At 70.3% G+C, this 113,375-nt stretch carries 107 protein-coding genes and 2 pseudogenes (2 of these 109 running past the window's edge); 49 read left to right on the plus strand and 60 right to left on the minus strand.

Features of this window, described 5'->3' with window-relative positions; all coding sequences use genetic code 11:
* Both SH922_RS16665 and SH922_RS16670 read left to right on the plus strand, forming a co-directional pair.
* Positions 1–197, plus strand: the 3' end of a protein-coding gene (locus SH922_RS16665) for a cation:proton antiporter (protein WP_393058745.1). Its footprint begins 1,114 nt before the window's first position; 197 of the gene's 1,311 nt are visible here — the last part of the coding sequence; the start codon falls outside the window, past its left edge; the stop codon is at positions 195–197.
* Between the two features lie 398 nt (positions 198–595).
* On the plus strand, positions 596–2,023 hold the full coding sequence (locus SH922_RS16670) for an FG-GAP repeat protein (RefSeq protein WP_393058746.1): 1,428 nt from the start codon (positions 596–598) through the stop codon (positions 2,021–2,023).
* 109 nt (positions 2,024–2,132) lie between these two features.
* Here SH922_RS16670 and SH922_RS16675 read toward each other — a convergent pair whose 3' ends face one another.
* Positions 2,133–3,326: an MFS transporter gene (locus tag SH922_RS16675; RefSeq protein WP_393058747.1), complete on the minus strand. Its 1,194-nt coding sequence runs from the start codon at positions 3,324–3,326 to the stop codon at positions 2,133–2,135.
* A 128-nt stretch (positions 3,327–3,454) separates the two neighbouring features.
* Here SH922_RS16675 and SH922_RS16680 point away from each other — a divergent pair, with 128 nt between their 5' ends.
* From SH922_RS16680 to SH922_RS16705, 6 genes are all read left to right on the plus strand, one after another.
* Positions 3,455–3,787, plus strand: coding sequence for an ArsR/SmtB family transcription factor (locus SH922_RS16680; RefSeq protein WP_393058748.1), 333 nt, complete (start codon positions 3,455–3,457; stop codon positions 3,785–3,787).
* A gap of 182 nt (positions 3,788–3,969) precedes the next feature.
* Positions 3,970–4,092, plus strand: coding sequence for a PmrA (locus SH922_RS16685; protein WP_393058749.1), 123 nt, complete (start codon positions 3,970–3,972; stop codon positions 4,090–4,092).
* Positions 4,093–4,293: 201 nt separating this feature from the next.
* Positions 4,294–4,599, plus strand: coding sequence for a trypco2 family protein (locus tag SH922_RS16690; RefSeq protein ID WP_393058750.1), 306 nt, complete (start codon positions 4,294–4,296; stop codon positions 4,597–4,599).
* A 7-nt stretch (positions 4,600–4,606) separates the two neighbouring features.
* Positions 4,607–8,275 carry a trypsin-like peptidase domain-containing protein gene (locus tag SH922_RS16695; protein WP_393058751.1) on the plus strand — a complete coding sequence of 1,223 codons (3,669 nt, stop codon included), beginning with the start codon at positions 4,607–4,609 and terminating at the stop codon, positions 8,273–8,275.
* 631 nt (positions 8,276–8,906) lie between these two features.
* The gene (locus tag SH922_RS16700) at positions 8,907–11,603 is read left to right on the plus strand and encodes an FG-GAP-like repeat-containing protein (protein ID WP_393058752.1); all 2,697 of its coding nucleotides are present in this window, start codon (positions 8,907–8,909) and stop codon (positions 11,601–11,603) included.
* Between the two features lie 358 nt (positions 11,604–11,961).
* Positions 11,962–13,461 carry a glycosyltransferase family 39 protein gene (locus tag SH922_RS16705; RefSeq protein ID WP_393058753.1) on the plus strand — a complete coding sequence of 500 codons (1,500 nt, stop codon included), beginning with the start codon at positions 11,962–11,964 and terminating at the stop codon, positions 13,459–13,461.
* Here SH922_RS16705 and SH922_RS16710 read toward each other — a convergent pair.
* The 4 genes from SH922_RS16710 to SH922_RS16725 form a co-directional block, all read right to left on the minus strand.
* Positions 13,449–13,673 (minus strand): hypothetical protein, encoded by a 225-nt coding sequence (locus SH922_RS16710; RefSeq protein WP_393058754.1) that lies wholly within the window; start codon positions 13,671–13,673, stop codon positions 13,449–13,451. The two genes, SH922_RS16705 and SH922_RS16710, sit on opposite strands and share 13 nt — an antisense overlap.
* Before the next feature lie 136 nt (positions 13,674–13,809).
* A complete protein-coding gene (locus SH922_RS16715; protein ID WP_393058755.1) occupies positions 13,810–14,709 on the minus strand; it encodes an adhesin in 900 nt (299 codons plus the stop codon).
* A gap of 147 nt (positions 14,710–14,856) precedes the next feature.
* Positions 14,857–16,686 (minus strand): MFS transporter, encoded by a 1,830-nt coding sequence (locus tag SH922_RS16720; protein WP_393058756.1) that lies wholly within the window; start codon positions 16,684–16,686, stop codon positions 14,857–14,859.
* Between the two features lie 245 nt (positions 16,687–16,931).
* Complete coding sequence (locus SH922_RS16725) at positions 16,932–19,433, minus strand: serine hydrolase (protein WP_393063586.1); 2,502 nt, start codon at positions 19,431–19,433, stop codon at positions 16,932–16,934.
* A gap of 194 nt (positions 19,434–19,627) precedes the next feature.
* On the opposite strand from SH922_RS16725, the gene SH922_RS16730 reads away from it, so the two are divergent.
* The 3 genes from SH922_RS16730 (at position 19,628) to SH922_RS16740 (ending at position 21,914) form a co-directional block, all read left to right on the plus strand.
* Positions 19,628–20,350 (plus strand): GPP34 family phosphoprotein, encoded by a 723-nt coding sequence (locus SH922_RS16730; RefSeq protein ID WP_350991471.1) that lies wholly within the window; start codon positions 19,628–19,630, stop codon positions 20,348–20,350.
* 244 nt (positions 20,351–20,594) lie between these two features.
* Complete coding sequence (locus SH922_RS16735) at positions 20,595–21,464, plus strand: helix-turn-helix domain-containing protein (RefSeq protein WP_393058757.1); 870 nt, start codon at positions 20,595–20,597, stop codon at positions 21,462–21,464.
* Positions 21,465–21,707: 243 nt separating this feature from the next.
* Positions 21,708–21,914 (plus strand): DUF397 domain-containing protein, encoded by a 207-nt coding sequence (locus tag SH922_RS16740; protein WP_393058758.1) that lies wholly within the window; start codon positions 21,708–21,710, stop codon positions 21,912–21,914.
* A gap of 142 nt (positions 21,915–22,056) precedes the next feature.
* On the opposite strand, the gene SH922_RS16745 is transcribed toward SH922_RS16740, so the two are convergent.
* Positions 22,057–22,908, minus strand: coding sequence for a hypothetical protein (locus SH922_RS16745; RefSeq protein ID WP_393058759.1), 852 nt, complete (start codon positions 22,906–22,908; stop codon positions 22,057–22,059).
* Positions 22,909–23,082: 174 nt separating this feature from the next.
* Here SH922_RS16745 and SH922_RS16750 point away from each other — a divergent pair, with 174 nt between their 5' ends.
* From SH922_RS16750 to SH922_RS16760, 3 genes are all read left to right on the plus strand, one after another.
* The gene (locus SH922_RS16750; protein ID WP_393058760.1) at positions 23,083–24,726 is read left to right on the plus strand and encodes a recombinase family protein; all 1,644 of its coding nucleotides are present in this window, start codon (positions 23,083–23,085) and stop codon (positions 24,724–24,726) included.
* A 71-nt stretch (positions 24,727–24,797) separates the two neighbouring features.
* Complete coding sequence (locus SH922_RS16755) at positions 24,798–25,580, plus strand: SDR family oxidoreductase (protein WP_393058761.1); 783 nt, start codon at positions 24,798–24,800, stop codon at positions 25,578–25,580.
* A 379-nt stretch (positions 25,581–25,959) separates the two neighbouring features.
* Positions 25,960–27,531, plus strand: a complete 1,572-nt coding sequence (locus SH922_RS16760) for a sodium:solute symporter family protein (RefSeq protein ID WP_393058762.1) — start codon at positions 25,960–25,962, stop codon at positions 27,529–27,531.
* Between the two features lie 87 nt (positions 27,532–27,618).
* Here SH922_RS16760 and SH922_RS16765 read toward each other — a convergent pair whose 3' ends face one another.
* The gene (locus SH922_RS16765) at positions 27,619–28,734 is read right to left on the minus strand and encodes an ADP-ribosylglycohydrolase family protein (RefSeq protein WP_393058763.1); all 1,116 of its coding nucleotides are present in this window, start codon (positions 28,732–28,734) and stop codon (positions 27,619–27,621) included.
* Positions 28,735–28,862: 128 nt separating this feature from the next.
* Complete coding sequence (locus tag SH922_RS16770) at positions 28,863–29,174, minus strand: hypothetical protein (protein WP_393058764.1); 312 nt, start codon at positions 29,172–29,174, stop codon at positions 28,863–28,865.
* Here SH922_RS16770 and SH922_RS16775 point away from each other — a divergent pair.
* Complete coding sequence (locus SH922_RS16775) at positions 29,173–29,385, plus strand: DUF397 domain-containing protein (protein ID WP_393058765.1); 213 nt, start codon at positions 29,173–29,175, stop codon at positions 29,383–29,385. The genes SH922_RS16770 and SH922_RS16775 overlap by 2 nt on opposite strands.
* A 22-nt stretch (positions 29,386–29,407) precedes the next feature.
* Here SH922_RS16775 and SH922_RS16780 read toward each other — a convergent pair whose 3' ends face one another.
* Both SH922_RS16780 and SH922_RS16785 read right to left on the minus strand, forming a co-directional pair.
* Positions 29,408–30,436 carry a S66 peptidase family protein gene (locus tag SH922_RS16780; RefSeq protein WP_393058766.1) on the minus strand — a complete coding sequence of 343 codons (1,029 nt, stop codon included), beginning with the start codon at positions 30,434–30,436 and terminating at the stop codon, positions 29,408–29,410.
* Positions 30,437–30,512: 76 nt separating this feature from the next.
* Positions 30,513–30,995: a hypothetical protein gene (locus tag SH922_RS16785; protein WP_393058767.1), complete on the minus strand. Its 483-nt coding sequence runs from the start codon at positions 30,993–30,995 to the stop codon at positions 30,513–30,515.
* Between the two features lie 388 nt (positions 30,996–31,383).
* Between SH922_RS16785 and SH922_RS16790 the strand changes: the two genes are divergently transcribed.
* Together SH922_RS16790 and SH922_RS16795 are read left to right on the plus strand one after the other, a co-directional pair.
* Positions 31,384–31,890: a carboxymuconolactone decarboxylase family protein gene (locus tag SH922_RS16790; protein WP_393058768.1), complete on the plus strand. Its 507-nt coding sequence runs from the start codon at positions 31,384–31,386 to the stop codon at positions 31,888–31,890.
* Between the two features lie 66 nt (positions 31,891–31,956).
* Complete coding sequence (locus tag SH922_RS16795; protein ID WP_393058769.1) at positions 31,957–32,865, plus strand: aminoglycoside phosphotransferase family protein; 909 nt, start codon at positions 31,957–31,959, stop codon at positions 32,863–32,865.
* A 71-nt stretch (positions 32,866–32,936) separates the two neighbouring features.
* Here SH922_RS16795 and SH922_RS16800 read toward each other — a convergent pair whose 3' ends face one another.
* Positions 32,937–33,917, minus strand: coding sequence for an alpha/beta fold hydrolase (locus tag SH922_RS16800; RefSeq protein ID WP_393058770.1), 981 nt, complete (start codon positions 33,915–33,917; stop codon positions 32,937–32,939).
* Between the two features lie 575 nt (positions 33,918–34,492).
* Between SH922_RS16800 and SH922_RS16805 the strand changes: the two genes are divergently transcribed.
* The 3 genes from SH922_RS16805 (at position 34,493) to SH922_RS16815 (ending at position 37,444) form a co-directional block, all read left to right on the plus strand.
* On the plus strand, positions 34,493–35,092 hold the full coding sequence (locus SH922_RS16805; RefSeq protein ID WP_393058771.1) for a TetR/AcrR family transcriptional regulator: 600 nt from the start codon (positions 34,493–34,495) through the stop codon (positions 35,090–35,092).
* Positions 35,093–35,172: 80 nt separating this feature from the next.
* Positions 35,173–36,405, plus strand: coding sequence for an MFS transporter (locus tag SH922_RS16810; RefSeq protein ID WP_393058772.1), 1,233 nt, complete (start codon positions 35,173–35,175; stop codon positions 36,403–36,405).
* 112 nt (positions 36,406–36,517) lie between these two features.
* Complete coding sequence (locus SH922_RS16815) at positions 36,518–37,444, plus strand: SDR family oxidoreductase (RefSeq protein ID WP_393058773.1); 927 nt, start codon at positions 36,518–36,520, stop codon at positions 37,442–37,444.
* Positions 37,445–37,499: 55 nt separating this feature from the next.
* On the opposite strand, the gene SH922_RS16820 is transcribed toward SH922_RS16815, so the two are convergent.
* Together SH922_RS16820 and eccD are read right to left on the minus strand one after the other, a co-directional pair.
* A complete protein-coding gene (locus tag SH922_RS16820) occupies positions 37,500–38,384 on the minus strand; it encodes a hypothetical protein (RefSeq protein WP_393058774.1) in 885 nt (294 codons plus the stop codon).
* A 308-nt stretch (positions 38,385–38,692) separates the two neighbouring features.
* The gene (gene eccD, locus SH922_RS16825) at positions 38,693–40,159 is read right to left on the minus strand and encodes a type VII secretion integral membrane protein EccD (protein ID WP_393058775.1); all 1,467 of its coding nucleotides are present in this window, start codon (positions 40,157–40,159) and stop codon (positions 38,693–38,695) included.
* 170 nt (positions 40,160–40,329) lie between these two features.
* Between eccD and eccCa the strand changes: the two genes are divergently transcribed.
* Positions 40,330–44,295 carry a type VII secretion protein EccCa gene (gene eccCa / locus SH922_RS16830; RefSeq protein ID WP_393058776.1) on the plus strand — a complete coding sequence of 1,322 codons (3,966 nt, stop codon included), beginning with the start codon at positions 40,330–40,332 and terminating at the stop codon, positions 44,293–44,295.
* 80 nt (positions 44,296–44,375) lie between these two features.
* On the opposite strand, the gene SH922_RS16835 is transcribed toward eccCa, so the two are convergent.
* The 13 genes from SH922_RS16835 to eccB form a co-directional block, all read right to left on the minus strand.
* Positions 44,376–44,957 carry a PH domain-containing protein gene (locus SH922_RS16835; RefSeq protein WP_393058777.1) on the minus strand — a complete coding sequence of 194 codons (582 nt, stop codon included), beginning with the start codon at positions 44,955–44,957 and terminating at the stop codon, positions 44,376–44,378.
* Between the two features lie 18 nt (positions 44,958–44,975).
* A complete protein-coding gene (locus SH922_RS16840) occupies positions 44,976–45,221 on the minus strand; it encodes a hypothetical protein (protein ID WP_393058778.1) in 246 nt (81 codons plus the stop codon).
* 276 nt (positions 45,222–45,497) lie between these two features.
* Entirely contained in the window at positions 45,498–45,833 is a 336-nt protein-coding gene (locus tag SH922_RS16845; RefSeq protein WP_393058779.1) for a hypothetical protein, read from the minus strand.
* Positions 45,834–45,929: 96 nt separating this feature from the next.
* Positions 45,930–46,667, minus strand: a complete 738-nt coding sequence (locus SH922_RS16850) for a hypothetical protein (RefSeq protein WP_393058780.1) — start codon at positions 46,665–46,667, stop codon at positions 45,930–45,932.
* Between the two features lie 15 nt (positions 46,668–46,682).
* A complete protein-coding gene (locus SH922_RS16855; RefSeq protein ID WP_393058781.1) occupies positions 46,683–46,982 on the minus strand; it encodes a hypothetical protein in 300 nt (99 codons plus the stop codon).
* A 21-nt stretch (positions 46,983–47,003) separates the two neighbouring features.
* Positions 47,004–47,759 (minus strand): hypothetical protein, encoded by a 756-nt coding sequence (locus SH922_RS16860; protein WP_393058782.1) that lies wholly within the window; start codon positions 47,757–47,759, stop codon positions 47,004–47,006.
* 65 nt (positions 47,760–47,824) lie between these two features.
* Positions 47,825–49,027, minus strand: coding sequence for a S8 family serine peptidase (locus SH922_RS16865; RefSeq protein WP_393058783.1), 1,203 nt, complete (start codon positions 49,025–49,027; stop codon positions 47,825–47,827).
* Positions 49,028–49,122: 95 nt separating this feature from the next.
* The gene (locus SH922_RS16870; protein ID WP_393058784.1) at positions 49,123–50,628 is read right to left on the minus strand and encodes a WXG100 family type VII secretion target; all 1,506 of its coding nucleotides are present in this window, start codon (positions 50,626–50,628) and stop codon (positions 49,123–49,125) included.
* 31 nt (positions 50,629–50,659) lie between these two features.
* Positions 50,660–51,121 carry a hypothetical protein gene (locus tag SH922_RS16875; protein ID WP_393058785.1) on the minus strand — a complete coding sequence of 154 codons (462 nt, stop codon included), beginning with the start codon at positions 51,119–51,121 and terminating at the stop codon, positions 50,660–50,662.
* A gap of 111 nt (positions 51,122–51,232) precedes the next feature.
* The gene (locus tag SH922_RS16880) at positions 51,233–51,514 is read right to left on the minus strand and encodes a WXG100 family type VII secretion target (protein ID WP_250969229.1); all 282 of its coding nucleotides are present in this window, start codon (positions 51,512–51,514) and stop codon (positions 51,233–51,235) included.
* A gap of 37 nt (positions 51,515–51,551) precedes the next feature.
* Positions 51,552–51,902: a WXG100 family type VII secretion target gene (locus tag SH922_RS16885; RefSeq protein WP_393058786.1), complete on the minus strand. Its 351-nt coding sequence runs from the start codon at positions 51,900–51,902 to the stop codon at positions 51,552–51,554.
* A gap of 147 nt (positions 51,903–52,049) precedes the next feature.
* On the minus strand, positions 52,050–53,318 hold the full coding sequence (gene mycP, locus SH922_RS16890; protein ID WP_393058787.1) for a type VII secretion-associated serine protease mycosin: 1,269 nt from the start codon (positions 53,316–53,318) through the stop codon (positions 52,050–52,052).
* Positions 53,319–53,341: 23 nt separating this feature from the next.
* Positions 53,342–54,892, minus strand: a complete 1,551-nt coding sequence (eccB, locus tag SH922_RS16895; protein WP_393058788.1) for a type VII secretion protein EccB — start codon at positions 54,890–54,892, stop codon at positions 53,342–53,344.
* 317 nt (positions 54,893–55,209) lie between these two features.
* On the opposite strand from eccB, the gene eccE reads away from it, so the two are divergent.
* Together eccE and SH922_RS16905 are read left to right on the plus strand one after the other, a co-directional pair.
* Positions 55,210–56,388 carry a type VII secretion protein EccE gene (gene eccE / locus SH922_RS16900; RefSeq protein ID WP_393063587.1) on the plus strand — a complete coding sequence of 393 codons (1,179 nt, stop codon included), beginning with the start codon at positions 55,210–55,212 and terminating at the stop codon, positions 56,386–56,388.
* Positions 56,385–57,155 carry a hypothetical protein gene (locus SH922_RS16905; RefSeq protein ID WP_393058789.1) on the plus strand — a complete coding sequence of 257 codons (771 nt, stop codon included), beginning with the start codon at positions 56,385–56,387 and terminating at the stop codon, positions 57,153–57,155. Before eccE ends, SH922_RS16905 begins: the two co-directional genes overlap by 4 nt.
* A 143-nt stretch (positions 57,156–57,298) precedes the next feature.
* On the opposite strand, the gene SH922_RS16910 is transcribed toward SH922_RS16905, so the two are convergent.
* Positions 57,299–59,878, minus strand: coding sequence for a bifunctional FO biosynthesis protein CofGH (locus SH922_RS16910; protein WP_393058790.1), 2,580 nt, complete (start codon positions 59,876–59,878; stop codon positions 57,299–57,301).
* A gap of 116 nt (positions 59,879–59,994) precedes the next feature.
* Here SH922_RS16910 and SH922_RS16915 point away from each other — a divergent pair, with 116 nt between their 5' ends.
* The 3 genes and pseudogenes from SH922_RS16915 (at position 59,995) to SH922_RS16925 (ending at position 62,211) form a co-directional block, all read left to right on the plus strand.
* Positions 59,995–60,681 (plus strand): HAD family hydrolase, encoded by a 687-nt coding sequence (locus SH922_RS16915; protein ID WP_393063588.1) that lies wholly within the window; start codon positions 59,995–59,997, stop codon positions 60,679–60,681.
* Positions 60,682–61,112: 431 nt separating this feature from the next.
* Positions 61,113–61,241, plus strand: a pseudogene (locus tag SH922_RS16920) (DUF4157 domain-containing protein); the annotation flags it as partial.
* A 280-nt stretch (positions 61,242–61,521) separates the two neighbouring features.
* Positions 61,522–62,211 carry a hypothetical protein gene (locus SH922_RS16925; RefSeq protein ID WP_393058791.1) on the plus strand — a complete coding sequence of 230 codons (690 nt, stop codon included), beginning with the start codon at positions 61,522–61,524 and terminating at the stop codon, positions 62,209–62,211.
* A gap of 9 nt (positions 62,212–62,220) precedes the next feature.
* On the opposite strand, the gene SH922_RS16930 is transcribed toward SH922_RS16925, so the two are convergent.
* From SH922_RS16930 to SH922_RS16960, 7 genes are all read right to left on the minus strand, one after another.
* Entirely contained in the window at positions 62,221–62,445 is a 225-nt protein-coding gene (locus tag SH922_RS16930) for a hypothetical protein (protein WP_393058792.1), read from the minus strand.
* A 113-nt stretch (positions 62,446–62,558) separates the two neighbouring features.
* Positions 62,559–64,415: a 3D-(3,5/4)-trihydroxycyclohexane-1,2-dione acylhydrolase (decyclizing) gene (iolD, locus tag SH922_RS16935; protein ID WP_393058793.1), complete on the minus strand. Its 1,857-nt coding sequence runs from the start codon at positions 64,413–64,415 to the stop codon at positions 62,559–62,561.
* Positions 64,412–64,804, minus strand: a complete 393-nt coding sequence (locus SH922_RS16940; RefSeq protein ID WP_393058794.1) for a 5-deoxy-glucuronate isomerase — start codon at positions 64,802–64,804, stop codon at positions 64,412–64,414. Before SH922_RS16940 ends, iolD begins: the two co-directional genes overlap by 4 nt.
* Positions 64,805–64,815: 11 nt before the next feature.
* Entirely contained in the window at positions 64,816–65,691 is an 876-nt protein-coding gene (locus tag SH922_RS16945; protein WP_393058795.1) for a deoxyribose-phosphate aldolase, read from the minus strand.
* Positions 65,684–66,664: a 5-dehydro-2-deoxygluconokinase gene (iolC, locus tag SH922_RS16950; protein WP_393058796.1), complete on the minus strand. Its 981-nt coding sequence runs from the start codon at positions 66,662–66,664 to the stop codon at positions 65,684–65,686. Before iolC ends, SH922_RS16945 begins: the two co-directional genes overlap by 8 nt.
* Positions 66,661–67,518 carry a TIM barrel protein gene (locus SH922_RS16955; protein WP_393063589.1) on the minus strand — a complete coding sequence of 286 codons (858 nt, stop codon included), beginning with the start codon at positions 67,516–67,518 and terminating at the stop codon, positions 66,661–66,663. Before SH922_RS16955 ends, iolC begins: the two co-directional genes overlap by 4 nt.
* A complete protein-coding gene (locus SH922_RS16960; protein ID WP_393058797.1) occupies positions 67,518–68,516 on the minus strand; it encodes a Gfo/Idh/MocA family oxidoreductase in 999 nt (332 codons plus the stop codon). The genes SH922_RS16955 and SH922_RS16960 overlap by 1 nt, the downstream gene beginning before the upstream one ends.
* Positions 68,517–68,678: 162 nt before the next feature.
* On the opposite strand from SH922_RS16960, the gene SH922_RS16965 reads away from it, so the two are divergent.
* Positions 68,679–69,422: a GntR family transcriptional regulator gene (locus SH922_RS16965; protein ID WP_393058798.1), complete on the plus strand. Its 744-nt coding sequence runs from the start codon at positions 68,679–68,681 to the stop codon at positions 69,420–69,422.
* 311 nt (positions 69,423–69,733) lie between these two features.
* Here SH922_RS16965 and SH922_RS16970 read toward each other — a convergent pair.
* Positions 69,734–69,814: pseudogene (locus tag SH922_RS16970) on the minus strand (maleylpyruvate isomerase); the annotation flags it as partial.
* Positions 69,815–69,939: 125 nt separating this feature from the next.
* Complete coding sequence (locus SH922_RS16975) at positions 69,940–71,493, minus strand: alpha/beta hydrolase (protein ID WP_393058799.1); 1,554 nt, start codon at positions 71,491–71,493, stop codon at positions 69,940–69,942.
* Positions 71,494–71,822: 329 nt separating this feature from the next.
* Here SH922_RS16975 and SH922_RS16980 point away from each other — a divergent pair, with 329 nt between their 5' ends.
* The 4 genes from SH922_RS16980 to SH922_RS16995 all read left to right on the plus strand — a co-directional run bounded on the left by SH922_RS16980 (position 71,823) and on the right by SH922_RS16995 (position 74,739).
* Positions 71,823–72,533, plus strand: coding sequence for a VanZ family protein (locus SH922_RS16980; RefSeq protein WP_393058800.1), 711 nt, complete (start codon positions 71,823–71,825; stop codon positions 72,531–72,533).
* Between the two features lie 9 nt (positions 72,534–72,542).
* On the plus strand, positions 72,543–73,232 hold the full coding sequence (locus tag SH922_RS16985; protein ID WP_393058801.1) for a response regulator transcription factor: 690 nt from the start codon (positions 72,543–72,545) through the stop codon (positions 73,230–73,232).
* The gene (locus SH922_RS16990) at positions 73,225–74,307 is read left to right on the plus strand and encodes a sensor histidine kinase (protein ID WP_393058802.1); all 1,083 of its coding nucleotides are present in this window, start codon (positions 73,225–73,227) and stop codon (positions 74,305–74,307) included. The genes SH922_RS16985 and SH922_RS16990 overlap by 8 nt, the downstream gene beginning before the upstream one ends.
* Before the next feature lie 69 nt (positions 74,308–74,376).
* Positions 74,377–74,739: a hypothetical protein gene (locus tag SH922_RS16995; RefSeq protein WP_393058803.1), complete on the plus strand. Its 363-nt coding sequence runs from the start codon at positions 74,377–74,379 to the stop codon at positions 74,737–74,739.
* Positions 74,740–74,746: 7 nt separating this feature from the next.
* Here SH922_RS16995 and SH922_RS17000 read toward each other — a convergent pair whose 3' ends face one another.
* The 3 genes from SH922_RS17000 to SH922_RS17010 form a co-directional block, all read right to left on the minus strand.
* Positions 74,747–76,018, minus strand: a complete 1,272-nt coding sequence (locus SH922_RS17000; RefSeq protein WP_393058804.1) for a serine/threonine-protein kinase — start codon at positions 76,016–76,018, stop codon at positions 74,747–74,749.
* 125 nt (positions 76,019–76,143) lie between these two features.
* Positions 76,144–76,440 (minus strand): winged helix-turn-helix transcriptional regulator, encoded by a 297-nt coding sequence (locus SH922_RS17005; RefSeq protein ID WP_393058805.1) that lies wholly within the window; start codon positions 76,438–76,440, stop codon positions 76,144–76,146.
* Positions 76,441–76,796: 356 nt separating this feature from the next.
* Positions 76,797–77,288 (minus strand): GNAT family N-acetyltransferase, encoded by a 492-nt coding sequence (locus SH922_RS17010; RefSeq protein WP_393058806.1) that lies wholly within the window; start codon positions 77,286–77,288, stop codon positions 76,797–76,799.
* 132 nt (positions 77,289–77,420) lie between these two features.
* Here SH922_RS17010 and SH922_RS17015 point away from each other — a divergent pair, with 132 nt between their 5' ends.
* From SH922_RS17015 to SH922_RS17025, 3 genes are all read left to right on the plus strand, one after another.
* Positions 77,421–78,143 carry an ArsR/SmtB family transcription factor gene (locus SH922_RS17015; protein ID WP_393063590.1) on the plus strand — a complete coding sequence of 241 codons (723 nt, stop codon included), beginning with the start codon at positions 77,421–77,423 and terminating at the stop codon, positions 78,141–78,143.
* 197 nt (positions 78,144–78,340) lie between these two features.
* Positions 78,341–78,709: a DUF4267 domain-containing protein gene (locus tag SH922_RS17020; protein WP_393058807.1), complete on the plus strand. Its 369-nt coding sequence runs from the start codon at positions 78,341–78,343 to the stop codon at positions 78,707–78,709.
* Positions 78,710–78,755: 46 nt separating this feature from the next.
* Entirely contained in the window at positions 78,756–79,262 is a 507-nt protein-coding gene (locus SH922_RS17025) for a cupin domain-containing protein (protein ID WP_393058808.1), read from the plus strand.
* Here SH922_RS17025 and SH922_RS17030 read toward each other — a convergent pair.
* Entirely contained in the window at positions 79,253–79,873 is a 621-nt protein-coding gene (locus SH922_RS17030) for a TetR/AcrR family transcriptional regulator (protein ID WP_393058809.1), read from the minus strand. The genes SH922_RS17025 and SH922_RS17030 overlap by 10 nt on opposite strands.
* Positions 79,874–79,998: 125 nt before the next feature.
* Here SH922_RS17030 and SH922_RS17035 point away from each other — a divergent pair, with 125 nt between their 5' ends.
* From SH922_RS17035 to SH922_RS17045, 3 genes are all read left to right on the plus strand, one after another.
* Complete coding sequence (locus tag SH922_RS17035; RefSeq protein WP_393058810.1) at positions 79,999–80,679, plus strand: DUF998 domain-containing protein; 681 nt, start codon at positions 79,999–80,001, stop codon at positions 80,677–80,679.
* A 52-nt stretch (positions 80,680–80,731) separates the two neighbouring features.
* Complete coding sequence (locus SH922_RS17040; RefSeq protein ID WP_393058811.1) at positions 80,732–80,944, plus strand: DUF4287 domain-containing protein; 213 nt, start codon at positions 80,732–80,734, stop codon at positions 80,942–80,944.
* A 109-nt stretch (positions 80,945–81,053) separates the two neighbouring features.
* On the plus strand, positions 81,054–82,556 hold the full coding sequence (locus tag SH922_RS17045; RefSeq protein WP_393058812.1) for a hypothetical protein: 1,503 nt from the start codon (positions 81,054–81,056) through the stop codon (positions 82,554–82,556).
* On the opposite strand, the gene SH922_RS17050 is transcribed toward SH922_RS17045, so the two are convergent.
* Positions 82,553–83,398 carry an LLM class F420-dependent oxidoreductase gene (locus tag SH922_RS17050; protein WP_393058813.1) on the minus strand — a complete coding sequence of 282 codons (846 nt, stop codon included), beginning with the start codon at positions 83,396–83,398 and terminating at the stop codon, positions 82,553–82,555. The two genes, SH922_RS17045 and SH922_RS17050, sit on opposite strands and share 4 nt — an antisense overlap.
* Before the next feature lie 97 nt (positions 83,399–83,495).
* Between SH922_RS17050 and SH922_RS17055 the strand changes: the two genes are divergently transcribed.
* Together SH922_RS17055 and SH922_RS17060 are read left to right on the plus strand one after the other, a co-directional pair.
* Positions 83,496–83,840 (plus strand): hypothetical protein, encoded by a 345-nt coding sequence (locus SH922_RS17055; RefSeq protein WP_393058814.1) that lies wholly within the window; start codon positions 83,496–83,498, stop codon positions 83,838–83,840.
* 169 nt (positions 83,841–84,009) lie between these two features.
* Positions 84,010–85,530, plus strand: coding sequence for a CehA/McbA family metallohydrolase (locus SH922_RS17060; protein WP_393058815.1), 1,521 nt, complete (start codon positions 84,010–84,012; stop codon positions 85,528–85,530).
* Here the strand turns inward: SH922_RS17060 and SH922_RS17065 are convergent.
* Both SH922_RS17065 and SH922_RS17070 read right to left on the minus strand, forming a co-directional pair.
* Positions 85,527–86,882, minus strand: coding sequence for an MFS transporter (locus SH922_RS17065; RefSeq protein WP_393058816.1), 1,356 nt, complete (start codon positions 86,880–86,882; stop codon positions 85,527–85,529). The two genes, SH922_RS17060 and SH922_RS17065, sit on opposite strands and share 4 nt — an antisense overlap.
* A gap of 24 nt (positions 86,883–86,906) precedes the next feature.
* Entirely contained in the window at positions 86,907–87,071 is a 165-nt protein-coding gene (locus tag SH922_RS17070) for a hypothetical protein (RefSeq protein ID WP_393058817.1), read from the minus strand.
* Between the two features lie 79 nt (positions 87,072–87,150).
* On the opposite strand from SH922_RS17070, the gene SH922_RS17075 reads away from it, so the two are divergent.
* The 3 genes from SH922_RS17075 to SH922_RS17085 are packed head-to-tail and all read left to right on the plus strand — an operon-like array spanning position 87,151 to position 88,617.
* The gene (locus SH922_RS17075) at positions 87,151–87,636 is read left to right on the plus strand and encodes a DUF3995 domain-containing protein (protein ID WP_393058818.1); all 486 of its coding nucleotides are present in this window, start codon (positions 87,151–87,153) and stop codon (positions 87,634–87,636) included.
* A complete protein-coding gene (locus tag SH922_RS17080) occupies positions 87,626–88,132 on the plus strand; it encodes an RNA polymerase sigma factor (RefSeq protein WP_393058819.1) in 507 nt (168 codons plus the stop codon). Before SH922_RS17075 ends, SH922_RS17080 begins: the two co-directional genes overlap by 11 nt.
* Positions 88,129–88,617 (plus strand): hypothetical protein, encoded by a 489-nt coding sequence (locus SH922_RS17085; protein ID WP_393058820.1) that lies wholly within the window; start codon positions 88,129–88,131, stop codon positions 88,615–88,617. Before SH922_RS17080 ends, SH922_RS17085 begins: the two co-directional genes overlap by 4 nt.
* Before the next feature lie 22 nt (positions 88,618–88,639).
* On the opposite strand, the gene SH922_RS17090 is transcribed toward SH922_RS17085, so the two are convergent.
* From SH922_RS17090 to SH922_RS17120, 7 genes are all read right to left on the minus strand, one after another.
* Positions 88,640–90,103 (minus strand): aldehyde dehydrogenase family protein, encoded by a 1,464-nt coding sequence (locus tag SH922_RS17090; protein ID WP_393058821.1) that lies wholly within the window; start codon positions 90,101–90,103, stop codon positions 88,640–88,642.
* Entirely contained in the window at positions 90,100–91,839 is a 1,740-nt protein-coding gene (locus SH922_RS17095) for an amidohydrolase family protein (RefSeq protein WP_393058822.1), read from the minus strand. The genes SH922_RS17090 and SH922_RS17095 overlap by 4 nt, the downstream gene beginning before the upstream one ends.
* 188 nt (positions 91,840–92,027) lie before the next feature.
* On the minus strand, positions 92,028–93,149 hold the full coding sequence (locus tag SH922_RS17100; RefSeq protein WP_393058823.1) for an LLM class flavin-dependent oxidoreductase: 1,122 nt from the start codon (positions 93,147–93,149) through the stop codon (positions 92,028–92,030).
* Positions 93,150–93,297: 148 nt separating this feature from the next.
* Entirely contained in the window at positions 93,298–94,083 is a 786-nt protein-coding gene (locus tag SH922_RS17105; protein WP_393058824.1) for an SDR family NAD(P)-dependent oxidoreductase, read from the minus strand.
* 10 nt (positions 94,084–94,093) lie between these two features.
* The gene (locus SH922_RS17110) at positions 94,094–95,011 is read right to left on the minus strand and encodes an LLM class F420-dependent oxidoreductase (protein ID WP_393063591.1); all 918 of its coding nucleotides are present in this window, start codon (positions 95,009–95,011) and stop codon (positions 94,094–94,096) included.
* 214 nt (positions 95,012–95,225) lie between these two features.
* Complete coding sequence (locus SH922_RS17115; RefSeq protein WP_393058825.1) at positions 95,226–97,127, minus strand: AMP-dependent synthetase/ligase; 1,902 nt, start codon at positions 97,125–97,127, stop codon at positions 95,226–95,228.
* Between the two features lie 96 nt (positions 97,128–97,223).
* Entirely contained in the window at positions 97,224–98,501 is a 1,278-nt protein-coding gene (locus SH922_RS17120) for an acetyl-CoA C-acetyltransferase (protein WP_393058826.1), read from the minus strand.
* Positions 98,502–98,577: 76 nt separating this feature from the next.
* Between SH922_RS17120 and SH922_RS17125 the strand changes: the two genes are divergently transcribed.
* Together SH922_RS17125 and SH922_RS17130 are read left to right on the plus strand one after the other, a co-directional pair.
* Positions 98,578–99,897, plus strand: coding sequence for a 3-oxoacyl-ACP reductase (locus SH922_RS17125; RefSeq protein WP_393058827.1), 1,320 nt, complete (start codon positions 98,578–98,580; stop codon positions 99,895–99,897).
* A gap of 5 nt (positions 99,898–99,902) precedes the next feature.
* Positions 99,903–100,730, plus strand: coding sequence for a MaoC/PaaZ C-terminal domain-containing protein (locus SH922_RS17130; RefSeq protein WP_393058828.1), 828 nt, complete (start codon positions 99,903–99,905; stop codon positions 100,728–100,730).
* A gap of 62 nt (positions 100,731–100,792) precedes the next feature.
* Here SH922_RS17130 and SH922_RS17135 read toward each other — a convergent pair whose 3' ends face one another.
* Positions 100,793–101,428: a TetR/AcrR family transcriptional regulator gene (locus tag SH922_RS17135; RefSeq protein ID WP_393063592.1), complete on the minus strand. Its 636-nt coding sequence runs from the start codon at positions 101,426–101,428 to the stop codon at positions 100,793–100,795.
* Between the two features lie 420 nt (positions 101,429–101,848).
* Between SH922_RS17135 and SH922_RS17140 the strand changes: the two genes are divergently transcribed.
* Both SH922_RS17140 and SH922_RS17145 read left to right on the plus strand, forming a co-directional pair.
* A complete protein-coding gene (locus SH922_RS17140; RefSeq protein ID WP_393058829.1) occupies positions 101,849–103,003 on the plus strand; it encodes a glycosyltransferase in 1,155 nt (384 codons plus the stop codon).
* Positions 103,003–103,236 (plus strand): hypothetical protein, encoded by a 234-nt coding sequence (locus SH922_RS17145; RefSeq protein ID WP_393058830.1) that lies wholly within the window; start codon positions 103,003–103,005, stop codon positions 103,234–103,236. The genes SH922_RS17140 and SH922_RS17145 overlap by 1 nt, the downstream gene beginning before the upstream one ends.
* Before the next feature lie 79 nt (positions 103,237–103,315).
* Here SH922_RS17145 and SH922_RS17150 read toward each other — a convergent pair whose 3' ends face one another.
* From SH922_RS17150 to SH922_RS17170, 5 genes are all read right to left on the minus strand, one after another.
* Positions 103,316–104,662: a dicarboxylate/amino acid:cation symporter gene (locus SH922_RS17150; RefSeq protein WP_393058831.1), complete on the minus strand. Its 1,347-nt coding sequence runs from the start codon at positions 104,660–104,662 to the stop codon at positions 103,316–103,318.
* Between the two features lie 411 nt (positions 104,663–105,073).
* The gene (locus SH922_RS17155; RefSeq protein ID WP_393063593.1) at positions 105,074–105,328 is read right to left on the minus strand and encodes a DUF4229 domain-containing protein; all 255 of its coding nucleotides are present in this window, start codon (positions 105,326–105,328) and stop codon (positions 105,074–105,076) included.
* Positions 105,329–105,485: 157 nt separating this feature from the next.
* Positions 105,486–106,010, minus strand: a complete 525-nt coding sequence (locus tag SH922_RS17160; RefSeq protein ID WP_393058832.1) for a GNAT family N-acetyltransferase — start codon at positions 106,008–106,010, stop codon at positions 105,486–105,488.
* Between the two features lie 122 nt (positions 106,011–106,132).
* Positions 106,133–107,296, minus strand: a complete 1,164-nt coding sequence (gene mqnE, locus SH922_RS17165; RefSeq protein WP_362553880.1) for an aminofutalosine synthase MqnE — start codon at positions 107,294–107,296, stop codon at positions 106,133–106,135.
* Positions 107,297–107,345: 49 nt separating this feature from the next.
* The gene (locus tag SH922_RS17170) at positions 107,346–107,801 is read right to left on the minus strand and encodes an Lrp/AsnC family transcriptional regulator (RefSeq protein WP_311311891.1); all 456 of its coding nucleotides are present in this window, start codon (positions 107,799–107,801) and stop codon (positions 107,346–107,348) included.
* Between the two features lie 132 nt (positions 107,802–107,933).
* On the opposite strand from SH922_RS17170, the gene SH922_RS17175 reads away from it, so the two are divergent.
* Complete coding sequence (locus SH922_RS17175; protein WP_393058833.1) at positions 107,934–108,068, plus strand: hypothetical protein; 135 nt, start codon at positions 107,934–107,936, stop codon at positions 108,066–108,068.
* 11 nt (positions 108,069–108,079) lie between these two features.
* On the opposite strand, the gene SH922_RS17180 is transcribed toward SH922_RS17175, so the two are convergent.
* From SH922_RS17180 to SH922_RS17190, 3 genes are all read right to left on the minus strand, one after another.
* Complete coding sequence (locus SH922_RS17180; protein ID WP_393063594.1) at positions 108,080–108,745, minus strand: UbiX family flavin prenyltransferase; 666 nt, start codon at positions 108,743–108,745, stop codon at positions 108,080–108,082.
* 82 nt (positions 108,746–108,827) lie between these two features.
* On the minus strand, positions 108,828–109,745 hold the full coding sequence (mqnP, locus tag SH922_RS17185; RefSeq protein ID WP_393058834.1) for a menaquinone biosynthesis prenyltransferase MqnP: 918 nt from the start codon (positions 109,743–109,745) through the stop codon (positions 108,828–108,830).
* A complete protein-coding gene (locus tag SH922_RS17190) occupies positions 109,742–111,199 on the minus strand; it encodes a menaquinone biosynthesis decarboxylase (protein ID WP_393058835.1) in 1,458 nt (485 codons plus the stop codon). Before SH922_RS17190 ends, mqnP begins: the two co-directional genes overlap by 4 nt.
* Positions 111,200–111,287: 88 nt before the next feature.
* Between SH922_RS17190 and SH922_RS17195 the strand changes: the two genes are divergently transcribed.
* Entirely contained in the window at positions 111,288–111,686 is a 399-nt protein-coding gene (locus SH922_RS17195; RefSeq protein ID WP_327710497.1) for a PLD nuclease N-terminal domain-containing protein, read from the plus strand.
* A 36-nt stretch (positions 111,687–111,722) separates the two neighbouring features.
* Here the strand turns inward: SH922_RS17195 and SH922_RS17200 are convergent, their stop codons facing one another.
* On the minus strand, positions 111,723–112,187 hold the full coding sequence (locus SH922_RS17200) for a MarR family winged helix-turn-helix transcriptional regulator (RefSeq protein ID WP_393058836.1): 465 nt from the start codon (positions 112,185–112,187) through the stop codon (positions 111,723–111,725).
* A 152-nt stretch (positions 112,188–112,339) separates the two neighbouring features.
* Here SH922_RS17200 and SH922_RS17205 point away from each other — a divergent pair, with 152 nt between their 5' ends.
* Positions 112,340–113,375 carry the 5' portion of an aldehyde dehydrogenase family protein gene (locus tag SH922_RS17205; RefSeq protein ID WP_393058837.1) on the plus strand. It continues 272 nt past the right edge of the window, so the window shows 1,036 of its 1,308 coding nt (coding positions 1–1,036); it begins with the start codon at positions 112,340–112,342; its stop codon lies beyond the right edge, outside the window.

A 113,375-nucleotide genomic window follows, 5' to 3' on the forward strand; every position in this document is an offset into this window, starting at 1 on the left:
TCGAACTCCTGGGACAGGTCATCGCGGTCACCATCGGCCTCAGCATTCTGCTCCACGGCATGTCAGCGCACTACTTCGCCAACCTCTACGGCAGCTGGTACGACGGCGCGAAAACCACCGTCCCGGGCCTCCGCGAAGCCCAGGACACGACCGAAGACGCAGCCACACCACACACCGGCTCACGACGCCTTCGCTGAACCAACCAGGACGAGCCGCCCCCAGCGGGCGAGTCGGAGAAGAGAAGCAGCTCGACCTTCGAATCCTGCCGGGGTCACGGAGAAGTACCAGGTCAGGAGCCCTTCCACCCAGTGGGCGGGGAGGGCTCCTGCGCTTGCGGCACATCTATGGCACACATGGCGTGCGCGCGTCTGTCGAGCAGCCGTCATGCAGGGCCCGGGTGGAGCGGTGCTTGCCGACCTCTTCGACGATCACCGCGGGCGTGCACCCGTGGGCGCACCGGGCCACGCGGTCCGGGTTCCGCGGGTGACTTCGGCACCGGCGGGGATCAACCGGGGGGCGGCACTTCGTGGCTCCTCGTACGATGCCCTGACTGCGGCGCACGCCAGGTGCGCCGCGGGGGAGGGGGATCCGGATCATGGTGAACAGACAGGGCCTGCGCGCGGGTTGGAGAACGGGAGCGCTTCTGGTCGCCGTCGTCATGGGCGCTCCGCTGCTGTCGGCCACGCCCGCGGCGGCCGTGCACGGGGCGGTGCCGGGCGACTTCAACGGTGACGGATACCGCGACGCCGTGCTGCCCGCGCCTGGGGCGGACGTGGCCGGCAAGCAGGGAGCCGGTGCCGTGGTCGTGCTCTACGGATCGAAGTCGGGGCTGTCGGCGTCCCGGCGGGCGACCATCACGCAGAACACCACGGGGGTGCCGGGTGCGGCCGAGACGAACGACGGCTTCGGTTCCGCCACCGCGACGGCGGACCTGAACCGGGACGGCTATGCGGACCTGGTGGTCTCCACGCCGTACGAGGACACCACCCAGGGCGAGGACGCCGGCACGGTGACGGTCCTGTGGGGCGGCACGAAGGGGCTGACAGCCGGCACGTACCTGCCGGCGACCACAGTCGGCAGGTACTACGGTCTCGACGTCGCAGCGGTCAGCACCGGCTCCGGTACGAAGACCGAGGTGCTCGTCGGCGGGTACGAGGGGACGATGCGCTTCACGGGGCCCTTCAGCCGCAGCGGCACCTACCACCAGGCCGTGGAGAACCGGGACACCGCTTCCGTGGGAAGCGTCGCGCTGGGCGACTTCGGCCATGACGGCTTCCCGGACGAGGTGGCCGTCACCGTCCGGATGAGCGGTCTGAGCGGCGGCGAGGTGTACGTCGACCCTGCCTACGGCGGCGCTCAGCAGACGGGCAACGGCCTGATCGCGGCCACCGGGGACGTCAACGGCGACGGATACGCCGATCTCGTGGTCGGAGACCCGGACGAGCCGGACAGCGCCGGGGCCAACGGTGCGCTCGGGGGGCGGGTGCTCCTCTGGTACGGCTCGGCGCACGGCATCGCGCGGGACGTGAAGCCGGTGCAGCTGACCCAGAACACCTCCGGTGTTCCTGGCGCGAGCGAGAAGTGGGACAACTTCGGCGGCGCCCTCGCGGTGGCCGACCTGAACGGTGACGGGCTGGCGGACATCGTGGTCGGCTCGCCGCGGGAGGACACGCTCCAGCAGAACGCCGGGCAGGTGACGGTCATCCCCGGCCGCCGCACCGGGGCCCTGGGCGGCGGCGCCTACGCCTTCACCCAGAACTCCGCCGGCATCCCCGGAGCAGACGAGACCGACGACTCATTCGGTACCACCGTGGCCGTCGGCGACACCAACAAGAACGGCAAACCGGAACTCTTCATCAGCGCCGCAGAGGAGAACAACGCCACCGGCGCCGTCTGGGTCCTCCCGGGCGGCACCGGCCGGCCCACCAGCAAGGGCAGCATCATGATCACCGCCGCGGCCGTCGGCTTCCCGCAGCAGTACGGCAGCCTCCTCGGCGGCAACGGACTCCTCGGAGTCATCTGAACGGGACGAGTCGGTCACCCGCCCCGCCCCGTGTCTGAGGCTGCCCGTGCAGAACGGTGTGCCCACGGAGCGGGGTCGCCCCGAGGGCACCATGAGGTGGTGGGACCAGTCACGCCTTGGACTTCTCCGGGCCGGCCGAGGTCGGCGCCGGCGTCACGGGGGCGGGCGCGACGGGGCGACGCGTGGTCCCCAGGTGCCAGAGGAGGGTGAGGGCGGTGACGCCGGCAGCAACTGGCCCAAGTCCGGCCGGGGCAAGCCCGAACCACTCCTGTGCCAGCCCGCCGAGACCGCCGCCGAGGGCGACGCCGATGTAGAGCGCGGAGGAATTGAGACCGAGCAGGACCGGCGCGGCGGCGGGACCGAGGGCGATGAGCCGGTGCTGCTGCGGGACGACGACGACTCCGGCACTCACGCCCCAGACCGCCGCCCAGACCAGGGTGGGCGCGAGGGCGCGTGTCGCCAGCGGGGTCAGTGCCAGGGCGAGAGCCGCGAGGGCGAGGGCGCCGGTGAGGACCCGGGCGGAGTCGTGACGGTCGACCAGGCGTCCGGCGGTGATGTTCCCGGCCAGGGTGCCTACACCCCAGGCCAGCAGGATCAGGGTCAGTAGCGCCTCGTTGCCGCCGGTGGCGTCCCGCAGCGCCGGGACGATGTAGGTGTAGAGGGTGTAGGCACCGAGGAAGGCGAGGGAGGTGACCGCCAGCAGTGCCAGTACACGGCCCTGCTTGAGCGGACGCAGGCGGTCGGGCAGCGAGGCGGCGGGGAGCGTCACCCTGGGGAGGCCGACGGCGATGCCGACGATCGCCAGCAGGCCGATCCCGGCGACGGCCCACAGGGTGATGTGCCAGTCGGTGCGGCCGATCAGCGTGCCGAGCGGCAGCCCCAGCGCGGTCGCCAGGGTCAGGCCGCCCAACACGAAGGCCAGGGCCCGGCCACGGCGTTCCGGCGGAGCGATGGCCGCCGCAGTGCTGGAGGCAGCGGAAGTGATGATGCCCGCTCCCACGGCGGTAACGATCCGGGCGGCCATCACCACCTCGTAACTGGTGCCTAAGGCGGTGACAGCGTTGCCGATCACGAACACGCCCAGTGCGACCAGCAACGCCGACCGCCGATCCAGGCCACTGGTGAGGGCCCCCATGACCGGCGCCGACAACGCCAGCGTCAAGGCGAAGACCGTCACCAGTTGACCGGCCGCCGGGGTGGACACTGCCAGGTCGGCAGCGATGGAGGGGAGCAAGCCGGCGATGACGTAGCCGTCGGTGCCGACGGCGAACGTCGCCAGGGCCAGGGGAAGGAGTCGTTTCAACAAGGGATCGTTCCGCCTTTCCGGAGTGCCGCGTAGGTAGGTGATCGGCACTTTAAGCAATACATGGACGCTTGTCCATGAATCAATGAATGGATAGGCTGCGGTCCTGGCACGGACGGAGGGAAGCGATGCGCGAGGTGTCCCAGCCTGCGACCGAGGCGATCCGGATGGTGGAGGTGCTGCGTGCGCTGGCCGATCCGGTGCGACTGGAGATCATCCAGCGGCTCGCCGTGACCGGTGAGGAGAGCTGCAACGCCATCGGCGGCGACCTGGACGTTCACCAGACGACGCTGTCCCACCACTACCGGGTGCTGCGCGAGGCGGGAGTCACCTGGACAACCGTCAAGGGCCGATCCCGGCTGGTACGGATTCGCCGTGACGACCTGGACACGCTGTTCCCCGGCCTGCTCGACTCCGTACTGAACGGAGCTCGCCGCGCGCACCCGGCCGTCGAAGGCTGACGCTCGCCCCGACGTCGCGCCCGCGGCGGCCTCGGCGCACTACTCAGCCCGCGAGGGGAAAGGGAGCCTGGTGCCATCAGCCAGCCGGATCGGCTCCGCTTCTCGTCGCAGGAAGCCGGACACCCCACAGGCTCCGCCACCGCGCCCTGACACACGACGCCGAGGACGGCACATCCACCCCGATGCTGCCGGCCCGCTCCCCCCACGCCTCCGTCCGCTCCCTGGAGCGGTACGCCCGCCCCGGCGTCGACGCGGTCGCCCGGCACGTCGCCGAACGCGCCCCTGCCACTCACCGTCGCAGGTGATTCCGAGCGCATCAGGGCCTCAGGATCATCCCTTTGCCCCTGTGGCGCGTACCTCGGTCACACCCCTATGCCGCTCGCCCCGGCCGGATTCCCGGTGGCCTCCGCCACAGCGAGCCGGTCGGACCGGATCGCGCAAGCGGGGGACACAACACCGGCTCTCTGCAACACTTTGCCTTCCGCTGGTTCATCTCGGGGGGCCACATGGACATCGAACTCGCCGACCTGCTCGCATCCCTGCGGTCGGAGATCAACCGCGCGCGCCTCGCAGCGCACGACCAGGACGTCAAGTTCCGTATCGACTCCATTGATCTTGAGCTCCAGGTAGCCGTGGAGAAGTCCGCCGAGGCCAACGCCGGGGTGCGGTTCTGGGTGGTGTCGCTCGGCGGCAAGGGCACTGCGAAGTCCGCGCAGACCCACACGGTCAAGATCAGCCTGACAGCCGAGACGGACACGGGCGAACTGGTCCGGACCAGTGACGACGTTTCGGACCTGCTGGCGACGAACTGATCGCTGAATGAGTCCCGTCGACACAGGCCGGGTGGCCGAGGTCCTGGTCAGACGCAGCGACAAGGCCGAGTACGGGTCCGGTTACCGCATCGCGTCCCGGCTCGTCCTCACGGCGGACCACATCCTCGGCGACGAGGCGGAGGACGTCGTCTGCACCGTCCTCCTCGGGGGACGTGACGACCAGTACCCCGCTACGCGGCTGTGGCGGAGCCCGACGCGGGATCTTGCGCTGCTGCACCTCGACGAGTCCGTGCCGGACAGGGTTCCAGCCGTCGTCTTCGGGCGTCTGCCGGAGGGCGCGGGCAGCGTCCCGTTCGCCTCGGTCGGGTTCCCCTCCTTCGCCTTGCGGCCCGAGTCGACGGGCGTGGAGGGGTTACGGCGACGTGAAAGCAAACAGGTCACCGGATTCGTGCAGCTCGGCTCGAACATGAAGTCGGGGATGCTGGACCTCACGTTCACCACCACCCCGCCCCGCGAACCGGCGCGAGGCATGCCGGACCCCTGGCTCGGCATGTCCGGCGCCGCCCTGTTCGCCGAGGACAGCGGGACGCTGATCGCGGTACAGGCGCAGCGCCTGCCCGCGGCGGGCACCAACAGCGCGGAGGCCGAGCCGATCGCCGCAGCGCTGGCCGACCCGGAGTTCTGCGCCGTGCTCGCCCGCAACGGCGTACCGTCCTGGACGGTACCGGTCCATCTGCCGCAGGATGCCGAACAGGGACCACTGCGCCCGGTCATCTCCCAGCACGAACTCATCGACGGCTTACCGGACTTCAAGAAGAACCTCACGCCGGACCGGCTGGCCTTCGTCTCGCCGGGCAGCGACCATCCGGCCGAGCCCGAGAAGCTGTTCGTGCGGTTGGTCAACGCGCGGGACACAGGCGTGCTCCTGGTGGGCGCTGCGGGCACCGGCAAGACCCGGACCTGCCTGGAAGTGGGCCGGCTCGCCCTGGAGGCGTGCTGGCGGGTCCTGCACGTGGTGCCCGGCGAGGAGGAGTCGGTGACCACGCGAATCGCTCAGGAAGTGTTCGCGGAGCCGACCCCCGTCCTGGTGGTCGTCGACTACCTGAACGAGGCACAGCTCGATCTGACGGCCCTGCGGCGCCAGTTGCTGCCCGAGGCCCGCCGCCGCCATGTTCACGTGGCGCTGCTCGCCTCCGTGCGTCCGGGCTGGCTGAAGCTGAAGAAGTCCAACAGTCCCCTGCTGCATGAGCTGTTCGAGGAGGTGGAACTGCGGCAGGACGACGAGTTCCAGCAACTGGTGGCGACCAACGCCCTGACGACTCTGGCACCGACGGCCATCCGCCGCCTGGGCATGGACCGCATGTTGGCGATCTGTGGGCGCCGCCCGATCGTGGCCCTGCTGGTCGCTCGGGAGATGGAGCACCGGATCGAGGCGCGGCTGTCCCTGCCCGAGACGGCAGGCCTGCGAGAGGGCGGCGAGCTGCCTGTCTGGCTGGTCAGCCGGCTCCGCGAGGACGAGCTGACCGTGCCCGGACGTACGAGCACGTACGCGCCGGCCCGCGCCTCCTACGTCCTGGTGGCCGCCGCGGCGGCCGCCGCGGCCTGTCCCCAGACCCACGCCCCCGTCATGGCCGCCGCCCAGGCGGCCCTCACCGAGGCCGCGGCCAACGGGGCGGCGGTGACCGACGTACCGGACGCCGAGGCCGTGGTGACGACCCTCGTGTCGCTGGGCTGGCTGGAGTCCGACAGCGAAGGCATGCTCTCCGTCGCCCACGACATCGTGGCCGACCAGTTCATGGAGTCCGTTCTCCTGCCTGAGCGGGACGCCGCCCCGGATGCGGCCGGCTCGTACGCCATGCTCGCCGGCTGCCTGACCAGCCCCCGCACCGTCGGGCGCTTCGCGGTCAACGTCACCCGCCTCGTCAACGACATGGCGCTGGTCGACCGCGCGAGCCCCGTGACCGCCGTACTCAACGACTGGTTCGTCGACCATGCCGACACCATCGGCCGCATCATGCGGTACGACTCCAACGTCGGCAGCTACGCCCTGGGCGCCGTCTGCTCGGATTCGCCCTGGTCCGCCGCCGCGGTCCGCTGTTGGGAACAGATCGTCGGCCCCTGGCTCGCCGCCTTCGGCACCGATGTCAACGCCCGCCACCTCCTCTACCGAGGACTGCGGCATCTACCGGACGACAGTGCCCGGCGCCTGGGCCGCACCGCACTGGGGTGGCTGAGGTTCCACGGGCACACGGACCAGGCCAAGTTCGTGCTCCGGCCGCTGCTGTCCCGGGACCTTCTCAGCGCGGGCGACGCCCGCCAAGCCATCACCACCGCGCTCGCCTGGCTCGGCGCCGACGACCGCATCGCCCAGCAGGACGCCCAGTTCGTACTCAGCCCGCTGCTCGACCGCACCGATCTCACCCCTGACAACGCGCGCAGAGCCATCGCCGCCGCGCTCACCTGGCTCGACACGGACAACCACAAGGCGAACATCGACGCCCAGTACGTCCTCAACACCCTGCTCGACCGCCCCGACCTCACCCCTGACGACGCGCGTCAGGCCGTCACCACCGCGCTCGCCTGGCTCGACACCGACGACCACATCACCACGGCCCAGGCCGGCTACGTCCTCGATCCGCTCCTCGAACACACCGTCCTCACGCCACACCAGGTACGGCAGGCCATCACGGCGACGTTCGCCTGGTTCGGTACGGATGATCGCGGCACCCACCTCGACGCCCAGTTCGTCCTGAACTCACTTCTCTCGCGCGGCGATCTCACTCACGATGAAGCGTGCCGAGCCATCACCACGGCCCTCGCCTGGCTCGACGCCGACAGCCACGCCGCGGCATTGGAGGCGAAGTTCGTCCTCGATCCGCTGCTCGACCGCGCCGAACTCACCCCCGGTGAGGCCGGGAGAACAGTCGCTGCCGCCCTCACCTGGCTCGGCACCGGCCACCACGCCGCCATGACGGGGTCCGAGTTCGTACTGGAGGCGCTGCTCAGGCAGCTCCCGAGCGAAGAAATGCCCGCTCAGGTGACCGGATTCGTCGAGGCATGGCTCGACGCGCGGATGCCGACGCCGGACTTCCTGTTCATGAGCAAGTGGGTGCTGCGCAAGAGGCTCATGAGTCCCAAGATCCTCAAGGCGCTGCTCTCCTGGGTCAACGCCAACCCCGATCACGAGGATGTCGTCCCGCGTATGGCCGCGGCCGCTCCGCTGGTGGGCCCCCACATCACGTCCTGGCAGAGCACCTGCGACTGGTTCCGCGCCGTCGAGCTCTGTCTCGACCACGCCGAACTGCGCGGGGCGGCGAGCAATCCGAACGGCATACTCGACGTCCTCATGTGCCAGCTCGCGATCGGATTCCGCACCGGGGTGGGGGCCGCTTGGGCGGACGACTGCATCCAGCGCTGGATCGCCCTGCCGTTCGCCATGAGCGCCGCCGTCTTCCGCCCGCTGGTCACCATCGTCGCGCGCTGCCATGCCATGGCACTCAGTGGCCGGCTCACCGGGACGGAGGCGAGAGAGCTGGCCGAGCGCCTGCGCCGGTGGGCTTCCGGGTGGCCCGCCGACGAACGCAGGGCCGAGACCCTCCACTTCATCGACACCCACATGCTGCCGAATCCGGACACCACCCACAGGCAACGGCCGGCACCACTGCCCCGACCGCGCCCCGGGTCGCCCGAAGACCGTGTGCCGCGAACTCACTGAGCCCGAGGACGAGCAGGACTCCGCCGCAGTGGTCGCTGTCGCCGACCGGAAGCAGGCGCCGGGACCGCAGACGGCATGATGACCGCGCCGCACGGCCGGGAGTGTGAGGCGCGGCCGGTGATCACTTGCTACCCCCGCTTGATCTCGTCGCGTACGGCACGAACAGAGCGAATAGCCGGAATCACCTTTTTTGGACAGCGCCTGGATCTGGTCGATGAGGAACCCCAGGAAAGTGACCCCTCCCGCGACCGCACCCATGGCGACTGCCACCCAACCCGCGAGTTCCATGCAGCTCCTTCCAAGACTGATCGGTGAGGAACCGGAGTGCACGCCCTCCGATTCCCCGACTGATCGGCAGGAGTGCGTAACCGGGCGCCTCATCAGCGCCGATCTGATCTTGACCGTGAACTACACGGATTCTGGGCCGAGTTAGGCGTACGTGGCCGGGCCCGCCCTGTCCTTTGCTCCAGGGAGGGTGCCGCCTTCGTCGAAGCGATGGATCGCCTCCCGGACAGCGTCGGACCCGGCCTCAGGTGTGACACTCCGGGCCTCGCGGACGCTGGGTACTTCAGACCGTCAATTGAATTTGTGGTGCTCACGTGACCGCGAACGGAAACAATGGGGTGGGGCATTGAGCCCGCGCACAAAGCACGCGTACAAACCGCTGAGCCTGAAGAGACGGGCGTGGCTGACCGTCGGCGCCGTCGTCCTGGGCGGGGCGGGGGCGACGGCCTACGCGGTCGCCGAGCCGGCCGGCAGCGGACCGGCGGACGGCCACAAGGGGCGGGCCGCGGCCGTGCGTACGGTCAAGCTCGCCGGGCAGGGTACCGGCCGCAAGGGGCTGCCGAAGCAGGACACCGCGCAGTTCAGCGCGGTCCTGCTGACCTGGTCGGACCCGGAGGCCAAGCTCAAGGGGACCGCCCAGATCCGATCACAGGAGGCCGAGACCGGCAAGTGGTCGGGCTGGCAGGCCCTGCCGGACGATCCCTTCTCCGCCGACGGCAAGGAGGCCGCGGACGCGGCCACCCGCGGCGGCACCGCCTCGGTGTGGACCGGGCCCGCGGACGGCGTCGAGGTGCGGGTGGTCGCCACCGACGGCTCCGCCTCCGCCCTCCCGTCCGGCATGGACGTGAAGCTCCTCGACCCGGGCACCGACCCGACGAGCACCACGAAGCCCGTCGCGTACACGGAGGACGTCACTCCGACGCCGACGCCGACGGACACTGTCACCACCACGGCGACACCTACGGACACCGCGTCCCCGACGGGCTCGGCCTCTCCGACCGACACCGCGGAGCCCAGCACCACGCCCAGCACCACGCCGAGCGAGACGGTCACGGCCTCCCCGTCTCCGACCGTCCCGGCCCCCCTGCCCTCGACCGTCGTCAAGCCGCCGGTCATCACGCAGGCCGAGTGGGGTGCCTCCACCGACTACGACGGCACACCCGGGTACGGCCAGGAGATCAAGGCCGCCGTCGTCCACCACACCGGTGTGGACCAGGACAACGGTGTCCCGTGCAGCCAGTCGAAGGCCCGCATGCGCACCATCCAGCAGGAGCACTTCGCTCGCGGCTACTACGACATCGGCTACAACTTCGTCGTCGACCGCTGTGGCCAGATCTTCGAGGGCCGCAGCGGCGGCATGGACCTCCCGGTGGTCGGCGCCCACGACGTCGGCTTCAACACCAACACGGTCGGTATCTCGTACATCGGTAACACGATGACGCTGAACCCGACCCGGGCCGGCCTGGAGGCCATCTCCCGGATCATCGCGTGGAAGTTCGGCATGTACGGCATCAGCCCGACCTCCAGCGTGACCCTGGTGTCCGGTTCACCGCTCGGCCAGGACGGCAACAAGGTCGCCGAGGGCACCTCGATCACGCTGCCCCGGGTCTTCGGCCACCGCGACACCAACACCACGCTCTGCCCCGGCGATGCGCTGTACAGCAAGCTGCCGCTGATCCGCACCCTCGCTGCCGCGCCCGGCGTCTCGCATGCCCTCACCCGCTCGGACTTCAACGGTGACGGCGTGACCGACCTGGTCGCCGGCACCCCGAAGACGAGCAGCAGCGCCGGTTCGATCACGGTCGTCCCGGGCGGTGACAGCGGCCCGGTCGCCACCGCCGGGACGATCATCGACCAGAACAGCACCGGCGTCCCCGGCAGCAGCGAGTCCGGTGACCTCTTCGGCACGTCCAACGCCTACGGCGATGTCAACGGCGACGGATACGGCGACCTGGTCATCGGCGCGCCCGGAGAGGACGACACCAGCGGCCACGCCGACTCGGGCTTCGTCTCCGTGATGTACGGTCCCTCGCTCACCACCGGCACGTCGTACGGGACCGCCACCGCGACCCGCGCCGCCGGTGAGAAGCTCGGCACCTCCGTCGCCACCGGTGACTTCAACGCGGACGGCAAGGCCGACGTCTTCTCGGTCGCGCCCGGCACGCCCGGCCGCTGGTGGTCGTACGACTCCCAGTCCGGCGCCGCCACGTCGGGGTATCTGAACACCTCCGCCTACACCGCGGCCGTCTCCTACGCGGCCGTCGCCACCGGTGACTTCAACCTGGACGGCTACGCGGATGCCGTCGTCAACTTCCGTGACCCGAGCAGCGTTTCCCGGATTCTGTGGCTGAAGGGCTCACCCACCGGCCTGCAGCGCGTGGGGATCCTCACGGCGAAGGGCGGCCGCTCCCTCGCCGCCGGTGACGTCACCGGCGACGGCATCGACGACCTGGTCGTCGGCCAGCCGGGCACGACCGAGTCGGGCACGACCGCCAAGGGCGGCACGGTCACTCTGATCAAGGGCACCACGACCGGCCTCGCCCCGACCGGCACGGTCACTCTCGGGCAGGACTCCGCCGATGTGCCGGGCACCGGTGAGGCGGGCGACGACCTCGGCACCTCCGTCGCCGTCGGCGACTACAACCTCGACGGTTACGCGGACGTTCTGGCCGGCGCCCCGAACGAGGACATCGCCCGCGGCGGTGTGAGCCAGGTCGACGCCGGTACGGTGATCCTCTTCAAGGGCACCTCCGCCGGTATCTCCGGCACCGGCTCGATCGCGTACAGCCAGGACACGGCCGACATCTCGGGCGACACCGAATCCGGCGACCGTCTCGGATCCGCAGCCCTCCTCCAGGACCTGTCCGGTTACGGCCGTGCGGACCTGGCGATCGGCGCGGACGGCGAGAACGCCGGCGACGGCGTCTTCCTGCAGCTGGACAGCGGCAGCGCGGGCGTCTCCCCCAAGAGCGCCGTCTACTACGGCCGCTCCAACCTCGGCACCCCGGTAGCGGCCCACCTCGGCCAGACGCTGACGCCGTAGGAACCCAGGCAGGACCGGAAGGGCCGGTACTCAGCAGGAATCGCTGAGTACCGGCCCTTCCGCCGCTCTTCAGGCGTGAGGGAGGCGCTACCAGGGGCTTCCGGCCGGGCGACGCAGCGAGCGCGCATGGCAGGCGGGACTTGCAGAACGCGCTCAGGGCCGGGAGGACTACGTCCGCCGGGCGAAGGGCCCTCCGCCGTAGTCCCTGCGGCGGACCTCAGGGGTCGCCATCTCAGGTGACGACCTCGACGAGGCTGCCACCTAGCGTGTTTCAGGTGATCGGGATCGTCCGGCGACTGCCCGGCATTCCGGTGGTCCCCTTCGCGCCGAGCAGAGGTTCGCCATGCCTGGATCTGTCATGCCCCGAACAAAACAGAGGGCGGGATCAGTCGCAGCCGGGCCGGCGGCCCTCACTCTCCTTCTCGGCCTGTGGGGCATCACCCGCGACAACAGCATGTGGCGCGACGAAGCGGCGACGTGGGAGGCGGCCCACAGGAGCGTCCCCGAGACACTGCACCTGCTGGACCGGATCGACGTCGTGCACGGCCTCTACTACCTGTTCATGCACGGGGTCTTCGCCCTCGCCGGAGACAGTCTCGTCGCCCTGCGGCTGCCGTCCGCGCTGGCCATGGCCGGCGCCGCCGCTCTGATCACCCTCCTGGGTTCCCGACTGGCCGGCCGCTGCGCGGGCCTCGCCGGCGGACTGGCCTTCGCCCTGATCCCCGCGGTCCAGCAGTTCGCACAGGAGGGGCGCCCCTACGCCCTGGTGACGGCGTGTTCGGCCCTGGCCTGCCTGCTACTGGTCACCGCGGTGGACAGCCCGGGCACGGGGCGCTGGGCGGCTTACGGCGTGACCGTGCTGGTCGCGGCACTGCTCAACTGGTTCTCGCTCCTGATGCTGTGCGCCCACGCGGCGACGATCACCCTGGCCCGCCCACCGCGCGCCACCGTGGTGCGCTGGGGCGTCGCCTCGTCCTGCGCCGTGATCGGCACGCTCCCCCTCGTGGTGGCGAGCGGGACGCAGTCGCAGCAGGTGGCCTGGATCCGGCCCGTCAGCCCGGGAACGCTGTCCGTACTCCTGCTCACGTTGGCCGCAGGCGCCCTCTGCACATGGGCGATACGGTCGGGAGAAGGCCGCCGCATGCCCCGCGGCACGCGACTCCCGCTCACCGCGGTCGCCCTGCCCCTGCTCGTGTTTCCCCCGCTCGTGCTGCTCGCGGCCTCCCTGGCCCGTCCCGTCTACCTCACCCGCTACGTCCTGTTCAACCACATCGGGCTCGCCCTGCTCATCGGCGGAGCCTGCCACGCACTCGCGTCGCGGCTGCGCACTCCTCCTCGCCGGACGATCGTCGCGGTCACGGCTCTCGCCTTTCTCGGGCTGCTCCCCCTCCAGTTGTCACTGCGCAGCGCGAACAGCCGGATCGACGACGTGCTGGCCACGGCCGACAGCGTCGCCGCCGTCCGCGAGACGGGTGACGCGGTGCTGTACATCCCCGCGGCGCGCCGTGACACCGCCCTCGTCTCCCCCGCCGCTTTCACCGGGACCAAGGACCTGGCCCTGGTCCGGGGCCCGCTGGAGTCCGGCACCCTGAGCGGCGTGGAGGGCAGCCCGGAACAGATAGCCGCCGCGATGGGGGCCGTACGCCGGATCGTCGTCGTCAGTGACGCGGGGGCCCCGGCCGCCTCCACGGATCGCGACCGGGCCAAACAGCGCGCCCTGAAGGCACACTTCGTGCGCTGTTCCGCGACCACCGCACGCGGCCGCCAGGTCACGGTGTACCGACGCCGCCACGGCCGCGGCGGGTGTGCCACGGCCGGCCGCGGCACCGAACCACTCCGCGCCGGTCAACGACCCTGATTCCTGGGGTGGTTGCGAGCCGTACGCTCATTGCCGAACTTGTACGCGCCCGTCCAGCGGGCCATCACCGCCTGCGCGTCCCCGGCCTCCACCTCGGCCACGAACTTCGCCGCCCGGTCACCTCGCAGCGTCGTGGCCTTCCGGTCGCGATGAGTGATGAGAACAGTGCCGTCGTTGCGGGACTCGTAGCTGAAGCCCGAGGGTGCCGGCATGGGCGCACCTGCCTTGTCTCGTATCCGCACGCGCCCGTCCGCACACGTCCACCCGGAGTTCGGGACGCGCGTGTCCGCCCGGGAGAGGAAGTATCCGCCGGGAGAGGAAGTATCCCCCCACCCGGCAGACGCCGCCTCAGCGGCAGGCGACCTTCAGTTGCGCCGCCGCATGATGCGCGCCCACCAGCTGCGTACTGCCCCAGTCCCGGCCCCGGTCGATCAGCTGGACCGCGAAGGTGTCGCCCTTGACCGGGTAGCTGTTCACGTCGACCGCGCTGCCCCGGTGCACGGTCTGGCGTACGGCGAAGCCCGTGTACGCGGAGTCCGCGTCTCCGGGGTCGGAGAGCACCCGGTAGACGGTGGGGTTCCCGGCGACGTCCCGGTCCCGGTCCGAGCGCGGGACGAAGACGGTCAGCGCGCACTCGCGGAAACCGGGCCCCAGGTGCCAGGACCAGGTGGCGGTGTTGCCACGGTCCTCGTCCGGGCTGCCGGACATCGGGACGGCGCTGAACCGGCCGTCGCACGAGCCGCCGTGGAAGCCGCCCGAGGCGACCGTGTACCAGCCCGCGTCACCGTTCTCGAAGCGCCCGTGCTCGCGGTACTCCCCCGTCGAGCAGCCCGGGCCCGCCCACGCCGTGTAGCGGTGGCCGGGCTGCTCCGACGGGGACGCAGGAGGAGGCGCGGACGGCGGGCGACCGCCGGACTCCGACGGTGTCGCGGCCGGTGAGGACGCGGGGTCGGTGGTGACCGGTCCGACGTCCGATGGGCTGATCCGGGTGGGAGCACCGCCCGCCCGGTCGCCGGCGCCGCCCGTGCCCGCACGGCCGACCGCCCCGACACGGGTCTCGCCCCCCGCCGACGCGATGAGCGACACCGCCGTGACGAGGGAGCCGGTCAGCACCACCACGCCCGCCGCCAGCCAGGCCTTACGGCTCCCGGGAAGGGTGGACAGCCGGCCCGCGAGCGTCTCCCGGGCGATCCACGCCCCGTCCCCGCTGCCCGCACGCGTCACGGCGTCGCAGTCGGGACAGCTCATCCCGGGCAGTGCCCCACGCCGTTCGCCGCCGCACTGTTGACACCTCATGCCAGCACACCATGCCAGTGCCGCGTCCCCGCGGGGAGAGCTCGTACGGAATTGGCCCGGCCGGTCCCCGTACCGCTGCGCGGGGACCGGCGGCGGGTGTCAGCGCAGTTCGTCCGGGCACGGTGTCCCGGGCGACAACTGGTAGGGAGCACCGAGCCGGTACACACCGGGTCGGGGGGCGAGCAGTTCCGTCCACTCGACGCCCTGCTCGTCCTCCTCCAACTTGATCAGGCAGCCGTTCGTGTTCACGAAGGACTTCGGGGTGTCCTTGTCCGCACGCTGCTTGGACGCCTCGGTCTCCTGCGGCCGCTCCAGGCTGTTGCCGTCCTCGTCGACGACCGCGAGCCAGCGCGAGTACGGGATACGGATCAGCACCCGGCCCGCCTTCTTCACATGGATCGTCAGCTCCCCGGCACTGGCCTCGTCCACCGTCGCCGGCGGATCCGCCATCGGCACGGGGCTGTCGACCGCGAAGAGCCGCCAGTTCTCGTCGGACCAGATCGCCTTGAGGTACGGCTGCCCCTTGTCGACCAGCTCGGCCTCCTGGACGGCGCCGCTGGAGTCCGGGTCGCCCGTGGGCAGCACCACGTAGTGCACGGCCCAGCGGTCGAGCCACTGACGGTAGTTCACGGGGTTCAGGGTGTCGTCGTAGAAGAGCGGGTTGCGCTCCATGTCGGCCTGCCGGTTCCAGCCGCGGGCCAGATTGACGTACGGCAGCATCGCGGCCGCCTCCCGGTGGCTGCTCGGGGGGACCACCTCGACCCGGCCCCGATCGGCACCGATCTGCTGCAGCTGGTCGACCAGCGGCGCCAACGCGCGCGCCCACGACGCGGTGGGCGCGGTCTTGACGATGTCGTCGACACCCTTGAAGCCGATCCAGAAGTTCAGCCCGGCGAACGCGATGACCAGTGCGTACCACTTACGGGAACGCGGCACGGTGTACGGCAGCGCGGCAAGCAGCACCACCCCGGCGAACAGCATCGCCATCCGCGAGACGTTCGAGCCGATCTGCGAGTCGATCACATACGTCAGCAGCGTCCCGATGCCGTAGACGGCGGCCGCGGTGCGCACCGTCCTCCAGTCGCCCGGCACCAGGAAGAAGACGAGACCTGCGAAGAGGAACGGCAGCGAAAGCGTCGCGATCGACATCGGCTGCGTACCGGAGAACGGGAACAGCCACGCGGACAGCGCCACCACCGCGACCGGCGCCAGCCCCAGGGCGTACGCGCCGGGGCGCCGCCCGTTCAGGAACAGGGCGGCCGCGATCACTCCGAGGAAGAGCCCGGCCACCGGACTGCCCGCCGTCGCGAGCGCGGCGAGCGGTGCGGCGACGGCCGCCTTCGCCCAGCGCTTGTACCGCCAGCGGTGGGGCCAGCAGAACACCGCTGCGGCCGCGCCGACCGCGAACATCATGCCGAGCCCGAACGTCACCCGGCCCGACAGCGCATTGCACAGATACGCGAAGACACCCGCCATCGAGCAGGCCAGCGGATTGCGCACCGCCTTCACCCGGTACAGGATCAGCGAGGTCAGACCCGCCGAGACCGTCCCGACGATCATCATCGTCGTGCGTACGCCGAGCAGCGACATCAGATACGGCGAGACGACGCTGTACGAGACGGGGTGCATGCCCCCGTACCAGGCCAGGTTGTACGCCGTCCCGGGGTGCCGGCCGACGAACTCGGCCCAGGCGTCCTGAGCCGCGATGTCACCGCCGCTGTTGGCGAAGAAGAGGAACCAGAGGATGTGGACGGCCGCCGCCACGGCGGTCGTCAGCAGCACGGGGTGGCTCAGACATCGCTGCTTGAGGCCGTCGAACCGGTCGGTGAAACGACGCGGCTCCTCCGGATCGCCTGTACCTTCCGGACTCCTCGTGGAGTCTGCGGAAGCCGTGCTGCGCTTCGCCCGTGTCGGCTCGGCCGTGGTCACTGCGACTCTCCCCGTCCCTCCCCGGACGCGTTGGAACCGCCGGCTTGCCTGCTCGGGTCTCATGGGCGGGAAGACGCGTTCCAGGGTCCACGCGTTGCCCCCGGGACGCTAACACGCACATTCTCGTCGCCGCCCCGAATATGCCCGTGAGGTCGCTCGCACCCCGGTCGCACCGAGCGCGGTGGTGCCCTGCGGGAGCGGATCCCGCAGGGCACCACCGGTACGCACCGGGCCGGTGCGGAGCGTCAGCCGATCCGGGTCAGCTTCTGGCCGAAGCCCGGGTCCTTCAGGTCCTGCTGGAGGGCGACCGGGGCGCTGACCTTCCCGGGGCCCGTCCCCACCGTCACCACGCCGACCTTCGTGCCCGCCTTCATGCTGCGCGAGATCTCCTCGCCGTTGCCCTGCACGGACAGCTCGACCTTGAGGCCCGGCCAGCCCTTCGCCTTGAGGTCACCGGTCGCGACCAGCGGAGTGCGGCCGCCGAACCCGTCGTCGACGTATCCGACGACATCGCCCTTCTTGACGACCGTGGCGGACGTCACGGCCTCCTGCGCGTCCTTGATCAGCTTGAGGCTGTTGTTCAGCGACATCACCAGGCTGTCGTAGGGCTGCCCGGTGCCCGCCTGCTGCCCCATGACCGCGCCGTAGATCCAGAGCTTCTTGCCGTCCACGACCGTGTTGGCGGACCAGACCAGGTTGCCGCCGGCCGGCGTGGAGGAGCCGGTCTTGATGCCGCTCACGCCCGGCTGCAGCAGGATCGTGTTGTTGTTGTAGATCGTCGCGTCGACGCCCTCGATATCGATCTGCGGAGTGTCCACGATCTCCCGGAGCACCTCGCTCTGCATCACGGCCCTGGCCAGCTTCAGCTGGTCGACAGCGGTGGAAACCGTCGTCTTCTTCAGGCCGCTCGGGTCCGTGTACGTGGTGTTGTCCATGCCGAGGTCCTTGGCCGCGGCGTTCATCTTCGCGACGAACTCGGTCTCGGAGGAGTCCCAGCGGGCGAAGAGGCGCGCGGCGTTGTTCCCGGACGGGATCATCAGCAGCTGCAGCAGCTGCTTCTCGGTGAACTGCTGCCCCTTGGTGATCGCCACCTTCGACTCGTCCTCGGCCTTGGACTCATCCTCGGCCTGCTGATCGACGGTGATCTTCTCGCCCTGCTCCTTGCCGGTGAGCGGGTGCTCCTTGAGCACCACGTACGCCGTCATGATCTTGGCGACGCTGGCGATGGGCGCCGGCTTCTGCGCCCCCGCCGAACCGAGCGAGCCGACACCGTCCACGGTGACCGCCGACTGCCCCTGCTCCGGCCAGGAGAGGTTCGGATCGCCGCCCTTGAAGGTGTACGACGACTCCGCCGTCATCGTGAGCACGGGGGCCGGCAACGGGCGCACCATCTGCACGATCGCAAACGCGATCAGCAGCAGGAGGACCAGCGGGGTCCAGATCTTGACCCGGCGCACGGCCGTGCGGACCGGGGTCTCCGGCGGCGGCGGGGTGTTCGTCAGCTCCGCCAGCAGGTCGAGCGGCGGCCGGGGCGGCATCGGCTGCTGCCGGGTCCGCTCGGCACCGCTGAGCGACACGGCGGGCTGCCCGGGCGCGGCTGCGGGGGCCTCCGGCGTTCGGGGGGCGGGGGCCGGCCGTACGTCGTCCGCGCGCAGCGGTACGAACTTGCTCGTCCGCTCGGCAGGGGCCTCCGGCCGGGCGCCGGTCTCCGGCTTCGCCGGTGGCGGGGTGATCTTCAGCGCGGTCGTGGGCTGGTCGACACGGGGCAGCTTCGGCGCCTTGAAGACGGCCGTCGCCTGATCGATTCCGCGCTCGTCCTCGGCGGGCTGCGCCTCGTCGCCGGACTCCTCGCGGGTCCGCGGAACACGTGCCTCGGAAGCGTTGTCCGGGGCGTCGCGGTCGGAGGTGTCGTCGGTGGATGGCTCGACGGTGGAGGGCTCGTCAGCAGAGTCAGCAGAGGACTCGGGCTCGGCGGGCTCGTCGGGCTCGGCGGGCTCGGCGGGCTCGTCGGACTCGGGAGCGGCACTGGGCGCGTCACTCTTCGCGTCCTCGCCCTTGGACACCCAAGCGGCAACGGCCGCACGCAACCGCGCGTCGCCGCCCTCGGGCTCGACGACCTCCTCCGGCTCGTCGGCCTTCTCCGGCTCGTCGGCGGGATCGGATGCGGCGGGCCCCTCGGACGCGTCGGGCTCGGCGGCAACGACGGGCTCAGCCCCCTCTGCGGGCTCCACAGGCCCCTCGGGCTCCTCGGGCGCCTCCGCAGCGCCCGGATCGGCCTCAGAGGCCTCCACCGGGCCCTCAGGGCCTTCCGCGGCCTCTGCGGCTCCCTCTGCCGTGCCCGAAGCAGCCTCGGGCTCCTGAGTGGTCGCCTCATCGCTTTCGGCGGAGCCACTCGAAGCGGCCCCGTCGGCGGCCCCGGCATCCGCATCGGCGTCCGCGTCGGCACCCACCTCAGCGGCGACATCACCATCGGTTGCGACATCTTCGACATCACCGGCAGCGGCTACGGCAACATCCGCATCCGCCGCAACCTCATCCGCGGCCTCGTCCACGGCCCCGCCCTCGGCGTCCTCCGCCTCCGGCGCGGACCGCTGCGTGCGGAAAACGGCCGTCGCCGTGTCCACACCGCCTCCGGACTCCGCCGGAGAGGCGGGTTCACGGAACACGGCAAGACGAGGATCAGCCTCGCTCCGAGTCGTTCCCGACGACTTCTGCTGCTCCGACTTGTCGGGGGACTCGCCCGCCACCGATGCCTCCTCCATGCGGCGCGGGGACATCCCCGCGCTGTCCGAACCATCTACCAGTGTCCCGTGTGAACCCATGTCCGAGCTGCTAGACGAGAACGACATACCTACTGGTTCCCGTACAAAGCACCCAGGCGCTCTCGACAGACAGATGTGAGAGGGGTCACCCTGTCACTCATCCACGCGGGGAGGCATGGATGGGCAGGAGCCGCAGAACAATTCCGGAGGAGCTTCTGCTGCTCGCTCTGGACCCGACCACGGGTACCACAGCGCAGCCGCAGTCGCTCGACCTCGGCCTGGCCGGGGCCCAGCTAGTAGAGCTGGCTCTGGCAGGACGGATAGCCCCTGATGGGGATCGTATCGCCGTGGTGATGCCACGGCCGACAGGAGATCCGACTCTGGACTCCGCACTGGAACTGCTGCGCAGACGCGGCAGCCCGGTCCGGGCCGTCCACTGGATCGGTGGACCCCGGTTGGGGCTCCGCCAGATTTACCTCGCTCATCTGGAGCGGTGCGGCATGGTGCATGCCGTGGCGGGCCAGATGTGCGGAGTGCTGCCGACGACTCGCTACCAGGCGACGGACACGGCAATCAGCCGGGACATCAGAACCAGGCTGGACAGTGCGATCCGCACCGGCGTACCGCCGGACCCGCGGACCGCGGCGCTCGCCGCACTGGCCCACGCGGTCGGACTCGGCAAGCACCTGTACCCCGGGAACGAGGGGCGCTCCTCGCGCTCCCGGCTCCGGGACCTGATCAGACACGACCCGATGGGCGGTCTCGTGGCGCACGCCGTGATGGACGTCCAGAACGGGGCGGTCGCACAACCGCGCCGCAACCAGGCGGCCGGAGTTCCGTTGCAACAGCAAGTGCAGTCGCAGTCACGCCGCGACAGCATGGCGCACACCGCGGCCCACTAGGACCGCACCGGCGTCGACGCAGCACCCGCACGCCCGCACCGCAACGCACCACCGCAACAACCGAATACCGCCGCACCGTCGTCCCCAAGACCCGGTTCGGGAGCCGCACCAAGCGCGGGGCAGCCGGTACCACCGGCTGCCCCGCGCCGCTGCGTGTGGCCGTTTCCCAGCGCGGCCGGGGGCGCGGGTGGCAATCTGCTGAGCAGTAGATACGCACAGCTACATAGCCGGAGGTGCCGTTTCCGTGCCGTCCAACGTCAATCCCACCGTCAGGCGACGCCGGTTGGGTCAGGAATTGCGCCGACTGCGCGAGATCAAGGGCATGACGGCCGAGGAGGTCGCGGAGCGCCTGCTGGTCTCGCAGTCCAAGATCAGCCGCCTGGAGAACGGCCGCCGCTCCATCAGCCAGCGCGACGTACGCGACCTCTGCGGGGTGTACGAGGTCGAGGACCACCGGGTCGTCGACTCGCTCATGCAGATGGCCAAGGACTCCCGCCAGCAGGGCTGGTGGCATGCCTTCGGCGACATCCCGTACAGCGTCTACATCGGCCTGGAGACCGATGCCGAGTCGCTGCGGGTGTACGAGCCCCAGGTGATCCCCGGCCTGCTGCAGACCCGTCAGTACGCCGAGTCGCTGATCAACGGCGCACTGCCGGAGGCCCCGCAGACGGACATCGACAAGCGCGTCAGCGTCCGCGCGCGCCGCCAGGACCGGATCACCGCCCCCGAGCACCCGTTGCGACTGTGGGCGGTCATCGACGAGTCCGCACTCCGCCGGCTGGTGGGCGGCAAGCAGGTGATGATCGAGCAGCTGGAGCGCCTGGTGGAGCTGTCGCACCTGCCGCACGTGACCGTCCAGGTGCTGCCGTTCGACATGGGGGCGCACCCCGGCATCAACGGGCAGTACGCCATTCTGGAATTCCCGGACGCCGCGGATTCCAGCGTGGTCTATATCGAGGGCGTCACCAGCGACCTCTATCTGGAGAAGGCCAATGACGTGCAGCGGTACAGCGTCATGTACGAGCACCTGAGGGCACAGGCGCTGAATGTGGAGCAGACCCGGCATTTCATCGACGGGATCGCGAAGGAGTACACCCGTCTGAACACGGCATGAACTCCGGCCGTACGAGCGCGTAAACCAGCCAGCCCGCAAAGTCCGGTATGAGAGAAATGAAGCGATGTTACGGGTGAGGCGACGGCACGGTACACCGTCGCCACCTCGTAGCGGAAGACCTGCATGGTATATACCATCCGGTCGAGTGAACGGCCCCTTCACTCGGGGAGCTTGGCGAGTAGCGTCGATCACGCCAACGGGAAGTCCGCTGGCGCTCACACAACTCTCTGAACCGGAGTGAACATGGCCATTCGTCAGGGTGCTACGGACAACTGGACGAAGTCGTCGTATTCCGGGGGCAACGGCGCCTGCGTCGAAGTCAAGTCCCCTCTTGCGCAGGCGATTGCCGTACGTGACTCGAAGGCCCCCGAAGGCCCTTCGCTCACCTTCGTCCCCGGCGCCTGGACCGCGTTCGTGCGTGATGTCGCCAAGGGCTCCGTCGACGCCTGACCGATGATTCCCTTAGGCCGTATCGCCGCACCGATCCAGGTGCTGCCGGTGGCCCTCTCGCCCGGTTCGCCGTCCTGGCCGAGGGGGCTCCCCGCGCAACCCGGGGGAACGGAACATCACACGGCTCCACCCGGCGCCCGATTCAGCGCAGCTGATCGACGTACCGGTCCGTGCCCGGCACGGTCGGGATGAACGGCGCCACCAGCTCCACCCGCCCCAGACCCGACTCCGCAACCGTCGCGTCGAGCCCGGCGAAGTGCTCCGCCCAGCAGTCCCGGGGATCCTCCTGGAGGAACCAGAGCAGGGTCAGCCGGGTGTCGACGCCCTCGACCTGCTTCACATAGGTCATCCGGTCGCCCGGCAGCGGGGTGGGACGGAACACCGTCACCATCGCCGCGGGCGACCCGCTCAGCCGCTTCGGCAGATGCCGGGAGCGCAGCCACTCCAGCAACTCGGCCCGCCGCCCGGGCCCTTCGGCGTCGATCACCTCCAGGACCAGTCCGCGGTAGGGATGGTCGAGGGCGTGGAAGTCCCGGGGACCGGCGGCCCCGTCCCGGTAGACCGTCGCCTCGTGGTCCTGGAACGCCGTGAAGACATGGGTGCGGTCCTGGTAGACCCGACCGTCCCGGTTGAGCCGCTTGTTGATACCGACGGTCCACTTCATGTGGTCGTCGTAGCGCCCGTCCGTCACCCAGTACGTGGACAGATAGCACCCGGCACCGACCGGCTGAGCGATCGCCGACTTCTCCGGGTAGCGCATCTCCTGCAGCTCCCGGGTCGCCACCCAGCGCCGGCCGGCGAACATCCAGGGCATCGCCATCGCGCCCGCGTAGTAATGATCATCTTCATACCATCGATGGTAGGCATGTTCATGACCAGGATGAGGCTCAACCATCGTGATCAGCGCGTGCCCGACCTTGACCCCATAGGGGCCGGCCGATGCCAACTCGGCATACAGGTCCGAGTGGTCCGCCTCGCGGCCGCCGTCGACCATACATCCTCCCTTGCCGCACAGATCCAGAACGCTTCTGACGGTAAGTCAGAACTCCAGCGATAGGAACGCCTGCGCGACTGGTCGTTCGTCTGCTGGATCGTTCCGCAATGCACCCCCGCCTTCACCCCAAATGGCTACGTTCAGGTGCGCATGGAACGACATGACAGGAGGGCCATGAGTCCACGTCACAGCGATGCCACCCCACCTACCGATCCCTCACCGGACGGGTTCGTGATCCCCGAGTACGTCCGCAACCGCACCCCGGTGGCGCTCGCCGTGGGCGACTCCATCCGGGACTACCGCCCTCGCCGCCCGGGCGCCTACCTGCGCACATCGTGCGACCGTCGAGGTGACGAGCGGGCGATCGACCTGCAACTCCACGACTCCGAAGAGAAGCGGATCAAGCTCGGATGGGGGCCGTTCGCCGAGACCTACCGGGAGAACGACACCGGAGCTTTCAAGAAGAGCAGAATCGCGAAAGCAGACGGCTCGGCCGAATGGGCAGTGGTGCGACCCGAGTTCCACCGCATGCTGGGAGATCTCCTGTCGGGCCGAATCGACGGCATCATCTTCTACGACACCGACCGGCTGGCGCGTCAGCCACGGGATCTTGAAGACCTGATCGATGTGGTCGAACACACCAAGCATCCGGCAATCGGCGTCACAGGCGACCTCAACCTGGTCAATGACGCCGACCGTCACATGGCCCGCATGTTGTGCATCATGGCCCTCAAGGCATCGGAGGACACCTCCCGCCGGGTGGCTCGGAATCATCTCGCGGACGCCACGGCCGGCGAGTTGACGGGCCGGACCCCGTACGCATGGAATCCGAACGGAACGCTGCGGCCGGACCGCGCGCGGGTGGCTTGCCGCATCTACGAACGCTTCACAACCGGTATGTCGATCGCCGGGATCGCTCGCGAACTCAATCGGGACAACATCCCGTCACCGCGTGGGGCAAAGTGGGCCCCGGCCACAGTGAAGGTCATCCTGACCAGCCCTCGCTACTGCGGGTTCGTCTCATATCGGGGCAAGCACCGAACCCAAGACACGCGCCAGACAGACGGCTGGGGCCGCGTCCTGTTGGGCGACGACGGCTTGCCCATCACGGGAAAATGGGAGCCGGTCATCTCGCGGAAGGCGTGGGCCGACACCCAGCTGGAACTCGATCGCCGCCGACTGCAGGATAGAAGCATGGGCGTCTCGGGGAACCCTGAGGGCGCCAACCAACGTAAGCACGTGTTCACCGGTCTTCTGCGATGCGGCATCTGCAGGGCCCGCATGAGCACCAAATGGGTATCCCGGCGGGGGCACGTCATCTACTACTGCCCCGGCAAGGTCCGCAACGCCTGCGGCAAGGTGAGTCGCCGCGCCGCGCCGGTCGACGCCCGGCTGGAAGAGCTGATCATGGAATGGGCCCGCGCACGCGCTGCTGCGTCTTCCGCAGCCGAAGTGCCGACCTTGCCTGTCAGCGACGTCAGAGCCCACATTTCCACGATCGACACCCGCAAAAGGGAACTCATCTCGGCGTGGGCAGCAGACGGCACCTCGGTACGCGGCATGCGTCCGGATGACTACTACCAGGCACTCTCCTCCATGAATGCCGAACTCGACAGGCTGGCGGAACAGCTGGCCAGGGCCGAGGAACAAGTCAATCGAGCACTGGCCCGTGACTATGAGAACGAGTGGAAGCAAGGAGGCCTCCAACAGCGCCGCGCCATCACCGGCAAGGTGTTCAAGGCCGTATACATCATGCCTTCCGGAAAGGGGCGAGCCCCGTTCAATCCCGCACATGTCAGCCCCGAGTACGTCGACTGACTTCCTTCTCTTCACATCTGCACCTACCCTGACGCCCCGTCAGGCATTACTGCCAGAGCCGGGAGGCGCCGATGTTGCTCGCGGGGAAGACCGTCATCGTGTCCGGGGTGGGCGCCGGGCTCGGGCATCAGATCGCGGCCACGGTCGTACGCGACGGGGGCAACGCGGTACTCGGGGCGCGCACTGCGGCCAATCTCGCGAAGTCGGCCGCCGAGATCGATCCGGAGGGGCTGCACACCGCGCACCTGGCCACCGACATCACTGACGAGGCGCAGTGCGAGGCACTCGCGGCGCTGGCCGTCGAGCGGTTCGGGCGGATCGACGCGGTGGTCCATGTCGCCGCCTGGGACAGCTACTTCGGCGGAGTCGAGGATGCCGATCTGGACACCTGGAAGGCGGTCGTCGATGTCAATCTGCTCGGCACCCTGCGGATGACGCGCGCCTGCCTGCCCGCGCTCAAGGAGCGGGGCGGTTCGGTCGTCGTCATCGGCACGCAGTCCGCGGTCGCGGCGCCGTCCCAGGTGCGGCAGGCGGCGTACGCGGCCTCCAAGGGCGCGCTCACCTCGGCGATGTACTCCATGGCATGGGAGTTCGGACCGCACCGGATCCGGGTGAACACCGTGCTGCCGGGCTGGATGTGGGGACCGCCGGTGCAGGCCTACGTGCAGTTCACCGCGCACACCGAGAAGGTGCCCGAGGCCGAGGTGCTGGGGAGGCTCTCCGGGCGGATGGCGCTTCCGGAGCTGGCGACGGACGGCGATGTGGCGGAGGCCGCGGTCTTCCTGGCCTCCGACCGGGCACGGGCGATCACCGGGCAGTCCCTGCTGGTCAACGCCGGCGAGCTGATGCGCTGACGCGCGGGCTCGCTTCGCAGGGAGTTCGGCAAGGACAGTTCTCCTCCTTCTCGGCCGCACGGGACCCGCATCCCGTGCGGTCTTTCTGTGCTCTTCGGCGCTCCTGGACGTTCTCTTGTTTCTCTGCACAGCCTGACGAAGTGCCCGCTCATCGTGTGGCCGCCGTCACGTTCACGACAACGCCCCCGTGGGTCAAGAACGAGTAAAATCGTTCGGCTTGCTGATCCGCGTTCACATCTCTGATCGTTGGAGACCTTGACCGAGGGACCGAACAGGCGGTTCAATCCCCGAAGTCCCCGTTCCCGCACGGGGGCCCCGCTGAACGGCCGTACTGACGAAGTGCGTACCCGTTCACAAGGCGGACCCCAGGAGGGGGCACATGAACAGTCTCGACTGGGTCGTGCTCATCGGCTACTTCGGCGTGATGATCGCGATCGGACTCTGGTCCCACAAGCGTGTCGACAACGTCAGCGACTTCTTCACGGCCGGCGGCAAGATGCCGTGGTGGCTTTCCGGCATCTCGCACCACATGTCCGGCTACAGCGCCGTGATGTTCACCGGCTACGCCGGCATCGCGTACCAGTACGGCGTCACGTCCTTCGTGACGTGGTCGCTCCCCATCGCCATCGGCATCGGGATCGGCGCCAAGCTCTTCGCTCCCCGGCTGAACCGGCTGCGCTCGCGGCTGCACGTCGCCTCGCCGCTCGAGTACCTGAAGAACCGCTACAACATCCAGACCCAGCAGGCGCTCGCCTGGTCCGGGCTGCTGCTGAAGATCGTGGACGTCGGCGCCAAGTGGGCGGCCATCGCCACCCTGCTCTCCGTCTTCACGGGCATCACCCTGACCCAGGGCATCTTCATCACCGGCCTCATCACGGCCGTCTACTGCACGGTCGGCGGCCTGTGGGCCGACGCGCTCACCGAGCTGGGGCAGTTCGTCATCCAGCTGTTCGCCGGCATCGCGATGCTCGTCACCGCGATGAGCAAGCTCGACGGCTTCAGCACCCTGTGGACGGTCTGGGACAAGCTGCCCGAGGGCCACACGGACCCGACGGCCGGTCCGTACACCGTGACCTTCCTGCTGGCGTACCTGTTCATCAAGACCTTCGAGTACAACGGCGGCATGTGGAACCAGGCCCAGCGCTACATGGCCACGGACTCCGCCGCCTCCGCGACCCGCTCGGCGCGGCTCTCCGCCATCCTGTGGCTGGTCTGGCCGACGGTCCTGTTCTTCCCCATGTGGTGCGCCCCGCTGCTCGTCGACGCCCAGAAGCCGGACGCCTCGGACAGCTACGCGCTCATGACCGAGCAGCTGCTGCCGCACGGTCTGCTGGGCCTGGTCGTCGTCGGCTTCTTCTCGCACACGATGGCCATGTGCTCCTCGGACGCCAACGCCATCGCGGCCGTCTTCACCCGCGACATCGCCCCGGTCTTCTCCAAGGCGGCCCGCAACTGGAGCGACCGCGCCGGCCTGATGGCCGCACGGCTCTCCACGCTCGGCTTCCTGGGCCTGTCCATGGCGCTGGCGACCCAGATCAACTCGCCGACGTTCAAGGACATCATCTCCGTCGTCATCAAGTGGGTCGCCGGTCTGATGGGTCCGATCGCGATCCCGTTCATGCTGGGTCTGCTGCGCAGGTTCCGTAAGTCGGGACCGACGGCGGCGCTCACCAGCTGGGCGGCCGGTCTGCTGGCGTTCTACTTCACCAACTACAACTTCGACGGTTCGGTGAAGACGAATGTCGCCCTGCAGTACCAGGTGGCACTGCCGCTGGCGATCTCGCTGGTGCTCTACATCGTCATCGGCTTCATCAAGCCGGAGGACACCCCGGAGCGCGACGCGATCATCGAGCAGATCAACACGGACGGCGACGGCCCGGCAACCGGTGCGACCGTGCCGGCCCAGGGCGGTCCCGAGGACGTGGCAGTCGTGGAGGGCGTGAAGGACTGACGCCTGCGGCTGTACGGGGGTGAGGGGCGGATTTACGGATGCGGCGGCTTCCGTAACCCCGCCCCTCACTCATTCCGGCCTTCCGGCTCAGCCTCGCGGATAGCGGGCCAGCCAGGCCGGTGCTGCGGCGGCCGGGCCGTGCAGGGCGGGCCCCTGGGTCATCTCCATGGCGAAGTCGTCGGCGAGCTCCAGGAGCGTGGCGCGCCCCTCCAGCTCGACCAGCCAGGCCGGCGGCAGTGCGGTCTCTCCGTGCAGCGCGCCGAGCAGCGCCCCGCACAGGGACCCGGTGGCAGCGGACGGCCCGCCGTGGTTCACGGCCAGCCGCAGCCCGTGCCGGATGTCCTCGCCGACCAGGGCGCAGTACACGGCCACGGCGAGCACCTCCTCGGCGGAGTCCGTGGCGCCCAGCGACTCGATGAGCGCGGGGCCGGGAATGCCCTGGCGCACAGTGCCGAGGGCCCGTTGGAGCGCCTCGGTGACGGGTTCGTGGCCCGGATGCTCGGCGAGCAGCCCCAGCGCGTGCTGCACGGCCCCGTCCAGCGACTCGCCGCGCGCCAGCCCGTGCACCATGACGGCGAGGGCGCCCGCGGAGAGCAGGGCGGTGGGGTGGCCGTGGGTCTGGGCGGCGCACTCGACGGCCAGTTGGAACACGAGCTGCGGTTCCCAGCCGACGAGCAGTCCGAACGGGGCGGAGCGGGTGAGCGCGGCCGAGTCGTGCGCGGTGGGGTTCTTGGGCCCGTCGAGGGTGCCCATGACGGTGTCGCCCAAGCCGTTCAGGCATTCCCGGGTGGGCGCGCGGCGGCTGTAGAGCCACTCCTGCCCGGCGAGCCAGCCGTTGTCCTTGCGCCGTTCGTCGGGGCCCCAGTCGTGCTGGGTGGCGGCCCAGCGCAGATGGGCCTGGTGCACGTCGGTGGGCGGGTGCCAGGCGCCGGTGTCGCGGCGGACCTGGGCGCGGATCAGCCCGTCGACGGTGAACAGGGTGAGCTGGGTGACGGCGGTGACGCAGCCGCGTCCGCCGTGTGCGGGGACGAAGTCGGTCACGGCGTCGGCCCCGTGGGCCTCGCGGATCTCCTCCAGCGTGAGCCCGCTGACGCCCGCGCCGAGCGCGTCGCCGATGGCGCCGCCGAGCAGTGCGCCGCGTACCCGACTGCGGAAGTCCTGCTGCTCGGCACGGCCCCAGACAGCTGTGGTCGCTGAGCTCACCGTGCCCCTTCCCCTCGGTCCGTCGGTTCGTTTCCGTGTGCGACTGTGCGGTGACTGCGCAGCACTGTAATCGAACGGCCACGGGGCCGACGGGGCCGGAACGGTATGTACGGAGTAGCTGGTTCGGTTCAGTTTTGCGCGGCATTCTCCGGAGATTGCCGCTGCATCCGGTGCCCCCGGCTGCGCGCGATCCGCAGCAGATCCCCCAGCGACTCCGTGGCCCGGGTGAGCGCGAACCGCACGGCCCGCTCCCCCGCCGCCCGGTCCGCCGGCACGGCCCGCGACCCGGCCCACACCTGCTCGCCGCACTCGATCTGCTCGTCCTCCATGTCATCGGCCAGCCGTGACATCAGGCTCCCGGGATCGTCGGTGCTGAGCCGGCACGGCTTGCCCTCCGGGGAGGCCCAGGGAAGGAGGCGGGGAGGAAGGTCGGCAATCATGAGCCGAACCCCCGACCTCTCCACCGCGACCTGGCGCAAGTCCAGTTACAGCGACGGCGGCGCCAACGACTGCGTCGAGGTGTCGGACACCTTCCCCGCCCTCGTCCCCGTCCCCGTCCCCGTCCGCGACAGCAAGACCCCCACCGGGCCCGCGCTCGTCTTCGGGCCGGATGCCTGGTCCGCGTTCGTGGAGTACGCGGCCAGGCACTGACAACCGCCGGCCGGCTCGGGCGTCAGTCCAGAGTCTGGGTCAGTTCGCTCCGGGTCGGGGTGTGTACGACCCTGCCGCGCGCTCCGTTGACGATCGGCAGGTACGGCGGAACATGACCGCACTCGACATCGGCGATGATCGGGACGTTCAGCGGGCCCAGCGCGTCGAGAACGGCCTCGTGCTGAGTGAGCGAAGCGGCGTCGGGTGCCGAGGTCCGGCCGACGAGGACCGCGTTCGCCGCGTCGAAGAAGCCGGCCATGCGCATCCCGTGAAGGTTCCTGCAGATGGTGAGGGCGTCGTCTCCGCCCGCTTCGACATAGACGAGGAGCCCTTCCGGGGCGTGGGCCCGCGCGAAGGCGGAGGCGTCGAGGTAGCCCGTTCCTGTGAGGTTGCAGAGTGTCTCGATACAACCCCCGATCAGGCGTCCTTCGACCTCCACGTCACCGTCGGCGTCCAGCCTGGTCCACCTGCCGGGCGTATCGAGCGTGTACTCGCTCACCTCGGGTCGGGCACGGTAGTCGTCCCAGCCCGTCGCCCGGTGGCGGTTGGGCGGGGACTGCGTGAATCGGTGCCCCTGCCGAGCGGCGGCGATGTCGAGCCACGACAGGAGCCCCTCGGGCGCCCGGTAGGGCGTGTCCATCAGGTTGTTGCCGTGCAGGGTCGCCGTGCCGGTGAGGAGGGTGAGCGGCGTCATGACGGTCGACATGTCGGAGAACCCGACCAGCCAGGTCGGCTCGGCGTCACGCAGCCGGTCCCAGTCGAGCAGGGGCAACAGGTCGATCGACGTCTCCCCGCCCCAGGGCGGCACCACCGCTCTGATGCCGGGATCCGTCAGCATGGCCATCAATTCGCCGGCGCGGTCGGCCGCAGGAGCACTGACATGACCGGCGCCGTCCATGCAGTGGCCGACGACCACCTGGTACCCCCGCGCCTCCACATCGCGAACGGCCACGTCGAGGCGTGCGCGAAGGTCGTCCGGGACCCCGCTCGAAGGGGATGTGATGCCGACGCGGTCACCGGGACGCAGGGGGTGCGGATATCGAACTGCCATGCGCCCGATCCTGGCACGCCCGACGCGGTGGTCTCCACACCATTCCGGAGCATCGCCGGGCCCGTACCGGCAGATGTCACCACCCGGGCAGGTTGAGGCGGTACTCGGCACGGGAGTCCCCGCGCAGGGAACCGGCCAGTTCGGCCACGTGTTGCGCCTGGGCCGCTGACAAGCTCCTGGCCGCCCACAACAGAGCCGCCGCGTCCACGGCTTCCGGGGCCGGAGGCCGCGGCGTCCCGGGCAGAACGACTCCGGTCAGCGCGGCCAGTTGGCGGGCTTCGATCCCCAGGACAGCCGCGAAGTCCGTCACCAGGCCGGGTGTCAGCTCCTTGCGGCCCGCGCCGATCACGCCGTACGTGGATGCCGACAGGTACGTGGGCGTCAAGACCCCCAGGGTGTGCGCCAGGCCCGTCCGGCTCAGGTTGCGGTACAGGCTCATGCGGATCAGCCGGCCGCCCGGGCCGTCGGCGAGGGATGCGGGCTGCTCCGGGGCGAAGGGCGAGCGGCGTCCCTCCCGCGGGAGCGAGCGGACGTGGTCCAGGAGTTGACGGCGTTCCACGGGGGGGGCAGTGAGCCGCGTCCATCACGATGTGCGGAACCGACTGGGCAGCCGCGGCATCCAACGGCGCCAGGTCGTCCGGGACCGGCAGTCCCGCGAGGATGAACAGATCGACGGCATGGAGGCCCAGCGCGGGCGCAAGCCGTCGGAGCGCCTCCTCTCCGGGGCCCTCCCCCGCGAGCAACGCCCTTACCTCTTCGGTGTCTTGCCCGGACGGCAGGCGGCGCGGGTCGGCAGTGGCGGACATGGCTCCAGTCTGGCAGTTGCGTTCGCCACCCGGGGAGCCCCGGCCTGTCGGTCACGGTCGTCGGTCACACTTCTCCGTCGCGATCCGTCAGGGCAGTGAAAGCAACTTGAAGACCCGAAGGAGACGGCAATGGAGACGGCAATGGAGACACGTTCGATCACGGCAGAGATCCCGATGGTTCCGCGGATGTCGGAGGACCCGGCGGAGCTGGTCCCCGAACTGGCGGAGGTCTCGGCTGCGCTGTTCAAGGTCACCGGCAACGGTTCCGTACCGCGCTCCACGATCGGTCTCGTTCACCTGCGTGCGGGTCAGATCGTCGGCAGCACCTATCTGACCGTTCTGCACACGGGCTTCCTGCGCACGGGCGGGCAGTCGGAGGAGCGGATCACTTCGGTGGCGTCCTGGCAGGACTCGCCGTACTTCACCGCTGCCGAGCGCGCCGCGCTGGCACTGGTGGAAGCCGTGCTTCAGCCGTCCGCGGACGGCGAGAGGGTCTCCGACGAGCTGTATGCGCAGGCGGCCGAGCACTATGAGCCCAAGGCGCTCGCCACGCTGATGTTCGCGATCGGCCAGGTCGGCTTCTTCAGCCCCGTGGCGCTCATCGCCAAGCCGGTGCCCGGCCGGTCGTTCAGCGGTCCCTGGAAGTGAGGCGGACGGGGGGTGGGCGGCGAAATCTCGTTGTGCCGCCCGGCCGTCCGGAGCGATGATCGCCCGATGGCATCCCCCCACCCCGACGGTCGCGCCGGAATCGACGCCGCGCTCGTGAAGCGCCTGATCGACGCCCAGTTCCCTCAGTGGAGCGGGCTGCCCGTGACTCCGGTGGAGGTCGACGGCTGGGACAACCGGACCTACCGCCTCGGCGACGCCATGACGGCCCGGCTGCCCACAGCCGCCGGGTACGTCCCCGCGGTGGAGAAGGAGCACCACTGGCTGCCGCGCCTCGCCCCGATGCTGCCGGTCGCCGTGCCCCCGGTGCTCGCCCTGGGCGCTCCGGGCGAGGGTTATCCGTATCCGTGGTCGGTCCGGCGCTGGCTGCGGGGCGAGACCGCCGCTCGGGGCCGTATCGGCGATCTTTCACTGTTCGCGGTCCAGGTGGCCGAGTTCCTCCTCGCCCTCCAGCGCTGCGACGCGACAGGCGGTCCGCTCGCCGGGGAGCACAGTTGGTACCGGGGCGCGTCGCCCGCCCACTACGACGAGGAAACCCGGCGCTGCCTGGCCGCGCTGGAGGGCCATGTCGACACGGACCGGGCCCGCGCGGTCTGGGACGCCGCCGTGGCCGCCGAATGGCACGCCGAACCCGTGTGGTTCCACGGCGACATCGCCTCCGGCAATCTGCTGGTGCACGGAGGCGAACTGTCGGCCGTCATCGACTTCGGTACGTCGGGTGTGGGCGACCCGGCCTGCGACCTGGTGATCGCGTGGGGCATGTTCCGCGGCGAGAGCCGGGAGGCGTTCCGTGAGGCCGTCGGCCAGGACGACGGCACCTGGGCGCGGGCCCGGGGCTGGGCCCTGTGGAAGGCGCTGCTGAACCTGACGGGGGACATCGGCGCGGATCCGGAACGGGCGGGCAACGAACTGCGGGTGATCGAGGCGGTCCTGGCCGACCACGACTGCTTCGGCTGACCGGCCGGCCGCCTCACACGGCGGTGATCGGCGGCCGTTCGGCCATCCTCCGGCCCGGCCTCGTACGTGCTTCAGCAGGGCAGCGTGGCCAGCCAGTCGGTGAGGATCTCGTTGACCTCGGTGGGGCGTTCCTGCTGGATCCAGTGGCCGCCGCCGTCGAGGATGTGGGAGGAGACCAGGCCTGGAAGCGTGGCCGGGTAGGCGTCGATCGCGTCGGCCATCCAGGTCGTGGAGGCGTCCAGGCCGCCGCCGATGAACACCGAGGGCTGAGTGATGGGGGCGCCGCCGAGAGCGGTGAGGTCCTCCCAGTCGCGGTCCATGTTCCGGTACCGGTTCAGCGCGCCGGTCAGGCCGGTACGTTCGAACTCGGCGGCATAGAAGTCGAGATCCCGCTCGCCGAGCCAGCCGGGCAGCCGGCCGCCGGGAAACCGGTCGCGCAAGGTCCCGCCCCTGCTGACGAAGTGCGGGTCCGGGGCACCGGCCGCGGGCATGGTGTCGGCGGACAGCGCCGCGTAGAAGCCTGCGAGCCAGCCGCGTACATCGGGTTCGATCTCGGCCTCGGCACGGCCGGGCTCCTGAAAGTACGAGACGTAGAACTCCTCGTCCCCGCCCATCCGGGCGAAGACGCTGCTCGGGCGGGGCCCGCCGGGCGGGGTGTAGGGAACGCTCAGCAACCCCACCGCGTGGAAGACCTCCGGCCTGAGCAGGGCGGAGTGCGCGGCGATGGTGGCGCCCCAGTCATGGCCGACGACCACGGCCGACTCCTCGCCCAGGGCGTGCACCACCGCGGCGTTGTCAGCCACGAGATCGAGCATCCGGTACGCGTCTGTCGCCGCGGGCTTGGAGGAGCGGCCGTAGCCGCGTACGTCGATGGCGACCGCCCGGTATCCCGCCGCCGCCAGGGCCGGCAGCTGGTGGCGCCAGGAGTACCAGGACTCCGGGAAGCCGTGGATCAGCAACACCAGGGGTCCTGTTCCCTGCTCGACGAGGTGGATCCGGCCTCCCGGCGAAGCAACCGACCGGTGCGTGATCTCGGAACTGTGCGGTGCCATACGTGTCCTCCAGGATCAGCCGCTGTGCCCGGGACGTGCGCTGTCCGCCGTCCCGTTGGTTCTGCACCGATCATGCGCAAGACGCTGTCAGGAAGCCGAGTCCGTTTGCCGGTTCGGCAAGTCCGGCCCGCAGCAGTGTCGCCGACGCGGCCGGCTGTCCATTCGACGGGCCTGCGGCTTGCACGCTGTCGCAACCCCACTCCACGCGGCATACCTGTGCCCCCGACGTGGCGGATTCCGGTGCCGGGCAGCTCGGTCACCGGGCTGTCGCTCTGCTCGGCGTGGACGGTCAACCGAACGTGTCGGCCAGGCACTCGGCGAATGGATCGAGGTCGTAGCCGAAGGAGGGTCGGCCGCTGCCGTCGACAGTCTCAAGCCGCCTTCCAACCCTCAACAGCAGTGGGACAGGAGCGCAATCCCCTTCTTCCGGGGTAGCGAACTACCGCAATCCCGGGCGGTCATGGGGCTGGGGAGCGTGAGACCGGGCCCGACGAACCAGCCCAGCCGCGCGAGGCGATCGCACTGATGCCAACGTTTTACATCGATCAGTACAAAACAATGCTAGCTTGTTCCGCATGGCCCGACCGCGACTGTTCGACGAGGAGCACGCCCTCGACGCCGCCATGCGCCTGTTCTGGCTGCAGGGCTACGAAGCCACCTCCACCCAGGACCTGTGCGAGGTGACCGGCCTGGGCCGTAGCAGCATCTACAACACCTTCTCCAGCAAGCACGCGCTTTTCGTGCGGTCGCTGTCGCGTTACCTCGACACCATGACGGCCCACCAGCACGCCCTGCTCGCAGGAGCGGAAATCCCGGCCACCGAGCGCCTGCGGACCCTATTCGCCTCCGTCATCGACACCGAGGAGTCCAACCGCCGAGAAGGGCGCGGAATCGGCTGCCTCGGCGTCAACACCAGCACCGAGCTCTCGGGGCGCGACCCCGAGGTCACCGAACTCCTCCGTCGCGACCTGCGCCTGCGGATCGCCTCCCTCGGCAACGTCATCGCGGCGGGCCAGCTCGCCGGAGAGATCTCCCGAAAGCGCCGCCCCGACGACCTCGCCCGCTTCCTGAACGCCGTCATCGCAGGCATGCGAGTCTCCGCCCAGAACGGCGCCGACCGCGCCACGCTGGAAGTCATCGCCGCCGGCGCCATGGACTCCCTCACTCCCTCCTGAACCAGCCACATCCCGCCGCAGGGATGCCGTGCGCCCAAATTTTGAACCGAACGATACAAAATGATGAGGACGTGATACCCGTGCCCCGTGCAGTCCATGTGCTGGCCCTAGGCATCTTCGCCATGGTGACCAGCGAGTTCGTCGTCGCCGGGCTGATGCCGCAGATGGCCCAGGGGCTCGATGCGACCATCCCGGAGATCGGCTATCTGATCACTGTTTTCGCCGTCGCCATGGCGGTCGGCGGCCCCTTGCTGACCGTTGCCCTGATGCGGTTGCAACCCAAGCCCGCGCTCCTTCTGCTCTTCTCGGTCTTCCTGGTCGGCAACCTCTTGGCAGCGACGGCCCCCACCTACGGCGTCATGGTGGCGGCCCGCGTCATCACCGGCATCGCCTCCCAGGCGTACTTCGGGCTCGCCGTCTCCGTGGCCTCCGCGCTGAGTAGCGAGAAGGCCCGTGGCCGCGCCATCGCCGTGGTGATGAACGGCCTCATGCTCGGTACGCTGCTCGGCCTGCCGATGGCCACCTTCATCGGCGGCCGGGCGGGATGGCGCGCGGCGTTCTGGGCCATCGCCGTACTCACCGTGATCGCCGCCGCGGTCACCCTGGCGCTGGTCCCCCGGCTGGACCGCCCCGGCAGCACCAACGCCGGCACCTTCCGCGACGACGTGCGGGTCTTCCAGGCCCCCCGGCTGTGGCTGGCACTGCTGACCAGCACGCTCGTCATCGGCGCGACGTTCTCCGCCTTCAGCTACTTCAACCCGATCCTCACCGAGGTCAGCGGCTTCGACGAGGCCACCGTGCCCGTCCTTCTCATCGCCTACGGCGCCGCCACGGTCATCGGGAACAACGTCGTGGGCCGCCTCGCCGACCGATGGACGATCAGCGTCCAGGTCGCCGGACTGGCCCTCAACGCCCTTTTCCTGGCCGGCTTCGCGCTCACGGCCGACATCGGCACCGCCGCCGTGCTCCTCATGATGGGCATCGGGCTCGTCGGCGTCACGATGAACCCCGCCATGGCCACCCGGGTCCAGCGAACCGGCAACGCGGGGCCGCTCGTGAACACGGTCCACTCCTCCTTCATCACCCTCGGAATCATCATCGGCTCCTCGGCGGGCGGCGCTCTGGCCGGCCACTTCGGCCTGCGCGCCCCCCTATGGCTCGGTGCCGCCCTCGCCACACTGGGGCTCCTCTCGTTCCTGCCCCGAACCGCCCGGCGCGGCAGCGTCCTCGTACTTCCCCCTGCTTACGGGGAGCATGAGGGGGAGGGGCTCAGCTCTCGAGCGACGACATCCGGCCGTCGAACGCCCGGATGAAGAAATACGACACAAGGTGTCCGGTTTCGCGTCGAGCATGGGGTCACCGGCCGTCATCGATGTATGACATGGGCCGGGGGCGCGCAGGCAGATATGAACCTCAAGGGGACGCATGTCCGACACATCGACACCGGCACTCCACGGAAAGATCGCACTGGTCGCGGGGGCCACCCGGGGCGCCGGGCGCGGCATCGCCGTCCAGCTCGGCGCGGCGGGTGCGACCGTCTACGTCACCGGGCGCACGACTCGGGAACGGCGCTCGGAGTACGACCGGCCGGAGACGATCGAGGAGACCGCGGAACTCGTCACCGCCGCCGGCGGAACCGGCATCGCGGTACCGACCGACCACCTCGTGCCCGAGCAGGTCCGTGTGCTGGCCGGGCGCATCGACGCCGAGCAGGGGCGGCTCGACGTGCTCGTCAACGACGTCTGGGGCGGCGAGCGGCTGTTCGCATTCGACAAGCCGGTGTGGGAGCACGATCTCGACGACGGACTGCGGCTGCTCCGGCTCGGCGTGGAGACGCACGCGATCACCAGCCACTTCCTGCTGCCGTTGCTGGTGCGCCGCCCTGGCGGGCTCGTGGTCGAGATGACCGATGGGACAGCCGCGTACAACCACGCGAACTATCGCAACTCCTACTTCTACGACCTGGTCAAGAACAGCGTGCTGCGCATGGCGTTCGTGCAGGCACACGAGCTGGAGCCGCACGGGGGTACAGCGGTGGCGCTCACCCCGGGCTGGCTGCGTTCGGAGATGATGCTCGACGCCTTCGGCGTGGCCGAGGAGAACTGGCGCGACGCGCTGACCGTGGTGCCGCACTTCTGCATCTCGGAGAGCCCGTCGTACGTCGGGCGCGCGGTCGCCGCGCTGGCCGGTGACGCCCGCCTCGCCCGCTGGAACGGCCAGTCGCTGTCCAGCGGGCAGCTCGCCCAGGAGTACGGCTTCACCGACCTCGACGGTTCCCGGCCCGACTGTTGGCGCTACCTCGTCGAGGTCGACGCCGCCGGGAAGCCGGCGGACGCGTCGGGGTACCGGTGACGGTCAGGTCGCGGGGGGGGGCCGTTCGGGAAGCGCGCTTCGGCTGAGGGGCTGCCTACTCCTCGGCGAAGACGTCCTCGGCCGACCGGGCGGTGGGGGCCCGCAGAAGCCAGCGGTTCAGGGTGTCGAGATCGCCACAGGTGGTGATTCGTTCACGCGCCTCGTCCGGTACGTCGACGCCTGCCCGCGCGAGGAAGAGCAGGATGCCCTGCGCGATGCCCTCCGAACGGCCTTCCGTCCGGCCCTCGTCCCGGATTTCCTCTGCCATGAAGGACTTGTAGAAAGAGAGGTCCACGGCCACCAGATTCCTCCACTGTTGTGCGGCCGGGCGGTTGCCCAGGCCCTGTGCGGTGAGTTCGACAAGGGGATCGGCGATGATTTCCGGTACGTCCCGCAGAGCGGTGGACAGCGTTTTCAGTATGGCACCGATGTCCGGATCGGCGGCATGTGTGATCGCCGCCAGCGTGGTGAGCGCCAGGTCCTTGCGGGCCTCGGCGACATTGGTGATCACCGGCATGTTGTGCGGGCCCGCGACGAGCGGGCGCAGGGTGAGCGCGGGCCACTGGCGGGGGCCGATGGGGACCGGGCGGGAGGCCCATTCCGCGGTTGCACGGTCCTGGCAGACGACCAGCAGCAGCGGCGGGAGCCGGTACTTCGTGTACAGGTAGGACAGGTAATAGGCCCAGCTCGCCGGCTTGTCCGTGTCCTTCTTCCCTTGGGCCTCGATGGCCAGGAGAAACGGCTCGTCGTTCTCCGTGTCCAGGCGCAGCAGGGTGTCCACGCGCCGTTCCAGTGGACGGTTCTCGGTCAGGTCGGTAGGCATCACGGTGACCGAGACGGGTGGGGAGATCGTGATCCCCAGCACTTCCGAGACACGGGAGAACAGGCCCGGGTACTCCTGGAAGATGCGGTGCATCGCCTCGTGGGGCGAACTGACCATGCGGGACTCCTGCGAGCGGCGTGATGCTCGAACTGCCCCGAGCACCGAATTCGTTCTTGCCAGGAGAATATGTCCGCACGTAACGCCCGGACCTGTCCCAAGAGTTGACTCACCCATGTGAGTGACGTACTGGCAACGACAGTTGCGAGCAGTCGCTTCCGGAGCCCGGCCACGCGGCTCCGGAAGCAGCCCCTGTTCCGCTGCTGCGGCAGGTGCCCCGCCCGAGGCCGCCCTGCTCGGCGTGGAAACCCACACCGAGCACCAGCTGGTCAGGAACAGCGTGCTGCGCAGGTTCCCGGTGAAAGGCCCTAGCTCGTCATGCCCCGCGCCGAGGAGTACACGTCGAGGACGGCCAGGCAGAGGGGGACGAGCGCGAGGAGGAGAACCACCTCGGCCAGGTCGGAGAAACGGCCCCAGAAGGGCGACAGACCCTTCTTCGGAATGATCAGAGCGATCCCGATCAGCAGTGCGGCGCCGGCCGTGACGGCCGCGGCGAGCCACAGAGTACGGATGTCGAGCGGCCCCCGGTCCTGTTCCGTCAGGAGCTTGATGACGGCGCTGGTCGGCGGATTGAGCGACAGCCCCAGCACCAGCAGGCCCAGGGACGTGAGGCCCGCGGCCAGCACTGCGGCGACTTGGGCGGTGTAGCGGAAGAGCCGTGCTCGCAAGAGCATCGCCAGGCCGGCGACCAGCGCCAGGGTCTGACCCCAGACGTCCGGGGAGAAGCCCAGGACGGCGGCGGCCCCGACGACCACCACACAGCAGCCTCCGACAAGGCCCAGCAGCAGCTCGTGCCCGCGCCGGGCCTGGGCCGCGATGCGTTCGGCGTCGACGGGACCGTGCTCGCCGGCGCCCGGCTCGTGGTCGAGGTCGGCATCCGTCATGGGGCGGGGGGCCGCGTAGCCGATCGGCAGGTGGGCCACCCTCGCGGAGAGCCCGGGAAGGAAGGCCACGGCTCCGATCGCGACCACCGCACAGACAGCGGCGGTCTCGCTGGGACGGGCTTCGGCGAGGATCGAGCAGAACGTCGCGAGGGTGCCGACCGCTGAGGCGAAGACGACGGCGACGAAGGGGGCGTCTCCGGACGGCATCGCGGCGACGAGCCCGGCGGAGAAGCAGAGCACCGTGGCGCAGCCGAGCAGGAACTGGAGCCGCCCGATGCCGGTGCCCGGGTCGAGCGCGAGAATGCCGGACCCGGCGATCATCAGGTGCGGCAGAGCCGCGAGGCCGAGCGCGACCGCGGAGGCCCGGTCGCCGTAGCTCCGCGCCCTGACTGCGGCGAGCGTGACGAGCAGCACACCGACGACGGCGGCAACGATGCCCGGCAGGCCGTGCATGTCGTGCCGGACCGGGTCGGAGAACCAGAGCACGAAGCCCATGAGTACGAGAAGGAGCGCGCCGCCGAAGAGACCGGAGCCGCGGAACAGCTGGTCGCTCCAGAGGGCGCGGTCGCGGCGGACAGCGGAGGCGACCGCGTCGGTGACGTCGTCGAAGACTGCCGGGGGGAGCGATTCCGCGAAGGGCCGAAGCCGCAGGACGTCCCCGTCCAGGACTCGCTGGACGGCCATCGGGTGGGTGAGGTCCAGGAGGGTGCCGTCGCGGCGGGCCAGGTGGTAGCCGGGGGGTGCCCCCGGCGGCGTGACCTGGCCGGTGAGCCGCAGGATCTCCGGAAGGAGATCGGCGACAGCGACATCGTCCGGGAGGGCGACATCGATACGGCTGTCCGGTGCCACTACTGTTATTCGGCAAAAACCGGTCGACAGGGTCGAACTCACCTGAAATATCCCCCTCGTTCGCTGTGCACCGCGCTCCTGGGCCAGAGCGCCACCCTATCGGGGGCACCTCCGCGGGCTGCACGTAGGATTATCGGCACGCGGAGGTAGGTCGCTGCCACGGGGGTGCCGGCCCACAACTCTCCGGGCCGCACTGAGGGATTGATTCGCCGGTGACCCAGATCGTCGTCAAACGCCCGCCTCGGGCCATGCCGCCTGAGACATCCGCGGCGGAAGTGAGGCTCGAGTCGCCTCCTGAACTGCCACGCGGGCAGCAGGAGGGCGTGGCCATGCAGCTGCTGCCGATGCTCGGCATGGGCTCGTCAGTGGTGTTCTTCTTCATGCCCGGCTCACAGCCGTTCATGAAGATCATGGGCGTCATGATGCTGCTGTCGACAGCGGCCATGGCGATAGCGCAGGTGATGCGGCACCGCAAGGGATCCCAGGGTGAAGCCTCGGAGGGGCGCCGGGACTACCTGAAGTATCTCGCGCAGACCCGACGGAAGGTACGCAAGACCGCCCGGGTCCAGAGGGACGCGCAGTTCTACCTGCACCCGGACCCGGACCAGCTGTGGTCGCTGGTCGCCGAGGGCGAGCGGCTCTGGGAGCGGCGGATCGGCGACAACGACTTCGGACAGGTCCGCGTCGGTCTCGGACCGCAGCAGTTGTGGACGCCGCTGGTGGCTCCGAGCACCGCGCCGCTGGACGAGCTGGAACCGCTGTCGGCCGGAGCCATGCACCAGTTCCTGGCCGCTCACGGTTCGCTCGACCGCCTCCCCATGGCGGTATCGCTTCGCGCCTTCTACCACGTCGTGATCTCGGGCGAGCCGGGTCCGGCGCGCGCCTCCGCACGCGCGATGGTGGCCGGCCTGGTCGCGCTGCACTCACCTGACGACCTCGTGGTCGCGGTGGCGGCATCCCCGGATGTGACCGACCAGTGGGACTGGACGAAGTGGCTGCCGCACGCCCAGGTCCCCGGGACGTCCGACGGGGCCGGTACGAAGCGGCTCTTCGGCGACAACCTGATGGAAGTCGAGGAACTGCTCAAGGGCACCCTGGCGGGCCGGTCGAGGTTCAACCGCGAGGGATCACCGCTCCTCGACCAGCCGCATGTGGTCGTCGTGCTGGACGGCAGTCTCGTGCCGGCGGAGTCGTTGCTCGCCTCCGCGGAGGGGCTGCAGGGGGTGACCGTCGTGGAGATCATTCCGGAGGAGCTGAACGAGCCCCGCGGCCAACTGCACATCGCCGTACGGCCGGGCCGCCTCCGGCTGGAGTCGGCCGCGGCCACCTATCACGGCGTGCCCGACCTCCTGCCGGTCGAGACCGCGGAAGCCCTGGGCCGTCAGCTCGCCCCGCTGCGGATGGGCAGTGGTGCGGAGGACGACGAGCCGCTGCTCGCCAACCTCGACTTCACGGATCTGCTGGGGATCGGCGATCCGGCAGCGGTCGACACCAGCACCGCCTGGCGGCCGCGTTCGACGGCCGACCGGCTGCGCGTACCGATCGGCATCGGCGAGGACGGCTCGCCCGTCATGCTCGACCTCAAGGAGGCCGCGCAGGAGGGTATGGGCCCGCACGGACTGTGTGTGGGAGCGACCGGTTCCGGCAAGTCCGAACTGCTGCGCACCCTGGTGCTCGGCCTGGCGGTCACCCACTCCTCCGAAACGCTCAACTTCGTCCTGGCCGACTTCAAGGGCGGCGCGACGTTCGCGGGGATGTCCGAGCTTCCGCACGTCGCCGCGGTCATCACCAACCTGGCGGACGACCTCACCCTGGTCGACCGTATGCGGGACTCCATCACGGGTGAGCTGCAGCGCCGCCAGGAGCTCCTCCGGTCATCGGGCAACTACGCGAACCTCACCGACTACGAGAAGGCCCGTGCCGCGGGGGCTCCGCTGGAGCCCCTGGCCTCGCTGGTCCTGGTGATCGACGAGTTCAGCGAGCTGCTCACCGCCAAACCCGACTTCATCGACATGTTCATCCAGATCGGCCGCATCGGCCGTTCGCTGGGTGTGCACCTGTTGCTGGCCTCGCAGCGGCTGGAGGAGGGCAGGCTGCGCGGCCTGGACACCTACCTCTCGTACCGGATCGGGCTGCGGACCTTCTCGGCCGCCGAATCGCGTACCGCTCTGGGCGTGCCCGACGCCTACCACCTGCCTTCGGTGCCCGGCTCCGGGTTCCTGAAGTTCGGCACGGAGGGGATGACCCGCTTCAAGGCCGCCTATGTGTCCGGTACCTACCGCCCGGGCGTCACCGCCGTCACGGGCAGTGGTGAACTTCCCATCGACCGGCGCCCCGTGCTGTTCACCGCGGATCCGGTGGCCGTCCACTACCCCGAGCCCGATCCGTATGTCTCTCACGCGCCCGGGCAGGCAACTCCCGACGCGCTGGCGGACACCGTTCTCGATGTCATCGCACGCCGCCTGGAGGGTCAGGGGCCCCTGGCTCACCAGGTATGGCTGCCGCCTCTCACCGAAGCCCCGTCCCTCGATCAGATGCTGCCGCCGCTGGCGGTGACGCCCGAGCGCGGACTCCACTCCCCGCAGTACGCCCAGAACGGCTCCCTGGTCGTTCCCTTCGGCCTGGTGGACAAGCCCTTCGAGCAGCGACGCGACTCCCTGGTGCGGGACTTCTCGGGTGCTGCCGGTCACATGCTGATCGTCGGTGGCCCCCGCTCCGGCAAATCCACCCTCCTGCGTGCCCTCATCGGCTCCTTCGCCCTCACGCACACTCCGAACGAAGTGCAGTTCTACGGGATGGACTTCGGCGGAGGCGGCATGATCGCCGTCGAAGGCCTGCCGCACGTCGGCGGGGTGGCCTCCCGGCTCGACCCGGAGAAGATCCGCCGTACGGTCGCCGAGGTCTCGGGGATCCTCAACCGGCGCGAGGAGTTCTTCCGGGACAACAACATCGACTCGATCGCCACCTACCGCCGGCTCCGCGCCGAAGGCAGGCTGCCGGGCGAGCCGTGGGGCGACGTCTTCCTGGTCATCGACGGCTGGCAGTCCTTCAAGACGGACTACGAGTTCCTGGAGCCCGTCGTCGCCGACATCGCCGCCCGGGGTCTGGGGCTCGGCGTCCACCTGATCGCCACCGTCGCCCGGTACATGGAGATGCGGGCAGCGCTCAAGGACCAGTTGCTCAGCCGGCTGGAGCTGCGCCTCGGCGACCCGACCGACTCCGAACTGGACCGCAAGATCGCGGTGAACGTCCCCGTCGGCACACCGGGCCGCGGCCTGACCGCGGAGAAGCTGCATTTCATGGGCGGCCTGCCGCGCATCGACGACGCCGCGGGCTCCGGCGACGACCTGTCCGAGGCCACCGCGGCCTTCGTCCGGGCCACGACCGACAACTGGCCCGGCCCGCACGCCCCGCAGGTCCGCATGCTGCCCAGGATGCTGTCCGCGCGTGAGCTGCCGAGCGGCCCCGAGCAGACGCGCGGCGGTGTCGCGTTCGGCATCGACGAGATGAACCTGGCACCGGTCTTCGTCGACTTCGACACCGATCCGCTGTTCGCGGTCTTCGGTGAGTCGGAGTCCGGGAAGAGTGCGCTGCTGCGGCTGCTCATCAAGCAGATCACCGAGCGGTACACCCCGCAGGAGGCGTTGATCTGTGTCGGCGACTACCGGCGCAGCCTGCTGGAGTGCGTGCCCGAGCCGTACCTGGTCGGATACTCGACGACTCAGAACTCGTTCGAGAAGTACCTCCAGGACATGAACAGCCTCATCACCAGCCGCATCCCCGGCCCCGATGTGACACCGCAGCAGCTGCGCACGCGCAGCTGGTGGAGGGGGCCGCGGGCGTTCATCATCGTCGACGACTACGACCTGGTCGCGACGTCGTCCGGCAACCCCATGGCGCAGCTGGTCGACAACCTGCCCTACGCACGCGACGCCGGGGTCAACTTCATCATCGCGCGCAGCAGCGCGGGGGCCGGCCGCTCCTCGTACGAGCCCTTCATGCAGCGCTTCAAGGAGCTGGGAGCCCAGGGCGTCGTCCTGTCCGGCCACCCGGGCGAGGGCGAGCTCCTCGGCGACGTGAAGGCCCGCCCACTGCCTCCGGGCCGCGGCCTGTTCGTCTCGCGCCGCGGGGTACCCGCCCTGGTCCAGACGGGCTGGCTGCCGCCGGACCTGGGCTGAGCGGGTCACGGAGGAAACGGAGGAGGGGGTCGGCCCGAAATCGGGCCGACCCCCTCCTCTTCTGCACCGAGGCGTCTCTTCTATACGCGGGCCTTGCCCGGGTTCCAGGGCTCGGCGGTGTACTTTCCCGGGGCGAACCGCTCGGACGCGTCAATGATCAAGTCGGCGTGAGCCGGCCTCCGTCGGCGCCAGAGGGAGTGTCCGAGCGAGTGGAGCAGAACCAGAGTCCGCTTGTCTCTGGCATTCGGCTTCCCCTGGCGTGCGCCGGCCTTCAGCACCAGCAACAGGTAGCTCCGCCTGCTGTTGAACCGAATCTCGTCGATATCAGCCCACTGCACGGTCTCCGTGCGGCGCGGCCACACCTTGCTCATTCCTGTCGAATCGATGCGCAGACCTGGATGCCGCCGCACAAGCACGAGCAGCGGCAGCAGGGTCACCACACCTCCCAGCAGCGGCAGTCCCAGATATCCGGCGACACCCGGCTCGCCCAGGAACTCGATGTCTTCACCCATGATCAGCACGCCGACCACAAAGAATACGAGCAGTTCGAGGAACACCAGGCAGAGCATCGCCGCGAGGATCAGCCCGAGGTAGAAACCGCCGCGGCGCGCCCGCTCAGCGGGGAGAGAGAGCCCTTCGGTGGTGTTGGAGGGAGTGGTCATGATGCTTCCTTCTTTTACTCAAAGCGCCTTGACGAGCGTCACCGCCACGTCCAGCGGAAGTTTGGGGCGCTGGCGCTTGACCTCTCGCACCGCATTCGCAGCCCCCTTCTCGTCACGGATGCGACGGAGACCCGGCTCGTCAACGGCCTGCCGCAGCGCGTCGATCGAGCCGAAGTTGGCGGCGTGCCAGTCGCGTTGTTCCGCTCGGCGCCCACCCGGTGTCTGCCATGCAGAACGCCCCTCGGCCGCTGTCGGGCAAGCCACAGCCAGGACGATGCAGAAAATCCAGACACGCCCCAGAGGACTACCCGCGATACGCGCATCAGGCCACCTGTCTGTCGATCCGAGAATTCACGCGCCCGGTCCCGAGATGCGCAAACCCGGCGTCACGATCGTGACGCCGGGTGCCGTTGCACTGAGCCAGGTGCCGAGGCCCGGCGCTACGCAGAGACCCTGCCGGCCCCTGGCAGCCGTCGGGCCCATGACGGCATCCAGGAGTGCCTGCTCCGGCCTGGGGGCCCGCGGGGAGGGCGTGAGCGGTCACAGCGACTGAACGAGCTTCAGGGCTTCGGGCAAGGGGCACCGAGGGAATTGGCGCCTGAACCGGCGGGCAGCCACCAGCAACCCCTTTTCGTCACGGATCCGGCGAAGTTCCGCCTCGTTCGTCACGATCGACCGCAATGCTTCGGTGGACCCGAACTGTCCGTACCAGTCCTTCTGGCGCCGCCGCTGCGCGTATCCCTCGCCACAGGCCGGAAGGAGAACGAACAGGGCGTAAAGAAGGATCGTCAGCGGCAGACCATGAGGCTGAACAGCGAACACCACATAGAAGCAGACCAGGGAGGCACACCAAAGCGGCACTCGAATCCAGTACATGCGAAATCATCACCCGTCATTCAGAAGATCCCGCATTCCCGGCATCGTCAAGCACTGCCGAGCTTGCAGAATCAATTCGACAGCGCCGCACCCGCATCAAACAGTCGCGGCCGGCCACTTGCCTCCCGGGAAGGCACTGTTGTCGTTTGCTTCACCCTTGGCAACGGCAATTTGACCGGCCTGCGCCGTGACCACCCCGGTCAGCGTTACCACAAGACCGGTGATGATGCCGGCATCCGACAGCGCTTCAGCTACGGCAGCCGCAAAGCCCACCGGCGCCCCTACACCGGTGGCCGCGGCAGCGGCTGCCGCGACCATGACAACGATGGCCTTGATCAAAACGGCCAGAAGCGCCAAATAGAATGCCGCTCCGGCCACCGCGCAAAGCGTCAATGCCGTGGCAAGCTTATCGGATGTCGTCTCGATCTGAGTGGCTGCGACGGGCTGACCCTTGACGGCCCCGGTGTACGCTGTGGCGCCTTCGCCCGTCCAGCTGAGGGGCGCCTTGAGCGCTTCCCCCGCAACGTTCCCGGCAACGCCCGACGCCTTCCCCCGGATCGTCGGCCCTTGCCATTCCTGCGCATCCAGGAAGAACAACACTGGCGCGGCAGCACCCTTGAGGCATTCGATGACCTTGTCCCGGATCCAGCATCCGAGCTCTATCAACTTGTTTGCAGCCCAGATCACCGGCTTGGCGATGGCATCCGGAATGTACCAATGGTTCATCGCCTTTTCGACGGCCGGGCCTATGAGGTCCAACTTGGTCGACATCTTCGTAACGCCGGAGTTCAACTTCCCTACTGTCTCCTGCGTTTGAGCCACATTGAACGCCATTTAGAATTCCCCTTATCAGTAGGCGTCTTCGACGGATTTGGTGGTTTCCGCCTCGTGATTGTCGTAGGCGTTCGCGTTCTTGATCAATGCATCTGCGACCTCCGACATGCGGCTCTGCCCCTCGGAGCATCGGGCCGAGATGTGATCGATAGCTTCGTTGTAGTTGGAGGCAACAAGAAAGAAGAGGCCTGCCTCGAGTTTTGTCATTCTCATCTCGTCGGTCGCGCGGGACACCTCCCCCAGGGAAACGCTCTGCTCGTCCCACATTCCCGCTTCGGTCCGCAGCGCATCGGTGATGTGCTTGAGATCTGCCATGTCGACCTGCCCCTTCGAAACTCAGTCAATGAAGCGTTGCGGATCGCGAAGTATTGCCAGAGCCTCGTCCAGCAAACTATCCACCTGCAGGCCTGCAAGGCCGTCCGCGGCTGCAGCCTCGATGCTGCTCAGCTTGTCCCGGGCATCACCGAGCGCCTCCTCGAAGGCCTGGTTCAGCTTTATGTACGACTGATCGGCCGCCCAATGCCGATCTACCTCGCAAGAGCGCAGAGCCCCCTTGGACACGACGAGGGTCACATGGCGGGCAGCGGACGTTCCGTTGACCTCGGCCGGTCCTGACGCCGTCTCGTCCATCCGTTCCACCGCATCGAAGGCCGAAAGAACGTCCTCGGCCAGCACGTCGAGGGGGCGGGAGACCACGTAGCGCAGATCCCGCTCAGGAATGTCGGGCTGGGCTGCGGGAGCGGCCGAGGCGTCCGGTTGACCGAACTGGCTGTCCAGACGGTCGGCCTTGCCCTGCCAGTCGACATCCTCGAACGCCTGGCCCCATGCCGTCATCTGCCGGCTCATGGCCGCTCCGTAGGCTTCGCTTACAGCAGCCCCGACAGCCTCCGGACCCTGCCGACGCTGCCAGTCCGATGCGGCCCTGATGAATTCCGGAAGCCCGTCCGCCGCCATGCGTACGGTCACGGCACCCTGGGCGTCCGTTCCTTCGACACCCTGCGGCATCCGATTCTGCATGTCGGTCATCATGCTCTGCAGGTTCAGTGCCTGCTGCTGGAACTGCTGCAGGCTGCGTATGAATTCGTCGTCCACGATGCCTCCTCCTGGCCTATGGCGTACAGATGATTTCGAATGGGACGGTGCGTGATATCCCGCACTCAACGCCGGATACCGGCTGCTCTCCGGCGCAGCAGGAGCACCGCGCCGACGACGACCACCACGCCGACTCCGGCGATGACCCAGATCATCGCGCCGATGCCCTTGTCGTCATCGGCCTTCGCCGAGGCGGCGGGCGATGCCGACTGCTTCGAGGCGGCCGTCGGGCTTCCGGATCCGCTGGGGGCGGACGGCGACGGGGACTTGGGCGACCGGGCAGCCACCAGAGGGTTCACGTCGGCCGGGCCCGGGTTTCCGGGGTCGCCGAGGACGGCCAGGCGGGGGCGGATCGTCCCGTAGCCGATGTAGCGGCTGGGGATCGCGCCCTCGGTCGGCTTGCCCGCGGTGTTCATCAGGACGCGGAGCACCTGGTTGCCGGTCCAGGAAGGGTGCTTGGACCAGATGAGGGCGGCCGATGCGGAGGTGATGGCGGTGGCCTGGCTGGTTCCCCAGCTGCTGCAGTATCCGGGCGTGCCACCGCCGCAACGGATCGGGATGTCCTCGCCTGGGGCAGCCAGCGCCACCTGGGGTCCCGACACCGAGAACTTCGTCACCGAGGACGTCTTGTCGATGGCCCCGATGCCCGCGACTCCGAGACTTGCTGCCGGGTACGCGGCATCGTTTCCCTTGTCGCCCCTGTTGCCGGTTGCTGCCAGAAGCAGTTTCCCGCGCTTCACGCCGTAATCCACTGCCTGTTGGATCTGAGCCCGCTCGCCCTCATCAAGCAAGAAGTACTCGAAGCCCAACGACATGTTGATGATCTTGGCTTCGCTGTCGGCGGCATACCGGATGGCCGCGACCAGAGCCGGGATGCTGTTGGTTCCCGATTCCTTACTGGATCCGAACACAGTCAACGGGAGGATGCGCGCGTCCGGAGCAAGACCCTTCACACCCTGACCGTTCACCCCGTTTCCCGCGATGAGCATCGCCATGGCGGTGCCATGCCCGTCCGAGTCCTTGTGCGCACCCCGCTGAGGCTCGACAAAGTTCTTCCCCGCCAGCACTCTTCCCGTCAGTTCAGGAACAGACGGGATCACGCCGGTGTCGAGCACAGCGACGGTGATCCCCTTGCCGGTGCTGGTCTTCCACATCTCAGCGGCCTGCATCCGGTCCAGATACCACTCGCGGTCGCGCATGGTGTCCGCGGCCGCGGCCGGTGCGATGGCGCCGCCGATGAGGAGCAGGGAACCCAGTGCTGCCACCACCGCCGGCGCACGCCTGCATCGACGCCTGACCGTTGACCTCATGCCACCCACTCGTTCTCTGTCCGCAGTCCGGCGTCGCTGCTCCGGAACCGGCTCTAGTCGATCACGGGAGGAACAACGCCGTCGTCCCCCGTGGTCCAGTTCTCTTCGTCATCGTCGAGGTATCCCGGATGCCCGCCATCACGTCGCTGTGAACGTCGCGGCGTGCCCTGGGACGCGCTGCCCATCGCCCCACCCATCGGGCCCATCGCACTGCCCGTTCGCGGCGATTCACGGACGAGTCCAGTGCCCCCCTGGGTGAACTCCCGTCCCGCACCCGGCTGCGTTCCGCGTGGTGTCCGCACGGTGCCACCGGGCTCGGTGACCAGGCGTTGCGAGCCGCCGAGGCCGTTGGGCCGCCCCACGGGGCCGCTATGACCGCCGGTGCCGCCGCCCATCATCCCGTGGCCGGTCGACTGCCTCTCGCCGCCGACCACCAGGCCACGCGATGTGCCCCGGACCGGGCCGGTCTGCCCCCGAGCCGGCGTACCGCCGTGGATGCCGGTGTCGGTCCGAGTGATCGTGGGAGGCCGGACGCTCTCCACTCCGCCCCTGCCCGGGTTGATCACGGGAGGCCGGACGCTTTCCACGCCGCCCCTGCCGCCCGGCCCCGTGGGGGTGATCCGCCCGATGCCGTCTCCGGGCCCGAACGGACCCGGGCGCGTGGGCATCACCACCGGCGGAAGAGGTGTCTGGTGTCCACCGCCCGTCGGACCCTGCGGGGGGAACCCACCCGTGGGCGGGGTCGCGGTGGTCGGCGGGGCCTGCGGCATCGTCACCGTGTCGATGTTCGTCCCCGTGGTGTCCGGGGCCCCGGGCACCGCAGTGACGTGCTGCGGCGTGTGGACGACGGGAACGCCGTCAGGGGACGACCCGGTGGAGCCGGGGGGCGAGACGGTGTAGTGGTGGCTGCTCGTCGAGCCGCTGCCGCTCTGCGCACCTGCCCCCGAGTCCGCACGGGCGGTTGTGCCTGCCGGGTCGGCGTAGCGCGTCCGCCCGCCATCGTATGAGCCCGTCGGCAGCGCCGCCTCCGGCAGCGGTTTGAAGTTCGGCTCCTCCTGCGAGGAGATCGTCTGCTCCGCCATCAGGTAGTACGAGGCGAGCTTGTTCATCTGCGGAATGGCTTCGTTCCGCGCCGTCTCGACGGCGGCGAGACGGGTCTTTTCCTTCTCCGCGTCCGCGTAGCACATCGCGGTCGCCTCGGGATGCCCCTGGACCACCTTCGAGACCTCGCTGAGCGCCTGGCCGGCCGTCTGCATGGCAGAGCCCGCGCCGCCTGCGTAGTCGGCCAGCTTCAGGGTCTCCTTGGCGAAGCCGTCGCCCCACTCGCGGAAGGCGTCACCGCCCTTGCCCTTCCAGGTGGTGCGGCCTACGTGTTCCTTGAGCTCGGTGCCGATCTTCTCGATCTCGACCTGCGCGTCGACGAGAGCGGTGCCGCGGGCCATGATCCCCGTGGGATCGACGCCGCGGACCATGGCGACCATGTCCTCGTACCGCGCGTTCTCGAAGTCGGTTGTGTTGTAGCAAGCATTGAGTGGTGGCAGCTTCTTCGAGTCACCCATGCGTGTCCCTGTCCCCCGTTCACTTCACGTGTTAGAAGCCGTCTTGACCGCTGGACGAACCCGTGCCGGTCTTGTCCTCTGCAGGCGCCGCAGGATCCTTGTCGGATCCAGGCTTCCTGTAGCTGGCCTCGGTGCTCTTCTGGATGGCGTTGAGCCGGTCGGCGTGCTCCTGGTCCACGTTCTGGTAACCGCGGTCCGCTATATCGACGGTGATGCCCATCGCTTCCAGTTGGTCACCGAGCGTCTTGGAGAGCTCCACCAGACGTGCGTGCACCTTGTCGTAGGCGCCCGAGAGCCCGATGGCCTCCGGGAAGCCGGTGCCGTACGCGGTCGGGGTGACCTTCTGTTCAGTGATGCGGCCGTGCGCGGCCGGTGACCCGTCGAGCGCGGTAAGAAGCTTGTCCACGCGGATCTTGAACTTCTGCAGAGACTCGGTGGGCGTGTCCAGGTCCGACGGCTTGGTCGCCGGATCGTCCGGAAGTAGAGCACCCATGGAAGCACCTCCCCTAAAGTGCCGCGGAGCCGCAGGCGCGGGTGCGGGATGCGGTGACCGCATCCCGCACCCACAGCCTGCCGGTTCCGTCGTGATTCATCTGAGCCTGGGTCAGCCGTGGAAGCGCCTGGCCTGGGCCAGGTCGTTCGCCCGGTAGCCCTCGGTGGCTTCCATGAGCTTCGTCGAAATGGTCAGCAGGGTCTCGTGCATGTGGTTCACCTTGATGTCCCACGTGCTGTGACGGTCGTGGAACGCCTGCTGCGTCTCACCGTCCCACGTGGCAACGACGGCCTTGACCTTGGTGTTCAGCTCGTCGAGCTGGGTCTTGATGGTGTTGGCAGTCGTCTTGACCTGGTTCGAGGCTTCGACGACGCCGGAGTACGTAATCTCCATGGAACAGTCTCCTGATGCGAGGCGGGTCTGGGACGGGTTACGAAGAGACCTGGAACCGGTCCAGGACGCCGTTGCTGCCCAGGTCTTCGCCGCCGACGCCCTTGAAGCTGTTGAGCCGCTCGATCTCCTCGGCGTCGAAGCCGTCACGGCTCGCCTGAACGGCTTCCTTGGTGAAGGCCAGGAGCTCCTTCAGGTTGCGCACGTCCAGATTGACCTGCGTCTGGAGGCCGTTGTACGCGTTGGCCGCGACGCCCTTCCAGTGCCCCTCGACGGCGTCGATGACCCCGTTGAGGTGGCTGATCCTGCTTTCGAGCGTGTCGTGCATATTGCCGAGCTCGCCGATGAGCTTGTCGATCTGATCGGCTGAAAGCTTGAGTTTGTCTCCCACAACGCACCTTCCCCCATGAATCGGATGTTGCAAGCTACCCGACTGTCGGATTCCGCATGTACATCGAACCAAAGTTGTCAATAAACACTTTAGCTGCGACCACCACTGAATCCAACAGAGGCCCCTGCCTAGATAGTTGTTGACCATTCACCCTGTTCGCCGGCGGCGCCGGTCCCGCAGCACGATCGCGGTTCCAGCGATCACTGCGACCAGGAGGCCCGTGGCGGCCGTCACATAGATCGAGATCCGTTCGAACCGCTCCTGCCTTGTCTCACCCATCTGGAGCGCGATTGGTTCCGGTCCGGCGGGACCATTCGAAACGGCACGGTCCGGCGCGGGGGCGTCCACGGGGTGTTCGTCCTCATTGAGCGCACGCACCGGATCGACGACTCCCCACCCGATGAAGTCGTCCCGCCCCTTGACCGCGCGTTCGGCGGTCTGCTCGATCTGGGCGACCACCTGGAACTGCTTCCAGCCCGGGTGCTTGGCCCGTAGGAGCGCGGCGACCCCGGCGACGTAGGGGGCCGAGAAACTCGTGCCGTTGTCGACGCACTGGCCGCCCTTCGGCACGGTGGACACCATGTCCACGCCCGGGGCCGCGACCCCTACGAAGGATCCGGTCTGGGAGAACGGCGCCCGCTCGTCGTTGCGGTCCGACGCGGCCACCGCCAGGACGCCCGGATAGGCCGCCGGATACGTCAGTTTGACCTTGCCGGCGAGGCCGTCGTTGCCCGCCGACGCCACCACGACGATGTCCTTGTTCAGAGCTTCGCGCACCGCGAGCGCCAGGTCGGAGTCGGCCTTCAGCGGCTTGACCGTGTCCTGGGAGATGTTGATGACCGTGGCGCGCTTCGCGATGGCGTGGCGGATGGCCGCAGCCATCGTGGCCGCGGTGCCGGTGCCCTTGTCGTCGTTCTGCCGGATGGGGATGATCGTCGCTTCCGGAGCCAGACCGACGAACCCCGTGCCCAGACGCGAGCGGGCCGCGATGATGCCGGCGACCTTGGTGCCGTGGCCGACCAGATCGGTGGTGCCGTCCTTGCCCTTGGAAGCCCCCGCGGCCGGGTCCTGGCTCCCGTCCTTCGACGGCGGAAGCAGATCGGTCCCGGACGCCCGGTCGACTGCGGTCTTCAGCTGGGGGTTCGTGGCGTCGACCCCGGTGTCGATCACCGCGACCCGGACCCCCTTCCCCTTGGTGTCCTGCCAGAGCCGGTCGAAGACCAGCCGCTGGAGCGCCCAGGGACGGCCCTTGATCTGCTTCGTCATCGGAAACGTGCACTCACCGCTGCCCTCGGCCTGCGGGACGGAGCCCCGTGCCGCCGCGGGCGTCTGGGCGTACGCCGGCAGGCCGACTGCCGCCGAGCCCGTCAGGAGCAGCACGACGGCCGAAGAACGGAACCCCTTGCGAGTGATCATCACGCGCTTCCTCCCTTCCGTCGTCAGGAACTCTGCGGCTGTTTGGCGCTGTTGGTGTCGAGCCGCGGCCCCTTGGGCAGGAGCGCGGACCAGTTGTCCGGCACCGGCAGCGGCTTCACGTCCTGGTAACCGAGCCTGATCTGGGCCTTGTTGACCTCGGCAACCAGGCCCTCCGAGCTCCCGGGCGTCGGGGATGCCCCGATCTTGGAGGGGTCCGCACTGCTGTCGTTGTTCGTCTGCACCGCGTAACGCAGTCCGGTGTCCGTCACGAGGAAGAGCGAACCGGTGGTGGGGGACGAACCGTTGAACTGGCGGTACAGCTCACCGCTGCCGGGCGTGACGTACGCGCTGGTGGCCCCGTCCAGGAAGGCGACCGGGTATCGCGGTCCGGCCCAGGTGGTCAGTTTCGGCTTACCCGCCGCATTGACGCCGTGCAGCACGTTGCAGACGGTTCCGGTCCGGGCCGAGGTGTCGTTGGCCTGTGTCGGGACCTGTTCCGGCCAGCCGTACTTCGCGTAGAACTCGTCCGGCGAGGGAGTGAAGGACTGCGGTCCGACCTCGGTGGCCTGCGCCTTCTGGCCCAGCACCTCCGCCTCCGGACTCGTCAGGAGCAGCCTGGCGACGAGGTCGGACACCGGGGCGACCGCCCCCGGCAGGACGACGTACTGCTGCATGCCGGTGCCCGCCACGGCTTTGAGTACGGTGCCCACCTTGTTCAGGGCGGGGTCCAGGCCCGTGACGCCGGCCGGGTCGCCGGCCTTGCCGGGCAGCCGCGGGAAGTCGATCGGCGCGCCGGTGTGAAGGGTGCCCAGCCAGTCCTTGGTGACCTTCTGGGGCTTCGCCCCCTCGCTGAACAGTGAGCGGCGCAGTACCTCGTCCCGGGCCGAGAGCTTGCCGCCGCCGGCGGCCCCGATGACGTGCTGTGTGCCGTTCGCGTCCACGAGGTACCGCGTGCCGGTCCCGCCGTCAGCCTCGACGTAGAGAGCCTGGGCGGCGTGGAGCTGCCGCTTGCCGCCCACCTTGTCCGCCTCCCGGTCGGCGAGCAGGAAGACCGCCTTCTGCACGGTGTCGCCGGCGCCGGCGCCCGGCTGCTCGCAGACCGCCCAGAGCTTGTTCCGGCCGGCGTCGTCACTGCTGGGCAACCGGTCGGGTGCGTACGGTATGCCGAGCATCGGGCCGCGCTGGATCTTCCCGTTGTCGAGCTCGGACTCGTCCACCTGGATCACCGAGGAACTGTCCGGGTCCAGGAGCAGTTTCGCGGAGGAGAAGTTCAGCACGGGGTGAAGGCGCTTGACCCCGTCGGTCTCCAGGACGACGTACCGGGTCGTCGATTCGCTGCCGACGATGACGTGGGCACCGGGGGTGTCCCAGCCGTCGGGAACCTTGGGCTTGAAGATGCCCCAGGCCCCGAAGCCCGCCACCAGCAGGGCGCCCACCACCACGCCCGGCAGCACGGCCCGCAGCGGGCGCGGCGCCCCCTCGTCCGTACCGACGGCGGACGGTTGCAGAAAGGCGGCGGTCAGCCGCTTCTTCGCGAAGGTGTAGGCATTGAGTTCGTCCCGCCGTGATGCCATCTGCCCTTTTTCTCCCCGTGGTTATAGCTGCCTCGCGAGCGGCACCCACTATGCCCGCCGACGCTCGTTCACCGCAGTGCGGGTCCATGCTTGGGGAAGCCGGCCGACGCCCTGCCCGACCGGGCGTACCGCGAACCCCCGTTCGACCCCCTCATCGCCGGGCGTGGGACAGTGGGCGGTCGCGGGCCGGTGTGCCGATGGCGGCGGGCCGACTCGCAGACGCCGTAGTGCCGTGACACGGAGGGACATACCGGGGGATGAGCAGCGCGACGACTGCAGTGATGAGCGTGCACCCGAAGCCGGGGCGGATCGGCGGGGTGCGGTTGCACCAGGTGGTGCTGATGGAGGTCGCCGGCGCGCTGATGCTGATCGCGTGGGTGACGAACAAGGTCCTGTTGGTGCCGATGGGCGTGGTTGCGGCCGGGATGGTGCTCCTGGCGGTTGTGCGGCGGCGGGGCCGGCCGGTGATGGAGTGGCTCAACGCGATCATGGCGCTGCGCGGACGGCTGAGGGCCGCGCGACGGCCGTTGTCCGCGGAAGGCGTCGATCCCGCGCTGGCACCGGTCGTCGAGTGCGAGACGGCTTTGCGGACGTACACCTACACCGACCGGCAGCGCGAGCGCGGCATAGGGATGGTGGGTGACGGAACGTTCCTGACGACCCTGCTTCTCGTGCAGCCGCGGGACGAACCGCTGCGGATGGCCCGTGACGCGCGGCCGCTGGAGCTCGGGTTGCTGTACGACGCCCTCGAGGTGGACGACATCCGGCTGGAGTCGGTACAGGTCGTACAGCACACGCAGCCCGCGCCCGGGCCGCACGTGCCCGAACAGGCCGCGGCGGCGCGGTCGTACGCGCCGCTCCAGGCCCAGGTCGGCACTCCGGCGACCCGGCTGACATGGATAGCGCTGAAGCTCGACCCGGAGCTCTGTCCGGAGGCGGTGCGCGCACGCGGCGGCGGCGTCGGCGGAGCGCAGCGCGCGCTTCTGCGGGCCACGGATCAGCTGGCGAGCCGGCTGGCGGGGGCGGGGTTCGACGCCTCGGTACTGACCGAGGCGCAGGTGACGTCCGCACTCGCGACGTCGGCCGGGGTGAATCCGCAGGCCAGCACGCAGGCGATGCGGGCGGACGTGCCGTCGCGGCGGACGACGGAGTCCACCCGCGCCTGGCGCTGCGACGACCGTTGGCACACGACCTACTGGGTCGGCCGCTGGCCCCACCTGGGCGCGGATGCGGTGCCCACGGCACAACTGGTGGCGCTCCTGACGTCGATGCCCGCGTCGGCCAGCACCTTCAGCCTGGCGGTGTCGCGCGGGACCGGCGGCGCACCGGCCGTCAGTGGCTACGTCCGCCTCACCGCGCGCGGGAGCAATGAACTAGTGACCGTGCGGCGGCAGTTGGAGCGTGCCGCACGAGCTGTGAAGGTCAGCCTCGTACGGCTCGACCGCGAACAGCTTCCCGGTGTGCTGGCCACCCTGCCCCTCGGAGGTACCCGATGACGACCCACCGACGGACACCCACCGGCACTCCCGCCCCGACCGCTTCCGTCCCGCCGGCGGCCCGACCGGGCAGGGCCGGGTTCGGACTGCTCGGCCCGCGCCGCGACCGGCACGTGCTGCCCGTGGAACAGCTCGCCGCGCTGTCACTGCCGCTCGGCGACGACGGGGTCGTGGTGGGCGTCGACGCGAAGAGGCAGCCCGCGGTGCTCGGCCTCTTCCGCCCCGCTCAGCTCGATGTCGTGGTCATCGGCAGTCTGTGGTCGGCGCAGGTGGTGGCGCTGCGCACGGCCGGCACCGGCGCGCGCGTCGCCGTCGAGACGGCCAGGCCACAGGCGTGGACGGGACTCGCGCAGGCCGCCGGCGGGGGCCAGCAGTGCATGACGGTGCACGACGTCAAACAGGTCGGTCCGCAGGGCGCGTCGGTCACCAGTCCCGTCCTGATCGTGCGGGACTGCGGCATGCGCCCACCGCGCAGCCGGCTGGCGCCCGGACCGTGGCAGTCCGTGCTGACGCTGCTGCCGTTCCTGGGCCCGACGGCACCGAGGCTGGTCGAGAACGCGGGACTCGTCGGGATCCAGCGGGTCTCCCCCGAGGAGTCGGCGGTCCTCGGGCGCATCCTGGGGCTGCCCCGGGTGCAGGCGGAAGCGCTGCCCTCACTCGGTGACGACATGATGCTGTGGTGTACGTCCCAGCACCGGAAGCTGGTCAAAATGGCGCCCACCGACGTCGAGACCGGACTTCTCGGGGGCCCGCGCCGCCTGGACTGACGTGCTCCCTGACCCGTGCCGTGGGTCCCGTCGGCCCCCGCTCGCCGGGGCGGCACGGCGGTATCGGGGTACGTCGCTCACCCACGACGGCAAGGGGGCGGGGGCGGCCCGGCTCTTTCGCGCCGGACCGCCCCCTTCCCTGCCTAAGGCAGCACCGGCAGCAGCTCCGGCAGGTGCCCGTCCGAGGCGGTCGCGGCCGTGATGCGCTCGGCCGGCACCTCTCCGTACAGCGTCGTGCGCGGCTTCGCCGGGCGGCCGGCAGCCGCGGCCACCGCGACCAGGTCCTTGACGGACTTGTACGAGCCGTAACTCGACCCGGCCATCCGGGAGATGGTCTCCTCCATCAGCGTGCCGCCCAGGTCGTTCGCACCCGAGCGGAGCATCTCCGCCGCGCCCTCCGTGCCCAGCTTCACCCAGCTGGTCTGGATGTTGGTGATGTGCGGGTGGAGCAGGAGGCGGGCCATCGCGATGACGGCACGGTTGTCGCGGTCCGTCGGGCCGGGGCGGGCGATGCCGGCGAGGTACACGGGTGCGTTGGTGTGGATGAAGGGGAGCGTCACGAACTCCGTGAAACCGCCGGTCTCCTGCTGGAGGCCGGCCAGCGTCCGCAGGTGGCCCAGCCAGTGACGGGGCTGGTCGACATGGCCGTACATCATCGTGGACGAGGAGCGCAGGCCCACTTCGTGGGCGGTCCTGATGACCTCCAGCCAGGTCGCCGTGGGCAGCTTGCCCTTGGTGAGGACCCATCGGACCTCGTCGTCCAGGATCTCGGCCGCGGTGCCGGGGATGGAGTCGAGCCCGGCCTCCTTCGCGGCGATCAGCCAGTCGCGGATCGACATACCGGTGCGGGTCGCGCCGTTCACGACCTCCATCGGCGAGAAGGCGTGGACGTGCATGCCGGGGACGCGCTCCTTCACCGCCCGCGCGATGTCGAAGTACGCCGTGCCGGGCAGGTCCGGGTGGATGCCGCCCTGCATGCAGACCTCGACCGCACCGACGTCCCAGGCCTGCGCGGCACGGTCGGCGACCTGGTCCAGGGACAGGGTGTACGCGTCGGCGTCGGTGCGGCGCTGCGCGAAGGCGCAGAAGCGGCAGCCGGTGTAGCAGACGTTGGTGAAGTTGATGTTGCGCGTGACGATGTACGTGACGTCGTCACCGACGACGTCACGGCGCAGGGTGTCCGCGATCCGGCAGAGCTCGTCGAGCGCGGGCCCGTCCGCGTGGAGCAGGGTGAGCGCCTGGTCGTCGGTGAGCTTCGTCGGGTCGGCGGCGGCCTGGCTCAGGGCACCCTTCACATCGGCGTCGACGCGGGACGGGACCATGCCGGGCGCCGCCGCCTCGCGGAGCGCCTCCCAGTCCCCGTACACCTCGTCGAAGTCGTCCCGGCGGTCGCCGGTGCGGCCCTCGGTGTCGATGGTGCGGTGGAGGTCGGTACGGCCCGAGGCGTTGAAGCCCTCGTCGGGCTCCTGCCAGGGCAGACCGGCGGGGATCGCCCCCTCCTTCGCGAGCCCGGTCTCCGGGTCGGCGAGGGCGCGCACGTGCGGGAGGAGACGGGGGTCGAGCCACGGCTCGCCGCGCTGGATGAACTCCGGGTAGATGGTGAGGCGTTCGCGGAGTTCGAAGCCCTCCTCGGCGGTCCTCGCGGCGAGGTCGTCGATGTGCGGCCAGGGGCGCTCGGGGTTCACATGGTCCGGGGTGAGCGGCGAGACGCCGCCCCAGTCGTCGATCCCGGCGCCGACGATCAGCGCGTACTCCGCGTCGACGAGGTTCGGCGGCGCCTGGATGCGGGCGGACGGGCCGAGGATGTGGCGGGCGACGGCGATGGCGGCGGCCAGCTCCTCCAGCTCCGCGTCCGGCATGGCGCGCATCGCCGTGTCGGGCTTGGCCCGGAAGTTCTGGACGATGACTTCCTGGATGCCGTGGTAGGCGCGGGCGGTCCTGCGCAGCTCGAAGAGGGAGTCGGCGCGCTCCTCGTACGACTCGCCGATGCCGATGAGGATGCCGGTGGTGAAGGGGACGTTGGAGCGGCCCGCGTCCTCCAGGACCCGCAGCCGCACGGCCGGTTCCTTGTCCGGGGAGCCGTGGTGCGGGCCGCCGGGCTCGGACCACAGCCGGGTCGCGGTCGTCTCCAGCATCATGCCCATGGAGGGCGCGACCGGCTTGAGACGCTGAAGGTCGGTCCAGGTCATCACACCGGGGTTGAGGTGCGGGAGGAGGCCGGTCTCCTCGAGGACACGGATCGCCATGGCCCGTACGTACGCGAGGGTGTCGTCGTACCCCTCGGCCTCCAGCCACTCCCGGGCCTCGGGCCAGCGCTCCTCCGGCCGGTCGCCCAGCGTGAACAGTGCTTCCTTGCAGCCCATCGCCGCGCCCTTGCGGGCGATGTCGAGGACCTCGTCCGGAGACAGGAACATGCCGTGACCGTCACGCCGGAGCTTGCCGGGGACGGTGACGAAGGTGCAGTAGTGGCACTTGTCGCGGCAGAGCCGGGTCAGCGGGATGAAGACCTTGCGGGAGTACGTGATGACACCGGGCCGGCCCGCCGCCTCGAGGCCCGCGTCCCGCACCCGGGCGGCGGAGGCGGCGAGATCCGTCAGATCGTCGCCGCGTGCCTGGAGCAGCACCGCGGCCTCGGCCACATCGAGGGCGACACCGTCTCTGGCACGCTTGAGGGCACGTCGCATGGAGTTGGTGGTGGGGCGTCCGCTCTGAGGATCGGTCATGAACCGAGCATACGAGCGAGTACTCGAGCGGCCACAGGCCGGATCTCCCGCGGGTCACGCGCGCCCCTGGCGCCTCGGCCGCGCAGCGGGCCTCGACCCGTAGGCTCGGCCCGGTGATGGAAACGATCGTCTTCGACATCGGCGAGACACTCATCCGCGACGACCGCTACTGGGCGTCCTGGGCCAACTGGCTCGGCGTCCCGCCGCACACGCTGAGTGCGCTGGTCGGGGCCGCGGTGGTCCAGGGGCAGGACAGTGCCGACGCGCTGAGCATGCTGCGCCCCGACATGGACGTCACCGAGGCCTCGCTGGCCCGCACCGCCGCCGGGCGCGGTGAGCACCTGGACGAGTCGGACCTCTACCCGGACGTCCGGCCGGCACTGGCGGAGCTGCGGGCGCTGGGCGTACGGGTGGTGGTGGCGGGCAACGGGACGGTGCGGGCCGGGGAACTGCTGCGGGGGCTGGACCTGCCCGCGGACCTGGTGGTCACCTCGGACGAGTGGGGCGTCGCCAAGCCGGACCCGGAGTTCTTCGCCCGTGTCCTGGAGGTGTCCGGCTCGGACCCGCAGTCGACGCTGTACGTGGGCGACCACCCGGCCGGGGACCTGTTCCCGGCCAAGTCCTCGGGGCTGTCGGCGGCGCACATCCGGCGGGGGCCGTGCGGGTACTGGTGGGCGGATCATCCGGATGTGGTGGAGACGGCGGACTTCCGCATCAGCGCGCTGACGGAGCTGCCCGCGCTCCTGAGCAAGGTGCCGGACGTTCCGGAGCCGCCGCGCCCGAGGCTGCTGCGGGCGCTGTAGCCGTACGGTCCGGCGGTTCTCGGGGTGCCCTGACCAGGACCCTGCGGACAGCGGGTCTGCCCGGGGTCTGCCCTCGCGCACCTGCCGGACACCGCCTGCGGGGTGTTTCGTGGTGCGGGTCTGTCTCGTCGTCGAAAGGCGTTCAGTTGTTGCACGAGCGAGGCTCCGACCAGTCCGCCGGTAAACGGTCGGCACCGCGGGTCCGCCCCCCGGTGGACCACGTCGGCATCATGGCCCTTCAACGCAGTGTCGGAAACGCCGCGGTGCTGCACATGCTGCAACTGGCCGGGTCCCGGGACGCCCAGCACCGGCACGGAGCGGACTGCGGCCACCAGCAGGTCCGGGCGGCCGGTCCCCGGATACAGCGGTCCGCCGTCCACGACGTGCTGGCCCGGTCCGGCAGGCCGCTCGACGCCCCGCTGCGCGAGGAGATGGAGTCCCGCCTGGGCGCGGACTTCTCCGAGGTCCGCATCCACGAAGGCAGCGCCGCCCGCGCCTCGGCCGCCGGGGTCGGGGCCCGCGCCTACACGTCCGGCAACCACGTCGTCATCGGCGACAGCGGCGGTGACAAGCACACCCTCGCGCACGAACTCACCCACGTGATCCAGCAACGCCAAGGGGCCGTCTCCGGCACGGACAACGGCAACGGGCTGTCGGTCAGCGACCCCGGCGACCGCTTCGAACGCGAAGCCGAGGCCAACGCCCACCGCGTCATGTCGGGGCCGGCTCCGCAGGTGCAGAGGACCGCCCAGGACCCGGTCCCACGCAGGCGCGGGACACGTCCGCCGTTCCGTCACCGCGGTCCAGCGCGCCGGCGGCGGCCATGCACAGGGCGACCATGTGTTCAACGCCCTCGATGCCACGGCCGTACAGATCGCCGACGCCCTCGCGGCGCGCGCGGATGCGTTTCGCACGGGTCCGGAGCTCGACGACCTCACCAAGAAGGCCATCGGGAAGAACGCCAACCTCAGAACGAAGTTCGGTGCGAGACGCGATGCGTTGACGACGGCCTGCGCGACTCTGCGGGCGACCGCGGCGCAGGCCGGAGACCTCGGTCATCCGCACGACAGCAGCGTTCCCCACTACTCGTTCATCGCGACCCTGGCCGAGGACTCGGTCGCGGGGCCGGACGCGAACGCGTCGACGTTCGGAGCCTTCTCCAGAGACCTGGCCCAGAAGGCCGCGGCGGCAGGGGAGGAAGGATGGGAGCTCGGCGACCTGGCCGTCACCGCCTCGGGCTGGGGCGACTTGCTCAATGCGAAGGTCTTCGACCCGGACGCGGTGACGAAGATCAGGAACAACCGCCTGGGAAACGGTCAGGCAGGCGCCTTCAACACCTGGCTCACGAACACCAAGAACGCGTACGGGCTCCTCTACTTCCAGCTGATCTCGGCGATGACGGCACTGGACGCCTTCATCCGGTGGGCCAAGGCCACCCAGAACAACATCTACAGGATCGAGGACGCCGGTCGCAGCGACTGGGCACGGGCCGACGCGGACACCTACGTGCCGCTCGCACCGGAGACGTAGAACCTCTGGTCAACCCGCCTGGCCGAGGCGGTCGAGGAAGAGCGCGGCGAGGCCCGGGTACAGCGCCTTGGCCGCCCAGCGGGCCGTGGCCGGATCGGTGCAGCCGGGGCCGGTGCCGGGGCCTCGGCCGTCCGTCAGTCCCGGCTTCGGGGTGATCTCCACCGCCTCGACCAGTGCGCTGACGGCGGCCTCGGCAAGGTCGGCTCCTCGCCTGTCCATACTGCTGTCGCGCATGGGGTGCAGCGTAGGAGCGCCGGCCTGCGATGGGCTGTCCACCGCCTGTGCGAGGGCTGTGGAACGCCGGCGGGCCGGGTCCCCCGAGGGATCCGGCCCGTCCGTGCGCGTCCTCAGAGGTACGGCCGCTGGGCGGACTTGGCCTTCACGTACGCGTCCCGGGCGGCCCGGGTCTCCGGGGCGCCCGAGACCTCCGCGACCGGCACGTCCCACCAGGCCCCGGAGGACGGCGCGGGCACCATCGGGTCCGTCTCGATGTGGATCACCGTGCACCGGTCGGAGGCCCTGGCCTCCGTGAGGGCGCCCCGGAGTCCGGCGACGGTGGCGACCCGCCGGACGTCCGCCCCCAGGCTCGCCGCGTTGGCCGCCAGGTCAACGGGCAGCCGGTCTCCCTCCAGCGCTCCGCTGTCCGCGTCGCGGTAGCGGTACCAGGTGCCGAAGCGCGGGGCGCCCACCGTCTCGGAGAGCGCCCCGATCGACGCGAAGCCATGGTTCTGGACCAGGACCACGATGAGCTTGATCCCTTCGGAGACCGCCGTCAGCAGTTCCTGCGCCATCATCAGGTAGGAGCCGTCGCCCACCATGACGAAGACCTCGCGCTCCGGGGCGGCGAGCTTCACGCCGAGTCCGCCGGCGATCTCGTAACCCATGCAGGAGTACCCGTATTCGACGTGGTACTGCTTCGGGTCCGCCGCCCGCCAGAGTCTGTGCAGGTCGCCCGGGAGCGAGCCGGCCGCGCAGACCACCACACCGTCCTCGCCGGCCGCCTCGTTGACCGCTCCGACCACCTCGGACTGTGCGGGTTTCGGGGCGTGCCCCAGGTGGTGGGCGGCGTCCACGGCCGCGTCCCAGTCGCGGGCCAGCGCGGTCGTCCGCGCGCGGCGCTCCGGGGGTACCTGCCAGCCCGCCAGCTCGGCGGTCAGCGCCTCCAGGGCGGTCCGGGCGTCGGCGACCATGGCCAGTCCGGCGTGCTTGACGGCGTCGAACCGGGCGACGTTGATGTTGAGGAACCGGACGCCGGGGTCGGCGAACAGGGTGTGCGATGCGGTGGTGAAGTCGCTGTAGCGGGTGCCGATGCCGATCACCAGGTCGGCCTCCCGGGCCAGCGCGTCGGCCGCCGTCGTGCCGGTGTGCCCGACGGCGCCGGCCGCGGACGGGTGGCCGTGCCGCAGCGCGCCCTTGCCGGCCTGGGTCTCGGCGACCGGGATCCCGGTGGCGCGGGCGAAGGCGTCCAGCGCCTCGGTGGCGCCCGCGTAGACGACACCGCCCCCGGCCACGACGAGGGGGCGGCGGGCGGCCCGGATCATCCGGACGGCATCGGCCAGCACCTCGGCCTGCGGGGCCGGCCGGTCGATGCGCCACACCCGGGGCGCCAGGAACTCCTCGGGCCAGTCGTACGCCTCCGCCTGCACGTCCTGGGGCAGCGCGAGCGTCACCGCGCCGGTGTCCACCGGGTCGGTGAGCGTGCGCACGGCTGCCAGGGCGGAGCCGATCAGCTGCTCGGGACGGCCGATCCGGTCGAAGTACCGGGAGACGGGCCGGAACACGTCGTTGACGGTCACATCGCCCGCCCACGGCATCTCCAGCTGCTGGAGCACCGGTTCGGCGACGCGCGTGGCGAAGGTGTCCCCGGGCAGGAGCAGCACGGGGAGCCGGTTGATGGTGGCTCCGGCGGCGGCGGTGACCATGTTGGTGGCCCCGGGGCCGACCGATGCGGTGCAGGCGAACGTCGAGAGGCGGTCGGTCATCCGGGCGTACGCGGCCGCGGTGTGCACCATCGCCTGTTCGTTGCGGGCCTGGTAGTACGTCAGGTCGCGGTTCTCCCACAGCGCCTGCCCCATCCCGGCGAGATTGCCGTGCCCGAAGATGCCGAAGCAGCCGGCGAACAGGCGCCGGCTCACCCCGTCCCGTTCGGTGTGCTGGGCGACCAGGAATCGCACCAGTGCCTGGGCGACGGTGAGCCGGATCATGCTGCCCCTTCCGTGGACGGTGCTCCGGAAGCGGCCCGAACGCCGTCCCAGGTCTCGCGGACCCAGGCGTGCGCCGGGTCGTCGGTGATCCGCCAGGCGCGCTCGGCGTGCGGCCCCGCCATGACGGCGTCGCTGCGGCGGGGGACGTACGCGAAGTCGCTCACGCCCTCGAAGACCCCGGGACGCCCGGCCAGTCCGAGCTCCTGCGGGCCGCACCGTACGGAGCAGGAGCCGGACAGGGGGAGCACGATCACCTCGCGCTCCTGCGTACCGAACGACTGCGAGCCGCCGGGGCCGAGTTCCAGCACCCGGAGTCCCGTGTGCCGCATGCCGGTGTCCACGGACCAGGGGCCGTGCGCGGTGTGGCCCGCGGGCTGATGGCCGTCCATGAGGCCTCCTCTCACAGCAGGCCGACGGCGGTGTCCACCGCTGCGGCCACGTCGTCGTCGGGCGGGTAGAGCAGCGACCGGCCGGCGACCAGGCCGCGCACGGTGGGGAGCCGGAGCGCCTTCTCCCAGGAGGCGTACGTCTCGTCGGGGGTGCCCGGAGGGTCTCCGCCGAGCAGCAGCGCGGGCAGGGTCGAGGCCTCCATCACCGCCTCCATGTGGTCGACCACCGGAACCTTCAGCCAGGTGTAGGCGGAGGTGCGCCCGAGGCCCTGGGCGATGGCCAGCGCCCGCACCATGGCGTCGGGGCGCAGGTCGTTGACGGCTCGGCCGTCCGGCCCGCGCCTGACCCAGAAGGGCTCGACCAGGGCCGTCAGCCTGCGGTCGGCCAGTGCGGAGACGGCGTCCGCACAGCCCTCCAGGGTGGAGGCGGTGGCGGCGTCGGTCGGATCGATGCGCAGGAGCATCTTCCCGGCGTTGAAGCCCATCTCCTCGATCGAGGCCGCGTCGTAGGCGGTGAAGCGGTCGTCGATCTCGAACACGGTCTCGGGCACGCCACCGCGGTTCATCGAGCCGATGACGACCTTGTCCTCCAGGGCGCCGAGCAGCAGCAGGTCCTCCAGTACGTCGGGGGTGCCGAGCACACCGTCCACGCCCGGGTGTTCCAGGGCGGTCAGCAGGCGGTCGAGCAGTCCGGCGCGGTTCGCCATGGCGTGGGGGCGGCCGCGCACGGCGAGGGCGCCGCGGGCCGGATGGTCGGCGGCCACCAGCATCAGCCGGCCGGAGGGCTGGATCATCGGGCGCCGGCTGCGGCGCTGCGCCGCCTCCCGGATCGCCTCGGGCCGCAGGGCCCGGGTCTCCATCAGGGCCTGCAGCGCTCCGTCACGCATGCGGTGCCGCTTCCTGGGAGTTGGCGTGTTCCATCATGTCCTCCACCTGTGGGGTAGTCGGCATGTCGGGGGCGCAGAAGAGCCGCCCCGCGACGAAGGCGCCTGCGGCGTTGGCGAAGCGGAGGGTCCGCTCAAGTGGCCAGCCCGCGAGCAGGCCGTGGCACAGGGCGCCGCCGAAGGCGTCGCCCGCACCGAGGCCGTTGACGACGCGGACGGGGTGGGGGGCGACCACGACCCGCTCCGTGGCGGTGCGTGCCAGCACCCCCGCGGGCCCTTGTTTGACGACGGCCAGTTCGATGCCGGTGGCGAGCAGGGCGTCGGCCGCGGCGTCCGGGTCGCGTTCGCCGACGGCGGCCTCGCACTCGTCGAGGTTGCCGACGGCCACGGTGGCCCCCGCGAGGGCGGCCCGCAGTGCGGGTCCGGCAGCCTGCGGGGAGGGCCAGAGCCCGGGCCGGTAGTCGAGGTCGAGCACGGTGGTCCCCGACCGGTCGCGGGCGGTCAGGGCGGCGAGGTGGGCGGCCGCGCTGGGTTCGGCGGACAGCCCGGTGCCGGTGACCCAGAGCAGACCGGCCTCGCGCACCTCGTCCAGGTCCAGTTCCTCGGGGCGGATCCGGAGGTCCGGGGTGCCGGGTGGGCGGTAGAACCAGATGGGGAAGTCGTCGGGCGGGAAGACCTCGCAGAAGGTGACCGGGGTCGGGGGCCCCGCGACGGGATGGACCCGGGCCGCGTCGACCCCGTAGCGGCGCAGTTCGGCCCTGAGGTAGTCGCCGAAGGGGTCCTGTCCGGTGCGGCTGATCAGGGCGGTGCGGCGGCCGTGCCGGGCGGCGGCGACGGAGACGTTGGCGGCGCTGCCGCCCAGGTGCTTGCCGAAGGTCTCGACGTCGGCCAGGCCCACTCCCTGCTGGAGCGGGTAGAGGTCCACGCCGAGGCGTCCCATGACGAGCACCTCGGGCGCGGGTGCCGCGGCGGTCACGACGTCACCTTGCGCAGATGGGCCAGGGACGCCACGACGTCGGCCAACGGGCCCGCGCCCGTGTCGGGTTCGGCGTCGAGGACGGTGTCCTGTTCGAGTACGTACCACCCCGTGTAGCCGGCCGCGTCCAGTGCCGTGGTGATCGCGGAGATGTCCACGTCACCGCGGCCGAGCGGCTGGTAGAGGCCGGTCCGGACTGCGGCCGTGTACGTGAGGTCCCCGGCCCGGACGCGGGCGGCGAGCGCCGCGTCGACGTCCTTGAGGTGGACGTGGGCGATGCGGTCGGCGGCCCGGCGGGCCAGGGCCACCGGGTCGTTGCCGCCGGCCAGCAGGTGGCCGGTGTCCAGGCAGAGGGGGACGGAGCTGCCGGTGAGGACGCGTTCGACCTCGTCCGGGCCCTCGACCATCGTGCCGATGTGCGGGTGCAGGGTGGCGGTGACGCCTTCGGCGCGGGCGTGGGCGGCGATCCGGTCGAGGTTGGCCAGCAGGGCGTCCCACTCCCGTTCGGACAGTTCGGGGCGGGCGTCGTAGCCGTCGGCTCCGGTGGCGGCGGCCAGGACCAGGGTGCGGGCGGACCCGAACCCGGCCAGGGCGCGCCGGACCTCGGGCAGCGGGTCGCGGCCGGGGTCGTGCAGGACGACGGGGACGAATCCGCCGACGGCTTCCAGCCCGTGCCCCGCGAGCAGGGCGGAGCGGGCCCCGGGGTCCTGCGGCAGGAAGCCGTCGGGCCCGAACTCGGTGGCGGCCAGACCTGCGGCAGCCATCTCGTCGAGCACCCGCTCCGGGCTCATCTGGTGTCCCCAGCCGGGGACTTCGCACACACCCCAGGAGATGGGGGCTCCGGCGACGCGGATCATCGGCCCGCCTCCTCTACTCGGACGGGACGGCCGGTGCGGCACGAGCGGTCGGCGGCCTCGGCGACCAGCAGGGCGGCCAGCGCGTCGTCCCCGGTGCAGGGGCTGGGGCGGGTGCCTGCGGCGACCTCGGTGAAGGCGGTCAGCTCGGCGACGTACGCGTCGCGGAAGCGGCTGAGGAACCCGTCGTGGGAGACGGCCCCCGGCTGGGGTCCGCCTGCGGTGAAGCGGAGGGGTGCGTGGGGGTCGAGGCCGGTGGCCAGGGTGCCGTGGGAGCCTGCCACCTCCATCCGTACGTCGTAACCGGCGCCGTTGTAACGGGTGGCGGTGCAGGTGACCAGGGTGCCGTCGTCGAGGGTGAGGACGGAGACAGCGGTGTCGACGTCTCCGGCGGCGGTGAAGTAGGACTCGCCCCGGTTGGCGCCGGTGGCGCTGACCTCGACGACCTCACGGCCGGTGACCCAGCGCACGATGTCGAAGTCGTGCACGGCGCAGTCGCGGAAGATGCCGCCCGATGCGGGCAGGTATCCGGCCGGTGGCGGCGCCGGGTCCGCGGTGCAGGCCCGGATGGTGTGGAGCCAGCCCAGTTCACCGGCGGCGACGGCATCGCGCAGGGCGCTGTAGCCGGCGTCGAAGCGGCGCTGGAAGCCGACCTGGAGCGGGACGCCGGTGGCGTCGAGCTCCGCCAGCAGGGTGCGGGTCTCGGCGAGGGTGCCGGCGATCGGCTTCTCGCAGAAGACCGGCACTCCGGCGGCGGCAGCGGCCCGTACGAGGTCTGCGTGGGCGGCGGTGGGGGCGGCGATCACGACGGCGTCCGGGCCGGAACCCAGCAGTCCGTCGAGGTCGGCGGCGTGCTCGGCACCGAGTTTGGCGGCCAGTTCAGATGCCTGGCGTTCAAGGGAGTCGTGGAGGACGACCCGCGTCACGGCGGGCAGTCCGATCAGGGTCTCGGCGTGGAACGTGCCGATCCGGCCGGTACCGATGAGTCCGATGCGCATGCGCAAATGCCTCCGGTTCGAGGAGGAGTGGATGCCTGTCCCTGATTTGTATCCTCGGCACTCACAACGAGTCAAGCATTTGTTCTGACATATATACGTACAGAGCTAGAGTCGAAGCGTGCGGCATACTGAACGCCTGGTACTACGTTTCGAGGAGCCCCCGTGGAATCGATCACCAGGCTGATAAGCATCGACCGCAGCAGTCCGGTGCCGCTGTACTTCCAGGTCGCACAGCAGCTCCAACAGCTCATCGAGTCCGGCACGTTGGCGCCCGGCACCCGGCTGGAGAACGAGATCGCCCTGGCGGACAAGTTCGGCCTCTCCCGCCCGACGATGCGTCAGGCGATGCAGCACCTCGTCGACAAGGGGCTCCTCGCGCGCAAGCGCGGCGTGGGCACCCAGGTCGTCAACAACCGGGTGCGCAGGCAGACAGAGCTGACCAGCCTCTTCGAGGACCTGAAGCGGGACGGCCGCCGGCCCCGCACCGAGGTGCTGTCCATGCAGACCCTGCCCGCCGCGGGCGCGGTCGCCGTCGCGCTCGAACTCGAACCGGGCACACCCACCGTGGCGCTGCGCAGACTGCGTTACGCGAACGACGAACCCATCGCCGTCATGCAGAACCACCTGCCGGCCGATCTGCTGACGCTGACCGTGGACGACCTCACCGAGTACGGGCTCTACGAACTGCTCAAGCGGGCCGGCGTCTCCCTGCGCACCGCCCGTCAGACCATCGGGGCGCGCAGGGCCACGGCGGCGGAGGCCCGGCTGCTGGACGAGGGCCGCAGCGGCACCCTGCTCACCATGGAACGCACGGTCCAGGGGGACGCCGGACGCCCGGTGGAGTTCGGCTCCCACCTCTACCGGGCGTCCCGGTACTCCTTCGAGATGACGCTGACCGCGCACTGAACGGCCGGCAGACAGCAGCGGGCGGGCCTGCTCGGGGCCGCCCGCCCACGGCCGGGGCGCGGTCAGTGTCTGCGCTTGAGCATGGCGTCCGACAGCGCGGCCACGGACTCACCGAGCCGCAGCCCCACCACGTCCAGCCGGAGCAGCAGTTCGCGCCGGGTCAGGGTGCCGGTGCCGACCTCCTGCCGCAGCAGCTCGGCCATCGCCGGCTGGTAGTGCCTGCGCACCTGCCCGGCGGCCTTGCGGGCCTCCGACGTGGCCGCGTCCACCTCCCCGGGCCGGTCCGCCAGCCCCTGGACCGCGCCGCGCAGCGCGGGGAACGCGAAGTCCTCGTCCGGGAGTTCGGCGACCGCTGTGCGCAGCGCCGCCCATGAGCGGGAGAAGATATCCATCGCCGCACGCTAGTGCTCCGACCGCCTGGGCCGGGCCGGTTCGGTGATCGTGTCGGTTGGATGGGCCGGTGGTGGCGTCCGGTCGATCCGACGGCTGGAGACATGGCGGCGGAGCCTGTCCGTCCTCAGGACATGCTGCCCCGGCACACCGTCCCCGGGGCCGGGGTGCGGCCCGTGCGGAGGTACCGGTCGACCGCCTTTGTGACGCAGCGGTTCTGCGGGTAGGTGCCGTGGCCCTCCTCCTCGGCCGTCAGGAGCACGCCCACACCGTCGCCCAGGGCGCGGGCCATGTGACGGGCACCGGGGTATGGGGTATTCGGGTCGCCGGTGCCACCGACCACCAGGACGGGGGCCGCGCCGTCGGCGTTCACCTGGGGCGTGGTGCGCTCGCCGTCGAACGGCCAGTCGTAACAGAGGTAGACGCCGGTGGACCAGGCCGCGCCGAAGACGGGTGAGGCGGCTTTGACGCGGGCCTCGTCCCTGTCGAGGCGTTCGAAGCCGGGGCGCAGGCTGGAGTCCGCGCAGGTGATCGCGGTCTGAGCGGAGGTGCTGCTGTCGCCCGGGGCCGCCGCGCGGTCGGCGAAGCCGCTGTCGTCCGCGCCCTCGCTCAGCGGACGGCCGTCGTTGTGGTCGATCAGCGCGGTGAGGGCCTTGGCGAGCGGCGACCAGCCGTCTGTGCCGAGGGCGAGATGGTCGCTGACGGCGTACGCGAGGTCGTCGGGGTCGAGGTTCCTTCCACCGCCGGCCGGGGCGGGCTTCTTCTCCAGGCGGTCGGCCAGGCTCGCCATGCGTCGTGCGGCCTCCTCGGGCCCGTCGCCGGTCGGGCAGTCGCGGATACGGGCCGCGCAGTGGACAGCGAACCGGTCGAACGCCGCCTGGACCGCCTTGACCTGTGACACCTGCTCCTCGTCGAGGTCTTCGGTCGGATCGACGGACGCTTCCAGGACGAGCCGTCCGACGTGCGCCGGGTACAGGTGGGCGTAGACCGCGCCGAGCGCCGTTCCGTACGAGACGCCGAAGTAGTGCAGCTGCTCGTCGCCGAGGAGGTAACGCATCAGGTCGAGATCGCGCGCGGTGTGCGAGGTGCCGACGTACGGGAGGAGCGCCCCGGAGTGCTCGGCGCAGGCATCGGTCCCGTCGAAGCCGGTGTCGTCCGCGGTCTTCCCACAGCGCACGGGGATGGTCGCGCCAACGCCGCGCGGGTCGAAGGAGACCAGGTCGTAGCGGTCGAGGAGCGGCTTGTACTGGTTGAGGCGTTCGGGCAGTCCACTCACGCCGGGCACGCCGGGGCCGCCGAAGTTGAGGACGAGCGAGCCGATGCGCCGGTCGTTCGGGCCGTCGGCCTTGCGGCGGATCAGGGCGACGTCGATCGTCCTGCCGTCCGGTTTCCGGTAGTCGAGGGGGGCCTTCATGGCGGCGCAGTCGTAGCCCGTGCGTGCGGTGGACGGCGAGGTGCAGCGGGACCAGTGGAGGTGCTGGCCAGTGGTGAGCGCGGTGGGCAGACCGGCGGGCGGGTTGTTCGCGGTGAACTCCGTACGCGGCTCGGCACTCCGGCCGGGAGCGTCACGCTGGAGCCAGGCGCCGACGGCCCCGATCGCGACGAGGAGGACCCCGGCGATGATGAGCGCACCGGCCGAGAGGCCCGGTCTGCGGCTTCGTATCGGATGTGCGTCGCTCATCGAAATCCCCGCGCTCCCGCCCCTGCACGCCCGCCCCCTGCAGGCATGCCCGTACCCGTGATCGTCCGATCATCGAATGAGTGCAGGGTACAAGCCGCCTCCGACAGCACGGCTCGCGAGAGTGCCCGGAAATTCGGAGCTCAACTCCTGGCGTCACGGATTCCCCACCCGCTGAACGCATGCGGTCACAGCACCAGCAGCGCCCCGCTCCGGCGCTCCTTCCCCGACGCCGGAAGTCCGCACATCGCGGGCGTAGGGAAGCCCGCATATCGCGGGCGTATGGAAATCCGCATACGCCCCCGCAACGGCCCCCCGTCTCCCATGGGGTCATGAACCACAACGCCTCCCTGCCCGCACCGCCCCGCCGCGCGCGCGGGATCGTGCTCCTCGGCCTCGCGGTCCTCGCCCTGGCGGGCGCCGGGTTCCCCATGCGGCGGATGCTCACGATGGCCGCTCCGAGGTGCATGGCGGGGCGGTGGCACGGCTGTTACGACACGTTCAACGGGGTCGTGCTCATGACGTTGGTCGCACTGCCGCTGTCCGTGCTGGTGGTGTGGGCCCTGGCGCGCGTGCGACGTACCGCCGACGGCACGAAGACGACGGCGTGGCGGATGTCGCTGGCCGAGGTGGGCATGGTCCACGGGACGGTGCCGTTCCTGTGGCTGACCATGATGCCGGGCGCCGGGGCCGGCGTCGTCCCCGGCCGGCTGAGCCTCGTACCGCTGCGGGACCTGGTCACGATGGGGCCGCTCGGGATCGTCGGCAACCTGCTGGTCTTCGCGTCACTCGGGTTCTTCGCCCCGATGCGGTTCGCGGCCCTGGCGTCCGTGCCGCGGATCCTGGCGCTCGGGGCGGGCTGCTCGGTCCTCGTCGAGATCGCGCAGTACGTCCTCCGGCTGGACCGGGTGTCCTCCGTGGACGACGTCCTGGTCAACGCCACCGGCGCCGTACTGGCCGGGCTGGCGTCGCGCAGCTGGTGGCGCACGGGGGCGCAGGCGCCGTCGGACGTGCCACGGGCTGAACCGGTCGGCCGGTCTTAGGCTTCCCGCATGCGCGTACTGATCGTGGAGGACGAGCCCTACCTGGCCGAAGCCGTCCGTGACGGTCTGCGGCTGGAGGCGATCGCCGCCGACATCGCCGGCGACGGCGACTCCGCACTGGAGCTGCTCAGCGTCAACTCCTACGACCTCGCGGTCCTCGACCGCGACATCCCCGGCCCCTCCGGAGACGAGGTCGCCCGGCGCATCGTCGCCTCCGGCAGCGGTATCCCGATCCTCATGCTCACCGCTGCCGACCGGATCGACGACAAGGCCTCCGGGTTCGGGCTCGGTGCCGACGACTACCTCACCAAACCGTTCGAGCTGCGGGAGCTGGTCCTGCGGCTGAGGGCGCTCGACCGCAGACGCGCGTACGCCCGGCCCCCGGTCCGTGAGATCGCGGGCCTGCGGCTCGACCCGTTCCGCCGGGAGGTCTTCCGCGACGACCGGTATGTCGCGCTCACCCGTAAACAGTTCGCCGTGCTGGAGGTCCTCGCCGCCGCCGAGGGCGGCATCGTCAGCGCGGAGGAACTGCTGGAACGGGCCTGGGACGAGAACGCGGACCCCTTCACCAACGCCGTACGCATCACCGTCTCCGCCCTGCGCAAACGGCTCGGCGAACCGTGGCTCATCGCCACGGTGCCGGGCGTCGGCTACCGGATCGACACCGGCGCCCCCGTTCCCGGCAGCCCGCATGCGTAGACGCCCGGGGCTCAGCGTCCGGCTGAAACTCACCCTCAGCTACGCGGGGTTCCTCGCCGTCGCCGGTGCTCTCCTGCTGGCCGTGGTGTGGGTCTTTCTGCTGCGTTACGTACCGGACAATCCCCGGGGCCTGCTCGGGATCTCGCCCAACCGGTACCTCCTCATCCGCACGTTCGCGCCTCCCGCGGCCGTGGCGATGGCCTCCCTGCTCGTGTTCGGCCTCCTGGGAGGCTGGATCCTCGCCGGACGCATGCTCGCGCCGCTCACGCAGATCACGGATGCGGCACGGAGGGCCGAGGCCGGGTCGCTGTCCCACCGGATCCGGATGGAGGGCCGCGAGGACGAGTTCCGGGAACTCTCCGACGCGTTCGACTCGATGCTCGGGCAACTTGAGTCCCACGTCGCCGAGCAGCAGAGGTTCGCCGCGAACGCCTCCCACGAACTGCGCACCCCGCTGGCGATCTCGCGGACGCTCCTCGACGTAGCCCGCAAGGACCCCACACGGGACCGGGACGAACTCATCGAGCGCCTGCACGCGGTCAACACGCGGGCGATCGACCTCACCGAGGCGCTCCTGCTGCTCGGCCGCGGCGACCGCGGCAACTTCACCCGCGAAGGCGTCGACCTCTCCCTCCTCGCCGAAGAAGCCGCCGAAACGCTGCTTCCCCTCGCCGAAGGACGCCGGATCACGCTCGACGTCACCGGCGGGGCGGCCCGTACGAGCGGCTCCGCGGAGCTCCTGCTGCGGGTGGTGACGAACCTCGTCCAGAACGCCATCGTCCACAACCTCCCCACCGGCGGCACCGTCACGGTCCACACCGAGACGCACGGCGACACGAGCGTGCTGCGGGTCGAGAACACGGGTCACCGGCTTCCCCCGGAACTCCTACCGACCCTGACCGAGCCCTTTCAGCGCGGTACGGAACGCGTACGCACCGACGAGCACGCGGGCGTCGGGCTCGGCCTGGCCATCGTGCGGAGCATCGTCCGCGCCCACGACGGAACCCTCGACCTCGTCCCCCGCCCCGCAGGCGGCCTCCTCGTCACGGTCCGGCTTCCCGCAGGAGATCATTGACGGGAGGTTCCGTGCAGGCCAGGGTGACCCCCCATGGGAGCGATGGGCGGGGCAGAACTTCGAGCACCTATGAGTACTCGGCGCAGACTCGGATGGGCCGGTTCGGTGGTCGCGACGGCCGTAGCCCTGCTGACGGCCACACTCCTGGGGAGGTCATGGAACGCCTGCGACGTAGGCGTGAACAACTCGGCCAACGGCGGCTTCCTCCTCTGGGTCTTCATCCCCGTTCTCGCGATCGTCCTGCTGATCGTCTGGCTGGGGACGGTGGCCCTCCTGGGCCGGCGCCCTCTGGTCTCGGCCGTGGTCGGCGGAGCGCTCGTCCTCACCGTTTCCTGGTGCGCTCTCTCGCTCTTCTGGGGAGACGCCACCTATCACTGCCCCAGTGGTGTGCCGCCGTGGTGGCCGGACTTCGTCCCGGCTCCTGGGTTCTGAGATACAGCTACTGAGGGGGATTCGGCGGCTGTCCGAAGAACTCCAGGATCAGCGGCAGGTCCTCCAGCCACTCCCGGAGACGGGCCCGCTTACGAGCGGCGATCATGCACGGATACACGGTGCCGTTGTGGAAGCGGACAGTGACACTGAGGTGCTTGGTGCCCCAGGCCGCGTAATCGACCGCGCTGATCTGGGCCCAGGTGAACTGCACATCACCTGCCGCCGTGCCGAACTCGATGCCCACGGAGTCGATCAGGAGGTGCCTGTCCGAGGCAACCGCGATGAAGGCGACGTCGCTCTCTGTGCCGGGCGTCGCAGGGGCCACGGGGGCGGATGCGGGGGTGAACGCGGGGCCGAACCCGGGGGCAACCGCAGGGGCGACATCGGCCGGACCCTGATGCCACTGCCCCGGAGCGGCATTGAACGGCGCGTAGGAAGGAGGGGGAGGAGAATAAGCCGTCGGGGGATGCGCCGCACCACCCGGAACGAACAGGTCCAACAGCCCTTCAGGTGTCGGCCGTTGTCCGGGTTCCTTGGCCAGGCACGAAGCGACGATCGGCCGCACGCCCTCCGGTACCGCGGCCAGATCCGGCGCCTCGTGCACCGACCGGTACATCAGGCCCATCGGCGTGCCCGCCCCGAACGCGCTGCCGCCCGCCGCCGCGACGAGCACCGCCCCGAGCGCGAACACATCGGCTGAGCCATCGACCTGCATCCCCTGCGCCTGCTCGGGCGCCAGGAACCCCGGCGTACCGAAGGCCATACCCGTGGCCGTCAGACGGGTCGACTCCAGCGCCCGCGCGATGCCGAAGTCCAGGACCCGCGGCCCGTCCGAGGCCATGATGATGTTCCCCGGCTTCAGGTCACGGTGCACCAGGCCGCAGCGATGGATCGCCGCCAGCGCCTCGGCGAGGGCCGCACCCAGCTGCCGTAGCCGCGCCTCGCCCATCGGCCCCTCGGCCTCGACCAGCGCGGAGAGCGTGGGCCCGGGAACATACGCCGTGGCCAGCCACGGCGCCGCTGCCGCCGGGTCCGCGTCCACCACCTGTGCCGTGTGGAAGCCGCCCACACTGCGTGCGGCCTCGACCTCGGCGCGGAACCGCTCCCGGAAGTGCGGGTCGGTCGCGAGCTCCGAGCGCGCCACCTTCACGGCCACCGCACGCCCGCCGCGCGAACGCGCCAGATAGACGACGCCCATCCCGCCGGCGCCCAACTGCCGCTCCACGGCATACCCGCCGATACTCTCCGGCAGGCCCGCACCGTCCGCCTCGTACGCCATGCGTTGTACGCCTCCCCGTGTGCTTCAGCGCATCAGTATGACGCAGGCGTGGCGGGCGGAAGGTACGGGATCGCATGCCCGTAGCCGGGCGGGGCCGCTGCCGGTGCGTCCCCGTGCAGCCTCGCTCAGGGGGCCTCTCCCGAACGCTCCAAGTCGAGCGCGACGGTACGCACCGCATCGACGATGGGCAGCAGTTTGCGGCCGAAGGGAGTGAGGTCGTACACCGTCGACTGCTTGCTCATCGACTCGGCGACCCGGCTCACGATTCCGGCCTCCTCAAGCTTGCGCAGGCGGTTGGTGAGAGTCACCGCGTTGACCTTCGGGATGGACCGCTGAAGGTCGTTGAAACGCACCCCCGACTCCTGCAGCGCCATCACGATCGCCAGCGTCCACAAGTCACCGATGACCGACAGGATCTGCATGCAACGCGCGGTCCGGGGGTCCTCCGTCTGCTCGATGATGCCGCCCAGTCTAGACCGCTATGCCACCTTCACCGGTAAACATTCTTTAGTGGTTTTCGGTGAGGAAGGTGCCACCCGCCATGAGAATCACGATCTTACGGACACGGTGTTGTGGACCTCTCCCTCGGCCGCGCCGACATGGCGGCCTTCCTGCTCGGCCAAGTGACCGACGAGACGTACGTGCGCAACGCCCCGGCCATCCTGCCGGGGCTGACCCGGATCGGATCGCACGCAACCGGGTCGCGGGAATCAGGCCCACGTGCCGACGCAAGCAGAGCGCGCGGGAAGGATGACGGGTCAACGGGCACGGCGATGCCTCACACCGGGTTCCCGGTCGATGCGGCAAGCTCTTTGGCCATGAAAACGCGACTGGTGCCCGGCGGGTCACAGGGGACCTCTCCCAGACGCTTCCACCCTTGTTTCCCGTAGAAACCGGGGGCCTGGAAGGAGATGGTGTAGAGCACGGCCGCGCGGCACCCACGGGCGCGGGCCTCGTCCTCGGCCTGCCGAAGGATCTCCTTTCCCAGCCCGCTGCCTCTCAGTTGCGGCGGCAGGTAGAAGAGGTCGATGAAGAACAGTCCGAGCGAGGTGCGCCCGTCAAGTCCACCGACCACCTGGTGCGTCTCGGGATCACGGACAAGGACAGCAAGCGGTCTGCGGTCGGCGACTCCCGTCTTCTCGATGTTGAAGCGGTCAAGCTCATCCGAGATCACCGCGATGTCCGCCGGCATGGGGGCGTCGGTGACCACGAGGTCGCTCCGGAGGCAGGGACGTGATGACGCGGGGACAGTCGTGTCGGATGCGGACATGGGAGCTCCAGTACGTGAGGGGAGGCGACACGGCCTCCCGGGCGGATGCGGGTGCGGGGCCGACATGCCCTGCGCACGTGGTGACGCTAGGACCCGGACGCTTCGACGGGCGTCGAAGGGAAATCGGCGACACTGGGGACTGTGGACATTCAGGGCGCAGGTCAGGATGTGGGTGTGGACCTGGCGCGCGTGGCCAGACTGCTGGCCGACGGCACCCGGGCCGCTTTCTGCCTGGCGCTGCTCGACGGCAGGGCATGGACGGCGAACGAGCTCGCGCGTTATGCCGGGGTCGCGCCGTCGACCGCGACGTCGCATCTGAACCTGCTCGTGAGTGGCGGACTCTTCGTCGAGGAGCGGCACGGACGCCACCGCTATGTGCGGGTGGCCGACCGCAGGGTGATCGAGTTGATCGAGAGTCTTGCCGCACTGGCCCCGCAGGGCAGCGCCCGACCACGTTCGCTGTCCGCCTCCGGCCGTCAGCTGGCACTGGCCCGTGCGCGGCTGTGTTACGACCACCTGGCCGGATCCGTCGCGCTGGCGATCACCGACGCGATGGTCGGACGGGCGCTGCTGGAGTGGAGCCCCGAGCCGCGCCTGACCAGCAACGGAGCCCTCTGGCTGGCCGAGTCCGGAATCACGGTGCCCAGCGGCTCACGCCGCCCACCGGTGCGCGCCTGCCTCGACTGGACCGAGCGCCGCCCCCATCTGGCGGGTGCGGTAGGTGCCGCCGTGTGCGCCCACGCACTCACCGCCGGATGGATGACGCGCATCGGCACGACGCGCGCCCTCATTGTGACGCCTGCCGGCCGCCGGGCATGGCACGACCACCTCGGACTGCCGCCGGCCGACCTCTGATCCTTCGGTGGTCATCGCCAGGGGCCGGGGGTCCGGGGCCCTGGGCCGGGGACTTTGGGCCCCCACCTCGCCCCGATCGTGAACCCAGAGCCAAACGGTCCGTTGTCGAGAGATCGCTCTTGTCGAGGCGGGCGGACTCTTCGAAGCTGATGCGGCGTACCGCTGCGCCGCACATCACTTCCCGGGGGAGTCGCCATATGACCATCGCCGCTTACAGCTTGGCGATCGTGCTCGATCTGTTCATCCTGTTCATCGGGCTCCGGTTCCTGTTCCGACCCGGACCGGCCGCCGCGGGTTACGGAGTGCCGGCCAAGGCCGACGGGGATCCGGCCTACCTCACCATCAAGGGGCTGCGGGACGGGGCGTTCGGCGTCATGGGGCTGGCCCTGCTCGCGTTCGAGGGCGCGCATGCCGGGGCCTGGTACATGCTGACCGTGGCGCTGGTGCCACTCGGGGACACCGTGATCGTGCTGCGGAACGGGGGGACCAAGGCTGCCGCGTACGGCATTCATTTCGCCACCGCGGTCGTTGTCCTCATCAGTGCGGCCCTGCTCTTCGCCGTCTGAGTCACCCGGGCCCGAATGGGCCGTCAACAGGCCACAGGAGTTCCTCATGTCCCTCGTCCTGCCCGACTTCTCCTCGTCCGTGATCGTCCGCTCGGCCGATGCCGAAGTGGTCGGTGGCGCGCCCACCACGATCCGTCTGCTGGCCGACAGCAGCGAGACCGGCGGGGCGCTGTCCACCCAGCGGGTCACCCTCGCGAGCGGCGCCGACGGTGCGCGTCCGCACCGCCACGACAACTCCGCCGAGATGTTCTACATGCTGGACGGCGCCGCCCAGTTCCTCTCCGGCGACGAGGTCGTCACCGCGGAGCCCGGCGATCTGGTCGTCGTCCCTCCGGGCCTCCCGCACGCCTTCGCCGCGGCTCCGGGGCGCGATGCCGACATCCTCATCGTCATCACACCGGGCGTCGAACGCTTCGAGTACTTCCGCCACTTGAAGCGCATTGCACTGGGCGAGGTCACCCCGGAAAGCCTGCTGGAGGTGCAGGAGGTGTACGACACGTACTTCCTCGGGAGCGACGCGTGGGACGGGGCGCGGGCCGGACGTCAGCGATAGGCGGCGAGGAAGGCACGGACCCCCGCCGTGGCGTAATGGTCGAGCTCGGCCTCGGTGTGCCGGGGGCCGCCGTGGAACATGGCCTTGTTCACCGGGACCCACAGCAGCAGGCCAGAGAAGTGGTGGGCGGCCAGGAGCGGTTCGTCGATCCGGAGCAGTCCGTCATCTGCGAGCCGCTCGAAGGTGGCCGCCAGGGTGGCCAGAACCCGCTCGAACCCCTGCTCGTACCAGGCCGCGCCCAGCTCGGGGAAGGCGTCGGCGTTGGCGATGACCAGGCGGCGCAGCTGAAGCACCTGGGGCCGCGTGAGCGCGACGAGAAACTGGCGGGCGAGCCGGGCCAGGTTCTCGTCCAGGGTGTCGGCGTCGGACGGGATGTCGGCCACCAGGTCGACCATGCCGTCGATGCGGTCGGTGGTGGCCAGCACGATCTCGGCGAACAGCTTCTCCTTGTCGGAGAAGTGCTTGTAGACCGTCTGCTTGGACACCGCGGCCAGTTTCGCGATGTCGTCCATGCTGGTGCCGGAGTAACCCTTTTCCATGAACGTGCTGGTCCCGGCCTCCATGATGGCCTGTCGCTTGCGTTCCGACCGGCCCTGCTCGGCTGCTTCCACGCCGCCTCCTCAAGCTGACAGTACTGGACAGTCCAGTTCTTCTATGAGTACTGTACCGTCCAGTTCCAGTCGGTACTACACCGTCTAGTTCCCGTCGGGGACATGGGCGACCGAGGAGGATTTCCATGACCAGGACCATCAGCGCCCCGATCACCACCGGTTCCGCGAGCCCGGCCACCCGGCCGGCGACCCGGGCTCTGCTGGCCGGCGGCATCGTCGCGGGCCCGCTGTTCCTCGGCGCGAGCCTGATCCAGGCCCTGACCCGCGAGGGCTTCGACTTCACCCGCAACGCCTTCAGCCAGCTCAGCCTCGGCGACCTGGGCTGGATCCAGGTGACCGTCTTCCTGCTCACCGGGCTGCTGGCCATCGCCGGTGCGATGGGGATGCGCCGCACACTGCGCGATGCACCCGGCGGGGTCTGGGCCCCGCGGCTGGTCGGCCTCTTCGGTGCCTCGTTCCTTCTCGCCGGAGTGTTCACCGCCGACCCCGGCGACGGATTCCCCGCCGGTACCCCGGAGGGGGCGACCGGCTCGGTCAGCGCGCACGGAGCCGTCCACCTGGGCGGCGCCACCGTGGGCTTCCTCGCACTGTGCGCCGCGTTCTTCGTACTGGCCCGGCATTTCGCCGCCCGGGGGCAACGCGGATGGGCCATCGCCTCCCGCCTCGTACCGGTGGGTGTCCTGGCCGGCTCCGCGGCCTCCTCCGCCAGCGTGCTGGCCTTCACCCTCGGAGCGGCACTCGGCCTCCTCGGGCTCACCGCGGTGACGGCCCGGCTGGCCACTACGGCCCCTGCTGCGCAGCACTGACCGTCCGGAAATCCACAACCACCAGAACGCGGAAGAACGGAAAACGAACGACATGACCGAGCCGGCAAAGGGCCCCGCGAGCTACTTCCCCTCGATCGAGAAGAAGTACGGCCGCCCGATCGCAGAGTGGAAGGACCTCGTCCGCTGCTCGCCCCTGACCAAGCACATGGAGCTCGTCTCCTGGCTCAAGACGGAGCACGGCATGGGCCACGGCCACGCCAACGCACTCGTCACCCACACCCTCGCCGAGGACAACGCCAAGTAGCCGCCCCGCCCCTCAGGAGGGCGTCCGGCACCACGCGTGCGCGCTGCAGCCGCATGTGCTCCCGGTTGACTCGGCAGTGGTCGCCGGCGCGAAGTGGGACCATCCGTCCGTGAATCCTGAGGCGATATGGGAAGCGGCCGGTCCGGCGGAACGCCGGCTGATCGGTGTGGCGCTCAATCCGGCCGCGCCCGTCGACGTCCTGCTGCGGCTGCTCGCGAGCGAGTCCGCTGCCGTACGGATGGCGCTGTGCCGGGACCGGGCGCTCCCCGACCCCGTGGTGGACGCGGTCGTGGCCCACCCGGACGGGACCACGCGCGGCTTCTTCGCCGAGAACCCGTACGCCGACCCGGAGCAGCGGGCACGGCTGGTGGACGATCCGGAGTATCGCGTACGGGGGCGTCTGTCCCGGGAGCCCCGGGCCGACGACGTCTGTCTGCCCCGGCCGCTGCCGGACCGGACCGTCGTGCGGATCATCGAGACGTACGAGAGCGACTTCCTGTGGGAGCTCAACCGGCTGATCTCGCCCGGTCTGCGGCGTGCGATGGTGACTCATCCCTCGGTGAAGGTCCGCATCATGGGGGTCAACGCCTCCTCCTGGGGCTCACTGACAGCCGGCGTCCGGGACGCCCTGGTGGCAGACCCGGACCCGGAGGTACGGAAGGCGGCCGACGCGAGCAGACGCTCGTACGAACGGCTCCGCGATTCCGACGCGGTGCGGGAGGACCTTCCCGCGCACCACTGCCATCCGCGTACTCACCTGTTGCGGTACGGAGCGCTCGCCCCGGATGTCGTGGCGGAGGCGTTGTCGCAGGACGCATGGCTGATCGCCGCCAACGACAGCGCGCCGCCGGAGACCGTGGCCCTGCTGGCCGCCCACCCCGACCCCGAGGTGCGGACCCGCGTCGCCGCCCGGCCCGACCTGGGGCCGGCCGAGCGCCGCGCACTCGCCGTGGACCCCGACCCGGGGGTGCGTCTCGCCCTGTCCGTGCACCCGGCCCTGAGCGAGGCGGAACGGGCCGCGATCGACTACGAGGTGGAGCAGGACGGGGCGTACTGCCACTGGCCTGTGTACGACCCGGAGGTACTGCCCGACCCGGAGCAGGTCCGCGCCCACGCGCTGTCCGCCCACCCGCTCCTGCGGCGACGGGCCGCCGGAGAGCGGCATCTCCCCGCCGACCTGGTCGCGCTCCTGGCGGACGACACCGACCTCGGCGTGCGTGTCCTGCTCGGCCAGAACCATCCGGACGCCCCGGCCGCGCTGCTGCTCCGCTGCTTCCTGGAGTACAACGGCCGCGACCGGTGGCACCTGACCGGTCACGGCAACTTCCCCCGCACCGGGCTCGCTCGGTTCGCCGGTGACGAGGATCCTGCGGTCCGGCGGCTTGCCCTGCTCGACGCCGAGCTCCCGCCGGACACCGCCGACCGGCTCACCCGCGACCCCGACCCGCAGGTCCGCGCGGACGCGGCACGCCACCCGCGGCTGCCGCAGGACCGCATCGCGGCGCTGCTCGACGACCCCGAACTCGCCCACCGGGCCGCCGCGAACCCTGCGTTGCCGGCCACGACGATGTACGAGCTGATCGCCGCGGCCGGGCAGCAGCAGCAGCCCTAGAGATACTCCGCGTACGCGTCCAGCGTCCGCAGGACCTCCGGTTCGGCCGACGGGGGCAGTTGGAGGACGACCTCCTCGATGCCCAGGTCCGCGTAGTACGCCAGCTTGCCCGGGCTCGGCAGGACCGCGTACGGGATCACCTGGAGGTCCTTCGGGTCTCGGCCCGCCGACTCCCAGGCCGTACGGAGCTTCGGCACGGACTCCGTCAGGCCCCGGCCGCCGATCGGCAGCCAGCCGTCCGCGTACTCCGCGATGTGCGCGAACAGCTTCGGGCCCGCCGCGCCGCCGATCAGGGTGCGCGGACCGACCACGGGGCCGCGGGGCTGCTGGACGGGCTTCGGGTAGGCGTAGCTGGCCCGGACCGAGCCGAACTCACCCTCGTGCGCCGTCGGTTCGTCGGACCAGAGGGCCCGCATCAACGCCATGCGGTCCCGGCCGAGTTCCCGGCGGGTGCGCCAGTCCACGCCGTGATCCGCGGCCTCCTCCACGTTCCAGCCGAAGCCGAGACCCAGGGTGAAACGGCCGCCGGAGAGGTGGTCGAGGGTGGCGATCTGCTTGGCCAGATCGATCGGGTCGTGCTGGGCGATCAGCGTGATGCCGGTGCCGAGCGCCAGCCGTTCGGTCACCGCGGCGGCCTGCCCGAGGGCGACGAACGGGTCCAGGGTGCGGCCGTACTCGGGCGGCAGGTCGCCGCCCGCCGGGTAAAGAGTTTCCCTGCTCACCGGGATGTGCGTGTGCTCCGGAAGATAGAGCCCGGCGAATCCCCGCTGCTCAAGCTGGTGCGCGAGCCGCACCGGTGTGATCGTTTCGTCGGTGAGGAAGATCGTTGTGGCGATCCGCATACGAGGACACCTCCGTCGTTGTCTGGTGGCGGCTCAAACGTATGCCGTACGGTGCGCAAAGCCGAGCTTTCGGCGACTTCGGGGGAGGTCAACCACCATGATCCGTACGCGTACACGCACTGCTCTCACCGCGCTGTTCCTGACGGGTGTGCTCGTCGGCGGCGCACCGGTCGCGGCATCGGCCACCGCGCCCGCTGTCTCCCGTGCCGCGTCGGTGCAGAGCGTGGGGCATGTGGACGGTGCGACATCCGTCCACACCGGTGTGCGCGAGGCCGCGCACGCGTACAAGAGCAAAAGTAAGAGCAAGAACAAGAGCAAGAAGCGGCGGAAGCACGGCTCGGGCGGGTTCGGGGGCGGCCTGATCGTGGGCATCGCGCTGGCCGTGATCGTGGTCGGCATCATCGCGTTCGTGCTCGTCTCGCGCTCACGGCGCAACTCATAACCTCCGCAGCCCGCGCCGCGCCGGCCGGGTGGCGGGGGTGCGGATTCAGCCGGCTCCCCATCCCACCCCGGCCCCGGCCCCCCGGCGTTCACGCCGCGTTCAACGGGCCCCGCCACGGTGTCGGGTGAGGAGACCTCGTCTCGGCCCACGACGCCCCGGGAGCCCCCGCATGCCCGCACCCCGTCCCGCGCACCGCCCGATCGCCAGGCGCGGCCTGCTCGTCACCACGGCCGCCACCGCCCTAACGTTGGGCACCGTGAGCTTCGCCGACGCCGCAGACGCCCCGGAGGGCGCGACCAGGACCCGGACCGTGCGCGGCGTCCTGCCCACCGGGTCGCCCGACTACGTCTACCTGCCGGTGGACGTGGGGCACGGTGTCGCCGAGATCGCGGTCTCGTACACGTACGAGAAACCGCCCGTCCCGGCCGGCACGCAGGGCAACGCCCTCGACATCGGCATCTTCGACGAGCGCGGTACCGAACTGGGCGGGCCGGGGTTCCGGGGGTGGTCCGGCGGGGCGCGCAACAGCTTCTTCATCCGGGCCGACGAGGCGACACCCGGCTATCTCGCGGGGCCGGTGCGCGCCGGGACCTGGCACATCGTGCTCGCTCCGTACACCGTCGCACCCGACGGGCTGCCGTACGAGGTGACGGTCACGCTGCGCCTCGGCCCGGCCGCATCCACACCTGAGCCGGTGTATCCGCCGGAACAGGCGAAGGGGCGCGGGCGCGCCTGGTACCGCGGGGACTGCCATCTGCACTCCGTCCACTCCGACGGCAAGCGGACCCCGGCCGAGATCGCCGCCGCCGCCCGTGCGGCCGGGCTCGACTTCATCAACAGCAGTGAGCACAACACCACGTCCGCGCACGGGGCCTGGGGCGGACTGTGGGGTGACGATCTCCTGGTCCTCACGGGCGAGGAGATCACCACCCGCAACGGGCACGTGGTCGCGCTCGGCACCGACCCGGGCACCTGGGTGGACTGGCGCTACCGGGCCAGGGACAACCGCTTCGGGCACTACGCCAAGGCCGTGCGCCGGGCCGGCGGCCTGGTCGTGCCCGCCCACCCGCACGCCACCTGCATCGGCTGCCACTGGAAGTTCGGCTTCGGCGAGGCGGACGCGGTGGAGGTGTGGAACGGGGCCTACACCCCGGAGGACGAGATCGCTCTCGCCGAGTGGGACAACTCCCTTGTGTCGGCGGTCCGTACGTCGAAGCCCTGGGTCCCCGCGATGGGCAACAGCGACGCGCACCGGGAGCCGGACCGGGTCGGGCTCCCGCAGACCGTCGTCCTTGCCGACGGCCTGTCGCGCGAGGCGATCGTGACCGGCATCCGGGCCGGGCGCTCCTACATCGCCGAGTCGTCCGCCGTCAGCCTGTCCTTCGGCGTCTCGGGCGGGCGCGGGCGCCATGCCGGGATCGGTGGGCGGCTGCGGGTGGAGGGGGACGACACCCCGGTCACCGTACGACTTGAGGTCAGCGGGGCACCGGACTGCACCGCGCACTTCGTCACCGACCAGGGGACGCTGTTCACGGCGGTGCTGCCCAAGTCGGGTACGGGAACGGTGGAGTGGCGTACGACGCCGGCCTACGCCGCCTATGTGCGGGCCGAGGTCCGGCACCCGGTCTCGGTGCCGGGGCTGCCCGGGGCCCTTGCGGCGCTCACCAATCCGGTGTTCCTGGAGGGCTAGCGGGCCTGCCCGACGGCCCTCGTCGTGCGGTTGGGGGCGGGGGCCGCGAGGGTGCGCAACCGCTGCGCGCAGCAGCGTTGTTGTACGAGCGCGAGCCCCGCGACCACCGTCCCGAGTACCAGCCAGCCCGCCGGCCCTGCCGCCATCACCACTCCGGTCAGCAGAGGCGGTCCGGCGGACTTCTGGATGGACTGGGACATGCCGGCCACCCCCAGGTACGCGGCCCGCTCGCCGGGGGGTGCGAGCAGGACGGCCAACTCCCACGAGCTCACCGAGCGCATCAGCTCCGCCAGGGTGACCAGCACCGCCGCCGCGAGCAGGACCACCGCGGCCGTCCAGGTCCCGCACCGGGTGGCGGCGGCGAGCAGGGCGCAGCACGCGACCATCAGGACTCCGTACAGGGCGACCGTCCGCAGCACACGGTGCGGGCCCTCCGCCCGGCTGGAGAAGGCCAGTTGGAGCGTGACGACGAGCACGGTGTTGATGACGAGGACGGCCGGCACGAGGGCATGGGGCGCGGAGGTGCTGCTCACCAGCCACAGCGGCAGGCCGACGCCCAGGACGGAGTCGTCGAGGTTCATCGGGATGTCGAGGAGGACGAAGCGAAGGTAGCCGCGGTCCCGCCACGGGCCCTTCGGCCTGGCGGGATCGCGGGGGGCCACTGGGGTGGTGCCGGGCGCCTCGCTCTTCGCCACTTCCACCGTCACCGTGCCGCGCGGCTCGCCAGTGCGGCGGACCAGAAAGCCGGCGACGACGAAGGACAGCGCGTTGGCGAGGATCATGGCGCGGTAGGCGTCCGCGGTGCCCACGGCCAGCCCGATGGCCGCCAGCCCGGCGCCGACGCCGTAGCCAGCGTTGGCCGCGCTGCGGGACAACGCCTGGTAGGCCGCCCGGCGTTCGCCCGCCGCGCGGGTGGCGAACAGCATCTCCAGCGTCTTCGCCGCCCGGTCCGCCAGATAGGTGGCCGCGATGACGGGGAGCAGCGCCTCGAATCCGGTGCACGTCAGCACCAGGACCAGGGTCACCAGCCGGAGCAGGTGGCAGCCGATCAGCAGCGGACGGACCGGGAAGCGGCCGGCGAGCCGTCCGGCCAGGGGGGAACCGGCGATGCCCGCCACCCCGGCCGCGCCCAGCAGCACGCCGATCTGCTGGGGGCTCAGATGCGTGACGAAGGTGAGATAGAGGACCGAGGAGGCCGCCCACAGGCCGGAGCCGGTGCGGTCGACGGCCAGGGCAAGCAGCATGATCCGGGCGTCCCGGCCACCCGGCGGGTTGCGTAGCTGGGCCAACAGCCCCTGCCCGCCCTCGCTCTGCTTCGTTCCCGAGCTTCCGTTCCCCGCTGTGCGGCGCACCGCTCACCCCCGGTCATCTCGGCATCAGGAGACCTGTAGACGCGGGGAAGCCTGCCGGGAGTTATTCTCGATGTCAAGATACTTGATGGCGAGATACATGCCTGTCGCCTGAATCCCGGAGGGCGTCGCCCGGATCCCGAAGAGCGTCGCCCGGATCCCGAAGGGCGTGGCCCGGATCTCGAAGGGCATGGAACGAATCGACGGACCGGCTCCTCTGTGGGGTGACGCAACACGTCTCCGCCGTCCACAGACCCGCAGAGGAGCCCCCGTGACCCCCGACCGCCTGTTGCCCACCCGCCGTACCGCCGCCCTCGCCGTCGCCGCCGTACTCACCGCCGACGGGCTGCTGCACGTCCTCTGGTCCACCGGCACCACCTGGCCCGCCCGGGACGCCGCCTCCCTCTCGTACGCCGTGCTCGGCATCGACGCCCCGTTCACCCCGCCCGTCGTACTGCCGCTGGCCGCTGCCCTCTTCGGTGGTGCCGTCCTGGTCACCGCGCGCGCCCGGCTGGGCCGGTCCCATCGGCTGGGCCGGCTGCTCCAGGCCGGGACGCTCGCGGTCGCCTGCGGCACCGCGCTGCGCGGACTGGCCGGGCTCGGCTGGGCGGCGGGGCTGCGCACCGGGCTGGACGCCGGGGCCGGCGACACCTTCCATCTGCTCAACCGGTCCCTGTACACGCCCCTTTGCCTGCTGCTCGCGGCCGCCGCACTCCGGGTGGCGGCCAGGGAGGACGCTCCGGCCCGTGCCCGATGACCACACCCGTGCGGTGCGCCTGGTGGTGGCCGCCCAGCGCGGCGACACGCTCGCGATGAACGAGCTGCTGGACGTCCTCACTCCGTACGCGGGCCGCATCTGCACCCCGATCGCCCTGGCCGACGGGCCGGATGCCGTGCAGGAGACCCTCGTCGCCGTCTTCCGCAACCTGCGCTCCCTCAAGGAACCGGCGGCCCTGTACGGCTGGGTGCGCTCCATCGCCTGCCGGGAGGCGGTGCGCGTCGCCCGCCGCACCGCCAGGTCCGCGCCCGCGGACCTCACCACGCTGCCCCAGCGCGGCGATCCGCAGCTCGCCGCCGACATCGGCGACGTCCTCGCCCGGCTCTCCCCCGAGCACCGGGCCGTACTGGTCCTGCGCGACGTCGAAGGGCTGGACGAGCGGTCCGCCGCCGCCCTGCTCGGCCTGCGGGTGGGCACCGTCAAGTCCCGTCTGTCCCGGGCCCGGGACTCCTTCCGGAAAGCATGGACGTCATGACCGACACCCCGCCCCCCCAGTGGCCCGCCGCCGCACCGCTCGACCCGGTCCGCCGGCTGCACGCCCTCGCGGCCGGTGTGCGCGGGGCCCGGGTCACCACCCGCGAGATCCCCGCACCCTGCGCCGAAGTGGAGCCCGTTCTCGCCGACATCGACGGTGAACTGGCCTTCCTCGTACCGGACATGAGGCGGCTCAGGCTGACCCGCGCCGAAGGCGACCGGGTCGAGGCGGTCGCCCGCAGCCGGTTCGGTATGCACGCCCGCTTCCGCGGGGTGCGGCGACCGGGCTATCTCTGGCTGCAGAGCCGCTTCGTCCTGATCGGCATCGCGGCCACCCCTTCCGCGACCACCCCCGGCCACACCCTGGTCGCCTTCACCGGCGGTGTACGGGTCCCGGGGCGGGCCGCCCTGGTCCCGGTCGGCGTGGGCCGGGCGGGCCGCAAGGTGCTGTTCCGGCTGGAGGACCGCCTCGCGGCGCGCGGGTGAGGCCGGTCAGCCCCTCATCCCCTCATCCCGGCCAGACGATCGCCTGGAGTTCGCTGTACGCGTGCAGCGCGTACGAGCCGACGTCCCGCCCCACACCACTCCGCTTGAACCCGCCGAACGGTGCCTCCATGTTGCGGCCGATGGTGTTCACCCCGACCCCGCCCGCGCGCAGCCGGCGGGCGACGCGGAAGGCGCGGGCCACGTCGCCGGACCAGACGTAGTCGATCAGTCCGTAGTCGCTGTCGTTGGCCAGCGCGATGCCCTCCTCCTCGTCGTCGAAGGGGACGACGACCACGACCGGGCCGAAGATCTCCTCGCGCACCACCCGCATGTCGTTGGTGCAGTCGGCCAGCAGCGTCGGAGCGACGTAGAAGCCGCGGCCGGTCGGGTCCGGGCGTTCGCCGCCCGTGACGACCCGGGCCCCTTCCTTGCGGCCCAGCTCCACGTACGACTCGATGCGGTCGCGGTGGGCGGCGGAGATGACCGGGCCGACGACGGTGCCCTTCGCCGTCGGGTCGCCGACCGTCAGATACCCGGCGTACGCGGCGAGCTTCTCGATCAGCGCGTCGTGCACGGCCCGTTGGACCAGGACGCGGGTCGGAGCCGTACAGATCTGTCCGCTGTAGAAGGAGAACGTCGTCCCGATGCCCGCGACCGCCGAGTCGAGGTCCGCGTCGTCGAGAACGACGGCTGCGCCCTTGCCGCCCAGCTCCATCAGCTGCCGCTTCATGCTCCGGCCGCAGACCTCGGCGATGCGCTGACCGACCGATGTGGAGCCGGTGAAGCTGACCATGTCGACGTCGGGCGAGTCGACGGCGGCCTCGCCCACGACCGGGCCCGAACCGCTGACGACGTTGACGACCCCGTCCGGCACACCCGCCTCCGCGAGGGCGTCCGCCATCCGGTAGACGGAGAGCGGGTCCTGCGGGGCCGGCTTCACGACGACCGTGTTGCCCATCGCGAGCGCGGGGGCGATCTTGCCGGCCGGGTTGGCCCAGGGATTGTTGTACGAGGTGATGCAGGTGACGACGCCGACCGGCTGGCGGACGGCGAGCGCCCCGAAGATCCCGGCCCGGCCCATCGGCCCTGCCTCGTTGATCTGCGGCGCAATCGCCTCCTCGACCGGTTCCAGCGCACCCTTCGCGTACCGCCGGAAGCGGGCCGCGCCCACGGCGACCTGCATCCCGCGGGCCGTACCGGTGGTGGCGCCGCTCTCCGCCTGCGCGAGGGCGGCGTTGGCGAGGAAGTCGCGCTGCATCAGGTCGGCCGCGCGGTCGAGGATCGCGGCGCGCTCCTCGGGGCGGGTACGGGACCAGGGGCCGAAGGCGTCACGGGCCGCGGCGGCCGCCTCGTACACCTGCGCGCGGCTCGCCTCGGGGGCGAGGCCGACGATCTCCTCGGTGGCCGGGTCGACCACCTCGTAGTGGCCGTCGGCGGGTTCGGTCCACTCGCCGTTGATGAAGAGGCGCTGCGGTGTGGTGGTCATACGGTGCTCACCGTCCGGGTGTCGCGGCCGGAACGGAGCACCGTCCCGGGGACCGCACCGGTCACCTTGTCGTCGCGCAGGGTCTCCACCCCGTTGACGCGGACCGACACGATGCCGAGGGCCTTGGAGTCGAGCCGGGGGCTGTCGCCCGGCAGGTCGTGGACGAGGGTGGCGGGGCCCGCGTCGATGCGCTCGGGGTCGAAGAGCACGAGGTCGGCGTGGAAGCCCTCCTCGACGCGTCCTCGGTCCCGCAGGCCGAAGAGCCGGGCCGGGTCGTCGGTCAGCATCTTGACGGCCCGTTCCAGCGGCATGAGCTTGCGGCCGCGCAGACAGTCGCCGAGGAAGCGGGTCGTGTACGGAGCGCCGCACATCCGGTCCAGGTGGGCGCCCGCGTCGGAGCCGCCGAGCATGACGTCCTCGTGCTCCCAGGTGCGCTGCCGCAGCGCCCAGGAGTCGGGGTCGTTGTCGGTGGGCATCGGCCACAGGACCGTACGCAGGTCGTCGGCCGCGCAGATCTCGACCAGGCAGTGGAAGGGGTCCTGGCCGCGCTCGGCCGCGATGTCCTTGACGACGCGCCCGCTGAGACCCTCGTTCGCCTCGCTGTACGTGTCGCCGATGACGTACCGGCCGAAGTTCGCGAGGCGGCGGAAAACGCCCGCCTCCTTGCTGTCCGCGCGGCGCAGCATCCCGGCGCGGGTGTCCGCGTCACGGAGCCGCTCGATGCGCTCCGGTACGGGCAGGGCCAGGATGTCGCCCCAGCCCGGGATCAGGTTGAGGGCGCAGAACGTGCCGAGCGACATGTTCATCGGGGTGAGGATCGGCATCGTCAGCGCGACGACGCGGCCGCCCGCGCGACGGGCACGCTCGCTGGCGATCAGCTGGCGCGGTACGCGTTCGGGGACGGCGGCGTCGATGGTCAGGACGTTCCAGTTGAGCGGGCGCCCGGCGGCGGCCGTCATGTCGACGAACAGCTCGATCTCGTCGTCCGAGAACTGGTCGAGACAGCCGGCCACGATGGCCTCGATCTGGGTGCCCTCGTGCTCACCGACGGCCCGGGACAGCGCGAGGAGCTCCTCGGGGAGTGCGTGCCGGGAGGCGACCGGCTGCCCGTCGCCGTCGGAGTGGGTGGAGGACTGCGTGGTGGACAGGCCCCACGCCCCGGCGTCCATCGCGTCGTGGAAGAGGGCGAGCATGGCGTCGAGTTGGGCGGGGGTCGGCTGGCCGCCGACCGCGTCGGCGCCCATGACGTGGCGGCGCAGGGCGCAGTGGCCGACCATGAACCCGGCGTTGACGGCGATCCGCCCGTCGAGTGCGTCGAGGTACTCGCGGAAGCTGGACCAGCTCCAGTCGACGCCCTCCTCCAGGGCCTTGAGGGCCATGCCCTCGACCCGCGACATCATGCGCCGGGTGTAGTCGGCGTCCTCGGGGCGGTCCGGGTGGAGCGGGGCGAGGGTGAACCCGCAGTTGCCGCCGGCGACGGTGGTGACGCCGTGATTCATCGACGGGGTGGCGTACGGGTCCCAGAAGAGCTGGGCGTCGTAGTGGGTGTGCGGGTCGACGAAGCCGGGCGCGAGGACGAGACCGGTGGCGTCCTCGGAGGTCACGGCCTCCTCGGCGATGGTCCCGGGCTCCGCGATGACGGCGATGCGGCCGGCCCGGATGCCGATGTCCGCGAGGTAGGAGGGCCCGCCGGTGCCGTCCACGACGGTCGCTCCGCGGATGAGGTGGTCGAGCATGACGGGGTCCCTTTCTCGGTGGTGGTGTGTTGCGCCGGGGTGCGTACGGCCGCGGTACGCACCCCGGCTCGCGGAGCGGCGGTCCGGGAAGACGCCGCCCGCAGATCAAGCCCCTCCGGCGATCGAGGAGCGGGGGTACGGGGGCAGCACCTCCGAAGCCCGCGCCTCGAACGCCGGCGAGGCCGGTTTCACGCGGCGTCGCGGAACCTCGTGGTCCGGTGCACCGGGTCCGTGTCGATCTTCGGGATCACGTGCTCACCGATCAGCTTGATCGAGTTCATCGTGTCCTCGGGACTGATCCCGATCGGGAGCCCGAAGCTCAGCTGGTCCGCCCCGGCCTGCTCCCACCGACGGCACTGCCCCAGCACCTCGTCCGGGTCGCCGCAGATCATCAGCTCCTCGGCGATCAGCAGCTCGATGATCTCCTCGGAGTACTCCGGCAGCAGCTCCGGCCACTCCGGGATCCCCTCCGGCCGGGGGAACGTGTCGTGGTAGCGGAACAGCAGCGACTGGAGGTAGTTCAGCCCGCCGCCGACCGCGATCTCGACGGCCTTCTTGTGGGTCTCGGCGCAGATCGCCGTCGAGGTCACCATCACGTTGTCGTTGACGAAGTCACCGACCGGCTCGGCGTCCTTGACGGCGTTCTTGTAGGACTCGACGACCCACTCCATGTCGGAGACCTTCTGCACGCTGAAGCCCAGCACGCCGAGCCCCTTCTTGCCCGCCATGGCGTACGAGGGCGGCGAGCCGGCCGCGTACCACATCGCCGGGTGCGACTTCCCGTACGGCTTGGGCAGGATCTTGCGCGGCGGGAGCGACCAGTGCTTGCCCTGGAAGCCGACGTACTCGTCCTGGAGCCACATCTTGGGGAACTCGGCGATGGTCTCTTCCCAGAGTTCCTTGGTGTGGTTCATGTCGGTGATGCCCGGCATGAACCCGAGGATCTCGTGGGTGCCCGCCCCGCGGCCGGAGCCGAACTCGAATCGCCCCTCCGAGAGGTGGTCGAGCATGGCGACCTTCTCGGCCACCTTCACCGGGTGGTTGACCGGGGCGAGCGGGTTGAAGATGCCGGATCCGAGGTGGATGCGTTCCGTGGCGTGTGCGAGATAGCCCAGGTACACATCGTTGGCCGAGAGATGCGAGTACTCCTCCAGGAAGTGGTGCTCGGAGGCCCAGGCGTACTTGAAGCCGGACTTGTCCGCCTGGATGACGTACTCGGTCTCCTCGATCAGCGCCTTGTGCTCTGCCCCGGGGTCGGCCTTGGCCCGCGCGGCGGGCACGTACCCCTGTACAAAGAGCCCGAATTCCAAGGGGGTTCACCGTCCTCAATCGTTTCTGACACATCGTCAGATTCTGATGCGTCCGACTGTTCCACCGAGACCCCGACCCGTCAATACCTGACGCTCCGTCAGACTGCGCGGGGTGGATGCCCGGTCACGCACGGGGTGGGTGACGCGGTCAGAAGAGGCTGACGCCCGCCAGCCATCCGCCGTCGATGACGAACGGCTGCCCCGTGATGTACGAGGAGTCGTCCGAGGTCAGGAAGAGCGCGAGCGCCGCCACCTCCTCGGGCCGGCCGATCCGCCCGAGCGGGACGAGCTTCTTGTACAGCGCACCCACGGCCTCCGCCGTCTCCTCCGGGTCCGCGTCCGGGTCCAGCGCCGCCGGATTGGTCATCGCGGTGTCCACGGCGCCGGGGCACATGGCGTTGACCCGGATGCCCTTCGCGGCCAGCTCCACCGCCGCCACCCTGGTCAGCCCCAGCACGGCGTGCTTGGTGGCGGCGTAGGCACCGACGAACGCCATGCCGGTGAGCCCGGTGTACGAGGAGGTGTTGACGATGGTCCCGCCGCCCGCCGCCTCGATCTCGGGCGCGACGGTCCTGATCCCCAGGAAGGCGCCCACCTGGTTGACCTGGACCACCTGCTGGAACTCCTCCAGCGGCGTGGTCACCAGCTCGTTGAAGCGCAGGATCCCCGCGTTGTTGACCAGCCCGTCGATCTTCCCGAAGGCGTCCTTCGCCGCGGCGACGGCGGCCTGCCAGTCCGCCTCCTGGCTCACGTCCAGGTGCACGAAGAGCGCGACGTCCTCACCCAGCTCCTTCGCCAGGGCCTCGCCCTGCTCGTCCAGCACATCGGCGATCACCACCCGCGCACCCTCGGCGACGAACAGCCGCGCCTCCTGCTCGCCCTGCCCGCGTGCCGCGCCGCTGATCAGTACGGTTCGCCCGTCCAGCTTGCCCATGGCCTGACTCCTACCTGTCGAGGTTGTCGAGGTGAGGTGCGACTTCGGCGGCGAACGCCGCCATCTGATCGGTCAGTTCACTTCTGCCGCGGCTGCGGAATCGCACCTGGATCTGGTGCACGCCCATCGCGCCGTACTCCCGCAGCGACTCCGCGAGCGCCTCCGGCTTCCCGCTGAGCGTGCGCCGCCCCACGGACCAGCCCGGCTCCCCCACGTACAGCGGCTCGGTGATGGCCCCGACGACGATCGGCTCGGTGACCCCGGCCTCCTCGCGCAAGGCGTGCAGGCGGCCGATCTGCGCGGGCAGCTTCTCCCGCGGGTCCCCCTGCGGCAGCCAGCCGTCACCGCGCACGGCGGCCCGGCGCACCGCGGCGGGCGAGGAGCCGCCCACCCAGACCGGCACCCGCTCCTGGGCGGGCCGGGGCAGCTGCCCGAGCCCGCTGAAGGCGAACCGCTCCCCCGCGAACTCCGGGTACTCCTCGGGCCCGAGCGCGGCCTTGAGCGCGTCGATGCTCTCGTCGAGCACGGCGCCCCGCCCGTCGAAGTCGGCCCCGAGCGCCTCGAACTCCTCGCGCACATGCCCCGCCCCGACCCCGAGGATCAGCCGGCCGCCGCTCAGGTGGTCGAGGGTGGCGTACTGCTTGGCCGTGGCCAGTGGGTGCCGCAGCCCGACGACGGCGACATGGCTCATGAGCAGCACGCGCTCGGTGATCCCGGCGAGGAAGGAGAGCGTGGCCACCGGGTCGTACCAGACGGTGCTCATCGCCCCCGCGAGCCGCCGCGGAATGGCGACATGGTCGCAGCTCGCCAGGTAGCTGAACCCGGCGCGGTCGGCGGTGCGGGCGATCTCGACGAGGTCGGCCGGGGTGGCCCCGGCCTCCCAGGGTTCTGCGTAGATGGCGCTCTGCGACTGGATCGGGAGCTGCATCCCGTACGACAGCGGTCCGGCGGACAGTATCGGCACCGAACGGCCTCCTTCCCCTGGAATGACGCTGACACGAATCTGACGGCTCGTCACATTGCGAGCGGGGTCATCGTCGTACCTGACGCATCATCAGGCAAGGGGTGGCCGGGGAGAAGAGGCCATCGGAGCACCCGGGTCCGGGAGCGGGAGCGTCGGCTCCCCCTCCCGGGCGCCCGCCCTACTTGCGGTACAGCTCCTCGATCTCCGCCTCGAAGTCCCGCGCGATCGCGTCCCGCTTCAGCTTCAGGGACGGGGTCAGATGGCCGCCGGCCTCGGTGAAGTCCCCGGTCAGGACGGTGAACTTACGGATCGACTCGGCCCGGGAGACAAGGCGGTTGGCCTCGTCCACCGCGCGCTGGAGCGCCGAGCGCAGCTCCTCGTCGTGGACGAGTTCGCGGATCGGGACGTCCTGTTTCTTCTTCATCTGCCGCCAGTGGGACAGCCCGTCCGGCTCCAGGGTGATCAGTGCGGTGATGAAGGAGCGGTTGTCGCCGACCACCATGCACTGGCTGACCAGCGGGTGCGCGCGCAGCCAGTCCTCCAGCGGGGCCGGGATGACGTTCTTGCCGCCCGAGGTGATGATGATGTCCTTCTTGCGGCCGGTGATCGTGAGGTAGCCGTCCTCGTCGAGCGCGCCCAGGTCGCCGGTGGCGAACCAGCCGCCGTCCAGGGCGGGGACGGCCTCGCCGCGCTCGGTGTCCCAGTAGCCCTGGAACACCTGACCGCCGCTGAGCAGCACCTCCCCGTCCTCGGCGATGCGTACGGCGGTGCCCGGCAGCGGCCAGCCGACCGTGCCCAGGCGCGGTTTGAGGGGCGGGGTGACGGTGGCGGCGGCGGTGGTCTCCGTGAGGCCGTAGCCCTCGAAGATCTCGATGCCGGCGCCCGCGTAGAAGGCGGCCAGCCGGCGGCCCAGCGGGGAGCCGCCGCAGATCGCGTAGCGGACCTGGCCGCCGAGCGCGGCCCGGACGCGGCGGTAGACCAGCGGGTCGTAGAGCGCACGCGCCGCCCGCAGGCCGAGACCCGGGCCGGGGCCCGTGCCGTGTTCGGCGGCCTCGACGGCCTGCCCGTAGCGCTGGGCGATCCGTGCCGCCCGGTCGAAGGACGAGGCCCGGCCCATCTTCTCGGCGGTGGCCCGGCCGGTGTTGTAGACCTTCTCCAGGACGTACGGGATCGCCAGCAGGAACGACGGTCTGAAACCGGCCAGGTCGCCGAGCAGGTCCTCGGTCTGGATCGACGGGGCGTGGCCGAGGCGGACCCGGGCGCGCAGACAGCCGATCGCGACCATCCGGCCGAAGACGTGCGACAGCGGCAGGAACAGCAGGGTGGACGCCGGGTACTTGCTGACGGACTTGAAGACCGGGTGCAGCAGCTCGATGGCGTTGTCGACCTCGGCGAAGAAGTTGCCGTGCGTCAGGACGCAGCCCTTGGGGCGGCCGGTGGTGCCCGAGGTGTAGATGAGGGTGGCCGGGGTCTCCGGCTCCAGGGTGGCGCGTCGGGCGGCGACGGCGTCGTCCGGAACGTCCTTGCCGAGCTTCCTCAGCCGCCCCAGCACGCCCGTGTCGAACTGCCAGAGGTGGGTGAGGTCGCCGAGCTGTTTGCGTTCCTGGCTGATGATGCGGCCCTGCTCGGCCGTCTCGACGGCGCAGGCGACGGCACCCGAGTCCTGGAGTATCCAGCGGGCCTGGAAGGCGGAGGAGGTCGGATAGATGGGAACGGTGACCAGGCCGGCGGCCCAGGACGCGAAGTCGAGCAGTGTCCACTCGTAGGTCGTGCGGGCCATGATCGCGATGCGGTCGCCGCCCCGCAGACCCTCCGCGATCAGGCCCTTGGCAACGGCGAGGACCTCGGCCGCGAACTCCTCCGCCGTCACGTCCTGCCAGCTGCCGTCGGGCTGCTTGCGGCTGAGGACGGCGTCCGAGGGCGCCTCGCGGGCGTTGTCGAACGGGATCTCGGCGAGCGAGCCGCGGCGCACGGGCCGGGCGGACGCCGGTACGGAGACCTGCTGGACGCTGCCGTCGGCGGCCCTGACCTTCGTCGGCTCGACCAGGACAGGGGATGAAGTGGCGGGTGGCGTGGACACGTGCGGCTCCTCAGCATCGGGGTCGGGCGGTTCACCGGGTCCGTCCGGCGACAGGGCCTGCGGCCCTCGCCGGACCGTGCGCAACGGTCGTGCGGATCAGACGCGTTCGAGGATCGCCGTGACGCCCTGACCGCCCGCCGCGCAGATCGAGATCAGCCCCCGGCCCGGGGCGTCGCGTTCCGCGAGGAGCTCGGCGAGGGTGGCGACGATCCGTGCGCCCGTCGCGGCGAACGGGTGCCCGGTCGCGAGGGAGGACCCCGCCACGTTGAGCTTGTCCCGGTCGACGGGCGCCAGCCCCTGCTTCTCCCAGGCGGCCAGCGTGGCGAGCACCTGGGAGGCGAAGGCCTCGTGCACCTCGAAGAGGTCGAAGTCCTCGACGCCGAGCCCGGCCCGCTCCAGCATCCGCGGAACGGCGTACGCGGGCGCCATCAGCAGCCCGTCCTCGCCACCCACGTAGTCGACCGCGGCCGTCTCGTACAGCGAGAGGTAGGCCAGCGGTTCCAGACCGTGCCGCTCTGCCCACTCCTCGCTCGCCAGCAGCACCGTCGCGGCGCCGTCCGTGAGCGGGGTCGAGTTGCCCGCCGTCATCGTCGCGTCCGGGTGGTCCGCGCCGAACACCGGCTTCAGCGTGGCGAGTTTCTCCACGGTGGAGCCCGGACGCAGGTTCTGGTCACGGTCCAGGCCGAGGTACGGGACGACGAGGTCGTCCAGGAATCCCCGGTCGTACGCGGCGGCGAGCCGCTGGTGGCTGGTGGCGGCGAGGAGGTCCTGCTCCGCGCGGCCGATGTCCCACTGCCGGGCCGTGACCGCCGCGTGGTCGCCCATCGAAAGGCCGGTGCGCGGTTCGGCGTTGCGCGGGATGTCCGGGACGAGGTGCCGGGGGCGTACGCCCGCAAGGGCCTTCGCCCTGCCGCCCGTCGACTTCGCACGCCGGGCGGACAGCAGCAGCCGGCGCAGTTCGTCGTTGACGCCGAGCGGCGCGTCGCTCGTGGTGTCGGCACCGCCCGCGATCGCCGAGTCGACCGCCCCGAGCATGATCTTGTTGGCGGCGGCGATGACGGCCTGGAGGCCGGTGCCGCAGGCCTGCTGGATGTCGTACGCGGGGGTGCGCGGGTCGAGGCGCGAGCCGAGCACGGTCTCCCGGGCCAGGTTGAAGTCCCGGCTGTGCTTGAGGACCGCGCCCGCGGCGAACTCGCCGACCTGCTGCCCCTGGAGCCCGAACCGCTCGACCAGACCGTCCAGCGCGGCAGTGAGCATCTGCTGGTTGGAAGCCTGCGCGTACGGCCCGTCGGAGCGTGCGAAGGGGATGCGGCTGCCGCCGATGACCGCGACCCTGCGGGGCTGCGGGAGTGCGAGGGGGATCAACTCGACCAACTCATCTCGACCAACTCCTGACTCTTGAGTAACCTTACTCCAGAGTAAATCTACGACCGAGCAGGGAGTCTGGACAATGGCCGACCGCTATCTGCACCTCACCGGCACAGCAACCGGCCGATTTCTGACCCGGAAGCTCGGCCTGCCCCAGCCGGCACAGCTGCGCCGCTGGACCCTGGAGACCCAGACCCTCACCGGCCCGGTCCTCCACCTCACCGCCGGGGACTCCGCCGTCACGGACGAACTCGGCACCGTCCTCGCCGCGTGCGGCCCGGAGGTCGTGGCCCGCGCCGACCGGCCGGCCGGGATCGTCCTGGACGCGACGGCCGTCGACACCGCCGCCGGGCTCGGAGCCGTGCACGCCGCACTGCACCCGGTCGTCCGCTCACTCGCACCGGGCGGCCGCATCGTCGTCCTCGGGACGCACCCGTCCTCCGACGACCACCACCAGGCCGCCGCCCAGCAGGCCCTCGAAGGGTTCGTGCGCTCACTCGGCAAGGAGATCGGCAAGGGCGCCACCGTGCAGCTGCTGCGCATCGCGCCCGGCTCGGTCGCCGGCGCCGAATCCACCCTGCGCTTCCTGCTCTCCCCCCGGTCCGCGTACATCAGCGGCCAGGTGATCGAGGTGAACGATGCCGCCCCCGACCCCGTCGCCGACTGGGCCGCCCCGCTCGCCGGCCGCACCGCGCTGGTCACCGGCGCCGCCCGCGGCATCGGCGCCTCGGTCGCCTCGGTCCTCGCCCGGGACGGCGCCCACGTCATCTGCCTGGACATCCCGCAGGCCCAGGAGGACCTGGTCCGCACCGCGGACCGGCTCGGCGCCACCGCACTGCCGCTGGACATCACCGCGGACGACGCGGCCGAGCGGATCGCCGCCGCGGCCCCGGACGGCCTCGACATCCTCGTCCACAACGCCGGCATCACCCGCGACCGGCGGCTCGCCAACATGGCCGCCGACCGCTGGGCCTCGGTCATCGACGTGAACCTCGACAGCGTCCTGCGCACCACCGACGCGCTGCTGAAGGCCGGAACCGTCAACCGCGGCGGCCGGATCGTCGCCACCGCCTCCATCGCCGGCATCGCGGGCAACAACGGCCAGACGAACTACGCGGCCAGCAAGGCGGGCATCATCGGCCTGGTCCGCTCCCTCGCCCCTCGCGCCGCCGCCGACCACGGCGTCACGGTCAACGCGGTGGCCCCCGGCTTCATCGAGACGAAGATGACCGCGGCCGTCCCGCTCTTCATCAGGGAGGCCGGGCGCCGGATGAACTCCCTCTCGCAGGGCGGTCTCCCGGTCGACGTCGCCGAGACGACCGCCTGGTTCGCCCAGCCCGCATCGACGGCCGTCAACGGCCAGATCGTCCGGGTCTGCGGCCAGAGCCTGCTGGGAGCGTGACCCGGATGCCGAGCCTGACCCTCTCCCTGGCGCGCGGCGCCGCCACCTCCCCGTTCAAACGGGCGGGCAGGCCGGGCGCCGCACTGCCGGCCGACCGGGCCCACCTCCCCGCCGCACCGATCACCCCCGGGCCGCTGGCCGCGTACCGCACGATCTGCGGCTTCGCCGAGCCGGGCCCGCTGCCGGTGACGTACCCACACGTCCTGGCCTTCCCGCTCGCCATGCGGCTGATGACCCGGCGGCGCTTCCCGCTGCCGGTCACCGGGCTCGTCCACACCTGGATCGAGATCACCGCCCACCGGACGCTCCACCCCGGCGATCCACTTGAACTCACGGTGTACGCAGAGACGTTGAACCCGCACCGGCGCGGCACCGAGGTCACCGTGGTCACCGAGGCGCGCCTGGCGGGAGAGCTGGTGTGGGAGTCCCGCAGCGGCTACTTGTCCCGCCATGCCATCCGTACCGGAACCATGCCGGTGATCCCACCCCCGACTCCGGAACCGGCGCTCCCCGCCGTCACCGAGTGGCGACTGCCCGCCGACCTCGGCCGGCGCTACGGAGCCGCGTCCGGCGACCGGAACCCGATCCACCTGTACCCGCTGACCGCCCGGCTGTTCGGCTTCCCCCGCGCCATCGCCCACGGCATGTGGACCGTCGCCCGCTGCCTCGCCGAGGCCCCTGATCCGCACCTGATCCGCTCGGTGCGGGCCGACTTCAAGGCACCCGTCCTGCTGCCCGGCACGGTCACCTACGCATCGGACGGCGCCGCCTTCCAGCTCCGCGGCGGCGACCGCGTCCACCTGACCGGGACGGCGGAGACCGCGTCCACCTGACAGGGCGCGGCCGGGGGCGGGGGGCAGGCGGGCAGGCGGGCAGGCGGGCAGGGAGCCTGCCGCTAGGCCCGGCCCGCGGGCTGCCCCGGAGGCTGCCAGGGGCGGCCGTTCATCAGGTTCTCCAGACCGGCCCAGGAGAAGTTCATCAAGGTGGCCGCGGCCTCCTTGGCCGAGACGCCCGGCGTCTCGTTCGCCCAGCCGGCGAGCGCCTCCGCGGCGCCCACCAACGCCTGCGCGAGCCCCGTCACATCGCGGTCCGGGAGCGCCGGATCATGGTGCGCCTCGCGCGCCGCGGCCCCGATCAGACCCGTCACGAACGCAACGATCTCCTCGCGCATCACGTTCACCTCGGTGGTGAACGGATCCCCGTGGGTCCGCGCCTGGCGGTACAACACCGCCCAGCCGTCCGGGTTGTCCGCGGTGTGCGTGAAGAACGCCCGCAGCCCCTCCCAGAGTTGCCGGTCCGCCGGCAGTCCCGGCTCCACGCCCGCCTGCACTGCTTCGACCAGCGCGTTCGCCTCACGTCTGATGCAGGCGGAGAAGAGTTCGTCCTTGGAGTTCAGGTAGAGATAGACCAACGGCTTGGACACCCCGGCCAGCTCGGCGATCTCGTCCATCGAGGCGGCACGGAATCCGCGCTGCCCGAAAATCTGCACCGCGGCGTCCATCATCTGCTGCTCACGCACCGCGCGCGGCATCCGTTTGCTCTTCACAGCACCCACGTCGACTTCCTCCCACCCCCGATGCCCTACTCCTCGGTAAGGGTACGGCGCGGGCTGCCGCGCCGTCGTACGGAGCAGGGTTCGCACGGCCCGGACGGCCGGAAGTCGTCGTATTCGCGGGAATGTGTGTGCTGCGCCCGAGCGCAGTTGCGGGCGCAGCACACGGTGTCATGCTTCCGTTCCGAAGCCGGTTGTGCTTCCACGGGGTCCTTCGGGACGCGGAACCCCCGCCTTGACCGCCGGACGGCGTGATTGCCGCGATGGCCTATCGGTGGAACTCCGATGGCCGCGTACACCGCCGCGGTCGAAAACGGGACCGGCGCGCCGCGCCTGCCCCCATGGGCCCGATGCATACAGTCGTCCGCGACCAAACCGCCACCCGAGATCGGGGTTGCCGTGACGCCGTCCATCTGCCTGTGCATGATCGTCAAGAACGAGGCGGCCGTCATCGAGCGCTGCCTCGCCTCGGTCCGGGACCTGATCGATACCTGGGTCATCACCGACACCGGATCGAGCGACGGAACCCAGCAGTTGATCCGCACCGCACTCGACGGCATCCCGGGCGAACTCCACGAGGAGCCCTGGGTGGACTTCGGCCACAACCGGACACGGAACATCGGCCGCGCCCGGGCGAAGGCCGACTATCTGCTGCTCATCGACGCCGACCTGGTGGTCCGCGGTGCCGGCCCGCTACCGCCCCTGACCGCCGACGCCTACATGCTCCGGCACGAGGGCGAGACCGAGTTCCGGAGCAAGCGCCTCGTCCGCGGCGACATCCCCTGGCGGTACGAGGGTGTCACCCACGAGTACCTCACCTCCGACCTGCACTCCGGCCAGGAGAACCTCGACGCACTGGTCATCGAGGACTACCACGACGGCGGCTCACGGCACGACAAGTTCGTACGGGACGCCCGGCTGCTCGGCCGCGAACTTCAACGCGACCCCCGCAACACCCGCACGGTCTTCTATCTGGCGCAGACCATGCGTGACCTGGGCCGGACCGGCAAGGCGACCGCCCTCTACGAGCGGCGCGCGCAGATGGGCGGCTGGGGCGAAGAGGTCTACTACTCGCTCCTGCAGGCCGGCATCCTCAAGGCCGAGGCCGGCGACTGGCCGGCCGCCCTGGACACGCTCACCCAGGCCTGGGAATCGCGCCCGCAGCGGCTGGAAGCCTGCTACGAACTCGCCTCGCGGCTGCGCGCCCAGGGCCGCCACCACAGCGCACACGCATTCCTGAGCCCGGTTCTCGACCAGGAACCGCCGGACGATCTGCTGTTCATCCAGCCGTGGGTGTACCGCTGGGGACTGCTCTTCGAGTTCTCCATCGCCGCCTACTGGGTCGGTGACGACGAAGGATCGCTCCGGGCCTGCGACCGCCTGTTGTCGATGCCGGACCTGCCGGCCAGGTACCGGGACCGGACGCGGGCCAACCGGGAGTTCGCCGTGAAACGACTGGCCTCACGCGTCACACCACCGGCCCCCGCACCACCGGCCTCCACGCCTCCGGCCCTGAGCGCCGCTCAGCTCCCGGACGCCACCGCGGCGCGGTAGTGCGGGCACTGCGCGACGTCCTCGTGCCGGCAGCCCAGGGCGCACTCGACGAGCTCCAACGAGGCACCGATGCCGTGATACTGCCGATGCTGACCGGACTGGCAGCCGCCGCGGCACACGCTCCCGCCCCCGACGGCGACCGGATCGAGGCCTGGGCCGCCGACCCGCGCACCCGCACCGGCCGGCTCCATGTGGCGCTCCCGTTCTTCCTCGCGGCGGGCACCGCGCCCTGACCCGCCGGACACGCGTGTGGGCCCCTCCTCCGGGTCGGAGAAGGGGCCCACACGTACGACGGGCTGTGCCGGGTAGGGGTCAGGCGGCGACCGCCACCCGCTCCGGCTCGGCGCTCGCGGGCACCTCGTCGTCGACCGGGGAGGCCGAGGCCGCGTTGTACGCGTCGTGGTCGAGGATCTTCTCGCGGGCCGAGACGATCACCGGGACAAGCGCCTGGCCGGCCACGTTCGTCGCCGTCCGCATCATGTCCAGGATCGGGTCGATGGCCATCAGCAGACCGACACCCTCCAGCGGGAGGCCCAGCGTCGACAGGGTGAGGGTCAGCATGACCGTGGCACCGGTCAGACCGGCGGTGGCCGCAGAGCCGATCACCGAGACGAACGCGATGAGGATGTAGTCACCGACACCCAGCTGGACGTCGAAGATCTGCGCGATGAAGATCGCGGCGAGCGCCGGGTAGATCGCGGCGCAGCCGTCCATCTTGGTCGTCGCACCGAACGGGACCGCGAAGGAGGCGTACTCCTTCGGCACCCCGAGGCGCTCGGTGACCTTCTGGGTGACCGGCATCGTGCCGACGGAGGAGCGGGAGACGAAGGCCAGCTGGATCGCGGGCCAGGCGCCCTTGAAGAACTGGAGGGGGCTGACCTTGGCGACGGTGGCGAGCAGCAGCGGGTAGACGCCGAACATCACCAGGGCGCAGCCGATGTAGACGTCGGCGGTGAACGTCGCGTACTTGCCGATCAGGTCCCAGCCGTAGTCGGCGATCGCGTAGCCGATGAGGCCGACGGTGCCGAGCGGGGCGAGGCGGATGACCCACCACAGGGCCTTCTGGAGGAGCTCCAGGACCGACTCGCTGAGGGTGAGGATCGGCTTGGCCTTCTCGCCGAGCTGGAGCGCGGCGATACCGGCGACGGCGGCCATGAAGACGATCTGGAGGACGTTCAGCTCGGTGAACGGCGTGATCACGTTGTCCGGGATGATGCCGGTCAGGAAGTCGAGCCAGGAGCCGGCGTGCTCCGGGAGCTTGCCGTCCTTCGGGGTGAGGCCGGTGCCGGAGCCCGGGTTGGTGATCAGGCCGATCGCGAGGCCGATGGCGACCGCGATCAGCGAGGTGATCATGAACCAGAGGACGGTGCGGCCGGCCAGCCGGGCGGCGTTGTTGACCTTGCGCAGGTTGGTGATCGACACCAGGATCGCGAAGAAGACGAGGGGCGCGACGGCCAGCTTCAGCAGCTGGACGAAGATGTGGCCGACCTTGTCGAGCGTGGTGTAGAGCCACTCGATGTCATAGCTGCGGGTGAGCCAGCCGAGCAGCACGCCGAGGACGAGACCGGCGACGATCTGGGCCCAGAACGGGACCTTGGGTATGCGGAAACCGGAGCCGGAGGGCTCATCGGTGGTGGCGGACGCGGGGTTCGCGGACACGGACACACTCCAGATGTGACGCATCGGGACGCACAGGGACGGTGTGCGGGGGACGGGGGTGCGGCGCCCGCGTCAGGGGCGGCGCCGCTGCATGATGCCGGTATCAGACGTTGCGGCAACAGACCGCGGACATACAGCGGCAGAGATCGACATGAAGGCGCTCCACGAGCGGGATGCTCGCGGCAGGTAGGAGGCGCACAGCTGTCTTCATGTCGAACACGTTAACACTTGAACTTTGAGAACCTCAAAGGTCTTCTTTGGGCCCAGAGCGTGGGCCACCGCCCGCCTCCCGGCCCCCGGGAACGCGAAAACCCCAGTACAGGAGCGGTTGCTCCAGTGCTGGGGTTTCGAAAAGAAAGGCAGCGGGTGTGAGGAAGCTTACAAGTTCCCTACTCCACCCTCACGGAATCACTACTGGGTGACGCCGTCCTCGCGCGTGCGGTTCGATTCGAGGCGGGCCTTGGCGCGGTCGACCGAGGACACGATCTGCTCGGACATCTCGTCGCGCTGCTTGCGCAGAAGTACGTAGCTGAGCGGCGCGGAGAGCACCAGCGCGAGCAGGACGACCCAGACGATGTTGGATCCTCCGGCGCCGGAGGGGATGAGCCCGAAGTTGACGGCGACGGCGGCGACGACGAGGCAGCCGACGAAGATGCTGAGACGCATCGCGGTGTACCGGATCGTTGCGCTCGGCTTGGCAGCGGACACAGCTGGCCTTCTCTCTACGTACGACAGTCCTGCCCGACCAGTGAAGCATGCCCCACAATCGATCAGTTCGGAGGGCCTGCACCCCACGCCCGCCCGGCCGGCCGGCGGGGCGTGTTCAGCCGAGCGACAGCAGCATGATGACGTCGTCGCGGTCGTCGCCCTCGGTCACCCGGATCGCTCCCGGCACCCGTCCGACCTCCTTGTATCCGCAGGCGCCGTAGAAACGGTCGGCGCCGGTGCCGCCGCGGCAGGTGAGCCGGATGGCCTCGATGCCGTCGATGGTGCGGGCGGCCTCGGCGGCCGCGGCCATCAGGTCCCGCCCGTAGCCGCGGCCCTGGTGACGGGGGTGGACCATCACGGTGTAGATCCAGAGCCAGTGCGACATCAGCCGGTGCGTGTTGTGGGCGAGGAAGGCCGTGGCGGCTATGACGCCGTCCTCGTCGTAGCCGACAAGCAGCCGGGTCCGGCCCTCGGCCATCGCGACCAGGTGCTTGACCAGCTCGGGCCGGACGTCCTGGTCCGTCACGGGCGGCACGAAGCCCACCGCGCCGCCCGCGTTGGACACATCGGCCCAGAGCGCGGCTATACCGTCCCGAACGGACCGGTCGAACTTGGGATCCAGCTCAAACGTAAGCGCCATGGGCGCAGATTAACCCTTACGATCCATCGGCTCAACCACGGTCCGGAACGCGAGAAAGCTCCGGCCGGGGACGGCGGCCGGAGCTTTCGTACAGTGCTGCGCGCGACGGGGCGCGCGCCGGGTCAGACCCGCATCGGCTGCGGCGACTCGCGCCGCTCCGCGTCCGGGCCCGGGTACTCGCGGATGATCTCGTACCGGGTGTTGCGCTCCACGGGCCGGAAGCCCGCGTCACGGATCAGGTCCAGCAGATCCTCACGGCCGAGCTTGTTCGGCGTGCCGTAGTTGTCCGCGTCGTGCGTGATCTTGTACTCGACGACCGAGCCGTCCATGTCGTCCGCGCCGTGCTGGAGCGCCAGCTGGGCGGTCTGCACGCCGTGCATCACCCAGAAGACCTTGACGTGCGGAACGTTGTCGAACAGCAGCCGGGAGACCGCGAAGGTCTTCAGCGCCTCCGCGCCCGTCGCCATCGTCGTCCGCGCCTGGAGCTTGTTGCGGACCTTGCCGTCCTTCATGTCCACGAAGTCGTGCTGGTAGCGCAGCGGGATGAAGACCTGGAAGCCCCCGGTCTCGTCCTGGAGCTCCCTCAGCCGCAGCACGTGGTCGACGCGGTGACGGGGCTCCTCGATGTGCCCGTACAGCATCGTCGCCGGGGTCTTGAGCCCCTTCTCGTGCGCGAGCCGGTGGATGCGCGACCAGTCCTCCCAGTGGGTGGCGTGGTCGACGATGTGCTGGCGGACCTCCCAGTCGAAGATCTCCGCACCGCCACCGGTCAGCGACTCCAGACCGGCCTCGATGAGCTCGTCGAGGATCTCGGAGGCGGAAAGCCCGGAGATGGTCTCGAAGTGGTGGATCTCCGTGGCGGTGAACGCCTTGAGGGAGACCTCCGGCAGCGCTTCCTTGAGCGCGCTCAGCGAACGCGGGTAGTAGCGCCACGGCAGGGTGGGGTGCAGCCCGTTGACGATGTGCAGCTCGGTGAGGCTCTCGCCCTCCATCGCCTTCGCGAGACGGACGGCCTCCTCGATGCGCATCGTGTACGCGTCCTTCTCCCCCGGCTTGCGCTGGAAGGAGCAGTACGCGCACGAGGCGGTGCACACGTTGGTCATGTTGAGGTGGCGGTTGACGTTGAAGTGGACGACGTCGCCGTTCTTCCGCGTACGCACCTCATGGGCCAGACCGCCGAGCCAGGCCAGGTCGTCGGACTCGTAGAGCGCGATCCCGTCCTCGCGGGTCAGCCGCTCACCGTCCCGGACCTTCTGCTCCAGCTCGCGCTTGAGTCCCGCGTCCACTAGGGCGCCTCCCATTTTCTCTCCGTAACAGACTCAGCTCACCGTACGCCTAGCCCTCTTCGGGAAGGTCCCCGACCCGGTTCTCCCACTTGGTGGAGAGCACGATCGTCGTACGCGTCCGCGAGACACCCTTGGTACCGCTGAGCCGGCGAATGGTCTTCTCCAGGCCGTCCACGTCACCGACCCGGACCTTGAGCATGTAGGAGTCGTCGCCCGCGATGAACCAGGCGTCCTCGATCTCGGCCAGGTCCTTCAGCCGGCGCGCCACGTCCTCGTGGTCGGCGGCGTCCGAGAGCGAGATGCCGATCAGCGCCGTGACCCCGAGGCCGAGCGAGGCCGCGTCGACGGTGGCGCGGTAGCCGGTGATGACACCGGCGGTTTCCAGCCGGTTGATGCGGTCGGTGACGCTGGGCCCGGAGAGCCCCACGAGCCGCCCCAGCTCGGCGTACGAGGCCCTGCCGTTCTCCCTGAGGGCCTGAATGAGCTGCCTGTCCACCGCGTCCATGTGACTGAAACCTTCCATTGTTCAGCAGTATCGCGAGTCTATGTGTAGAATCTAAGGCATGCAGGCTTCGCAGCCTGCAAATCTTTCCGAACTTCCAAAAAACGCATTCGAATCTTCAGGAGTGGATACACCGTGTACACGATCGAGATGGCCTACGCCCGGATGCGCGAGCTGCAGGACCTGGCCAACCGCTCGCGTGCCCACCAGCCCGCCGCGGCCCACCGGGTCGACAAGACCCGCAAGCCGCGCAACCCCAAGAAGCGCTGACCCCACCCGGATCAGCCGCGAGAGCCGCCACCGAGCTCTCCCTCCCAGCGGCGGTACAGCCGGTGCGGCACCCCTGCCGCGTCGAGCACCCGCCCCGCGACGAAATCCACCAGATCCTGGATGTGCGTCGCCCCCGCGTAGAACGCCGGAGAGGCGGGCAGCACGACCGCGCCCGCCTCGTCCAGGGTCACCATGTGCTTCAGCGTCTGACCGTTCAGCGGCGTCTCGCGCACGGCGACGACCAGCTTCCGCCGCTCCTTGAGCGTCACGCTCGCGGCCCGCTGCAGCAGATCCTTCGAGAGCCCGAGCGCCACCCCGGCCACGCACGCCGTCGACGCGGGCACGATCAGCATCCCCTTCGCCGGGTACGACCCCGAGGACGGCCCCGCGGCCAGATCGCCGGCCGCCCAGTGCCGTACACCGGACACGTCCACATCGAAGGTGTGCGGCTTCCCGTCCGCACCCCGCGCCAGCCAGCCGGACAGGTCCTCCTGCCAGTGCGCGTCACGGAACGCGATCCCCGTCTCGTCCAGCAGCGTCAGCCGCGAGGCCCGGCTCACCACCAGATCGACGCTCTCCCCCGCGGCCAGCAGACCGCGCAGCACGGCAGCGGCGAATGGGGTGCCCGAAGCGCCCGAAACCCCGACAATCCAAGGCTTTCGCTGCTGCTGACTCACTGAAGTCCCGGAATCCACACCCCCGAGCCTATCCGGCACCCCGCTCCACCGGAGCGTCAGGAGTTCGAGCCCGCAACGGGTACTACACCGTCAGCCCCCGCACCAGCAGATCCAGCAGCGCGCACGCGAACAGCGCGATCCCGATGAACCCGTTGACCTGGAAGAACGCCCGGTTCAGCCGCGACAGATCGTGCGGCCGCACCACCCGGTGCTCGTACACGAAGGCCACGGCGACGATCACCATGCCGATCCAGTAGAAGAGCCCGGCCTCCGTGGCCAGACCGAACCAGACCAGCAGGCCCGTCGTCACCACGTGGCAGACCCGCGCGCCCCACAGCGCCGCCGGGACGCCGAAGCGCGCCGGGACGGACAGCACCCCGTGGGCGCGGTCGGCCTGCACGTCCTGGCAGGCGAAGATCAGGTCGAAGCCACCGATCCAGACACCGACCGCCAGCCCCAGGATCACCGCGTCCCACGACCAGCTGCCCGTCACCGCCAGCCAGGCACCGACGGGCCCCATGGCCTGGGCGATGCCCAGGATCGCGTGCGGGTAGTTCGTGAACCGCTTGCCGTACGGGTAGACGACCATCGGGACCACGGCGATCGGCGCCAGCGCCAGACAGAGCGGGTTCAGCAGGGCCGCCGCCCCGAGGAACACGACGACGGCGACGAGCGCGCCCGTCCACGCCGACTTCACCGACACCGCACCGGTCACCAGTTCGCGGCCGGCGGTCCGTGGATTACGGGCGTCGATCTCGCGGTCGATGATCCGGTTCGCGGCCATCGCGAAGGTCCGCAGCCCGACCATGGCCACGGTGACGAGCAGCAGCGTGACCCAGTGGATCGACGCGTCGTCGACGAACATCGCGGTCAGGGCGGCGATGTACGCGAAGGGCAGCGCGAAGACCGAGTGCTCGATCATCACGAGCCGCAGGAAGGCCTTGACCTTGCTGTTCGGTTGCGCGGGCTCGGAGCCCAGGGTCGCTTCGGCGGCGCTCACAGTCCGTATTCCTTCCACCGGCGGTCGACCTTCGCCGCCGTGTCCGGGTCGGACTCGACCATGTCCGGCCAGCCCCCGTCCCGGGTGTAGCCCTCCTCGGGCCACTTCTTCGTCGCGTCGATGCCCGCCTTGCCGCCCCAGAACTGCTGGTAGGAGGCGTGGTCGAGGTGGTCGACGGGCCCTTCGGCGACGGTGAGGTCACGCGCGTAGTCGGTGTTGCCGAGCGCCCGCCACGACACCTCGTGCAGATCGTGGACGTCGCAGTCGGAGTCCACGACGACGATCAGCTTCGTCAGCGACATCATGTGCGCGCCCCAGATCGCGCTCATCACCTTCTGGGCGTGCTTCGGGTACTTCTTGTCGATCGAGACGATCGCGCAGTTGTGGAAACCGCCCGACTCGGGCAGGTGGTAGTCCACGATGTCCGGCACGATGATCTTGAGCAGCGGCAGGAAGAACCGCTCGGTGGCCCGCCCCAGCGGACCGTCCTCGGTCGGCGGCCGGCCGACCACGATGGACTGGAGCAGCGGCCGCTTCCGCATCGTCACGCAGTCGATGGTCAGCGCGGGGAACGGTTCCTGCGGCGTGTAGAAGCCGGTGTGGTCGCCGAACGGCCCCTCGGGAAGCATCTCCCCGGGCTCCAGCCATCCCTCGATGACGACCTCGGCGTTGGCGGGGACCTGGAGCGGCACGGTCTTGCAGTCGACCATCTCGATGCGCTTGCCCTGGATGAACCCGGCGAAGAGGTACTCGTCGATGTCCCCGGGCAGCGGCGCGGTGGAGGCGTACGTGACCGCGGGCGGCGCCCCGAAGGCGATGGCGACAGGCAGCCGCTCACCGCGCTTGGCGGCGACCTGGTAGTGGTTGCGGCTGTCCTTGTGGATCTGCCAGTGCATCCCGATGGTGCGGCGGTCGTGGCGCTGGAGGCGGTAGAGCCCCAGGTTCCGGACGCCGGTCTCCGGGTGCTTGGTGTGCGTGAGCCCCAGGTTGAAGAAGGAGCCGCCGTCCTTGGGCCAGGTGAACAGCGCGGGCAGCTGGTCCAGGTCCACGTCGTCGCCGGTGAGGACGACCTCCTGGACGGGGGCGTTCTCGGACTTCACCTTCTTCGGCGGTACGTGCACCATCGTGCCGAGCTTGCCGAAGGCCTCCCGGACACCGACGAAGCCGTGCGGCAGTTCGGGCTTGAGGAGTCCGCCGATCTTGTCGCTGATGTCGGCGTAGGACTTCAGCCCGAGGGCCTTGAGGAGGCGCTTGTCGGTGCCGAAGACGTTCATGGCCAGCGGCATCGAGGAGCCCCTGACGTTCTCGAAGAGCAGCGCCGGCCCGCCGGCCTTGTTCACCCGGTCGACGATCTCGCCGACCTCCAGATAGGGGTCGACCTCGGCCTTGATGCGCTTGAGCTCGCCCTCGCGCTCCAGAGCCCGGAGGAGGGATCGAAGATCGTCGTAAGCCATGCGCTCCAGTATCGGCCACCCGCTACCCTGGGCCCGTCACCGGGGCGGGACATTGCCCCGCCAACTCTCCTCGGGGGGACCTTTCACCATGTTCCGGGCCCTGATCTATCTCCTGCCGCTGGCGCTGACGATCTACGCGTTCATCGACTGCCTGAACACCCCGGAGGACGAGGCCAAGCACCTGCCGAAGATCGCCTGGGTCTTCATCATCCTGCTGTTCTGGATCGTCGGTCCGATCGTGTGGCTGGCCGCGGGCAAGATGCGAGAGGTGCCCGCCGGAGGCCGTACGCCGTCCGAATGGCACCGCAACCACCGTCAGCAGTGGGTGGCGCCGGACGACAATCCCGACTTCCTGAAGTCACTCAAGGACGAGAACGAGAAGGACGAGGCCGTCCTCAAGGACTGGGAGGCGGACCTGCGCCGCCGCGAGGACGAGCTCAAGCGGCGCGAGAGCGGGCCGGAGGGGTCGACCCCGCCCGCTTCCTGACCGTCGCTCCCGCCCGCTTCCCGGCCCGGGACCTGATCACGCGTACAACTGCTGCCCCAACTTGTCGAGCAGGGGCAGCAGTGCTGTGCGCTCCTGCGGGGTGAGCGCTTCGAGTGCGCGGTGCACGGCGCGCATCTCTGCGCGGATGGTGTGGGCGAGCTCCGTACCTTCGGGGGTGCGGCTCGCGACCTTGGAGCGGCGGTCGTCGGGGGCCGGGGTCCGGAGGACCAGGCCGCGGGTCTCCATGCGGCCGACGAGACCGGTGGCGTTGGACGCGTCGCAGACCAGGTGGGTGGCGAGTGCGCTCATCGGCATGGGCTCGTTGAGCGCGATCAGCGCACGGGCCTGCGAGGTCGACAGACCATGACGGGCGGCGACGGCGGTGAGGTCGTCGTGGTGGCCGCGGACGACGAGGGCCAGCGGCTCCAGGAGGTCATCCGGGGTCGGCACGGGTCGATCGTCCGGAGCAGTGGCGGCGCGGGGCGTCGGTTCGGTGGTCATGGTCGGCCATTCTTCGATCGGCATCCGGCAGCATTTATTTGACATGCTCAACTTTTGGCAGTTACATGAACTGTATTGCTTGAGCATATCAAGTTCCATGCCGGCCTCGCCGGCCGTTCAGCCGCATTCCGCTCACCGCAGGGAGTACCCCCATGCCCTCCGTTCCCGAGACAGTCGCCCACCTCCGCGCCACCTTCCGCACCGGGCGCACCAAGAGCCTCGACTGGCGCACGGGACAGCTCCGGCAGCTGCGCGCGCTGCTCACCGAGCGCGGTGACGAGCTCGCCGACGCGCTCAACGCCGACCTCGGCAAGAGCCGCAAGGAGGCGTACCGCACCGAGATCGACTTCACGATCCGCGAGATCGACCACACGCTGGAGCACCTGGCCGACTGGCTGCGGCCCGAGCCCGCCCCCGTACCGGCCTCGCTGGGCGGGGCGAAGGCGCACACCGTGCAGGACCCGCTCGGCGTCGTCCTGGTCATCGCGCCCTGGAACTACCCGGCGCAGCTGCTGCTCGCCCCGGTCGTCGGCGCGCTGGCCGGGGGCAACGCGGTGGTGGTCAAGCCGAGCGAGATGGCGCCCGCGACGTCCGCCGCCGTCGCACGGCTGCTGCCGCGCTACCTGGACACGGACGCGGTCGCCGTCGTGGAGGGGGCGGTCCCCGAGACCACCGCACTGCTCGCGGAGCGCTTCGACCACATCTTCTACACCGGCAACGGCACGGTGGGCCGGATCGTGATGGCCGCCGCGGCGAAGCACCTCACTCCCGTGACGCTCGAACTGGGCGGCAAGTCACCGGTGTTCGTGGACCGGGACACGGACCTGAAGGCCGTCGCGGGCCGCCTGGCGGCCGGCAAGTTCCTCAACGCGGGCCAGACCTGCGTCGCCCCCGACTACGTGCTGACCGACCCGGAGACCGGCGCCGCCCTCGCGGACGCGCTCGCCGCCGCGGTCGAGGGGCTGTTCGGGGCGGACGCCTCGACGCACCCGGAGTACGGGCGGATCGTGAACCACCGCCACTTCGACCGGCTGACGGGTCTGCTGGACTCGGGTCGCACGGTGACGGGAGGGACGTACGACCGGGACAGCAAGTACATCGCCCCGACCGTGCTGGTCGACGTGGCGCCGGACGCGCCCGTGATGCGGGAGGAGATCTTCGGCCCGGTGCTCCCGATCGTGACGGTCG

The organism is Streptomyces sp. LN549 (genome assembly GCF_043203805.1).
Classification (GTDB): Bacteria; Actinomycetota; Actinomycetes; order Streptomycetales; family Streptomycetaceae; genus Streptomyces.

What these genes read in the sequence shown, in the direction of transcription:
- SH922_RS16670 (WP_393058746.1), top strand. Translation starts at nt 596, where the DNA reads ATGGTGAACAGACAGGGCCTGCGCGCGGGTTGGAGAACGGGAGCGCTT.
- SH922_RS16680 (WP_393058748.1), top strand. Translation starts at nt 3,455, where the DNA reads ATGCGCGAGGTGTCCCAGCCTGCGACCGAGGCGATCCGGATGGTGGAG.
- SH922_RS16685 (WP_393058749.1), top strand. Translation starts at nt 3,970, where the DNA reads ATGCTGCCGGCCCGCTCCCCCCACGCCTCCGTCCGCTCCCTGGAGCGG.
- SH922_RS16690 (WP_393058750.1), top strand. Translation starts at nt 4,294, where the DNA reads ATGGACATCGAACTCGCCGACCTGCTCGCATCCCTGCGGTCGGAGATC.
- SH922_RS16695 (WP_393058751.1), top strand. Translation starts at nt 4,607, where the DNA reads ATGAGTCCCGTCGACACAGGCCGGGTGGCCGAGGTCCTGGTCAGACGC.
- SH922_RS16705 (WP_393058753.1), top strand. Translation starts at nt 11,962, where the DNA reads ATGCCCCGAACAAAACAGAGGGCGGGATCAGTCGCAGCCGGGCCGGCG.
- SH922_RS16710 (WP_393058754.1), bottom strand. Translation starts at nt 13,673, where the DNA reads ATGCCGGCACCCTCGGGCTTCAGCTACGAGTCCCGCAACGACGGCACT.
- SH922_RS16715 (WP_393058755.1), bottom strand. Translation starts at nt 14,709, where the DNA reads ATGAGCTGTCCCGACTGCGACGCCGTGACGCGTGCGGGCAGCGGGGAC.
- SH922_RS16730 (WP_350991471.1), top strand. Translation starts at nt 19,628, where the DNA reads ATGGGCAGGAGCCGCAGAACAATTCCGGAGGAGCTTCTGCTGCTCGCT.
- SH922_RS16740 (WP_393058758.1), top strand. Translation starts at nt 21,708, where the DNA reads ATGGCCATTCGTCAGGGTGCTACGGACAACTGGACGAAGTCGTCGTAT.
- SH922_RS16745 (WP_393058759.1), bottom strand. Translation starts at nt 22,908, where the DNA reads ATGGTCGACGGCGGCCGCGAGGCGGACCACTCGGACCTGTATGCCGAG.
- SH922_RS16750 (WP_393058760.1), top strand. Translation starts at nt 23,083, where the DNA reads ATGAGTCCACGTCACAGCGATGCCACCCCACCTACCGATCCCTCACCG.
- SH922_RS16755 (WP_393058761.1), top strand. Translation starts at nt 24,798, where the DNA reads ATGTTGCTCGCGGGGAAGACCGTCATCGTGTCCGGGGTGGGCGCCGGG.
- SH922_RS16760 (WP_393058762.1), top strand. Translation starts at nt 25,960, where the DNA reads ATGAACAGTCTCGACTGGGTCGTGCTCATCGGCTACTTCGGCGTGATG.
- SH922_RS16775 (WP_393058765.1), top strand. Translation starts at nt 29,173, where the DNA reads ATGAGCCGAACCCCCGACCTCTCCACCGCGACCTGGCGCAAGTCCAGT.
- SH922_RS16770 (WP_393058764.1), bottom strand. Translation starts at nt 29,174, where the DNA reads ATGATTGCCGACCTTCCTCCCCGCCTCCTTCCCTGGGCCTCCCCGGAG.
- SH922_RS16780 (WP_393058766.1), bottom strand. Translation starts at nt 30,436, where the DNA reads ATGGCAGTTCGATATCCGCACCCCCTGCGTCCCGGTGACCGCGTCGGC.
- SH922_RS16790 (WP_393058768.1), top strand. Translation starts at nt 31,384, where the DNA reads ATGGAGACACGTTCGATCACGGCAGAGATCCCGATGGTTCCGCGGATG.
- SH922_RS16795 (WP_393058769.1), top strand. Translation starts at nt 31,957, where the DNA reads ATGGCATCCCCCCACCCCGACGGTCGCGCCGGAATCGACGCCGCGCTC.
- SH922_RS16800 (WP_393058770.1), bottom strand. Translation starts at nt 33,917, where the DNA reads ATGGCACCGCACAGTTCCGAGATCACGCACCGGTCGGTTGCTTCGCCG.
- SH922_RS16805 (WP_393058771.1), top strand. Translation starts at nt 34,493, where the DNA reads ATGGCCCGACCGCGACTGTTCGACGAGGAGCACGCCCTCGACGCCGCC.
- SH922_RS16815 (WP_393058773.1), top strand. Translation starts at nt 36,518, where the DNA reads ATGTCCGACACATCGACACCGGCACTCCACGGAAAGATCGCACTGGTC.
- SH922_RS16820 (WP_393058774.1), bottom strand. Translation starts at nt 38,384, where the DNA reads ATGGTCAGTTCGCCCCACGAGGCGATGCACCGCATCTTCCAGGAGTAC.
- SH922_RS16835 (WP_393058777.1), bottom strand. Translation starts at nt 44,957, where the DNA reads ATGACCACTCCCTCCAACACCACCGAAGGGCTCTCTCTCCCCGCTGAG.
- SH922_RS16845 (WP_393058779.1), bottom strand. Translation starts at nt 45,833, where the DNA reads ATGTACTGGATTCGAGTGCCGCTTTGGTGTGCCTCCCTGGTCTGCTTC.
- SH922_RS16850 (WP_393058780.1), bottom strand. Translation starts at nt 46,667, where the DNA reads ATGGCGTTCAATGTGGCTCAAACGCAGGAGACAGTAGGGAAGTTGAAC.
- SH922_RS16855 (WP_393058781.1), bottom strand. Translation starts at nt 46,982, where the DNA reads ATGGCAGATCTCAAGCACATCACCGATGCGCTGCGGACCGAAGCGGGA.
- SH922_RS16870 (WP_393058784.1), bottom strand. Translation starts at nt 50,628, where the DNA reads ATGGGTGACTCGAAGAAGCTGCCACCACTCAATGCTTGCTACAACACA.
- SH922_RS16875 (WP_393058785.1), bottom strand. Translation starts at nt 51,121, where the DNA reads ATGGGTGCTCTACTTCCGGACGATCCGGCGACCAAGCCGTCGGACCTG.
- SH922_RS16880 (WP_250969229.1), bottom strand. Translation starts at nt 51,514, where the DNA reads ATGGAGATTACGTACTCCGGCGTCGTCGAAGCCTCGAACCAGGTCAAG.
- mycP (WP_393058787.1), bottom strand. Translation starts at nt 53,318, where the DNA reads ATGATCACTCGCAAGGGGTTCCGTTCTTCGGCCGTCGTGCTGCTCCTG.
- eccB (WP_393058788.1), bottom strand. Translation starts at nt 54,892, where the DNA reads ATGGCATCACGGCGGGACGAACTCAATGCCTACACCTTCGCGAAGAAG.
- SH922_RS16905 (WP_393058789.1), top strand. Translation starts at nt 56,385, where the DNA reads ATGACGACCCACCGACGGACACCCACCGGCACTCCCGCCCCGACCGCT.
- SH922_RS16910 (WP_393058790.1), bottom strand. Translation starts at nt 59,878, where the DNA reads ATGACCGATCCTCAGAGCGGACGCCCCACCACCAACTCCATGCGACGT.
- SH922_RS16915 (WP_393063588.1), top strand. Translation starts at nt 59,995, where the DNA reads ATGGAAACGATCGTCTTCGACATCGGCGAGACACTCATCCGCGACGAC.
- SH922_RS16930 (WP_393058792.1), bottom strand. Translation starts at nt 62,445, where the DNA reads ATGCGCGACAGCAGTATGGACAGGCGAGGAGCCGACCTTGCCGAGGCC.
- iolD (WP_393058793.1), bottom strand. Translation starts at nt 64,415, where the DNA reads ATGATCCGGCTCACCGTCGCCCAGGCACTGGTGCGATTCCTGGTCGCC.
- SH922_RS16940 (WP_393058794.1), bottom strand. Translation starts at nt 64,804, where the DNA reads ATGGACGGCCATCAGCCCGCGGGCCACACCGCGCACGGCCCCTGGTCC.
- SH922_RS16945 (WP_393058795.1), bottom strand. Translation starts at nt 65,691, where the DNA reads ATGCGTGACGGAGCGCTGCAGGCCCTGATGGAGACCCGGGCCCTGCGG.
- SH922_RS16960 (WP_393058797.1), bottom strand. Translation starts at nt 68,516, where the DNA reads ATGCGCATCGGACTCATCGGTACCGGCCGGATCGGCACGTTCCACGCC.
- SH922_RS16975 (WP_393058799.1), bottom strand. Translation starts at nt 71,493, where the DNA reads ATGAGCGACGCACATCCGATACGAAGCCGCAGACCGGGCCTCTCGGCC.
- SH922_RS16980 (WP_393058800.1), top strand. Translation starts at nt 71,823, where the DNA reads ATGAACCACAACGCCTCCCTGCCCGCACCGCCCCGCCGCGCGCGCGGG.
- SH922_RS16985 (WP_393058801.1), top strand. Translation starts at nt 72,543, where the DNA reads ATGCGCGTACTGATCGTGGAGGACGAGCCCTACCTGGCCGAAGCCGTC.
- SH922_RS16990 (WP_393058802.1), top strand. Translation starts at nt 73,225, where the DNA reads ATGCGTAGACGCCCGGGGCTCAGCGTCCGGCTGAAACTCACCCTCAGC.
- SH922_RS16995 (WP_393058803.1), top strand. Translation starts at nt 74,377, where the DNA reads ATGAGTACTCGGCGCAGACTCGGATGGGCCGGTTCGGTGGTCGCGACG.
- SH922_RS17000 (WP_393058804.1), bottom strand. Translation starts at nt 76,018, where the DNA reads ATGGCGTACGAGGCGGACGGTGCGGGCCTGCCGGAGAGTATCGGCGGG.
- SH922_RS17005 (WP_393058805.1), bottom strand. Translation starts at nt 76,440, where the DNA reads ATGCAGATCCTGTCGGTCATCGGTGACTTGTGGACGCTGGCGATCGTG.
- SH922_RS17010 (WP_393058806.1), bottom strand. Translation starts at nt 77,288, where the DNA reads ATGTCCGCATCCGACACGACTGTCCCCGCGTCATCACGTCCCTGCCTC.
- SH922_RS17020 (WP_393058807.1), top strand. Translation starts at nt 78,341, where the DNA reads ATGACCATCGCCGCTTACAGCTTGGCGATCGTGCTCGATCTGTTCATC.
- SH922_RS17025 (WP_393058808.1), top strand. Translation starts at nt 78,756, where the DNA reads ATGTCCCTCGTCCTGCCCGACTTCTCCTCGTCCGTGATCGTCCGCTCG.
- SH922_RS17035 (WP_393058810.1), top strand. Translation starts at nt 79,999, where the DNA reads ATGACCAGGACCATCAGCGCCCCGATCACCACCGGTTCCGCGAGCCCG.
- SH922_RS17040 (WP_393058811.1), top strand. Translation starts at nt 80,732, where the DNA reads ATGACCGAGCCGGCAAAGGGCCCCGCGAGCTACTTCCCCTCGATCGAG.
- SH922_RS17050 (WP_393058813.1), bottom strand. Translation starts at nt 83,398, where the DNA reads ATGCGGATCGCCACAACGATCTTCCTCACCGACGAAACGATCACACCG.
- SH922_RS17055 (WP_393058814.1), top strand. Translation starts at nt 83,496, where the DNA reads ATGATCCGTACGCGTACACGCACTGCTCTCACCGCGCTGTTCCTGACG.
- SH922_RS17060 (WP_393058815.1), top strand. Translation starts at nt 84,010, where the DNA reads ATGCCCGCACCCCGTCCCGCGCACCGCCCGATCGCCAGGCGCGGCCTG.
- SH922_RS17070 (WP_393058817.1), bottom strand. Translation starts at nt 87,071, where the DNA reads ATGCCCTTCGAGATCCGGGCCACGCCCTTCGGGATCCGGGCGACGCTC.
- SH922_RS17085 (WP_393058820.1), top strand. Translation starts at nt 88,129, where the DNA reads ATGACCGACACCCCGCCCCCCCAGTGGCCCGCCGCCGCACCGCTCGAC.
- SH922_RS17090 (WP_393058821.1), bottom strand. Translation starts at nt 90,103, where the DNA reads ATGACCACCACACCGCAGCGCCTCTTCATCAACGGCGAGTGGACCGAA.
- SH922_RS17095 (WP_393058822.1), bottom strand. Translation starts at nt 91,839, where the DNA reads ATGCTCGACCACCTCATCCGCGGAGCGACCGTCGTGGACGGCACCGGC.
- SH922_RS17105 (WP_393058824.1), bottom strand. Translation starts at nt 94,083, where the DNA reads ATGGGCAAGCTGGACGGGCGAACCGTACTGATCAGCGGCGCGGCACGC.
- SH922_RS17110 (WP_393063591.1), bottom strand. Translation starts at nt 95,011, where the DNA reads ATGCAGCTCCCGATCCAGTCGCAGAGCGCCATCTACGCAGAACCCTGG.
- SH922_RS17125 (WP_393058827.1), top strand. Translation starts at nt 98,578, where the DNA reads ATGGCCGACCGCTATCTGCACCTCACCGGCACAGCAACCGGCCGATTT.
- SH922_RS17130 (WP_393058828.1), top strand. Translation starts at nt 99,903, where the DNA reads ATGCCGAGCCTGACCCTCTCCCTGGCGCGCGGCGCCGCCACCTCCCCG.
- SH922_RS17135 (WP_393063592.1), bottom strand. Translation starts at nt 101,428, where the DNA reads ATGCCGCGCGCGGTGCGTGAGCAGCAGATGATGGACGCCGCGGTGCAG.
- SH922_RS17155 (WP_393063593.1), bottom strand. Translation starts at nt 105,328, where the DNA reads ATGCGTCTCAGCATCTTCGTCGGCTGCCTCGTCGTCGCCGCCGTCGCC.
- SH922_RS17160 (WP_393058832.1), bottom strand. Translation starts at nt 106,010, where the DNA reads ATGGCGCTTACGTTTGAGCTGGATCCCAAGTTCGACCGGTCCGTTCGG.
- SH922_RS17170 (WP_311311891.1), bottom strand. Translation starts at nt 107,801, where the DNA reads ATGGACGCGGTGGACAGGCAGCTCATTCAGGCCCTCAGGGAGAACGGC.
- SH922_RS17190 (WP_393058835.1), bottom strand. Translation starts at nt 111,199, where the DNA reads ATGGCTTACGACGATCTTCGATCCCTCCTCCGGGCTCTGGAGCGCGAG.
- SH922_RS17195 (WP_327710497.1), top strand. Translation starts at nt 111,288, where the DNA reads ATGTTCCGGGCCCTGATCTATCTCCTGCCGCTGGCGCTGACGATCTAC.
- SH922_RS17200 (WP_393058836.1), bottom strand. Translation starts at nt 112,187, where the DNA reads ATGACCACCGAACCGACGCCCCGCGCCGCCACTGCTCCGGACGATCGA.